Annotated in this window: 115 protein-coding genes, 1 other RNA gene, 1 riboswitch and 1 other annotated feature (1 of these 118 running past the window's edge); of the genes, 92 read left to right on the top strand and 24 right to left on the bottom strand. The window is 38.9% G+C overall.

Annotation, left to right across the window (positions count from 1 at the left end; all coding sequences use genetic code 11):
- Positions 1 to 957, bottom strand: the 5' portion of a protein-coding gene (galE, locus tag ACYSNQ_RS04545) for a UDP-glucose 4-epimerase GalE (protein WP_426081636.1). It extends 33 nt beyond the left edge of the window; 957 of the gene's 990 nt are visible here — the first part of the coding sequence; its start codon is at positions 955 to 957; its stop codon lies off the left edge, out of view.
- Positions 958 to 969: 12 nt separating this feature from the next.
- Positions 970 to 2148 carry a galactokinase gene (locus ACYSNQ_RS04540; RefSeq protein WP_426081635.1) on the bottom strand — a complete coding sequence of 393 codons (1179 nt, stop codon included), beginning with the start codon at positions 2146 to 2148 and terminating at the stop codon, positions 970 to 972.
- Between the two features lie 611 nt (positions 2149 to 2759).
- Here ACYSNQ_RS04540 and ACYSNQ_RS04535 point away from each other — a divergent pair.
- The 22 genes from ACYSNQ_RS04535 to ACYSNQ_RS04430 all read left to right on the top strand — a co-directional run bounded on the left by ACYSNQ_RS04535 (position 2760) and on the right by ACYSNQ_RS04430 (position 25853).
- Entirely contained in the window at positions 2760 to 3599 is an 840-nt protein-coding gene (locus tag ACYSNQ_RS04535; RefSeq protein ID WP_426081634.1) for an AraC family transcriptional regulator, read from the top strand.
- 69 nt (positions 3600 to 3668) lie between these two features.
- Positions 3669 to 5954, top strand: coding sequence for a glycoside hydrolase family 65 protein (locus tag ACYSNQ_RS04530; RefSeq protein ID WP_426081633.1), 2286 nt, complete (start codon positions 3669 to 3671; stop codon positions 5952 to 5954).
- Between the two features lie 2 nt (positions 5955 to 5956).
- Entirely contained in the window at positions 5957 to 6763 is an 807-nt protein-coding gene (locus ACYSNQ_RS04525) for an alpha/beta hydrolase (RefSeq protein WP_426081632.1), read from the top strand.
- Between the two features lie 144 nt (positions 6764 to 6907).
- A complete protein-coding gene (locus ACYSNQ_RS04520) occupies positions 6908 to 7924 on the top strand; it encodes a LacI family DNA-binding transcriptional regulator (protein ID WP_426081631.1) in 1017 nt (338 codons plus the stop codon).
- 78 nt (positions 7925 to 8002) lie between these two features.
- A complete protein-coding gene (locus tag ACYSNQ_RS04515) occupies positions 8003 to 9259 on the top strand; it encodes an extracellular solute-binding protein (RefSeq protein ID WP_426081630.1) in 1257 nt (418 codons plus the stop codon).
- A 32-nt stretch (positions 9260 to 9291) separates the two neighbouring features.
- A complete protein-coding gene (locus ACYSNQ_RS04510) occupies positions 9292 to 10164 on the top strand; it encodes a carbohydrate ABC transporter permease (protein ID WP_426081629.1) in 873 nt (290 codons plus the stop codon).
- A gap of 15 nt (positions 10165 to 10179) precedes the next feature.
- The gene (locus ACYSNQ_RS04505) at positions 10180 to 11004 is read left to right on the top strand and encodes a carbohydrate ABC transporter permease (protein ID WP_426081628.1); all 825 of its coding nucleotides are present in this window, start codon (positions 10180 to 10182) and stop codon (positions 11002 to 11004) included.
- Positions 11005 to 11450: 446 nt separating this feature from the next.
- Positions 11451 to 13631 (top strand): alpha-galactosidase, encoded by a 2181-nt coding sequence (locus ACYSNQ_RS04500; protein WP_426081805.1) that lies wholly within the window; start codon positions 11451 to 11453, stop codon positions 13629 to 13631.
- Between the two features lie 351 nt (positions 13632 to 13982).
- Positions 13983 to 15674 carry an arginine--tRNA ligase gene (argS, locus tag ACYSNQ_RS04495; RefSeq protein WP_426081627.1) on the top strand — a complete coding sequence of 564 codons (1692 nt, stop codon included), beginning with the start codon at positions 13983 to 13985 and terminating at the stop codon, positions 15672 to 15674.
- A gap of 406 nt (positions 15675 to 16080) precedes the next feature.
- Entirely contained in the window at positions 16081 to 16608 is a 528-nt protein-coding gene (locus ACYSNQ_RS04490) for a GrpB family protein (RefSeq protein ID WP_426081626.1), read from the top strand.
- Between the two features lie 162 nt (positions 16609 to 16770).
- Complete coding sequence (locus ACYSNQ_RS04485) at positions 16771 to 17280, top strand: HD domain-containing protein (protein ID WP_426081625.1); 510 nt, start codon at positions 16771 to 16773, stop codon at positions 17278 to 17280.
- Positions 17281 to 17522: 242 nt separating this feature from the next.
- Complete coding sequence (locus ACYSNQ_RS04480; protein WP_426081624.1) at positions 17523 to 17708, top strand: TIGR04197 family type VII secretion effector; 186 nt, start codon at positions 17523 to 17525, stop codon at positions 17706 to 17708.
- A complete protein-coding gene (locus tag ACYSNQ_RS04475) occupies positions 17695 to 17955 on the top strand; it encodes a CdiA C-terminal domain-containing protein (protein WP_426081804.1) in 261 nt (86 codons plus the stop codon). Before ACYSNQ_RS04480 ends, ACYSNQ_RS04475 begins: the two co-directional genes overlap by 14 nt.
- Positions 17955 to 18431: a hypothetical protein gene (locus ACYSNQ_RS04470; protein WP_426081623.1), complete on the top strand. Its 477-nt coding sequence runs from the start codon at positions 17955 to 17957 to the stop codon at positions 18429 to 18431. Before ACYSNQ_RS04475 ends, ACYSNQ_RS04470 begins: the two co-directional genes overlap by 1 nt.
- A gap of 437 nt (positions 18432 to 18868) precedes the next feature.
- Positions 18869 to 18943: riboswitch (Fluoride riboswitch) on the top strand.
- Between the two features lie 110 nt (positions 18944 to 19053).
- Positions 19054 to 20283, top strand: a complete 1230-nt coding sequence (locus ACYSNQ_RS04465) for a voltage-gated chloride channel family protein (RefSeq protein WP_426081802.1) — start codon at positions 19054 to 19056, stop codon at positions 20281 to 20283.
- A 62-nt stretch (positions 20284 to 20345) separates the two neighbouring features.
- Positions 20346 to 20621 carry a UPF0223 family protein gene (locus tag ACYSNQ_RS04460; protein ID WP_426081622.1) on the top strand — a complete coding sequence of 92 codons (276 nt, stop codon included), beginning with the start codon at positions 20346 to 20348 and terminating at the stop codon, positions 20619 to 20621.
- A gap of 6 nt (positions 20622 to 20627) precedes the next feature.
- Entirely contained in the window at positions 20628 to 21407 is a 780-nt protein-coding gene (locus tag ACYSNQ_RS04455; protein WP_426081621.1) for an inositol monophosphatase family protein, read from the top strand.
- Between the two features lie 161 nt (positions 21408 to 21568).
- Entirely contained in the window at positions 21569 to 23407 is a 1839-nt protein-coding gene (gene typA / locus ACYSNQ_RS04450; protein ID WP_426081801.1) for a translational GTPase TypA, read from the top strand.
- A 191-nt stretch (positions 23408 to 23598) separates the two neighbouring features.
- Positions 23599 to 24156 (top strand): GNAT family N-acetyltransferase, encoded by a 558-nt coding sequence (locus ACYSNQ_RS04445; protein ID WP_426081620.1) that lies wholly within the window; start codon positions 23599 to 23601, stop codon positions 24154 to 24156.
- A 30-nt stretch (positions 24157 to 24186) separates the two neighbouring features.
- Positions 24187 to 24741, top strand: a complete 555-nt coding sequence (locus tag ACYSNQ_RS04440) for a hypothetical protein (RefSeq protein WP_426081619.1) — start codon at positions 24187 to 24189, stop codon at positions 24739 to 24741.
- A gap of 73 nt (positions 24742 to 24814) precedes the next feature.
- Positions 24815 to 25255 (top strand): GNAT family N-acetyltransferase, encoded by a 441-nt coding sequence (locus ACYSNQ_RS04435; RefSeq protein WP_426081618.1) that lies wholly within the window; start codon positions 24815 to 24817, stop codon positions 25253 to 25255.
- Positions 25256 to 25430: 175 nt separating this feature from the next.
- A complete protein-coding gene (locus ACYSNQ_RS04430; protein ID WP_426081617.1) occupies positions 25431 to 25853 on the top strand; it encodes an SRPBCC family protein in 423 nt (140 codons plus the stop codon).
- Positions 25854 to 26013: 160 nt separating this feature from the next.
- Here ACYSNQ_RS04430 and ACYSNQ_RS04425 read toward each other — a convergent pair whose 3' ends face one another.
- Positions 26014 to 26472, bottom strand: coding sequence for a threonine/serine exporter family protein (locus ACYSNQ_RS04425; protein WP_426081616.1), 459 nt, complete (start codon positions 26470 to 26472; stop codon positions 26014 to 26016).
- A 10-nt stretch (positions 26473 to 26482) separates the two neighbouring features.
- Positions 26483 to 27244 carry a threonine/serine exporter family protein gene (locus ACYSNQ_RS04420; protein WP_426081615.1) on the bottom strand — a complete coding sequence of 254 codons (762 nt, stop codon included), beginning with the start codon at positions 27242 to 27244 and terminating at the stop codon, positions 26483 to 26485.
- A 191-nt stretch (positions 27245 to 27435) separates the two neighbouring features.
- On the opposite strand from ACYSNQ_RS04420, the gene ACYSNQ_RS04415 reads away from it, so the two are divergent.
- From ACYSNQ_RS04415 to ACYSNQ_RS04400, 4 genes are all read left to right on the top strand, one after another.
- Positions 27436 to 27624: a hypothetical protein gene (locus ACYSNQ_RS04415; RefSeq protein WP_426081614.1), complete on the top strand. Its 189-nt coding sequence runs from the start codon at positions 27436 to 27438 to the stop codon at positions 27622 to 27624.
- A gap of 530 nt (positions 27625 to 28154) precedes the next feature.
- Entirely contained in the window at positions 28155 to 28682 is a 528-nt protein-coding gene (locus tag ACYSNQ_RS04410) for a hypothetical protein (protein ID WP_426081613.1), read from the top strand.
- 162 nt (positions 28683 to 28844) lie between these two features.
- Positions 28845 to 29564 carry a winged helix-turn-helix domain-containing protein gene (locus ACYSNQ_RS04405; RefSeq protein WP_426081612.1) on the top strand — a complete coding sequence of 240 codons (720 nt, stop codon included), beginning with the start codon at positions 28845 to 28847 and terminating at the stop codon, positions 29562 to 29564.
- On the top strand, positions 29561 to 31024 hold the full coding sequence (locus ACYSNQ_RS04400) for an ATP-binding protein (protein ID WP_426081611.1): 1464 nt from the start codon (positions 29561 to 29563) through the stop codon (positions 31022 to 31024). Before ACYSNQ_RS04405 ends, ACYSNQ_RS04400 begins: the two co-directional genes overlap by 4 nt.
- A gap of 96 nt (positions 31025 to 31120) precedes the next feature.
- Here the strand turns inward: ACYSNQ_RS04400 and ACYSNQ_RS04395 are convergent, their stop codons facing one another.
- The 3 genes from ACYSNQ_RS04395 to ACYSNQ_RS04385 form a co-directional block, all read right to left on the bottom strand.
- Positions 31121 to 31681: a hypothetical protein gene (locus ACYSNQ_RS04395; RefSeq protein ID WP_426081610.1), complete on the bottom strand. Its 561-nt coding sequence runs from the start codon at positions 31679 to 31681 to the stop codon at positions 31121 to 31123.
- Positions 31682 to 31685: 4 nt separating this feature from the next.
- Entirely contained in the window at positions 31686 to 32390 is a 705-nt protein-coding gene (locus ACYSNQ_RS04390) for a hypothetical protein (protein WP_426081609.1), read from the bottom strand.
- 126 nt (positions 32391 to 32516) lie between these two features.
- Positions 32517 to 34616, bottom strand: coding sequence for an LTA synthase family protein (locus ACYSNQ_RS04385; protein ID WP_426081800.1), 2100 nt, complete (start codon positions 34614 to 34616; stop codon positions 32517 to 32519).
- A 261-nt stretch (positions 34617 to 34877) separates the two neighbouring features.
- On the opposite strand from ACYSNQ_RS04385, the gene ACYSNQ_RS04380 reads away from it, so the two are divergent.
- Positions 34878 to 36050 carry a class I SAM-dependent rRNA methyltransferase gene (locus ACYSNQ_RS04380; protein ID WP_426081608.1) on the top strand — a complete coding sequence of 391 codons (1173 nt, stop codon included), beginning with the start codon at positions 34878 to 34880 and terminating at the stop codon, positions 36048 to 36050.
- Positions 36051 to 36172: 122 nt separating this feature from the next.
- Positions 36173 to 36661: a Cys-tRNA(Pro) deacylase gene (ybaK, locus tag ACYSNQ_RS04375; protein ID WP_426081607.1), complete on the top strand. Its 489-nt coding sequence runs from the start codon at positions 36173 to 36175 to the stop codon at positions 36659 to 36661.
- 38 nt (positions 36662 to 36699) lie between these two features.
- Here the strand turns inward: ybaK and ACYSNQ_RS04370 are convergent, their stop codons facing one another.
- A complete protein-coding gene (locus ACYSNQ_RS04370; protein ID WP_426081606.1) occupies positions 36700 to 37104 on the bottom strand; it encodes a ribonuclease HI family protein in 405 nt (134 codons plus the stop codon).
- A gap of 82 nt (positions 37105 to 37186) precedes the next feature.
- Between ACYSNQ_RS04370 and ACYSNQ_RS04365 the strand changes: the two genes are divergently transcribed.
- The 8 genes from ACYSNQ_RS04365 to ACYSNQ_RS04330 all read left to right on the top strand — a co-directional run bounded on the left by ACYSNQ_RS04365 (position 37187) and on the right by ACYSNQ_RS04330 (position 41860).
- A complete protein-coding gene (locus tag ACYSNQ_RS04365; protein WP_426081605.1) occupies positions 37187 to 37627 on the top strand; it encodes an EbsA family protein in 441 nt (146 codons plus the stop codon).
- 163 nt (positions 37628 to 37790) lie between these two features.
- Positions 37791 to 38267: a GAF domain-containing protein gene (locus ACYSNQ_RS04360; protein WP_426081604.1), complete on the top strand. Its 477-nt coding sequence runs from the start codon at positions 37791 to 37793 to the stop codon at positions 38265 to 38267.
- Positions 38268 to 38354: 87 nt separating this feature from the next.
- Positions 38355 to 38783 (top strand): VOC family protein, encoded by a 429-nt coding sequence (locus ACYSNQ_RS04355; RefSeq protein ID WP_426081603.1) that lies wholly within the window; start codon positions 38355 to 38357, stop codon positions 38781 to 38783.
- A 288-nt stretch (positions 38784 to 39071) separates the two neighbouring features.
- Positions 39072 to 39438, top strand: a transfer-messenger RNA (tmRNA) gene (gene ssrA, locus ACYSNQ_RS04350).
- Positions 39439 to 39876: 438 nt separating this feature from the next.
- Positions 39877 to 40572 (top strand): hypothetical protein, encoded by a 696-nt coding sequence (locus ACYSNQ_RS04345; RefSeq protein WP_426081602.1) that lies wholly within the window; start codon positions 39877 to 39879, stop codon positions 40570 to 40572.
- Positions 40569 to 40775, top strand: a complete 207-nt coding sequence (locus ACYSNQ_RS04340; protein WP_426081799.1) for a DNA/RNA non-specific endonuclease — start codon at positions 40569 to 40571, stop codon at positions 40773 to 40775. Before ACYSNQ_RS04345 ends, ACYSNQ_RS04340 begins: the two co-directional genes overlap by 4 nt.
- A 12-nt stretch (positions 40776 to 40787) precedes the next feature.
- Positions 40788 to 41243 carry a hypothetical protein gene (locus ACYSNQ_RS04335; RefSeq protein WP_426081601.1) on the top strand — a complete coding sequence of 152 codons (456 nt, stop codon included), beginning with the start codon at positions 40788 to 40790 and terminating at the stop codon, positions 41241 to 41243.
- A 74-nt stretch (positions 41244 to 41317) separates the two neighbouring features.
- Entirely contained in the window at positions 41318 to 41860 is a 543-nt protein-coding gene (locus ACYSNQ_RS04330) for a T6SS immunity protein Tdi1 domain-containing protein (protein ID WP_426081600.1), read from the top strand.
- Positions 41861 to 42150: 290 nt separating this feature from the next.
- On the opposite strand, the gene ACYSNQ_RS04325 is transcribed toward ACYSNQ_RS04330, so the two are convergent.
- Positions 42151 to 42291 carry a hypothetical protein gene (locus ACYSNQ_RS04325; RefSeq protein WP_426081599.1) on the bottom strand — a complete coding sequence of 47 codons (141 nt, stop codon included), beginning with the start codon at positions 42289 to 42291 and terminating at the stop codon, positions 42151 to 42153.
- A gap of 235 nt (positions 42292 to 42526) precedes the next feature.
- A complete protein-coding gene (locus ACYSNQ_RS04320; RefSeq protein WP_426081598.1) occupies positions 42527 to 42973 on the bottom strand; it encodes a hypothetical protein in 447 nt (148 codons plus the stop codon).
- A gap of 255 nt (positions 42974 to 43228) precedes the next feature.
- On the opposite strand from ACYSNQ_RS04320, the gene ACYSNQ_RS04315 reads away from it, so the two are divergent.
- On the top strand, positions 43229 to 43927 hold the full coding sequence (locus ACYSNQ_RS04315) for a hypothetical protein (RefSeq protein WP_426081597.1): 699 nt from the start codon (positions 43229 to 43231) through the stop codon (positions 43925 to 43927).
- A gap of 710 nt (positions 43928 to 44637) precedes the next feature.
- Here ACYSNQ_RS04315 and ACYSNQ_RS04310 read toward each other — a convergent pair.
- The 3 genes from ACYSNQ_RS04310 to ACYSNQ_RS04300 form a co-directional block, all read right to left on the bottom strand.
- Positions 44638 to 45018, bottom strand: a complete 381-nt coding sequence (locus tag ACYSNQ_RS04310) for a hypothetical protein (RefSeq protein ID WP_426081596.1) — start codon at positions 45016 to 45018, stop codon at positions 44638 to 44640.
- A 579-nt stretch (positions 45019 to 45597) separates the two neighbouring features.
- Positions 45598 to 45867, bottom strand: coding sequence for a cytoplasmic protein (locus ACYSNQ_RS04305; RefSeq protein ID WP_426081595.1), 270 nt, complete (start codon positions 45865 to 45867; stop codon positions 45598 to 45600).
- A gap of 293 nt (positions 45868 to 46160) precedes the next feature.
- Positions 46161 to 46358: a hypothetical protein gene (locus tag ACYSNQ_RS04300; RefSeq protein ID WP_426081594.1), complete on the bottom strand. Its 198-nt coding sequence runs from the start codon at positions 46356 to 46358 to the stop codon at positions 46161 to 46163.
- Positions 46359 to 47796: 1438 nt separating this feature from the next.
- Between ACYSNQ_RS04300 and ACYSNQ_RS04295 the strand changes: the two genes are divergently transcribed.
- On the top strand, positions 47797 to 48030 hold the full coding sequence (locus ACYSNQ_RS04295; protein WP_426081593.1) for a hypothetical protein: 234 nt from the start codon (positions 47797 to 47799) through the stop codon (positions 48028 to 48030).
- 379 nt (positions 48031 to 48409) lie between these two features.
- Complete coding sequence (locus tag ACYSNQ_RS04290) at positions 48410 to 49675, top strand: aminoacyltransferase (protein ID WP_426081592.1); 1266 nt, start codon at positions 48410 to 48412, stop codon at positions 49673 to 49675.
- A 42-nt stretch (positions 49676 to 49717) separates the two neighbouring features.
- On the opposite strand, the gene ACYSNQ_RS04285 is transcribed toward ACYSNQ_RS04290, so the two are convergent.
- Entirely contained in the window at positions 49718 to 50629 is a 912-nt protein-coding gene (locus tag ACYSNQ_RS04285) for a helix-turn-helix domain-containing protein (RefSeq protein ID WP_426081591.1), read from the bottom strand.
- A 577-nt stretch (positions 50630 to 51206) separates the two neighbouring features.
- Here ACYSNQ_RS04285 and ACYSNQ_RS04280 point away from each other — a divergent pair.
- From ACYSNQ_RS04280 to ACYSNQ_RS04225, 12 genes are all read left to right on the top strand, one after another.
- Positions 51207 to 51398, top strand: a complete 192-nt coding sequence (locus ACYSNQ_RS04280) for a hypothetical protein (protein ID WP_426081590.1) — start codon at positions 51207 to 51209, stop codon at positions 51396 to 51398.
- Between the two features lie 483 nt (positions 51399 to 51881).
- On the top strand, positions 51882 to 52331 hold the full coding sequence (locus tag ACYSNQ_RS04275) for a universal stress protein (protein ID WP_426081589.1): 450 nt from the start codon (positions 51882 to 51884) through the stop codon (positions 52329 to 52331).
- Between the two features lie 200 nt (positions 52332 to 52531).
- Positions 52532 to 52993, top strand: a complete 462-nt coding sequence (locus ACYSNQ_RS04270) for a hypothetical protein (protein ID WP_426081588.1) — start codon at positions 52532 to 52534, stop codon at positions 52991 to 52993.
- Positions 52994 to 53078: 85 nt separating this feature from the next.
- Positions 53079 to 53126, top strand: a sequence feature (sodium ion sensor (DUF1646 type); this cis-regulatory element may regulate processes involved in with the transportation of sodium ions).
- Positions 53127 to 53250: 124 nt separating this feature from the next.
- The gene (locus tag ACYSNQ_RS04265; protein WP_426081587.1) at positions 53251 to 53580 is read left to right on the top strand and encodes a hypothetical protein; all 330 of its coding nucleotides are present in this window, start codon (positions 53251 to 53253) and stop codon (positions 53578 to 53580) included.
- Positions 53567 to 55567: a V-type ATP synthase subunit I gene (locus ACYSNQ_RS04260; RefSeq protein WP_426081586.1), complete on the top strand. Its 2001-nt coding sequence runs from the start codon at positions 53567 to 53569 to the stop codon at positions 55565 to 55567. Before ACYSNQ_RS04265 ends, ACYSNQ_RS04260 begins: the two co-directional genes overlap by 14 nt.
- Positions 55568 to 55581: 14 nt before the next feature.
- The gene (locus ACYSNQ_RS04255; RefSeq protein WP_426081585.1) at positions 55582 to 56055 is read left to right on the top strand and encodes a V-type ATP synthase subunit K; all 474 of its coding nucleotides are present in this window, start codon (positions 55582 to 55584) and stop codon (positions 56053 to 56055) included.
- Positions 56056 to 56068: 13 nt separating this feature from the next.
- Positions 56069 to 56650 carry a hypothetical protein gene (locus ACYSNQ_RS04250; protein ID WP_426081584.1) on the top strand — a complete coding sequence of 194 codons (582 nt, stop codon included), beginning with the start codon at positions 56069 to 56071 and terminating at the stop codon, positions 56648 to 56650.
- Positions 56651 to 56662: 12 nt separating this feature from the next.
- Complete coding sequence (locus ACYSNQ_RS04245) at positions 56663 to 57664, top strand: V-type ATPase subunit (protein WP_426081583.1); 1002 nt, start codon at positions 56663 to 56665, stop codon at positions 57662 to 57664.
- Positions 57654 to 57965 (top strand): V-type ATP synthase subunit F, encoded by a 312-nt coding sequence (locus ACYSNQ_RS04240; protein WP_426081582.1) that lies wholly within the window; start codon positions 57654 to 57656, stop codon positions 57963 to 57965. The genes ACYSNQ_RS04245 and ACYSNQ_RS04240 overlap by 11 nt, the downstream gene beginning before the upstream one ends.
- Positions 57966 to 58165: 200 nt before the next feature.
- Positions 58166 to 59947, top strand: coding sequence for a V-type ATP synthase subunit A (locus ACYSNQ_RS04235; RefSeq protein ID WP_426081581.1), 1782 nt, complete (start codon positions 58166 to 58168; stop codon positions 59945 to 59947).
- Complete coding sequence (locus ACYSNQ_RS04230; protein ID WP_426081580.1) at positions 59940 to 61316, top strand: V-type ATP synthase subunit B; 1377 nt, start codon at positions 59940 to 59942, stop codon at positions 61314 to 61316. The genes ACYSNQ_RS04235 and ACYSNQ_RS04230 overlap by 8 nt, the downstream gene beginning before the upstream one ends.
- A 5-nt stretch (positions 61317 to 61321) precedes the next feature.
- Positions 61322 to 61951, top strand: coding sequence for a V-type ATP synthase subunit D (locus ACYSNQ_RS04225; RefSeq protein ID WP_426081579.1), 630 nt, complete (start codon positions 61322 to 61324; stop codon positions 61949 to 61951).
- 103 nt (positions 61952 to 62054) lie between these two features.
- Here ACYSNQ_RS04225 and ACYSNQ_RS04220 read toward each other — a convergent pair whose 3' ends face one another.
- Positions 62055 to 62882 carry an undecaprenyl-diphosphate phosphatase gene (locus ACYSNQ_RS04220; RefSeq protein WP_426081578.1) on the bottom strand — a complete coding sequence of 276 codons (828 nt, stop codon included), beginning with the start codon at positions 62880 to 62882 and terminating at the stop codon, positions 62055 to 62057.
- Between the two features lie 175 nt (positions 62883 to 63057).
- Between ACYSNQ_RS04220 and ACYSNQ_RS04215 the strand changes: the two genes are divergently transcribed.
- The 5 genes from ACYSNQ_RS04215 to ACYSNQ_RS04195 all read left to right on the top strand — a co-directional run bounded on the left by ACYSNQ_RS04215 (position 63058) and on the right by ACYSNQ_RS04195 (position 68212).
- Positions 63058 to 63546: a PTS sugar transporter subunit IIA gene (locus ACYSNQ_RS04215; RefSeq protein ID WP_426081577.1), complete on the top strand. Its 489-nt coding sequence runs from the start codon at positions 63058 to 63060 to the stop codon at positions 63544 to 63546.
- A 280-nt stretch (positions 63547 to 63826) separates the two neighbouring features.
- Positions 63827 to 64915, top strand: a complete 1089-nt coding sequence (locus ACYSNQ_RS04210; protein ID WP_426081575.1) for a DUF871 domain-containing protein — start codon at positions 63827 to 63829, stop codon at positions 64913 to 64915.
- Entirely contained in the window at positions 64890 to 65780 is an 891-nt protein-coding gene (gene murQ, locus ACYSNQ_RS04205; protein ID WP_426081574.1) for an N-acetylmuramic acid 6-phosphate etherase, read from the top strand. Before ACYSNQ_RS04210 ends, murQ begins: the two co-directional genes overlap by 26 nt.
- 17 nt (positions 65781 to 65797) lie before the next feature.
- Entirely contained in the window at positions 65798 to 67243 is a 1446-nt protein-coding gene (locus tag ACYSNQ_RS04200) for a PTS transporter subunit EIIC (protein ID WP_426081572.1), read from the top strand.
- Positions 67244 to 67363: 120 nt separating this feature from the next.
- Positions 67364 to 68212, top strand: a complete 849-nt coding sequence (locus ACYSNQ_RS04195) for a MurR/RpiR family transcriptional regulator (RefSeq protein WP_426081571.1) — start codon at positions 67364 to 67366, stop codon at positions 68210 to 68212.
- Between the two features lie 141 nt (positions 68213 to 68353).
- Here the strand turns inward: ACYSNQ_RS04195 and ACYSNQ_RS04190 are convergent, their stop codons facing one another.
- Entirely contained in the window at positions 68354 to 69061 is a 708-nt protein-coding gene (locus ACYSNQ_RS04190) for a histidine phosphatase family protein (RefSeq protein WP_426081570.1), read from the bottom strand.
- A 22-nt stretch (positions 69062 to 69083) separates the two neighbouring features.
- On the bottom strand, positions 69084 to 69710 hold the full coding sequence (locus tag ACYSNQ_RS04185) for an MBL fold metallo-hydrolase (RefSeq protein ID WP_426081569.1): 627 nt from the start codon (positions 69708 to 69710) through the stop codon (positions 69084 to 69086).
- A 259-nt stretch (positions 69711 to 69969) separates the two neighbouring features.
- Here ACYSNQ_RS04185 and guaC point away from each other — a divergent pair, with 259 nt between their 5' ends.
- The 3 genes from guaC to ACYSNQ_RS04170 all read left to right on the top strand — a co-directional run bounded on the left by guaC (position 69970) and on the right by ACYSNQ_RS04170 (position 72425).
- On the top strand, positions 69970 to 70947 hold the full coding sequence (gene guaC, locus ACYSNQ_RS04180; RefSeq protein ID WP_426081568.1) for a GMP reductase: 978 nt from the start codon (positions 69970 to 69972) through the stop codon (positions 70945 to 70947).
- 159 nt (positions 70948 to 71106) lie between these two features.
- A complete protein-coding gene (locus ACYSNQ_RS04175; protein WP_426081567.1) occupies positions 71107 to 71436 on the top strand; it encodes a PadR family transcriptional regulator in 330 nt (109 codons plus the stop codon).
- Positions 71436 to 72425 (top strand): permease prefix domain 1-containing protein, encoded by a 990-nt coding sequence (locus ACYSNQ_RS04170; protein ID WP_426081566.1) that lies wholly within the window; start codon positions 71436 to 71438, stop codon positions 72423 to 72425. The genes ACYSNQ_RS04175 and ACYSNQ_RS04170 overlap by 1 nt, the downstream gene beginning before the upstream one ends.
- A gap of 110 nt (positions 72426 to 72535) precedes the next feature.
- Here the strand turns inward: ACYSNQ_RS04170 and ACYSNQ_RS04165 are convergent, their stop codons facing one another.
- Together ACYSNQ_RS04165 and thiD are read right to left on the bottom strand one after the other, a co-directional pair.
- On the bottom strand, positions 72536 to 73072 hold the full coding sequence (locus ACYSNQ_RS04165) for an ECF transporter S component (RefSeq protein WP_426081565.1): 537 nt from the start codon (positions 73070 to 73072) through the stop codon (positions 72536 to 72538).
- 2 nt (positions 73073 to 73074) lie between these two features.
- Complete coding sequence (thiD, locus tag ACYSNQ_RS04160) at positions 73075 to 73908, bottom strand: bifunctional hydroxymethylpyrimidine kinase/phosphomethylpyrimidine kinase (RefSeq protein WP_426081564.1); 834 nt, start codon at positions 73906 to 73908, stop codon at positions 73075 to 73077.
- Between the two features lie 118 nt (positions 73909 to 74026).
- Here thiD and ACYSNQ_RS04155 point away from each other — a divergent pair, with 118 nt between their 5' ends.
- The 8 genes from ACYSNQ_RS04155 (at position 74027) to thrB (ending at position 83569) form a co-directional block, all read left to right on the top strand.
- On the top strand, positions 74027 to 75472 hold the full coding sequence (locus ACYSNQ_RS04155) for an aminotransferase-like domain-containing protein (RefSeq protein WP_426081563.1): 1446 nt from the start codon (positions 74027 to 74029) through the stop codon (positions 75470 to 75472).
- Positions 75473 to 75976: 504 nt separating this feature from the next.
- Complete coding sequence (locus ACYSNQ_RS04150; protein ID WP_426081562.1) at positions 75977 to 76702, top strand: nitroreductase family protein; 726 nt, start codon at positions 75977 to 75979, stop codon at positions 76700 to 76702.
- A 99-nt stretch (positions 76703 to 76801) separates the two neighbouring features.
- Positions 76802 to 78526 (top strand): phospho-sugar mutase, encoded by a 1725-nt coding sequence (locus ACYSNQ_RS04145; protein ID WP_426081560.1) that lies wholly within the window; start codon positions 76802 to 76804, stop codon positions 78524 to 78526.
- Between the two features lie 223 nt (positions 78527 to 78749).
- Entirely contained in the window at positions 78750 to 79526 is a 777-nt protein-coding gene (gene proC / locus ACYSNQ_RS04140; protein WP_426081559.1) for a pyrroline-5-carboxylate reductase, read from the top strand.
- Between the two features lie 123 nt (positions 79527 to 79649).
- Complete coding sequence (locus ACYSNQ_RS04135) at positions 79650 to 79937, top strand: ArsR/SmtB family transcription factor (RefSeq protein ID WP_426081558.1); 288 nt, start codon at positions 79650 to 79652, stop codon at positions 79935 to 79937.
- A 419-nt stretch (positions 79938 to 80356) separates the two neighbouring features.
- Positions 80357 to 81646 carry a homoserine dehydrogenase gene (locus ACYSNQ_RS04130; protein ID WP_426081557.1) on the top strand — a complete coding sequence of 430 codons (1290 nt, stop codon included), beginning with the start codon at positions 80357 to 80359 and terminating at the stop codon, positions 81644 to 81646.
- Between the two features lie 4 nt (positions 81647 to 81650).
- Positions 81651 to 82709 (top strand): threonine synthase, encoded by a 1059-nt coding sequence (gene thrC, locus ACYSNQ_RS04125; protein ID WP_426081555.1) that lies wholly within the window; start codon positions 81651 to 81653, stop codon positions 82707 to 82709.
- On the top strand, positions 82706 to 83569 hold the full coding sequence (gene thrB, locus ACYSNQ_RS04120; RefSeq protein WP_426081554.1) for a homoserine kinase: 864 nt from the start codon (positions 82706 to 82708) through the stop codon (positions 83567 to 83569). The genes thrC and thrB overlap by 4 nt, the downstream gene beginning before the upstream one ends.
- Before the next feature lie 198 nt (positions 83570 to 83767).
- Here the strand turns inward: thrB and ACYSNQ_RS04115 are convergent, their stop codons facing one another.
- Positions 83768 to 84613, bottom strand: a complete 846-nt coding sequence (locus ACYSNQ_RS04115; protein WP_426081552.1) for a pyruvate, water dikinase regulatory protein — start codon at positions 84611 to 84613, stop codon at positions 83768 to 83770.
- 96 nt (positions 84614 to 84709) lie between these two features.
- On the opposite strand from ACYSNQ_RS04115, the gene ACYSNQ_RS04110 reads away from it, so the two are divergent.
- The 8 genes from ACYSNQ_RS04110 to era all read left to right on the top strand — a co-directional run bounded on the left by ACYSNQ_RS04110 (position 84710) and on the right by era (position 91321).
- Positions 84710 to 85138, top strand: coding sequence for a Fur family transcriptional regulator (locus ACYSNQ_RS04110; RefSeq protein WP_426081551.1), 429 nt, complete (start codon positions 84710 to 84712; stop codon positions 85136 to 85138).
- Between the two features lie 184 nt (positions 85139 to 85322).
- Positions 85323 to 85499 (top strand): 30S ribosomal protein S21, encoded by a 177-nt coding sequence (gene rpsU, locus ACYSNQ_RS04105; RefSeq protein WP_002356740.1) that lies wholly within the window; start codon positions 85323 to 85325, stop codon positions 85497 to 85499.
- Between the two features lie 25 nt (positions 85500 to 85524).
- On the top strand, positions 85525 to 85974 hold the full coding sequence (locus ACYSNQ_RS04100) for a GatB/YqeY domain-containing protein (RefSeq protein ID WP_426081550.1): 450 nt from the start codon (positions 85525 to 85527) through the stop codon (positions 85972 to 85974).
- 396 nt (positions 85975 to 86370) lie between these two features.
- Positions 86371 to 87297, top strand: coding sequence for a PhoH family protein (locus tag ACYSNQ_RS04095; RefSeq protein WP_426081798.1), 927 nt, complete (start codon positions 86371 to 86373; stop codon positions 87295 to 87297).
- Positions 87298 to 87324: 27 nt separating this feature from the next.
- Entirely contained in the window at positions 87325 to 89523 is a 2199-nt protein-coding gene (locus tag ACYSNQ_RS04090) for an HD family phosphohydrolase (RefSeq protein WP_426081549.1), read from the top strand.
- Positions 89523 to 89999 (top strand): rRNA maturation RNase YbeY, encoded by a 477-nt coding sequence (gene ybeY / locus ACYSNQ_RS04085; protein ID WP_426081548.1) that lies wholly within the window; start codon positions 89523 to 89525, stop codon positions 89997 to 89999. The genes ACYSNQ_RS04090 and ybeY overlap by 1 nt, the downstream gene beginning before the upstream one ends.
- Complete coding sequence (locus tag ACYSNQ_RS04080; protein ID WP_426081547.1) at positions 89977 to 90384, top strand: diacylglycerol kinase family protein; 408 nt, start codon at positions 89977 to 89979, stop codon at positions 90382 to 90384. The genes ybeY and ACYSNQ_RS04080 overlap by 23 nt, the downstream gene beginning before the upstream one ends.
- Positions 90385 to 90418: 34 nt before the next feature.
- The gene (era, locus tag ACYSNQ_RS04075; RefSeq protein ID WP_426081545.1) at positions 90419 to 91321 is read left to right on the top strand and encodes a GTPase Era; all 903 of its coding nucleotides are present in this window, start codon (positions 90419 to 90421) and stop codon (positions 91319 to 91321) included.
- A gap of 135 nt (positions 91322 to 91456) precedes the next feature.
- On the opposite strand, the gene ACYSNQ_RS04070 is transcribed toward era, so the two are convergent.
- The gene (locus ACYSNQ_RS04070) at positions 91457 to 91822 is read right to left on the bottom strand and encodes a hypothetical protein (RefSeq protein ID WP_426081544.1); all 366 of its coding nucleotides are present in this window, start codon (positions 91820 to 91822) and stop codon (positions 91457 to 91459) included.
- Positions 91823 to 92087: 265 nt separating this feature from the next.
- Here ACYSNQ_RS04070 and recO point away from each other — a divergent pair, with 265 nt between their 5' ends.
- The 6 genes from recO (at position 92088) to ACYSNQ_RS04040 (ending at position 98488) form a co-directional block, all read left to right on the top strand.
- A complete protein-coding gene (gene recO, locus ACYSNQ_RS04065; RefSeq protein ID WP_426081543.1) occupies positions 92088 to 92867 on the top strand; it encodes a DNA repair protein RecO in 780 nt (259 codons plus the stop codon).
- Complete coding sequence (locus tag ACYSNQ_RS04060) at positions 92857 to 93576, top strand: AAA family ATPase (protein ID WP_426081542.1); 720 nt, start codon at positions 92857 to 92859, stop codon at positions 93574 to 93576. The genes recO and ACYSNQ_RS04060 overlap by 11 nt, the downstream gene beginning before the upstream one ends.
- 302 nt (positions 93577 to 93878) lie before the next feature.
- Complete coding sequence (gene glyQ, locus ACYSNQ_RS04055; RefSeq protein ID WP_426081541.1) at positions 93879 to 94784, top strand: glycine--tRNA ligase subunit alpha; 906 nt, start codon at positions 93879 to 93881, stop codon at positions 94782 to 94784.
- Positions 94785 to 94786: 2 nt separating this feature from the next.
- Positions 94787 to 96868: a glycine--tRNA ligase subunit beta gene (gene glyS / locus ACYSNQ_RS04050; RefSeq protein WP_426081540.1), complete on the top strand. Its 2082-nt coding sequence runs from the start codon at positions 94787 to 94789 to the stop codon at positions 96866 to 96868.
- A gap of 534 nt (positions 96869 to 97402) precedes the next feature.
- The gene (locus ACYSNQ_RS04045) at positions 97403 to 97969 is read left to right on the top strand and encodes a GNAT family N-acetyltransferase (protein WP_426081539.1); all 567 of its coding nucleotides are present in this window, start codon (positions 97403 to 97405) and stop codon (positions 97967 to 97969) included.
- Positions 97970 to 98029: 60 nt separating this feature from the next.
- Positions 98030 to 98488 (top strand): GNAT family N-acetyltransferase, encoded by a 459-nt coding sequence (locus ACYSNQ_RS04040; protein ID WP_426081538.1) that lies wholly within the window; start codon positions 98030 to 98032, stop codon positions 98486 to 98488.
- A gap of 181 nt (positions 98489 to 98669) precedes the next feature.
- Here the strand turns inward: ACYSNQ_RS04040 and yidC are convergent, their stop codons facing one another.
- Together yidC and ACYSNQ_RS04030 are read right to left on the bottom strand one after the other, a co-directional pair.
- Positions 98670 to 99605, bottom strand: a complete 936-nt coding sequence (yidC, locus tag ACYSNQ_RS04035; RefSeq protein ID WP_426081537.1) for a membrane protein insertase YidC — start codon at positions 99603 to 99605, stop codon at positions 98670 to 98672.
- A gap of 196 nt (positions 99606 to 99801) precedes the next feature.
- Positions 99802 to 100077, bottom strand: a complete 276-nt coding sequence (locus tag ACYSNQ_RS04030) for an acylphosphatase (RefSeq protein WP_426081536.1) — start codon at positions 100075 to 100077, stop codon at positions 99802 to 99804.
- 115 nt (positions 100078 to 100192) lie between these two features.
- On the opposite strand from ACYSNQ_RS04030, the gene ACYSNQ_RS04025 reads away from it, so the two are divergent.
- The 11 genes from ACYSNQ_RS04025 to frr all read left to right on the top strand — a co-directional run bounded on the left by ACYSNQ_RS04025 (position 100193) and on the right by frr (position 113753).
- Positions 100193 to 100960, top strand: a complete 768-nt coding sequence (locus tag ACYSNQ_RS04025) for a TrmH family RNA methyltransferase (RefSeq protein WP_426081535.1) — start codon at positions 100193 to 100195, stop codon at positions 100958 to 100960.
- 305 nt (positions 100961 to 101265) lie between these two features.
- A complete protein-coding gene (locus tag ACYSNQ_RS04020; protein ID WP_426081534.1) occupies positions 101266 to 102588 on the top strand; it encodes a PTS sugar transporter subunit IIC in 1323 nt (440 codons plus the stop codon).
- Between the two features lie 31 nt (positions 102589 to 102619).
- Positions 102620 to 104938 carry a glycoside hydrolase family 3 N-terminal domain-containing protein gene (locus ACYSNQ_RS04015; protein WP_426081533.1) on the top strand — a complete coding sequence of 773 codons (2319 nt, stop codon included), beginning with the start codon at positions 102620 to 102622 and terminating at the stop codon, positions 104936 to 104938.
- Positions 104939 to 104961: 23 nt separating this feature from the next.
- Positions 104962 to 105957, top strand: coding sequence for a LacI family DNA-binding transcriptional regulator (locus ACYSNQ_RS04010; RefSeq protein ID WP_426081532.1), 996 nt, complete (start codon positions 104962 to 104964; stop codon positions 105955 to 105957).
- Between the two features lie 22 nt (positions 105958 to 105979).
- Complete coding sequence (locus ACYSNQ_RS04005; RefSeq protein WP_426081531.1) at positions 105980 to 107323, top strand: alpha-L-fucosidase; 1344 nt, start codon at positions 105980 to 105982, stop codon at positions 107321 to 107323.
- Positions 107320 to 108702, top strand: coding sequence for a glycoside hydrolase family 1 protein (locus tag ACYSNQ_RS04000; RefSeq protein WP_426081529.1), 1383 nt, complete (start codon positions 107320 to 107322; stop codon positions 108700 to 108702). The genes ACYSNQ_RS04005 and ACYSNQ_RS04000 overlap by 4 nt, the downstream gene beginning before the upstream one ends.
- A gap of 228 nt (positions 108703 to 108930) precedes the next feature.
- Positions 108931 to 110085, top strand: a complete 1155-nt coding sequence (locus ACYSNQ_RS03995; protein ID WP_426081528.1) for a hypothetical protein — start codon at positions 108931 to 108933, stop codon at positions 110083 to 110085.
- A 456-nt stretch (positions 110086 to 110541) separates the two neighbouring features.
- Entirely contained in the window at positions 110542 to 111333 is a 792-nt protein-coding gene (rpsB, locus tag ACYSNQ_RS03990; protein ID WP_426081527.1) for a 30S ribosomal protein S2, read from the top strand.
- Between the two features lie 122 nt (positions 111334 to 111455).
- A complete protein-coding gene (gene tsf / locus ACYSNQ_RS03985; RefSeq protein WP_426081526.1) occupies positions 111456 to 112337 on the top strand; it encodes a translation elongation factor Ts in 882 nt (293 codons plus the stop codon).
- A gap of 133 nt (positions 112338 to 112470) precedes the next feature.
- Positions 112471 to 113193 (top strand): UMP kinase, encoded by a 723-nt coding sequence (pyrH, locus tag ACYSNQ_RS03980; RefSeq protein ID WP_426081525.1) that lies wholly within the window; start codon positions 112471 to 112473, stop codon positions 113191 to 113193.
- Positions 113194 to 113195: 2 nt separating this feature from the next.
- The gene (gene frr, locus ACYSNQ_RS03975; RefSeq protein WP_426081524.1) at positions 113196 to 113753 is read left to right on the top strand and encodes a ribosome recycling factor; all 558 of its coding nucleotides are present in this window, start codon (positions 113196 to 113198) and stop codon (positions 113751 to 113753) included.
- Positions 113754 to 113924: 171 nt separating this feature from the next.
- Here frr and ACYSNQ_RS03970 read toward each other — a convergent pair whose 3' ends face one another.
- The gene (locus tag ACYSNQ_RS03970) at positions 113925 to 115217 is read right to left on the bottom strand and encodes an ISL3 family transposase (protein ID WP_426081523.1); all 1293 of its coding nucleotides are present in this window, start codon (positions 115215 to 115217) and stop codon (positions 113925 to 113927) included.
- Positions 115218 to 115343: the final 126 nt, after the last annotated feature.

Here is a 115343-nt window from a genome sequence, read left to right as displayed (position 1 = left end):
CCAATCCCAGGCAGTTTTAATAATATCTTTGATTGTCGTGTAGGCAGGTGTCCAGCCTAAAATTGCTTTTGCTTTTTCACTGGATGCGACTAAAACCGCTGGGTCGCCAGCTCTTCTTGGCGCTACAACAGCAGGAATCTCTTTGCCTGTGACTTCTCTGGCAGCCTCCAGCATTTCCTTAACTGAATAGCCTCGACTGCTGCCTAAGTTGAAAACGGCACTGTTGTTTCCTGATTTCAGGTACTTCAAAGCTAAAAGATGAGCAGCAATCAAATCCTCCACATGGACATAATCCCGAATGCAGGTGCCGTCAGGTGTAGCATAGTCATCACCAAAAATGGCCAGCTCTTTTCTTTGTCCTAATGCAGTTTGCAGAATAATCGGTACCAAATGAGTCTCAGGCGTATGATCTTCTCCAATTGAAGCGTCAGACTTAGCTCCGGCAACATTAAAGTAACGGAGAGCAACGAACTGAATGCCGTAGGCTTGACTGCACCACTTCATCATTTTTTCCATAATCAGCTTGCTTTCTCCATAGGGATTCTTAGGGTTAGGAAGCAGTTCTTCTGTAATAATAGAGGTTTCTGGTTCCCCGTAGACTGCGGCACTGCTGGAAAAGACAATGTGCTTCACCTGATAAGCAGCCATAACCTCTAATAGGATTTCCATACCGTAAACGTTGTTGTTAAAGTATTTCAAAGGATTCTCCATCGATTCGCCCACCAGAGAGCTGGCAGCAAAATGAAGGACGCTTTCAATATTTTCTTTTTCAAAAATCTTTTCCATGAATTCTTTATCGCGGATATCGCCTTCATAAAAGACTGCTTTTGGATGGACTGCTTTTCTATGTCCGGTCAATAAATTGTCAATGACAATCACTTCTTCACCTGCAGTAATTAACTGATCGACTGCATGGGAACCAATATAACCGGCTCCGCCTAATACTAAAATACCCATTATTTTTCCTCCTTAGAATGCTTCCTCTATGTCTAATTTTCTGGCACCATCACTGATATGAGCTGTATAAAAGTCTGCTTCATAACCAATTTTATCTTTGTAGGCTGTGCCAACAGCCTGAGTGAAGGTAGGGATAGACTGCTCCTTCACCAAGGCAATGCTGCAGCCGCCAAATCCGGCTCCAGTCATTCTAGCTCCAAGAACATCCGGCTGTTTCTGTGCCGCTTCTACCAGTGTGTCGAGTTCGATACCTGTTACTTCATAATCAAACTGTAGGGAGTAATGGGAAGCATTTAGCAGCTTTCCAAAGGTAATCAAATCATTTTCTTTTAGTGCTTGTCTGGCCTTTAATGTCCGCTGATTTTCAGTAACTGCATGTTTTGCCCGACGGATTAAGGTTTCGTCTTTGATCAGATGAGTATTTGCTTCAAAGGTTTCTTCGTCTAATTCACCTAAAGAATCAATATCTAAAGCTTCTTGAAGTCTTTTTAACGCTTCTTCGCACTCTGCCCGGCGTTCATTATATTTAGAATCGGCCAGCTCTCTGCGTTTGTTGGTGTTCATAATAACCACAGCGTATTCTCCAAAGGCAGCGGGAACCAGCTCATAAAACATCGTGTTGGTATCCAATAGAATAGCGTGGTCCTTTTTACCCATGCCAATGGCAAACTGATCCATAATGCCTGAATTTACGCCGATAAATTTGTTCTCAACAAGCTTTCCAATTCGGATTAGGTCAAGTGTATTTGCATCTAAGTCGAACAAATCAGTCAGAATTACGCCCGTCAGTAGTTCGATAGAAGCGGAAGAAGAAAGGCCGGCACCGTTAGGAATCGTACCGTAGAAAAGGATATTCACGCCATGATTGATAACGGCTCCATCTTCAATTAAATAGCGAATAACGCCTTTAGGGTAGTTAGTCCAATCGTCCTCTTTACGATAATCCAAGTCATCTAAGCTGAACTCAATAACACCTAGCTGAGGAAAGTTTTCTGAGTAGAGACAAATTTTTCTGTCTGTCCTTTTTTCAGCTAAACCATACGTGCCTATGGAAATTGCTGCTGGAAAAACATGTCCGCCGTTGTAGTCTGTGTGTTCACCAATTAAGTTAATGCGGCCGGGAGCAAAATAAAACTGACCATTTTCAGAGTTAAAACGATTTTTATAGAGTTCTTGCAGCTTTGCCTTCACAAAATCACCTCGTAATTTATTTAGTAAATATATTATAAAATATTTACTAAATAAACTCAAGAGGAAAATAGAAAGCGTTTTAAATTGTTTTTTATTTGTGGTATAGTAGGTAGGCGTTTGAGGGCGAGACAAAAGTGTTTAGCTTTGAGAACCAGGAAGGTGCGGTTCTCAAAGCTCGTCCTTCACTGTGTTTCTCAGCAACAAGACAAGTTATCCGAGAATTGTCAAGAAATGCTACGAGGAAATCGAGTAGCTGTTGATTGTTGCCCAGCTGGAGCTTCCCGTATTTTTGGAATGGTTCGGTTGATTTCCGAAAACTGCAACTCTTAGTGCTTTCGTACATTAGAAGTTGATGCTATCGAAGCGTAGTGTAATAAACGATTGCTGGAACGCCGTTTTATTGTCTTTTAAAGAAAAGGATGAGTATTTATTTTTGTCCAAACTCTTTTTAGCATCATTAAAAGAACATTTTTGACAAGCAATAGTTAGCAGAGCTTGTCGCTGGTGATGTTTGTTTAGATAAGTATAAGAGAGCTGTCGAAAGTTTTGTGCTGTGTCGTAGGGTATAATAAGCAACAGTAACAGCTGTTGCTGGAAGTGAGGAAGTTGAAATGTTGATACATGAAGTCGTTCGCAGTGAGAACCCGCTGCTGCCTTTAAAAATATGGAATCAGAGGCTGAGTGGTCCTGAGCTTTCTTCTCCTGTTCACTGGCACAGGAGTCTTGAAATACTACTCATCGCTTCGGGGCGAGTTGGCATAGAAATAGAAGGCAAGCAGCAAATACTACAAGAAAAAGAACTAATAGTCATTAATAGTGGGGATACCCATCAGATTTTTTCAGTTGCTGCTGAGGATAAAATGGAAGGTGTTACCTTGTTGATTCCATCAGATTTTGTCCAAAGCTGGTTTCCTTATTATGATCAAGGTCGCTTTAACCAACTGGCTGTACAGAGCAAACAGCATCTTTTCTATCCGATTGTTGAAGAAATCGGACGTCTTTACCAAAGTGAAGAAGCGTACTATGAAGGAGAAATTGGTTCACTGCTGCTGGATTTACTGGTTCAGCTTTACCGAAATACTTGGGCGGCAGCTACTGCAGCGGAAAGTCAGTTGGAGATTAAAGAGCGGCTTTCTCCCGTGTTGAGTTTAGTTGAAAAGAGCTATCAAAATCCATTAAGTTTGGAGCAGGCTGCCAAAGCCTCTGGTTATTCAGTTTCTTATTTTTCAAAAATTTTTACAGAAACAATGAAAATAAGTTTTTATCAATATTTGATAGAGTTTCGTTTAAATAAAACATTAAAGGAGCTGCACTACGCCAATAAAACAGTGACTGATATCGCAATAGAAAACGGCTTTTCCAGTATTCATTCCTACATTCAGGGCTTTAAGAAAAAATATCAGCTGACGCCAAAAGAATATCAAATGAAAATAAGAAATCAACATAAATAAAAGAGGAATCGAGGAGAAATAAAACCAGCATCAATGATAAACTAAAGCCAAATGAGAGGAGCGTTCAGCATGAGTAAAAAAATGGTTCGTAAAGATTTTTCCTTAACAAATGAAGAACTTCTTTTGCAAGAGACACTATTTCATACTGCAAATGGCTATATTGGTGTTCGTGGAAATTTTGAAGAGGGGTATCCAGAGAGTTTTGTTTCCAGCAGAGGCCAATACATCAATGGATTTTATGATATTGCTGATATGAAACAGGCGGAACAGCTATATGGTTTTCCTAATAAGAAGCAGGTGCTGCTAAACGTTGCAGATACTCAGAGCATTCACCTTTATCTGGATGAAGAGGAAGTGACAGTTTTTACCGATAGGATACACGGGTTAACCAGAGTTTTAGATATGGAGAATGGTTTAGCGCTGCGCAGCTTTGTCTGGAAAAGCAAACAGGGCAAAGAGGTTGAGATTAGCTACCGTAGAATGACTTCACTGGTATTATTGCCCTTGTTTACGATTGAGGTTGAAGTGAAATCTAGAGATTTTTCCGGGAAAGTCTCAATTGTCTCCGAGCATTTCGGGACTGCTGAAAACTTTGTGAATCCTGATGATCCCAGAATGGCTGCTGAAGCAGAGAAGTATCTAACCGTTAAGGAGTGCGTATATGACGAGGAAAAGCAGATGTCTTCTATTACCGCAGAAACAACCAACTCCAACTTACGTGTACAAACAGTGGTTTTTCATGAAGTATCCGACAGCTTGGAATTAGGGGCTATTGAAGAACACGAAGGAATAACGACTGTTTTTGACGGTGAAATAACTGAGGGAGAAACAATCAGTCTGAATAAGTATAGCCTATTTTTAGACTCACGCCGATATGATTTAAAAACAGATGCCAGCCTTCTGGCTAAAGAGGTGAAAAAACAGCCGCTGGAGGGCTGGTATCGGAAGCAAAAAGAATATTTAGCTGCTTTTTGGAATCAATCTTCCGTCTCTGTTGAGGGGGATCCGCTGTTGAATGACTCGTTGAATTACAGCTTATACAGTCTACTTCAATCTGCTGGCAAAGACGGTATTTCTAATATTGCGGCAAAAGGATTGAGTGGAGAAGGATACGAAGGACATTATTTTTGGGATACTGAAATCTATATGCTGCCATTCTTTACTTTGACTCATCCTGAGATTGCTAAGAAGCTAATCGAATTTCGCTACAATATATTGGAATCGGCTAAAGAAAATGCGGCTGTTCTTGGGCATAAGCAAGGTGCTTTGTTCCCCTGGAGGACAATCAGCGGTATGGAATGTTCCGGCTATTACCCTTCTGGTACTGCCCAATACCATATCAACAGCGACATTGCGTATTCTATTATTCAGTATTATCAGGCAACTGGAGATTTGGAGACACTACTCTCTTACGGTGGAGAAATCCTGATTGAAACAAGCCGCCTCTGGCTGGACGCAGGCAGCTACGAAAACGGCAGTTTTAAGCTGAACTGTATGACTGGTCCGGATGAATACACCTGTGTCGTTAATAATAATTACTATACAAATATATCTGTACAGTACCAACTGTCTTGGCTAGCGGATCACTATCCACTGCTGAAAGAAAAACAGGCGCCTTTTTTAGACCGTCTCGGTGTAACTGACGAAGAAATAGCAGACTATCGAAAAGCATCTGAAGCTATGTATTTGCCTTATTCTGAGGAATTGCAGATACAAGCGCAGGATGATAGCTTTTTGGCTAAACCAGTACTGCCGATTGAGGAGCTGCCTAAAGAGAAGTTCCCGCTGCTGCTTAACTACCATCCATTATTCTTATACCGTCATCAGGTTTGTAAGCAGGCTGATTTAGTTTTGGCTTATTTTCTACATGATCAAGCATTTAATAAAGAAGAGATGAAACGAGGATACGATTATTATGAGAAGCTGACGACTCATGATTCTTCTCTGTCCTCCTGTATCTTTAGTATTGTCGCAAATCAAATCGGCGACGTAGAGAAGGCTTATCACTATTTTGACGAGTCCTCTAAAATTGATATTACAAATTCTCATGGCAATACGCAGGACGGTATTCATGCTGCGAACATGGGAGGAACCTATTTAGGATTGGTTTTTGGTTTTGCCGGATTACGGATTCGAAAAGACCACTTAGCATTGAATCCAAGACTACCTAAAAAATGGCACGCACTACATTTCACGGTTAATTATCAGGGCAGTCCAATAAAGGTTGCTGCTGGAAAGCAGGAAATTATTCTAACAACAGAGGGAAATGAACCAAAGAGGATTGTGGTTTATGACCATGAGTATACCCTAACAGCCAGTCAGAGCTTAAAAATTCCCTACAGAAAAGAGGGCTAATTATGTTTTATGCCAAGCAAGAAATTTTAGAAGAGGGCTGGACTGCTGAATTAAGTCTCTACATTCAAGACAACTTTGCAGGGATAGATCCAAAACGAAAACGGCCGCTGATTCTAATTTGTCCCGGGGGCGGCTATGAAAATCTTTCCGACAGGGAAGGGGAGCCGGTGGCGTTAAGAATGCTTGCATTAGGCTTCCACGCGGCGGTTTTGAAGTATAGTGTCGCACCGGCAGAATACCCAACAGCTCTAAGACAGCTGGGTAAGGCACTACTTTGCATCAAAGACCTGGCAGCAGTTCATGGGATTGACCATCAGCGAATTTTCGTGATGGGTTTTTCAGCAGGTGGGCATCTGGCGGCTAGTTTGGGTGCATTTTGGCAGGATAAGCTGTTGTCGGATTTGACAAATGATTCAGAGCAACTTCGACCAGCAGGCTTGATATTATGTTATCCTGTCATTTCAGGCGGTAGTCATGTGCATGTCTCCAGCTTTAAGAAACTTTTAGGAGATCGGCTGGAAACCCTGCGAGATCAATTATCCATTGAACAACAAGTCACAGCAGCGTTTCCACCGACTTTTATCTGGCATACACTTGAAGATCAGGTAGTTCCTGTTCAAAACAGTTTATTGTTAGTTGAACAGTTGGTGAAGAAAAAAATTTTCTGTGAGTTCCATTTATATCCTAAGGGACCTCACGGCTTATCTTTGGGAACAGAAGAAACGAAATCACCAGAACGTGATATGATTTTACCTCGTATTCAATCATGGCCTGAGGATATGGCTAAATGGCTGGATGAAGTGAAATAAGGAATAAAAAAGCAATTAAGTAAACAGGTGAACATGCTGTTTACTTTTTTTGTGTTTTCTCTTGAAAAAAACAATAATTAGATTTATAGTTACGGTAAACAGTAAACAAAAATAGTTGATTACTTATAGTAGGAGGAAAAGAATATGGCAGGAATTAGAGATGTAGCAAGAAGGGCTGGCGTATCGCCCACAACCGTTTCACGCTTTTTGAATGAAGATGTAAAGCTGTCCATTACAAATGAAACGAAAAAAAGAATTGAAGAGGCAGTGAAGGAGCTGGATTATAAAAAGGGGCAAAGTACGCGTTCCAGAACAGCTTCAATTGCTATCATCACTACTGTATCGGAAGCTGAAGAGATTGATGATCCGTATTTCCGGTCAATTCGCCTAGGGATTTTTGAAGAGGCAAAGAAACAGAAGATAGCTGCTAACCGCTTCTTTCGTTTAGATAGCGGAGTCAAACTGGAAGAGCTGGAAGCCTTTGGCTGCCTGATTATTCTTGGGCATTTGGAAGAGTCTTTTCTAGAGGAAATTTATCAGCACAATAATGAGCTGCTGGTTGTTGACGACCCGTTTACTTCGGAAAAATACGATACGGTTTATTCTGATATTGAAGGAGCAGCTAGGCAGAATCTTGACCGCTTATATAAAAATGGTCATCGGCGGATTGCTTTTATCGGCGGGGTTCATACAAGCCATCGCCCTGAGGGAGTCACGGTGAAGGATGATGCAGATGTTCGGGCAGTTACTTATAAAAAATGGATGGCTGAACGTGGATTGGAAGCAAATATTGTTATGAAGCTAGGTGAATGGAATACACAAAATGGTATGAAACTGGCAGAAGAGCTGATTGAGGAGCAAAAAGGCGATTTGCCCACGGCAATAATGGTTGCCAGCGATCCGATGGCTGTAGGGGTTTATCGGGCGTTGCAGAAAGCGGAGGTCAAGATTCCGAAAGATATCTCGCTAGTTTCTTTTGACAATATTGAGGTAGCGGAATATTTGACGCCGCCGCTGTCTACTGTAGAGCTGCGGACAATGGAACTGGGAAAACAGGCAATTCGCTTTGCCAAAGAGAAAATAGATGGAGTGAGAAGCTATCCAATTCGCTGTGTCATTCCGGGTGAAATAATTATTCGGGAAAGTGAACAAAAGTATTGACAAGAATTTTAGTAAACAGTAATGTGTGCACATAGTTAGTGGAAACGCTTTTTCAAAATGATGAAAGGGGTAACAGAAATGAAACCGATGAAGAAATTAGTGTTACTGACAGCTGCATTAACATTAGGAGGGATTTTGACCGCCTGTGGAAGTAAAAAGGAGGGAGCTGCGGATAGCGGTAAACAGAAGGAAATTGAGTTCTTTTTCCAAAAGCAGGAAATGGTGCCGACGATGAAGGAAATCATTAAAGATTTCGAGAAAGAAAATCCTGATATTAAGGTCAATCTGACGAATGTTCCCGATGGGTTGACTGTTTTAAAAACACGGATGGCAAGTGATGATGTTCCAGATGTTGTTCACGCTTTTCCAGCCTTACCGGATTTTGTTGAATGGTCAAAAAACGATATGTTTGAGGATCTGACAGACAGCGACATCTTGAAAGATATCAAGGAAGGTGTACCTGAATCGTATGCTGTAGATGATAAGGTTTATTCGGTTCCTTTGACCAACAATGCTTACGGCTTTTTCTACAACAAGACAGCTTTTGAAAAATTAGGCTTGGAAGCACCTAAAACCTGGGCAGAGTTTGAAAAAACAGTTGCTGCTATTAAGAAAGACGGCCAAACACCTTTTTCTGCTGCGTTGACAACGGATGCGGCAGGCTTCTTAAATGGCTTCCATCAATTAGCCTGGGCAACACTAACCGGTGGACATGAACAAGCCAATGACTACCTACTTCGCAGTCCTAAGGATGCTATCAAGGTAGATGATTCAACCTTTGAACAAGTTGCTGATGAATTGGATATCATGCACGAAAATACTCAGAAAAATGCAAATGGCGCGACCTATGATGACGCAGTTGCAGCTTTCGCTACAGGAGAAGCTTTAATTTTCCCTAATGGTATCTGGGCATTGCCTGCTATTCAAAGTCAGGAGCCCGATTTTGAAGTTGGCATGTTCGCTTATCCGGGTAAAGAAGCTGGGGAAGAGCTGACAGCAGGAGCTGCTGATTTGGCTGTATCCATCAGTAAAACGACAAAAAATAAAGAAGCTGCTGAGAAATTTGTCAGCTATCTGGCCAGTGAAAAAGCAATGCAGAAGTATTATGATGTAGACGGTTCGCCAACATTTGTTACATCAGTAGATACTGCTGATAAGTTCCCTGAAATTGAAGAAGTTTCTAAACTAGTAGGAACAGATAAGCAAATTATCTGGCTGCATAATGAATGGGATTCAGAGGCGGATTTCTGGTATGCCACAGTTGACTATATTGTCAGCGGCGACCGTAGTCAGCTGGCCAAAAATTTGAACACATTCTTCAACAGCATGAAATAATAACTTTATTATAGAAAGAGGGTAACGATCAAATGAAAAAGAAGGGTGTCCTCAATCTTGGCTGGGCGTATTCATTCTTGATCATCCCTATCGTTTTGCAGCTGGTTTTCTTCTATTTTCCAATGCTGCAGGGGTTCTTTTATAGTTTGACGGACTGGACAGGTCTAACATCAAATTACAATTTTATCGGCGCAGACAACTTCAAGGAAATTTTGGCTGATGAAAAGCTGCGCTCTTCAATCTGGTTCACCGTATTGTTCACGGTGGGCCTGATTGTAGGAGAAATTGTCATCGGTATTTTTATTGCCAGATTGCTGAACAGCAAATTGAAGGGTTCTGGTTTTTTTAGAACTGTTTACTTTTTTCCGGCAGTATTGAGTACGGTTACATTAGGATTGATTTTTAAACAGATATTTAATTACGGGCTGCCCCAGATTGGTGAGGCCTTGAATATTCCGTTTCTGCAGGAAAATTTAATTGCAAATGAAAAAACAGCGGTTTTGGGCGTTTTGTTTGTCGCTTTGTGGCAGGGAATCGCTATTCCCGTGGTGATTTTCCTTTCTGGATTACAAAGTATTCCAAAAGATGTAATGGAAGCTGCTGAGATTGACGGTGCTTCAGCGGGACAGCGCTTCTGGAATGTAGAGGTTCCGTTTCTGCTGCCTTCAATCAGCATGGTCTTTATCCTGGCATTGAAGAACGGACTGACTGCTTTTGATCTTCTTTACTCTCTAACGGGTGGTGGTCCAGGTGGAAAAACAACCTCGGTTGGTTTGTTGGTCTACAATTATGCATTCAAGAGTAATAAGTTTGGTTATGCAAACGCGATTGCAGTTATTCTGTTTCTGGTTATTGGTCTGATATCAGTTCTGCAAATCCGTACGTCACGGAAATATGAAGTGTAGAGAGGGGAAAACATCATGAAAAAGCAGTCAGCTGTTTTTAAATATCTTGGCTTAATGATTGGACTGGTTCTGATTTTTATTCCGCTGTTTTACACATTTATCAGCGCCTTTAAAGAAACGAAGCAGATTACTAGAGATTTTCTAGGTATACCAGCACCTTTCATAGGTGAGAACTTTACCCGTCTACTGGATGATGGGATTGGTCAATATTTTCAAAATTCAGTTATTATCACCGTTTGTTCAATTTTTTTAATCACGATTTTTGTTCCAATGGCAGCTTATTCTATTGCTAGAAATATTTCGAGGAAGAAAGCATTTGGTATTATGTACAGCTTGCTGATTTTAGGGATTTTTGTTCCTTTTCAAGTAATCATGATTCCAATTACCAGCTTAATGAGCAAGCTGAATATGTCTAATATACCTGGGCTGATTCTTTTATACTTAGCCTACGCCATTCCGCAGACGTTGTTTTTATATGTCGGATTCATCAAAAATACGATTCCAGAAGAAATTGACGAAGCTGCTGAAATTGATGGCGCAGGGAAGCTGCGGATGTATTTTCAAATTATTTTTCCATTGATGAAGCCAATGCATGCAACAACATTAATCATTAACGCACTTTGGATTTGGAATGATTTCCTGTTGCCGCTTTTGATTTTGAATAAGGATTCATCTAATTGGTCGCTGCCGCTGTTCCAGTACAATTACTCTGGACAATACTTTAACGATTTTGGTCCTTCTTTTGCTTCCTATGTTGTAGGGATTTTGGTTATCTTGATTGTATATCTGATTTTCCAAAAGAACATCATCTCAGGTATGACAAATGGTTCTGTTAAATAAAATAAAGGAATAATGAATAAATGGGTCTCTTAGAAGAGTCTATATCATAAGCGAAAAATGAAGTACGATAGCCTCAAAAGATTTTGGTTTACTTATTATTTGTTTGGGTTAGAAAAGCTGCGGATGACTTGGCAGATGAAAGCGACTAAAGGCTTATTTTGAATCGCAGCTGATTGGTATGTGTTCCAATTAAATAGACTCATCTAGTCGATTAAAGAGAAAGAAGCAGATTTTAAAGGATTTAACTTGGAAGATGCTTTTCAGGGATGTCGCATTGCTTTTTTAATGAATGTTGCATCCCTTTTTTGTTAATATGCTTCCACTCTACTAAAAAGATTAACTATATATTTATTGAACAAAAAAGAACAGCAGAACCTACGTTTGTAGTAAAACTAGGATACTGTCTGCTTCAGTTTTTGGAAAGAAGGGTTCTGAAAAAAATGAAAATGATAACTTACGATGAAAAACAGCAGGTTTTCCATCTGTCAACAAATAAAATCAGCTACTTGATTCAAGTGGAGGACGGCGGTCTGCTGGCTCACCTCTATTTTGGGAAAGCAGTCCAGAGCTATCACGGACAATTTCGTTATCCTAGAGCAGACCGTTCTTTTTCTCCCAATCCACCATTGGCAAAGGATCGGTTATTTTCTTTTGATACTGTGCTGCAGGAATTACCCGGAAATCCTGGAGACTTTCGAGTGCCTGCGCTTGAGCTTCTACACGAATCCGGCAGCAGTGTGAGTGACTTTCGTTTTGAAGATTATGAAATCATTCAAGGGAAAAAATCCATTCCCGGACTGCCGGCTACATATGCTATGGAAAAAGAAGCAAGCACTCTGATTATTACATTAAAAGACCAGCTTTATGACATTTATCTGGATTTATTTTACACTGTTTTTGACAATCAAGCCGTTCTTGTGCGCTCCAGCCGACTGAGGAATGAGTCGGCAGAAACGCTTGCTATTCAAAAATTAGCTAGCCTGTCTTTGGATTTTGCCAGCAGTTCTTTTGAACTGGTTCATCTTAGCGGCTCATGGTCACGAGAACGAATGATTCAGCGGGAAGTGGTTGCTCCAGGTACAAAAGCTTTAAGTAGTAGAAGAGGATCAAGCAGCCATCACGAAAACCCTTTTGCAGCATTAGTAGCACCTGAGACGACGGAAGCAGCGGGAGAAGCCTATGGCTTTTCTCTTGTGTATAGCGGCAATCATGAGACGACTATTGAACGTGATCCTTATGAGCAAACAAGAGTCACAATGGGCATTAATTCTCAGCAGTTCTCTTGGAGTCTTGAAGCAGGCAATGATTTTTATACGCCAGAAGCAGTACTGGTATACTCTGATGAAGGATTAAACGGCATGTCTCAAAGCTTTCACTATCTATTTCAACACCATCTAATCCGGGGAAGATTTAAGTATGAACCGCGTCCTGTTCTGGCGAATAATTGGGAAGCAACCTTTTTTGATTTTAACGAAGAAAAGATTATGGAGATTGCGAAGGAAGCGAAAGAACTGGGGGCAGAGCTTTTTGTTTTGGATGACGGCTGGTTTGGAAAACGAGATGCAGATAATTCTTCCTTAGGTGACTGGTATGAATATGAAGGTAAGCTTTCAAGAGGTTTGGCTCAGTTGTCAAAAGAGATTCATGGACTCGGCTTGTCCTTTGGCTTGTGGTTTGAGCCGGAAATGATATCAGAACAAAGCGAACTTTATAAAAAACACCCAGACTGGGCATTTCATGTTCCAGGACGTGAAAAAACGATTGGGCGCGGTCAGTTTGTTCTTGATTTTTCCAGAGCGGATGTTCGGGAAACTGTTTATCAGCAAATGAAGGCTATTTTAGATCACGTTCAAGTGGATTACATTAAATGGGATATGAACCGTAATATGACGGATGTCTATTCGGTACTTCTAAAAAAAGAACAACAAGGTGAAACCGCTCATCGTTATATTTTAGGGTTGTACGAATTTCTTGAACGAATGACCACAGAATATCCTGACATTCTTTTTGAAAGCTGTTCAGGAGGGGGCGGCCGCTTTGATCCGGGGATGCTTTACTACATGCCTCAAGTTTGGGCGAGCGATAATACAGATGCTGTATCACGAATGGCAATTCAATATGGCACTAGCTTGGTTTATCCAGTTTCAACAATAGGCGCTCATGTTGCAGCAGTCCCTAATCATCAGACCGGTCGTACTACTAGCTTGGAAACAAGAGGGAATGTGGCGATGTCTGGACTTTTCGGCTATGAGCTGGACTTGACGCATCTTTCTGATGGAGAAAGGGAGGAGCTGAAGGAGCAAACAAACTTTTATAAAAGTCATCGGCAACTGATTCAATACGGCACATACTATCGTTTGAAGAGTCCGTTTGAAGGGAATGAAGTTTCCTGGCAGTTTGTTGCTCCTGATCAATCAGAAGCGCTGGTCTTTTACAGCAGAGTACTGGCAGAAGCCTCTGCTCCTTTCCATGTGTTGAAGCTAACAGGGTTGAATCCTGAGAAAAGCTATCGGATTAAGGACAAAGTTGTGGGCGGCGACGAACTAATGAATATTGGACTCTATATTGATACAGAAGCATGGGGAGACTACGCAAGTCAGTTAATATATATTGAGGCAGCAGATTAAGGGAGCTGCAAAAGCAATTTTCTGCAAAAGCTGCTGAAAATAAGAAAACCACTAGTCAAATACAAAAATTTTTGATATACTTCGGGAAGTAAGTACAAAAGTAAAGAGAGTACCCTATTTAAATCATCACAGCAATTTCGGGGCGATGGGAGCCGAAAATGAGCAGATAGCGGGAAGCGCACTTTACTACTGTCGTATAGCGACCGGTTAATCAACCGTTATCAGAGTGAAGCAGATTTGCTGGCTAGACAGCAAATAAGTAGAGTGGTACCGCGGGAATTTCTCGTCTCTAATCATCCGGTTGTCGGGTGGTTAGGGACGTTTTTTATTTTAATTTATAGGAGGCAGAATATGAATAACAAACAACTCGTTGCAGAAGCAATTTTTGCCGTTGTAAAAGATGACCTGACATTTGAACAAATTGTTCAGCTCTTAGAAAATCCTAAGTCAGCTGATCATGGGGATGTGGCCTTTCCAGCATTTTCACTAGCTAAAATCTTTAGAAAAGCTCCTCAGCAGATAGCCGCAGATTTGGCTGATCAAATTGATAAAACCTCATTTGAAAAAATTGAAGTAGTCGGACCGTATTTGAATTTCTTCATGGATAAAAAAATGGTCAGCGGGGCAGTCATCAAAGCTGTCGTTGAAGAAAAAGCACATTATGGCGACGCGTCCGTGGGGAACGATAGAAATGTAACCATCGATATGTCTTCACCAAACATCGCAAAACCAATTTCTATGGGGCATTTACGTTCTACAGTAATCGGTAATTCACTGGCGTATATTATGGCTAAGATTGGCTACCAGCCGATTAAAATCAATCACTTAGGCGATTGGGGCACACAGTTTGGTAAGTTGATTGTGGCATACAAAAAATGGGGTTCAGAAGAAGCTGTTAAAAAAGAGCCGATTAGCGAACTGCTGCGTCTATACGTACATTTCCATGAAGTGGCAGAAGAAGAGCCGGAGCTGGAAGATGAAGCAAGAGCCTGGTTCAAAAAGCTGGAGGAAGGCGATGAAGATGCCATCCAGCTGTGGCAATGGTTCAGAGATGAGTCTTTACAGGAATTCAATAAGATTTACGATATGCTTGGTGTAACCTTTGATTCATTCAATGGAGAAGCGTTCTTCAATGATAAAATGGATGAAGTTATTACTATGCTGGAAGAGAAGCACTTGCTAAAACAAAATCAGGGAGCAGATATTGTTGATTTAACAGCCTATAATTTGAATCCGGCGCTAATTCGGAAATCAGATGGAGCAACGCTGTACATTACCAGAGATTTGGCTGCAGCCTTGTATCGTAAACGGACTTATGATTTTGCCCAGTCTATTTATGCGGTTGGTAATGAACAGTCAAACCACTTTAAGCAGTTGAAAGCTGTACTCAAGGAGATGGGCTTTGATTGGTCAGATGATATGCACCATATTCCCTTTGGTTTGATTACACAAGGCGGGAAGAAGCTTTCTACTCGTAAAGGGAAGATTGTTTTATTAGAAGAAGTGCTGAACGAAGCGGTTCAATCGGCTGAACAGCAGATTATGGAGAAAAATCCTGATTTGAACAATCGTGAAGAGGTTGCAAAACAGGTTGGGATCGGCGCAGTTATTTTCCACGATTTGAAAAATGATCGTCTGAACAACTTCGATTTTGTTCTTGATGAAGTGGTTCGTTTCGAGGGAGAAACAGGTCCATATGTTCAGTATACACATGCTCGGGCGATGAGTATCTTAAGAAAAGCAGAATTTACACCGGATGAAAAAGCAACATATGTTTTGGATGATTCGGAAAGCTGGGAAATTATCAAGCTGCTGCAGAAATTCCCAGATACAGTTCTGTTGGCTGCTGAAAAATATGAGCCATCTGTTATTGCGAAGCATGCTATTCAACTAGCACAAGCTTTTAATAAATATTATGCTCATGTAAAAATTCTAGTTGAGGACGAACAGCGGGATGCTCGTCTGGCACTAGTTTACAGCATGGCTACGCTGTTAAAAGAGGATTTGCGTTTGCTAGGTTTGCATGCACCAGATGAAATGTAGAAGCTAAGTAGAAGTAAATAGCTAGAACCGGATAATTGTGCTGTAGCATAGTTGTCCGGTTTTTACTCTTGATAAACTATGATTGATTTAAAAGCTCTACATCAAAAAACGTATGATGCTAGGTTATTTATCATTCCCTACACAATCCTTTTTTCCAAAGAAGAGAGCTATAGGTTTAAGTAGAATTTCGGTATTCTATCTATGAGATGACTAGCTTTCTGATAAACTGTAACATTAAAAAAATTCAGTTTACGGTTAGTTGTTCTTTTATGCAGGAATTCTTAAAAGTATTGGCGATTTTTTCTTAAAGAGTTTTTACTAACACAAACTATCAATGGAAAGAATTGAAAAGGATGGAGTACATTTTTAGGCAAAGACTTTATATTTGAAGAAAGAAGGAAAGAAAATGAGCAGAAAAATTGAAGTGGTTCCTTATAATCCAGCATGGCCGCATTTGTTTGAAGAGGAGAAGGCGTGCTTAAAGCAAGCTCTGCCGGATGAACTGGTTGTCAGTGTAGTTCACATCGGCAGCACTTCAGTTCCGAGACTGGCGGCAAAACCGATTATTGATATTTGCTTGATTGTAGAAGATATAGCTGAACTGGACAAATATCAGGAAGTAATGGCTGAAATAGGCTATGAAAGCTGGGGAGCCTATGGATTGCCTGGTAGAAGATACTTTCCTAAAGGGGGAGATCAGCGCAGTCATCATATCCATGCCTATCAGTTTGATAATTTAAGTGAAATTGGCCGGCACATAGCGTTTAGAGATTTTCTGCGCAATCATCGGGAAATAGCTTCAACGTATGGTGAAATAAAACAGACAGCTGCAGCTGCTTATCCTGAAGATATTGAAAGCTATGGAGATTACAAGGATGAGTTTGTGAAGAAAGTTGAAAAGGAAGCCTTGAAATGGCTGTGGTTGAATAAATAACAGATGTCTTTGTTGGGTGGTCGGTATCCCTGTCAAGCCCTTTGATGACAAATATTAAGCTTTGTTTACGGTGTTTAAATAATCTAGTATTTTTGAAAAAAGGGTGCTATAATTTTCACAAGCTTAAGAGCTTAACTACATATAAAGGTGGCACCCATATCTATGACGGAAAAATGGACTGAAGATAAAGAGTATATGTCTTATGTAGAGGATTTATTAGCAACTGAAGAAGTGCAGAGACTAGGGAATTACATTCAGCATGTAAACTCAACTCGTTTAGAACATTCAATCAGCGTGTCGTACTACAGCTATAAGCTGGCAAAAAAATGGAATGGTGATGCCCGAGCTACTGCTAGAGCGGGTCTGCTTCATGATTTATTTTATTACGACTGGCGTACAACCAAGTTCGACGAAGGTTCGCACGCATATATGCATCCGCGGATTGCAGCAAGAAATGCTGAAAAAATTACGGAATTATCTGATCTTGAACGTGATATCATTATTAAGCACATGTGGGGGGCAACGATTGCGCCTCCGAAATATAAAGAAAGCTATATTGTGACAATGGTGGATAAATATTGTGCAATAAAGGAAGCGTCTATTCCTTTTGTTTCCGCTGTAAAAGGCAAATGGGCTCAATACTTTAGCCGTAATCAGGAACCTGTTCAGTAAAACCATGACATCTACTGGTAATAATAGGTAATACTAGCAAAAAATGAAATAACAAGTATAAAGCCATCTGGGCATTGCTCAGATGGCTTTTTTGTTTGTTTGAATCTCAAAGAATAAGTGCGCTCTAAGCTGTTATCAATCTATGTCTTTAAATTAGTTATTTTATCATTTTATCTGTATTTTTTTTAAAAATTGATAATTTTAAATATGTTAAGTTTGCTAAAATAAATGAGTGGATGAATATGGAGACTGTATTTTCAAACGCAGCTGTTGCTGGTCAGTTGGCCACAGGTATTAGTGAAGGGGTTCAAGGGATTAGTCAGTCACGTATGATTACAAAGGATACCCGAACAACCGTGACAGGAAATGGTGCGGCTCATACGGCGATTGATGAGCTAACTACACTGACATTGGCTGATAGAAAATGAAGTTTTTGATTGCTATGCTTCTAGTAATGGAAAGAGTATAGATAATATAATACGAGAAATGAAAGGTAAGACTAAAAAGCAATCTGAAAGATTAGTTCTAAATTTGGATGGTTTTGATCAACAAGTAGTTGATAATTTAATTGAAGCTATTCATAGAAAAGCAAATCCAAATCAAGATTTAAAGCGGTTAAAAGAGGTAATTTTTGTCAAAGATAGACAAGTGAATCAGGTATTTTGGAGGGAGTAATGATGGAATATGAGTTATTTATTTATACAAAACTGACCTACGAAGAATTACTTAAGGAAGTCGAAAGGAGTTTTAAGCTCTTTTTCAATAAAGAAATGAATATAATCCAGACAGAAGAAAGTGTTTATATGGGAATGGATAAATTCTCTTTTTCAATAGAACTGGATGAGCAATCAGATATTGATTTTGTATCAGATAATTATCAGATAAATGTAAACACATATTTTTCAATTGAGGTTTATAATAAAACCTTTGATAAAGGGATTTTAGAGGCTTTACAACTGATGGGTATGTTACTAGAAAAAAGTACTAGTGCACTTTTTCTTGAAATTGGCGATCGACAATTATTTAGAAAAGAACAAGGTCAATTATGGATTAACAATAATCTGGAGGACTATCAAAAAGAATATTTAAATGCAGAAACTATACATTTACTTAGTAGTTCTTTTAAGGAAAAGAAAATGAAGATGATGTGATATTTTCTATACCAGTAGCAGATTTATTGATAGAGGCGAAGAATTGGGTAGTAATTATATTTCTTTTCCGCAATCAAACGTTATCATTTTGAATAGATTGCTAAGGATAGTTTTAAACTATTTGCTTAATTTCGCCTCAATGTCTTTCGTCTTCTATCCTTCTGGTTCAAGAGAATAATCGATTTTAATTGGCGTTCCACCAGTATAACCACTGCACTTTTGTGATGCACTCCGATAATGGATAGAAGCTATACTTTGGCGGAATTAAAAAAAGTTAAAGAGCAGCTATTTAATCAAGATTGGTGTTATGAACATTCTAAATCTTTAGAATGAAAATGAATAAATAATAGAAGTTTAACTGATATCTGTATTCCAATCCTTTAGTGCTATCACTTGCGTTAATGAAAATAATATGATAAGTTATGTACAGAAAAACAGAAGATGATGGCGATGGTGTTCGCCGATAAGCATTTATTTTTGAAAAGAAATAAATTAATGACGCCTACCAAACCAAGGGATGAGTCCCTTATTTGGTAGGCTTTTTTTGCTTTTCTAAATTACTGATACTGGAGTGAGTGAGTTGAAAAAAATAGAACATAAAGGTGTTTTTATAGGAATATACATGGTTAAATGGCTTTTGATTACAGTAATTATTGGATTGATAATGGGAAGTCTCTCTGCTCTATTTCTAAACAGTCTGACTCTGGTAACTTCATCTCGCGAAAGTCATCCGTATTTACTCTACCTGCTTCCGTTTAGCGGTGCAGTTTTTGCATTTCTTTATTCAAAATACGGAAAAAATGCTGCCGGAGGTAATAATCTAATCATTCGTCAGGCGAACGGAGGAGAAGAAGAAGTGCCGCTGCGTCTGATTCCGCTAACATTTTTTGGCACAGTGACTACACACCTTTTTGGTGGTTCTGTTGGGCGGGAAGGAACAGCCGTTCAAATGGGCGGTGCTATAGCAGATGCAGTTGGCAAAATATTCAGGTTAAGTGGCTATGAACGTGAAATTGTCTTAATAAGCGGAATTAGTGCAGGGTTTAGCTCTGTCTTTGGTACACCTCTTGCAGGTACTATTTTTGGCTTAGAGGTACTGGCTTTAGGAAAGCTCCGTTCTGAAGCAATTTTCCCTAGTTTTTTTGCTGCTTTTTTTGCGAACACAGTGACGGAAATGTATGGTGTTACTCATACTCATTATGCAATGGGAACAATTCCAGAATGGTCAGTGGCTTTATTTATGAAATTGTTATTGGCGGGCATTTGTTTTGGTCTGATGGGCTGGTTTTTTAGCCGGTCGATTGTTTTTCTGAAAAAGATGTACAGTAATTGGTTTTCCAATCCGGTTCTGCGTAACTTTATAGGGGGAGCAGTAGTGGTTGCAGCTGTTTTGCTTTTAGGGACCAGCCGTTATCTTGGTTTAAGTTTACCGTTGCTGACAGATGCGTTTGAAGGGACTGGTCAGCTATTCGATTTTGTCGGAAAACTGCTGTTTACCGTTTTATCTCTAGGTGCGGGTTATCAAGGGGGAGAAGTCACGCCTTTATTTGAAATTGGTGCGACAATGGGAAGTAGTCTGGCTCAGGTCCTTCACGTTTCCGTTCCTTTTTTGGCGGCGTTAGGCTTTATTGGTGTTTTCTCAGGAGCAACCAATACACCGATCGCTTGCTTCATTATGGGCGTAGAGCTGTTTGGAAGTGAGGGTGCAGTTTTTCTTTTAATGATTTGCATTATCAGCTATATGTGCTCTGGAAATACTGGGATTTATGGAGCTCAGGAGGTAGGTGCTGGAAAAGGCAAGCTGTTTTTCCCGCTCTATGAAAACTGGAGTCAAAAAAAAGATGATAGATAATCGACGGGAATACTTTCAGCGAATTTCCAGATGTGCTACACTGAGGTAGATGAGGTGAAACTATGAAGGATTATCAGTATCCACTAGATTTAGACTGGACAACGGATGAAATGGTTAGTGTGACAAATCTGTGGTCTGCTTTGGAACAAGCGAATGAATCAGGAATTGCAGTAGAAGTCTTTCTTGATGCTTATCAAAAATTCAAACAGGTTGTGCGGAGTATCGGCGAAGAGAAACGTCTAGGCCATGAGTTTGAACGAGTCTCCGGCTATTCGCTGTATCGAACCGTACAAGAAGCCAAGAAAAAGGGGACAGGCAGATTAAAGGTAGGGGGATAAGAAAAGATGCAGATGATTAATGTTGAAGAAGTCAAAAACTGGCTGACGGAAGCAGGAGAATTCATCAAAAGTAGCTTGAATAATACGCTGAAGGTCAAGGAGAAATCCAATCGTACAGATTTAGTAACGAATATTGATGAGGAAACGCAGCAGCTGCTGATTAGCAAAATTCAGCAGGTGTACCCGAAGGATAAAATTCTTGGTGAGGAAGAAGGCTATAACACCCTGGATTCTATGGACGGACGTGTTTGGATTATTGACCCGATTGACGGAACGATGAACTTTGTGATGGAGCAGGAAAATTTCTGCATCATGCTGGGGATCTTTGAAGACGGTATTGGTAAACTAGGATTCATCTATGATGTCATGCGTAATGAGTTGTATTGGGGCGGCAAAGAGACTGGTGTTTTCCGAAATGAAGAAAAATTGTCTAAGCCTCAGACAACAGAATTGGGAGCTGGACTGCTGGGTTTTAATGCTTATATGTATGGAGAAAATATTCATGGCGCTAAAGCTGTTGCAAATAAAAGCATGGGTGTTCGAGTAAGCGGTTGTGCCGGTCTAGAGATGATTGCTTTACTGAAAGGGAATCATGTTGGCTATGTTTCCAATCTTGCACCATGGGATTACGCACCTGGAATGGCGCTTATCGAAGCATTTGATTATAAAGCAACGACGATTTTCGGTGAACAGCTGTCCTTTGACGGCAGAGAGTATTTTGTGGCGGCACCGCCGGAAGCACATCAAGAAATCATGGCTGTTTTTCATGAAAATACAGCTGATTAGCGTTAAAATGCTCTGAATAATGAGAGAAAAGGGCAGATAGTCTAAAGTTTTCATGATTTCTGAAAACTTTAGACTATATTTCATGAAAAAAATTTGTTATAATAAACAGTCGGATTTTTATTCAAGTCAGAAGTTAAGAGAATGGAGTAAACAAATTAATGGTGAAATATAGAGAAGATATTCGTAACGTAGCAATCATCGCCCACGTCGATCATGGAAAAACAACACTGGTGGATGAACTGCTGAAACAATCACAAACTTTAGATGGACATACACAGCTGCAGGAACGGGCAATGGACTCGAACGCAATTGAAAAAGAGCGTGGTATTACAATTCTAGCTAAAAACACAGCGGTTGATTACAACGGTACGCGAGTGAATATCATGGATACACCTGGGCACGCGGACTTCGGTGGTGAAGTAGAACGTATCATGAAAATGGTTGACGGCGTATTGCTTGTTGTAGATGCTTATGAAGGAACAATGCCTCAAACTCGTTTTGTATTGAAAAAAGCCTTAGAACAACATTTGACGCCAATTGTAGTTGTAAATAAAATTGACAAGCCTTCTGCACGTCCAGAGCATGTAGTTGATGAAGTGCTGGAATTATTTATCGAATTAGGTGCGGATGAAGACCAGTTGGAATTCCCGGTTATTTATACTTCAGCGATCAACGGAACATCTAGTCTTTCAGATGATCCTGCGAATCAGGAAGCAACTATGGCACCGATTTTTGATACGATTATCGAACATATTCCTGCTCCTGTCGACAATAGTGATGAGCCACTGCAATTCCAAGTCTCTCTACTTGATTATAACGATTATGTGGGACGTATTGGGATTGGCCGTGTTTTCCGCGGAACAATCAGCGTAGGCGATCAGGTTGCCCTGCTGAAGCTGGATGGCTCTGTGAAGAAATTCCGGGTGACAAAATTATTTGGTTTCTTCGGTTTACAGCGTTTAGAAATCGAGCAGGCGAAAGCTGGCGACTTGATTGCTGTATCTGGTATGGAAGATATCTTTGTTGGAGAAACAGTTACTCCAGTGGATCATCAGGATGGACTGCCAATTCTGCATATCGATGAACCAACTCTTCAAATGACCTTTTTAGTAAACAACTCTCCTTTTGCCGGACGTGAAGGGAAGTTTGTAACTGCACGTAAAATTGAAGAAAGATTGATGTCTCAGCTGCAAACAGATGTATCTTTGAGAGTAGATCCTACTGCTTCACCAGATGCATGGACTGTTTCAGGTCGTGGAGAGCTTCATTTATCTATCCTTATTGAAAATATGCGTCGTGAAGGTTATGAATTGCAAGTATCGCGTCCAGAGGTAATCGAACGAGAAATCGAAGGTGTGAAGTGTGAACCGTTTGAACGAGTTCAAATTGATACACCTGAAGAATATATGGGAAGTATTATCGAATCCCTGAGTCAGCGTAAAGGCGAAATGCAGGATATGATTCATACTGGAAACGGTCAGATTCGTCTGATTTTCTTAGCGCCTGCTCGTGGTCTAATCGGCTACACAACTGAATTCCTGTCTATGACTAGAGGATACGGAATCATGCACCATACGTTTGATCAATACCTACCGATGATTCAGGGAACAATTGGCGGACGTCATCAGGGCGCACTGGTTTCTATTGATACTGGAAAAGCAACGACTTATAGTATCATGAGTATTGAAGAACGCGGAACGGTTTTTGTAGAACCAACTACAGAAGTTTACGAAGGCATGATTGTTGGTGAAAATAACCGGGATAATGACTTGACGGTAAATATTACAAAAGCAAAACAAATGACGAATGTTCGTTCAGCAACAAAGGATCAAACTTCAGTTATTAAGAAACCTAAAAAGTTGACTTTAGAAGAATCTTTGGAATTCCTGAATGATGATGAGTACTGTGAAGTAACGCCGGAAAGTATTCGTTTGAGAAAGCAAATTCTGAATAAAAATGAACGTGAAAAAGCTTCTAAGAAAAAGAAAAAAGCAGAGTAATAGTTGATATAAGACAAAGGCATTTTTTCAACCTGAAAATTGGTTGAAAAAATGCTTTTTTTATAAGTTATCTGAGCGGCTGGCTTTCACAGGTATCTAGTTTTATAAAATACTAGATTATGGAAACGACCTTTCAAGAAGATGTATTCTTTGTTATAATCACGTAAAGAAATAAGAAGGGATGAGGATATATGAATAGTTATTTCTCATTAGTCATTGAAGATGAGCTATGTCTTATCTATCCGGAGCTTCAAATGGCCGAAGAAGTCTTTCGATTAATTGATTCTGACCGAACACATTTGCGTCAGTTCTTAGATTTTGTTGATGATGTAGTCGATTGCAAAAGTCAGGAAAATTATATCAAGCTGAAGCTAAAAGGAGCAGCTGAAGGAACAGATAAGTTATTTTTCATAGCGATGGGTACAAAAATCATTGGCTGTATTGACTTCCATTTTATCAATTCATCTGACCGGAAAGCTGAAATCGGCTACTGGCTGCATTCATCCTATACAAAAATGGGTATTACCCAGAAAGCGGTTAAGACGCTATGTAGATACGCCTTTAGTATGCTAAACCTGAATAAGCTTACAATAATTGCAGATACTGAAAACACAGGTAGCAATGCCGTTGCTGAAAAATGCGGATTTTCATTGGTGGGAATCCGCAAACAAGATAAGCTGATTTATGGGGAATTGCGTGACTTAAATGAGTATTGCTTGCTGCAATCAGACTATACACCAGACTGTTAATCTACCAGAAAAAAACGTTAAAGGAGTAACATGATAATATTAAGGGACTATACAAAAAAAGTAATTCGTGTTGGCCTTCTGCTGGGAATTTTCTCTGGCGGGTCTTTAGCAGTCATAATGGGGCTGGTTTTAGTATTTGGACAAACACAGGAATCAGAGACTTCATTTGGAGAGCTGGTTTTAGTAAGTTTTATTCTATCATTGTTCGTGTTCCTGCTCGTTAGTTCATTTCAGCTTATCCCGTTACTGTTTACCTACTATCAACTTAGGAAATATCTTGAAGATGGAACCAAAGAAAAACAGGAAGAGCTGTTGGAATTATTAAATGGCGAAATGAATCAGCCGGCTATATGGCTGGAAGAACTATATTTTACCCGGCATTATCTGCTTAGTTTGCCATCATTTATCCTTGATAAAGATGAGCTGGTTTCCCATAAGTTTGATTGGAAAGGGCGAAACGTCAGACACGGGCGTATTTATAAGGCTGTATTCATCTTAAAAAATAAGAAGAAGGTATTGCGGCTAAGAAGAAGAACCGATTTGTCAAAAGTATCAAAATGGCGGCAAGGAAAGATACCTGAGTAGTTATATGAGCAGCAAAATTCATAAAACAGATTACTTAAATCGTTTTGTTCTGAAAGAGGAAGGAGAGGTAAAGATGGGTGAAGAAATGGTGCTGACGTTAGGCAGTCAGCCGTGGCAGCGTGCAGCAAGCTGCTTTGTGCGGATGAATGTATTTGTTTTAGAAAAAGGAATGCAGCCGGAGCTGGAATTTGATGCATTTGATTTGCCGGATACGGTGTATGCTGTTATTTCTGCTGGATATCAGCCAATTGCTACTGGACGATTTATCAAAGAAACTGACGATATAGCCAGACTTACCCGAATTGCTACATTATCAGACTATAGAGGTCAACAGCTTGGTACCCAAATTGTTCGTGGGCTTGAAGAATATGCCAAGCAATTAGATATAAAAAAGACCTTGATTCATGCAGAAGCAGAAGCAGTCCCATTCTATGAAAAAATTGGCTATCAGCTTATTTCTGAAGTATACTACGAGGATGGTGTACCTTGTCAGACGTTGAGCCGTGATCTTTAATAGAAACAGCGGCTCCTGTTATAATTATCTTATCAAGGCAAAGATGCCAGAAACCTGCGGCAGAATTCTCAATCTATTTTGCGGCAGGCTCTCACAGATAAACGAACTACAAGGAAGGTGAATCCTCATTAAACCTATTAAAAAAAGTGATCGGATAGAGTATGAAAATGAGCTGTTGATTCAGGCGCCAAAGCAAGCTATTTGGCAGCTGATAACAACCACCAAAGGATTTTCTCAGTGGTTTCCCGAGATTAAGGCAGATTGTTTATTAGCAGAACGGGTATTGAACTTCGAAAGTGAGGGATTCAGCGAACAGTTGGCTGTTTTTGAATATGAGGAAGAAAGCTTGTTAGGTTTTTCATGGGCGGATGGCAGAGTGATATTGTCAATAAGTGAAACAACCACTGGAGAAACAAAGCTGCGCTTCTTTGAAACACTACCTTTAACCTTTCCCAATCTTTATTTAGATTTGGCAGGCTGGTATTATGTATTGCAGAAGCTTAAAGCGGCTGCTGTTGGAAAGACCTATTCTGTAAAACCGGAGAGGATAAAGGAACGAGCCAAAGAGCTTCAACAGCAGCTAGAAGAAACAGAATAAGAGCAATGCTTTATTTGGATATGGACTCTTGTACAAGTTTTAGTGCATAGGAAATATGAATAATGGGATAAGCAGTGATAGAGCAGTGGCTCTTATCCATGCTTGTCCCATTATTTTAGTGAAATCATCTTCTCGTAAAAAGGAAAGTATGTTGAATGAATCAAAGCTGGTTGTTTGTCTGCTGTTTTCTTGTGCTTAAACGTTTGAGTATTCGTTCAACCAAATTAGTTATCATGAAACCAGCAGCAATAGCTCCAGCAGTCATAATTACAGTCATAGTAAGGTGCAGACCAGAGATATAGTTGTCCAGCACAAAGCTTCGCATTGCCTGATAAGCTGGACCACCAGGTACTAGAGGAACCAAGCTAGGAATGTTAAAGATAATGGTCGGCATTTTTTTCTTCCGGGAAAAGAAAATGCTTAGCAGTCCAATACAAACTGCACTGAAGAAGTTGGCGAAAACCTCTCCTGTCTCTAAATGTCTGGTCAGCATAAAAATCCCCCAGCCGGCAGCCCCCGTTAACCCGCAGGCATTTAGCGCTTTTCTGGGAACATTGGTGATAATGCCGAAAGCCACAGTACTTAAATAACTAAATAAAAGATGAATAATAACGTCCATTTGTTCACTCCTACAAAAATAAAATAAATACCATAGCAATGCCAATGCCAATAGATCCGGCAACAAAAATCGCTTCTGTAGCCCGTGCCATTCCACTGATTAGATGACCTGCAAGAATATCTCTAAAGGCATTTGTAATAGCTACACCGGGAACCAGCGGCATTACTGAACCAATGATAATACTATCCATGTTTTCAGCCAAATGAAATGTAACCAACAGATAGGCACTTAAGCCGATAACTACAGCAGCTGCAAAGTCATCAAGAAATTTTAGTTTCAAGAATTTTTTAATATAGAAAGAGACTGCGAAACCCAGCATCCCAATAAAGAAGGCTGGTAAAAAATCCATCCAAGAGCCTCCAAATACGTACATTAAAGTACAACTGACAATGCCAGCCGCAAAAATCTGTAAAGCAACAGAAAAAGAAGGCGTTTGTGTATCTACAGCTTTCAACTGCTGTTGAAGCTCTGCAAGAGATAGTTGCTTTTCTTCATATTTGCGGGAAAGATGGTTAACTGCAGCGACTTTCTCCATATTCATCCTGCGCTCAGTAATATTTTCCAGTTGAGTATAGGGTAGGGAACGAAAGCTCATAAAAATGCCGGTAACAGTAACATGGGTAACACTATCAGGATAGCCGGCATTTCGGGCAATCCTGTTCATTGTGTCTTCAGTCCGGTAAACCTCAGAACCATTTTCCATCATAATTTTTCCAGCAGTCAGACAGATATCAAATAATAGCTGGATATTTGTATCCAATTGTTTTTCCATAGAATACCTCGATAAATAATGTGATATATACCAAAAATAGTGTACCATTTTTAGCGGCAGATTCAAATGAAAGAAGTCTATTTAGATATAATGAGAATTTTCTAATGGAATCCGCCTTCATCCGAAAGATACTTGATTTTTCTATATGAAAGTCCTATGCTTGACGTAACAAAACAAAGGGGTCTTTGGGCATGGATAAACAATGGTCGCTGTATTCGGCAAGTAGCTTGATTGTATTGGTTTTACTTCGAAGGGCAATTCTTCGAGAACATTATTTTCTGAGCGGCTTATTATTAACGTTATTGCTGGTACAGGTGACAGGCAGCATTATCTGCTTTTATCAGACAAAGAAGAAGAAAGAAATCCCGACTTCTAAATAGAAGTCAGGATTTTTTTGTTGGTAGAGAGACTATAAATTATCTATGAATATAGCGTTTGGAACATAACTACATGTCCAAACGCTGCCCTTTCTAAAATCCGATAAACGGTGAGACAAAAACAACTTACTACACTTCGTTCAGATAGCATCAATTTCTAAGTGCTAAAAGCACTAAGAGTTGAAGTTTTCGGAAAAAAGTCGACTTTTCTCAAAGTTTAGCGCTTCTGTCTCATCCACTGTGACAAAAGTCTGGAAATTTAGACTCTACATGAGCAAGCTATCTTCAACAATAAGGGAATCCACCTTATGATAAAGAGCATCATGCGTCTGAATGCGGGACCTATTGATTGGATGGCGAATGAGCCATCAGCTTTTCTAATCTATCTAACATTATAAATTCTGCAAAAAAATCCTACAATTAAACAAGAATTGACAGAGGTAAGAAATTTTTATATAGTTTTGGAGAAACCTTACATTATTTTTTTAATTGAAAAGAAAAAATAAAATATGGTCATAGGTCAGGAGAAACAAATGGAAAGAGTTATCAATTTAAATGAAGAGAATGCTCCGTTAGTGGCTTCTTTCATGAATCGGATAAAGCCTGAGTGGTGGCCGACAGCTCATGATGGTTTAGCTCAGCTGACAGATGTTCAGGCAAGTATCGATACTGTCGGCTGGTATCTGGAAAATGATCAGAAGCAGCCAACTGGCTGGGTGTTGTTTAGAGAACTAAAGGCGTATAATACATTGGAACTGGAATGCTGCGGTTATGATGATCAGGGTGTATTTAAGCTGGAGCATAAACTGGAAAAGCTGTTCGAACAAGCAGAGAATTATGCAAGGAGCAAAGGGTATACCATGCTGAGAACGGGAATGAGCACTGTTGATTTTACGATAAATGGAGAGAAAATCACAGATGTTGCAGCTGCAATGAACAGCCTGGAAACAACACGTATTGATTATTCTTGGCTGCTGGATTGGGGCTTTCAAGTCATTGGTATTCAGCCGAATGTCTACGGCAACAATTGTCACATGATTATTTTGACGAAGTCTCTTTAAGCAGAAAAGAGAGGAATATGGGGATAGTATGGAAGAGTCTCTCAAAATTAATGAATAATTAACAAACCTTTCTTGAAGAAATATAGAATTTATTGGAGCTGCAGGGTTTTTAGAGTATACTAATAAAGAGATAACTACTGTTGGTAAAGGAATGATAAACGTATGAATGTATTAATGATAGAAGATAATGAATCCGTTTCGGAAATGATGCAGATGTTCTTTTTAAATGAAGGCTGGGAAGCTGTTTTTGAGTATGATGGAAAAAAAGGCTTGGACACGTTTTTGGAAAATCCTGAAAAATGGGATATGGTGACGCTTGATTTAAATTTGCCCTCAATGGATGGTATGGCTGTTTGCCGGGAAATCCGAAAGGTTTCCCACTCAGTACCGATTATTATGCTGACTGCACGTGATTCGGAAAGTGATCAGGTAATTGGTTTAGAGATGGGTGCAGATGACTACGTGACTAAACCGTTTAGCCCGTTGACTTTAATCGCAAGAATGAAAGCTCTGCATAGACGTTCTGAATTAGTAGAGCACGTAGGCGGCGATGAAAATAGCGATGAGACCTTTGATGTGGTGACACAGCATTTCAAAATGAATACGAAAACCAGAGAAGCCTATCTTGACGATCAGCTGATTGAAGGATTGACGCCAAAAGAATTTGATTTGCTGTATACATTAGCGAAAAAGCCGCGGCAGGTCTTTTCAAGAGAGCAGCTGTTGGAAATGGTTTGGGATTACCAATATTTCGGCGATGAGCGGACAGTGGACGCTCATATCAAAAAGCTGAGACAGAAAATTGAAAAGGTGGGTCCTCAGGTTATTCAGACTGTTTGGGGAGTTGGGTACAAATTTGATGATTCCGGAGTGGCTTCATGAAATACTTGTATCAGCAGCTCTTAGCTTTTTGGGGATTGATTGTCTTGATTATTATTATTGTTGGGACATCATTTACGCAGTTTACGAAACAGACGATGCAGGCTGAAAATTATGACCAGCTCAACGGATACGCAAAATCTGCTTTAAATGTAAAAAAATATTTTGACAATCAGGTTGGCTGGAGTGAACAACAAAAACTGAATGCCGCTTTGGAGATGACTCAGGAAATATTGAGTAATCAGGGGGCTCAGTTTGTCTATACTGATGTGGAAATGAATCGGCTGTTTCCGGAAATAAATAATGAACAGCTTGATTTTTCAATTTCCAGTCAGGAACTGGATCGCCTGGCCGAAGGCGATCGGGTTGATAAGACGATTGACAAGGATATTTTTGGTCATACGAGAGCGACCTCTTACGTGACGGTTCCTGTTAAGGTTGAATTGACCAATTTAGGCATTGAAACGATTGTCGGTTATTTAACGATTACGCAGCCGGCTAAAAATGTATCGAACAGTGTAACCTCCGTTACCTCAAACTTATTTAAAGGCTTTGTGATTTCCAGTGTAGTAGCTGTTTTTGTTAGTTATGGTTTCGCCACTTTACAGGTGAAACGAATTAATCGAATGCGTAAGGCTACGAAGGAAATTACCAGTGGGAACTTCGATATTAAGCTAGCTGTCCATGACAAAGATGAGTTTGATGATTTAGCAGAGGACTTCAACCGCATGGCTGAGTCTCTGGCTGAGTCTCAGGAAGAGATTGAGCGTCAAGAGGAAAGGCGGCGTCAGTTTATGGCAGATGCCTCTCATGAAATGAGAACACCGCTGACGACAATTAATGGTCTGCTGGAAGGGTTGGAATACAATGCGATTCCGGAAAACCAGAAAGAAAATGCAATTAAGCTGATGCAGAATGAAACGGCTCGATTAATTCGGCTGGTTAATGAAAATCTTGATTATGAAAAAATCAGAACCAATCAAATTAGTATTGTTGTGAAAAAATTTGATGCTACTGAAACCATCAAGAATATCTTCACCCAGCTGGAAGCTAAAGCAGATGCAGCAGGAGATAAGCTCTATCTTGATACGGAAGAATCAATTGATGTTTTTGCTGATTACGACCGTTTTGTGCAGATTGTAGTGAACATTTTGCAGAATGCGATTCAGTTTACAACCGATGGAGAGATTCATGTTCAATTGGAAAAAGGCTATCTGGAAACAATTGTTAAAATTTCTGATACTGGCATTGGAATGTCGGAAGAGCAGCTGAAAAATATCTGGGACCGCTACTATAAAGCTGATCCTTCTAGAAAAAATACTAAATATGGAGAATCCGGCTTAGGTCTGCCGATTGTGCAGCAGCTCGTTCGTCTGCATAAAGGAAAAATCGATGTAGAAAGTGAACCAGATAAGGGGACCACGTTTATCATCACGTTCCCTGATGTTGAAATTGAAGAATAAAAGAGTGTAGAAAAAGAGTTTAGGAATAATCATTCCTAAACTCTTTTTTCAGCTTCTTCAATTTAACCTAAAGGACAGAATGCTTCTGACTTAGACTTATGTATAGGATCTACTGATAGATGGTGAAGCATCAATGTAGGGGCTGGCTGCCAGTTTTTCATCGTTAGTAATTAGCCAAAGGCTGACAGAAGCTTTTTTTGTCAGGGTCTTTAGTAATGGGAGCAGCTGCTGTTTTTCATGAATGCTCAGCTCTGATAAATCATTTGTTAAAATAATTGTTTTCTTTTCTGATAAGATTAGCTGCATCAACTGGAGCTTTAGCTGTTCAAAAGGCGAAAGCTGTTCAAAGGGAGAAGAGAAAACTGTCATGGGAAGATCAAAGATAGCTGACCATTCCCGTAAAATGCGTTTACGTTCATTTTCCTTTGTTGCACTGCAGACAAACAAATTATCTATCACGGATAAATAGGGAAGAAAGGTGAACTCTTCTAAGATCAGTCCGAAGCTTTTGTTCTGCTCCTGTGATAGCGCAAAATGGATGAAGTGGGGCAACTCTGCTTCCAGCTGCTGTTCATTTTCTAGAACAGCAAAAAGCTTTGAGTCGCTAGTGTCGTTTATTTTTCTAATGATTTCCCGATAATCAATTACTGTATCCAAATAATCACTTCCTAAGAAAAAGTTTTGATTGACGCGTACCTAAAATAGTAAAAATCAAAGCGCAGTTGCTGCTGATTAGAGTTAATAAAACTGTGTTCTGCAAAAGCCGTTTAAAGATTGTCGTTAAGGACAGACTGTGGTGATTAACAGCGAAAACACCTACAGATTCATAAATAGAGCTGCTGGTAGTTGCAGGAACATTATCAACATCCTGTAAGGCATGAATACTTAAACGAAAATCTGTCGTTCCCACAAGCGAATGTATTTTCAAAAGTAAGGACTCATATGAATTTTGAAAAACCAGCAAAAACATACTGCTTATCAGTAAAACGCTAATAAGAACCAATATCGTTTCGAGTAGTGACTGCTTAATAATGTAAAAATCTGAAAAACCAAGTAGGCGCCATTTTTGAATAACTGCTTTCCGTTGTGCTATTTCACGATAAGCCATAATTCCAGCAGCAGCTGTGTATAGAAGAGCTGCAATAACGTAAATCAATAGATAAATGGTATTCCAGTTTAAGGAAGCTGCAATTGTCTCCTTATCAGGTGAAAGAGTGAGCAGTTCCTTTGTCCAGATTCTGTTGATATCCAACATATTTAGTAGTGCTGTTAGAAATACAAGAAAGAACGAACCGGAAACGATACTTGAAAGTGTTGACTTTTTATAATAATGCAAGTCTGCAAAAGCATAGTGAAGGCTTTTCAATAATACTCACCTCTTTAATTACTTACAGTAAAAGTATATAGAAAGAATATGAATTAATTATGAAAAAGTAGCAAAAAAGCCTACGGTATTTAAAAAACCGTAAGCCTTTTTGTATTTATTGTATGTTTATTTTTCGTAGCCTTGATAAGTGTTTGTTTTATACTCATCAACAGTGGACTTATTATCGTTTTTACTGTAAACGCTAGTTGAATCAGCGCCTTTATCTTTCTCGATTTCTTCCAGTTGTTTCAACTGATCCTTGTAGCTATATTGAGATACATCTATTGATTTCAAGCCGCTGCCTTGATAGAAGCGCAACAGGTCGCCAGTATTAATCTGGTCAGATATTTCCAGTTGAGTATTGGCTTTTTCTTTCATTGCTTCAGCTTCCTGTTGAATTTCCTCAGTAGGGGAAACAATTAGTCTGCCAGTTCCTGTTTCATAAATGTTGGAGCCTAACATTGTATATTTTGGTGAAACATAGTTTCCATTTCTGAAAGCAACGATTTGCTCATTTTCTTTTGAGAATAAATCCTGTCCAAGCATGATGTAGTCTTTTGTATCTACACCCAGCAAATGCATCAGTGTAGGCAGTGCATCAACTTGTCCGCCATATGTGTGGTTGATACCGCCGTTTTCCTGACCAGGAACATGAATCATGTATGGTACGCGCTGCAGTTGAGCAGTGTCAAAGTCATTCCATGAAGCCTTTGATTTACCTAACAGTTCAGCTAAATTCTGATTTCTTGAAGAGGAAATACCATAGTGATCTCCGTAAAGAACAATTACAGAATTTTCATATAATCCAGAGGACTTCAAGTAGTTGAAAAATTCTTCAACTGATTTATCCAGATAGTTTGCTGTAGCAAAGTAGCCGTTAATTGTTTCATCACCAGTATCCGCAATCGGGAATCCTGCTTCATCATTTGTGAACTGAGAGTAAGGATAGTGATTAGATACGGCTAGGAATTTTGAATAAAACGGCTGCTGTAAGTGTTCCAAATACTGTGCGGACTGTTGGAAAAATGGTTTGTCATGCAGTCCGTATTGGAATGAATTATCATCGTTGACATCATAGTAGCTGGCATCAAAGAAATAATCATAGCCTAAATGCTTGTAAGTTTCATTTCTATTCCAGAAATTGCCGGCATTTCCATGGAAAACAGCACTTGTATATCCCTGTGTTTGATCGAGAATTGCAGGAGCCGCTTCAAAGGTATTCTTACCGCCGATTTGCGTGAATAATGATCCTTGACTTAGTCCGAATAAAGAATTTTCAAACAAGGTTTCAGCATCACTAGTTTTTCCCTGTCCAACCTGATGGAAGAAATTATCAAAGCTGAATGTACTTTGATTATGGAAAAGGCTATTGATAAATGGTGTTACTTCATGCTCAACACCATTTTCGTCTTTCAGCTTGTAATCAACAAGAAACTGCTGGAAGCTTTCTAAATGAATATAAATGACATTTTTTCCCTTAGCAATGCCAAAGGTTTCATCATTGGGAGCTGCATAATGGCTGTCGACATAACTTTCAACATCTTTCATGTCATTGGCACTGGCTTCCGCCCGTACTTGGTTTGTCTGGTAGGTCTTCACTCCGTCATAGACAGTGAAGGCATTTAATCCTAAGAATTTTACAATATAGTCACGAGAAAACTCTCTGCCTAACAGCTGAGGTCTTTCCGTTTCAGCAAGAAATAGATTAAACAGGAAGAATAACGCTGAAACTAAGCTAATTGAAACAGCCACCCGAGCTCTGACTGGCCGGTCTTCCATTTTAATTTTTTTAGTAAGGAGCAAACCGCCTACAATAATAAAGTCAATCCAGTAAATAACATCGTAAGGACGGAATAAGCGCAGAGCACTCTCTCCAAGTCCGCTGGCAACTTTGCCGGCACCCATCATTGTATTGACTGTAATAAAGTCGGTGAACTCTCTATAGTAGACAATATTTGAAAACAGCAACAGCGTCATGAGGAAAAAGACAACCATCATCGTAATATAAGCGCGTCTGGTTTTACGGACATATAAAGCAATCGCCAAAAGGAAAAAGGTCGTAGCGATTGGATTAATTACAAGAATGATGTACTCGTTGATATTTTCGAGCCTTAGGTGAAAGTCCGTGACATAAGCCAGTAAATTCTTCAGCCATAACAGGACTGCAACCGTTGTGAAAAGACCTAATCGCGTATTCAAAAATTCAGGTAATTTAATTTTTTTTATTCTATTTAACATGATAATTCCTTTCCAACCCTAAGTTCGAAAAAACTTAGATGTGTTTTCATGAAAATTGTGATTTGCATACATGTAATTTTACCTTTTCCGCCGAAGACTGTCAATTATTCCTACGATTATTCTAGCGTTTTGTCAAGAATTTTGAGAAACTTTAATAATCTATAGAATTAAAGACAGGACAGGCTTTTTTTGATATACTTTTTTGGACAGTTGATTGTGAATCAATAAAAAGAAGAATAAGGTGAAAAAGTGAAAATACAAGTAAAAAAACAAGCAGCCAATAAGTTTCGTCAAGGATACCCGCTGGTAAAAGAGGAAGATTTACAGCAGCGCCCTAGTCAGCTGCCTACAGACTGGATAGAGTTTACTGATCCGGCTGGTAAATTTGTCGCTTATGGTTATTTGGCAGAACAGAATAAAGGACTTGGCTGGCTGTTGAGCTGGGACGAGAAAATATCTGTACCGTTTTTTGAAAGGCTATTTAAAAAAGCAAAGCTGGAAAGAAGTGTTTATGCGAATGACAGTAGTACCTCTGCCTATCGGTTATTTAACGGAGAAGGTGATGGTTTAGGCGGAGTAACGATTGACTGCTACAACGATTTCGTCGTGTTCTCCTGGTATAATGAAACGATTTATGAGAAGCGTGAAGCCATTATCCAAAGTTTCAAAAAAGTTTTTGACGAAATAACCGGCGCATATGAAAAGGTTCGATTTACTTCTTCTTATCCAGAATCTCAGCATTTGTACGGAAAGCAGGCAGAAGAACCTCTGTTGGTTACTGAAAACGGCGTCTCCTACGCAGTCTACTTGAATGAAGGGCTGATGACAGGGATTTTTCTGGATCAAAAGGAAGTACGTGGTGAGTTGATAAATGGCTATGCAGCAGGGAAAACAGTCTTGAACATGTTTAGCTATACAGGTGCTTTTTCTGTGGCGGCAGCGATGGGCGGTGCAATTAGTACAACAAGTGTAGATTTGGCTAAAAGGAGTCTGGCAAAAACAACGGAGCAGTTTGAAGTAAATCAGCTGCCGCTTGCACAGCAGAAAATCGTTGTGATGGATGTGTTTGAGTACTTCAAGTATGCTAAAAGAAAAGACCTGATTTTTGACTGTATCATTCTTGATCCGCCAAGTTTTGCAAGAAATAAGAAAAAAGTCTTTACTGTAGGAAAAAATTATGGTGAGTTGATTGAACAATCGATTGATATACTGGCAGAGCAGGGACAAATCATTGCGTCAACAAATGCAGCGAATCTTTCGCTGGAACGTTTTACAAAATTAGTAAAAGACGCATTGAAAGAAAAAAGTATTTCCTCATACACGATAGAAACTATCTATCAGCTTCCGGGAGATTTTAAAGTAAGTGAAGATTTTCCTGAGGGAAATTATTTAAAAGTATTGTTCTTAACTATAAAAAAATAGCTATATGATAAAAAGCGACATACAGTAGTTGATTTAAGGGAATAATAAAGATTCAAAAAGCAGAGACTGTATAGGGACCTGCTTTTTGTTTTAGGTGAACATTTAATAATGGGGTGATTAAAATGGCAAAAAAATCAAAAGTTCATAAAACCAATGCAATGAGAATTGTGGAGCAAAAGAAGCTGCCATACAAGCAGTACGAATTTCCTTGGAGTGAAGAACATTTAGGGACAGATAGCGTATCCGAGCTGTTAGGAGTTGAAGAAAAGCGAATATTTAAAACCTTAGTAGCTGTTGGAAATAAGACTGGACCAATTGTTGCCGTGATTCCGGGAAATACCGAATTGGATTTAAAAAAATTGGCGAAAGTCAGCGGCAACAAAAAAGTTGATATGCTTCATTTGAGAGAGCTGGAAGAGACAACTGGTTATATTCGCGGCGGCTGTTCCCCTATAGGGATGAAGAAGCTGTTTCCAACCTATATCGGATTGGAGGCAGAGCAATACCCCGCCATTATTGTTTCCGCAGGTCAGCGTGGTCTTCAGTTTGAGCTTGCACCAAAGGATATTGCAGCTCTTACAAGAGCTAAAATCGTGGATATTACTTTATGAATCTACATTCTAAAAAAAGGAAGCAGTTGAAAAAATAACTACTTTCCTTTTAATGATTTCTGGAGTGCCTGCCGGGCAAGATTGTCAGCCCCTTTGTTTTTATTTTCAGGGATCCACTGAATCAGCAAAAGTGTGAAATGAGACTCTAATTGTTGGAATCGTTTGAGATACGGCTGAAAAACAGGATTACCCGTATAATTTTTATCAATCGTCTGTACGACGGTTTTACTGTCTGAATGAAGAAAAATGCTGGTTGTGGTAAACTGGTGATTAATCAGCCATTCCAAAGCAAGGATAAGGATTTTGAATTCTGCTTCGTGGTTGGAACATTCACCTAAAGAGAAATGGAGCTGTTCATGGATTTGCTCCCCTGTGACGACGATTCCACCGCCGCTTGGTCCGGGATTTCCCTTAGTAGCAGCATCTACATAAATTCGTAACATGATTTTCTCCTTTATATTTTCTGTTTAAAGTCTAAGTGTGTTACTATTGTACCATATGAAATTTTAGGTAAGGAGTCGTTGTATGAAACAAAAAAAATATTTCTGGCAACCAGAATTGTCAACGGCTGTTATATACTGGTCCTGCACGTTCGCCATATTATTTATGAGTTTAATCTTATCATTAGAGTATACAAGACCTTATCTTGTTAGTAATCTAGTGATGGTCGTCTTTTTTATCTTTGCTTATTTAGGATTTAACCGCTATTTTAAGCTGACTGCAACAAGTCTGTATATTCATTATTTTTTACCCTTTCATAAAAAAGAACTTTTGCTGGAAAACATTCGTTTAGTCAAAGTAGGCACTAAAAGTATCGAGATTATTTCTGAGGATTTTTCTTCCGGGTCCAGAATTTATCTTATGACGAAGAAACAAAAGCAGGGGCTTATTGAGGCTTTGAAGAAAACTGAACGTTTTTCAGATAAAATTATTTATGACGATCAGCTTAAATTAGGAGAACATTGAAGGTTGGCAAAAACTTCGCTGTGGGAATAGCGTTTCTGGGGATAAAAACTTTAGGGCAATTATTTAGATAGAGTAGAACGTCAAAATGGTGCGGTTTTCTCTGTCTTTTATTTTTTAGGAAAATAAGATAAGATAGGTAAAAAAACTGAAGGGAAAGAAATAGATGTGGAAAGATGATAAACAAAAAAGAGATGCCTATGAGTTAATGCTGCAGCAGTTGACTGGATTGACAGAAATTGAACATGATGGAATAGCGAATTTAGCAAATTCTTCAGCACTCTTAGCTGATGCTTTACCAGAGACGGTGTTTGCTGGATACTATTTGTACAATGGAGATGAGTTGGTTTTAGGTCCATTTCAAGGAAAAGTTTCCTGTACAAGAATTAAAATGGGAAAAGGTGTGTGCGGAGAGTCTGCAGAAAAACGTCAAACATTAATTGTTGATGATGTGAAAAAGCATGAAAATTATATTTCCTGTGATTCTGCAGCCCAATCAGAAATTGTTGTGCCGATGGTAAAAGCAGGCGAATTGATTGGTGTTTTAGATATTGATGCAGGAGTGACTTCCGGCTATGATGAAATAGATCAGGAATATCTGGAGAAATTTGCAGATATTCTTCTTAAAAATTCTGAGTTTTAACTTGTGGAGAAATGGTAGGCAGATGTTTCGTTCAAAGCCCTTTTCTGTGAGATAATCATAGAAAACAACAAGGGAGATGTCAACGTCATGGAAGTCTATTTGAATTTTAAAAATGAAGCAGCAGCGGTTATCAAATTCTATGAAGAGGTTTTCGATACGCCTTCGGCGAATGTTATGACCTTTGGTGATATGCCGGAAGATCCGGAGCACCCAGTTTCAGAAGATATAAAGGATTTAATATTGAATGCCAGTATGGTTATCGAAGGTACATATGTCATGATTTCTGATGTGCCGGATGGAATGGGGAAGCCATTGACCGTAGGAAATAATATTTCGTTAGTCGTAAGTACGGATGATGAAGAAAAAATAGACCGTCAATTCAACCGTTTAGCAGAAGGTGGAACTGTTGAAATGCCTTTAGGACCAACATTTTGGTCGAAGAAATATGGGATGCTGACAGATAAGTTCGGCATCAATTGGATGTTCTCTTATTATGCGGAAGGAGAGAACAATTAGGACCAGCCTTTGCTATTGACCAGTTGAATTATTAAAAAGCAGCTGATGTTCCTGCTCAGGAGTATCGGCTGCTTCTTTGAAACCGCAAAAATGAGTTGGTCGATTTTGGCGAAACTGATTGGATTCATAGCTGATTTGTTATGGAGAAAATGAGAAATATTTTGCGTAGATGTTTTTCTGATATGTAAAAACGTTTTAAAGGCGGGAAAAGACTATATTAAATGAATGAGCTGCTCGCTTTATTTAATGGTATAATTATGTTATACTATTCTAGCACCAATTTTTCATGGGGGCGTTACGGATTCGACAGGCATAGTTGAGCTTGAATTGCGTTTCGTAGGTTACGTCTACGTAAAAACGTTACAGTTAAATATAACTGCTAAAAACGAAAACAAAACTTTCGCTCTAGCTGCGTAAAAACAGCGGGTGAAGATCCTCTCGGCATCGCCCATGTGCTCGAGTAAGGGTCTCAAACTAAGTGGGATACGCTAAATTTTTCCGTCTGTAAAATTTAGAAGAGCTTATCAGACTAGCAATACAGAATGTCTGTCACTCGGCAAGCTGTAAAGCGAAACCCTAAATGAGTTGACTATGGACGTAGAGGTTTAAGTGACAATATGTTTGGACGCGGGTTCGACTCCCGCCGTCTCCATAAGAGATTTAATAATAGACAGTAGAAATGCGTTGTACAGTGTTTCTGCTGTCTATTATTATTTTGAATACGAGATTGAATACGATTAGCTTAAATGCCAACATAATTAGCGAATAATTTTGTGGTCTTTTCTTTGGTATCCTTAGTGACATGAGCATAAATGAAATGTTGTTATACAAAGCATTTTATGGAAAGTTCCTTTTCTAAAGGAGCGTTTTTTTATGTACAGTAGTTAACCATTGTTAGCCTTTATAGGAATAAGGCAATAGCGTATATGTCATTTTTGTAATCAGCTAAGAGATATAAAAATGTCAACATTTGTCAACGAATCGAGGAGGAATGCCAAGGGTGATAGTTCTAATTGTAAAATAAAATAATATAATATGGTGTTTTATTTTTTCTTTTGGTATGATTGAACAAAAAGGAGTGTACATTAATAATATGAAAATTGTGGGTGAATGGGTAAACAAGATGAATGAGTACCAAAATGAAAGATCGGTGACTCAAGAAAAAAAAGGTTTTTTTGAAAGAATAAAAATAAAGTTTGTTCCCATCAAAAAAGTTGTTGAAAACAATTGGCTTATATTTGTAGTATCAACAATCATAGCAATCCCTCTTTTTATAATGTTTTATTACATAATTGCTAATATCGCTAATAATATTACTAATCACGAGGAAATAAAATCTGGATTACAGATTTCAGGATTACTGTTAGCTATTCCTATATTGTGTTTGGACGCATATTTCATGTATAAAGCGAGTATAAAAAAAATGCCAATCTTAACAATATTTTTTATAATTTTTGTGATAGGAATAGCTATGCTGAATATACTAGCAGGATTAGATTTTATCGAAATTGTCAAAACTAAAGAAGAGGATTTAAGTGGCTTATTTTTTTTGGTGTTTCTATTGGATGTCTACACAATTTCCTTTATGTTGACGAAATTAGTCTGTCTGATATTTGATAAAATTATTGATAAGATAAAAAAAGTTAAAAATTGGATAGTAGATGAAGGTGAAAATAACAATGATATCTTAAAAGCAAAGTTATCTTTTATTAATAAAATCATTACAGGTTTTATTGCAATTGTAGCTTCAATTCTAGGTCTACTACTAACTTTAAATCAAATTTTATAGTTTCACAAGCAAAAGATGTTAATAAAAAATCTTATTATAAACTGGAAACGAAATGGAAACAAGCCATAGCAGAAGGCAAAAATGTATCAGTAGAAATTAAAGTGAACTACACTGATAACGCTTTACGACCTTCATCATTTGATATTAAATCTAAAATAGATGGCGAAATTAAAACAGTAACTTTATTAAATCAAAATTTTTAGCGAGGTGCCGAAATGACAGAAACATTTGACAATAAATTCATGGATTTACAGTTTGCTATGGTTAGTGTAGCCGTTGAATTTGTTAATAAAAAAGCAGATAAAGCCTTTGTTTATGGTTCAATAGAAGAAGGCGTTGTGACAGGTGATGTGTTTTATCAAGTAGGGAAAAGAATCTTTAAAAAGCATGAGTTATCTAAATTAAATGACTTTAGCAATATTAACATGGGCGATGAAATGCAGTATAGAATGCTGGGACTATTTTCAGAAGATTTACAAAGTCTGATGAAATTATTTAAAGAAGATAATAGAGAAGTTCCGACAGAGTTCAAAATGATATATGACATTAACAGTGGAAAATTCAACTCAAATTTAAGCTATGATCTTAAATATTCGGATTCTGACTATAAAGATGCTTCCGATATTTTTGACAAATGGTTTGACGAAGTAAAAAAAGAAATCGAAGGATAAAACAAAACGCTTTGACTGCTCAATAATGATTTGAATGTTAAGTTGATTTAACTAGGTAGAAAAGGAGACTGTTTATGAATCAATTATTTGATGATTTTATAATAGAGCAGAAAGTCAATAAAGAATTAATTAAAATGTATCAAGGCAGAATCCCAGAAGAAATGTTATTACTTTGGAAAGAATACGGATTTGGTACATTTTTAAACGGATTCATGAAATCTGTAAACCCTGATAACTTTAAAGAATTACTGGTTGAAGGCAGTCAACGATTCCATGATGGAATTGTCTTGTTCGCAACTGCAATGGGGGACTTAATTATTTGGGAAGGAAGTTTTGTAAGAATATTAAGATTTAGATATGGTAAGACTGATACGGTAATATCTGGTTTTAAATTTTTCTTTGAAGATTTATCTGATAAAGACTTCAGAGCAGAGGTTTTAAAGTGGTCTCCGTATCTTTGCGCTATCGAGATGCATGTTAAGCCTAAGTTTGACGAATGTTTTGGCTATGTTCCTCTTTTAGGATTAGGTGGGGCAGAACATGTTAACAATTTGAAAGTAGTGAAGCTTAGGGAACACCTGATGCTCATTACTGAATTGATGGGTACTATAATTTGAAAAAATGGAGAAAAGGCTGCTCAATTATGAGAGCCTTTTTGTTGATTAATCGTATATATATATCAAAAAAGCTTGTAAAAAAAAGTTATATGATAAAAAAGTTGAAAAGCGGTAATTCTACGAGGGAAGGACTGCACCGTTCTCCTGCGACTTCACATACTTACTTTCTAGGTGGGGGGAGTCTCTGCTCACCACTGTTAGCATTCGATACCCTACTGCTACTATTCATCAGTAACATAAAACTTAATTACATTAACTTTATTTTTCTCCGACTTACTTTCCCAAGGATTTTATTTCTCCTGATTACTTAATTTTCTTGATATAATCGCATCCATTTTATTTAAAGTATCTGTAGCTTTAATTTGATTGCCTGGATATTCATCATTCTTGGCTATTTCAGAAAGCTTTACCATCCTTTGCTTTCTTATCATTATCACTTCATCTCGAGAAATTTCTTGCAAATCCTTGAACCTAGCCAAAATCACATTTTTTCTAAAAATTTTATTGGCTTATTATCCACAGTTTAATCTTTCCATCTAATAGAATTACCGAAATCTTCTATATAAGCTTTGATTAGGAACTGAACAAATTTTTCATGTTTCTGATTATCTAATACAGCCATAAGCCCATCTTCTTTTATGTAATAAAAAAAGAAGCATAAGCGATCTAATCTTTTTTCATTTGCTGTTGATACCTATCTTCTCTTGTATAAATGTTTTTAACAAGTGGGTAAACGTCACTATATACTTCTACCAACTGCCTTAATCCTTCTCGGTTCACATAGCTATCATTTATGCTGACTAAAGCTACACCTTCAATATGATGCTTTTTATCAGCAATTGTTAAATGTCCGCCTCTAACATTTTCAATTCCGTTCTCCAGCATATACTCAATAACTTTATTAGTAACATATATATTCCCTTCATAATGGCTCGTCAGTCCAATATCATGCACTTCGAGTATTTTTATTGGAGGATTATTTCTTGTCAATGAAAAATCTCCCCTTAAATGATAATTAAACACTTTATCTATATCTCTTGAAGTATGTCCTACATAAAATGTTTTGTCTTTCAACTTTAAAACATAGACTTTTCGAAATCTCTTTTCGCCCATAGCTGTTATACTCCTCCCTTTGATATTACTGAAACTATACCAAATAAAGAAGTTTACTCATAGGCTTTTGTAGCACAATAATTACGCACTCATGGATTGTTGTAAAAATAGAGTAAATCAAAAAGAGTACTTCAACATTTTTTGAGTAAGTTACTTCAGACTGGATTGTGATTGAGAAGGTAATTACAGATGTAGTTAATAGGTTGCATTTCAATTCTTTATGTTTGATGTTACAATCAATTTGAGGTGATTAAGATGAATAGAAAGTTGTTGAAATTATTTGAAAAATTAAAAATAATTATTTCAGGAATAAAAGAAGGAGTCGAGGAAGCTTTACATCTATACAAAGTAGCATTACAAATGATTATAATGCAAATCGTAATAGCATTAATTCGTGTTTCTTTTCCAGAATTTCATAAAAATTATTATTGGATTTTTGAATGGGTAAATCTCTTTATTGCAATCTACGGCGTGATTCAAATGTTTATATTTACTTATAAGATTTATACAAAAGAATGGAGAAAACTAGATTCTTTATTGCAAGAATATGAAGGGGAGGCTTCGAAATTTGACTTTTCATTTCCAAATGATTTTATAAAAGGTATCTATCTAGGTGAAGGAGTAAGAGGAAATAATGTTGATTTCATAAAAAAACTAGATTCAGGAGTGAAAAAGTTAGACCCTAGTCAGAAAAAAATTGCGTTAATACATATTAGAAACTATAATAGTAATTCTTTTAATTTTTTTTCAGGGTATTATATATTTGGTATTTTAAGTATACTTGCAACAATCTCGCCATTGTTTAGCTTTGAAATGTTAAAAGCTAGTAGCGCTTTTTTTATAACTGTTACTATATATGCGCTCACTGTAGGAAGATACATTTATCGAATAAACAAAAAGAAAATATATATTTGTAAAATAGTAGAAGATGTATTGAGATACTCAATTGAATAGAAGTATATAGTAAGCGCCCCACGCTTATGAGAATTTTATTGAATACGATATTGAATACGAGACAGTTTAAAATATATGAAACTTGATGATACTTTAGATAAGTGAAAGTATTTAGTTTTATTGATACTGACACATAATTAAGGCGTATGAAATCGAATTTTCTAATCCCGCCGTCTCCATAAGAGATTTAATAATAGACAGTAGAAATGCGTTGTACAGTGTTTCTGCTGTCTATTATTTACGTTAAATGCCAGCCACATTCCAGTATAATTTGTGAATGGCTCAGCAGTCTTTTTTGTGACATGTGCATAAATGTTTATTGCTATCCAGTGCAAGGGTAGCTGCAACACTATTTGAAATACTAAAAAGTTAAAAAGGCAAACATATATATTTAATTATTGACCGATTTAAGGAGGACAAATAATAGAACAGAAAAAGAGTCTGAGACATAAACAAAATCCCAGACTTTTGGCATCCTTAAAACCGAATAAACAGTATTACAAAAACAGCTTTCTCGAAAATAAGCCGAATAATATCAAAAATATGAGAAGCTCCAAGTGGGGATCAATCAATAGTTACTCGGTCCCCTCGTAGTGTTTCTTGACAATTTTCGGATTATTCTTATTATTGCTGTGAAATACAGTGAGGGACGAGCTGATGTTAAACAGTACCTACTTGGTTCTTGGAGCTGGACACTTTTGTCACAACCTCTAACTTGAATGATGCCATTTACCATTACTAGATGAGCTTATCAAAACATCTTTATCATTAATTCCTAACTCACTAACAAGTAGCGATTTCACTTCATCTGCTGGATGAGTTGTGTTAAGTCGATAAATCTTTGAACCATAGTTGTGCCATTCACCAAGCTGCATCAATTTTTCAGAAAAAAGAATATCAGGCTTAGTACCTTCGAATAAAGCAAAGAAGTCATAAATATACTGACCATCTGAAGTTTTAAATGGGTTATCAGGTGATCGTTCAATCGTTTTTCCAAATGGTTCATAGTTCTTTTTAGGTGTACTCAGATAACGCTGATTACTTGCGGGGATAATCATTTTTTTAAAAGCATCAAATTCTTTTTTGAACATAAGAATCCCTCCAAACTACTCTAATGAATAAAGTATATACCATAAAAATATAAAAGCACTTATCAGGAAACTAGATATACTTAATTGTTAAATCCAATCTTTTGTAGTGAATGCTCCTAAAAGTTTCTTCTTTTAGTTTTAGCTCAATGAGGTTATCTCCAAACAAACAACCAATAAAAGAGCTCGATTTTCTTTTTCATCAAAAATAGATATCTTAACATCAGCATTTATATAATGTTTCTGCTGCCTTTTTGTTTAAGCATATATGTTAAACTTGAAAAAAGTATATACTTCACCACTTGACTACTAAATATTATTTAAGAGAATAGATCGATTAAGCATGTAATTAGAAATGTCAGTCCCAATAGCAGAGTTAAAGAAAAGCCGAGGACATTGTGCATATTCAGGCTGTTTCCATTTCCTTGATATTTAGTAATCAAAAATCTGGAATCAGAAAAATATTTTCCTTTTTCTCTTTTAGAACGTAAAATTCCAGGAAATGAGCAGATTGGATAAGCAAGTAATATTAAGGATATAAATAGATTTATTGTAGTATTCATTTAACACACCTCTTTTCCACTAACTTATGCTAAACCAATAGTCATACATTGCAGTAAGGAAATCATTTGAAATTTTGAGAGCTTTCATGTTAGGTAAAACTGAATCAATTGAACAATAAGGACAAATCGCTGTATCTCCAATCTCTTCATTCAGATAAAAAGTGATTTCAATAGGAGAGAATATTTTTAAACAATAGAAACAGCCGCATGTATCCGTATAGTCAAAATACTTTTTATTACCAGTACAATAAATATGTGCATGTTTAAGCGTCTCTTTGGAATAATTCATAAATAACCTCTTTTTAGTTAGGATAATTTTATGCTAATGATATCAGAGAAGTTAGAGAAATACTATAATGAATAGAGGATGCAGCACTTAAAAAAAACTGGAAAATTCTAGATTTTTTCTGTAATAATAGAGTGAAACTCATGGTCAGAAAGATAGAGAACAAGAATGAATCGCAGTTTAATATTAAAGCGTTGTCAGCAAAAAAGACCTACTATCAGAAAATGACGGTAGGACTTTTTCTATAAAATTATTCAATAATCTAAAATACGCTCTTGGTTGCCCGCTCTTTTGTATTAATCTTCTTTAAATATATCTGTACTAGTAACAAATGACCGAATAACCGTTCCACAATCTTTACAAATTACATGATGTAAGGTCTCGCCAGAAATCATTAATAACGCATTTTCAGGGATAACTTTCCCTTCATGAACTTGTTTGGCCCGGACTGTTTCCAGACCACCACAGTATTGACAGACATCAGCTTTCATCATAATTCCCAACCCCTTTTAGCTATTGAGTTAAGTATATCAGAAAGAATCCCCTTGTTAAACGTGGATTTGCTAGAATGATGCTATTCAAAAGAAGAAATTGTAGTGACAATATCTTCTTCTAAGAACGTTACTTCCGAGATAATTAAGCTATTACATCCAAATATAGAACCGCTAAATATTTTTTGAGAAGCCGCTGTAATGACTACCCACATCTTTTTACCATCTTCCTTTTTTTATTAAAACTAACTCACCAACATTAAATTTCTTCACAAAACATCCTCCAAATATAGGTTGTTCGCATTATACTGTTTACTAAATCATAAGTAAATATGAAAATGATACAAAAAAATAGAATTAAAACGTAAAAAAAGATAATAAAAACAGGAATCAAAACATTGGAAAGGCTTTTACCTGAAATTTTTTAGCGACTCAGTACAAGTAATAGTTTCAATACTACGAGTTTAGGATAAAATTGTCTCCTTTTTTTAACCAAGGTTGATTGTGAGGAAGAGTGAGTGAACAGAAAATTCAAGACTTTGAAGTAAGACGAAGATATTAAAACTGTTTTTACTAATAAAATAAAAAAACTTCCTAATTATTAGGAAGTTTCAAAAAACAAGCAAAGAATAATCTCGGACAATACATTAATTGCCCATCCATAGATTTTTTTCATGTACAACACCTCTGACTTAACTATAGCAGAAAGCTGAGTTAAAGCAAATGAGACTAAAGTCTGAACCTAATCACCAAGTATAAATACTGTTCAAATAGGCTATATGGTGGAGGTGAAAACTCAAAACAATACAGGTAAAAAAACAATAGTTTAAAGCATAAATGAAAAATAGAATGTAATGAGTAAAAGAGAGAAGGATGGTTTAAACGAGTACCAGGGTGAAGAGAGCTGACTTTCAGTGCTGTTATCCGAAAATATAACGTTTATAAAATAACAATAGTTATATATCAAAAAATGGCATAAAAATGAAAAAATGTGATAAAAAAACTTGTTTTTAGATGTGCAAACAAGGAAAAAATTATGTTATTATTTTAATACAGAAGAAGGGAGAGGATAAATGAAAACAGGTGACTTGTTAGGTATGTTTTCAAGTTCAGCTTTGACAGGGCTGACAGCAGGAGTGAAGTACATACTGAAGCTAAGAGAGTTCAGAACGTTTTAACAGATTGATAAAATGACATAGTTTTTATTGATCAGCATCAAAAAAGGAGTTTGTTGACACAAAAACAGCAGTGTTGGATGGTTTGTTGGAAAGCTGCTGCTATGGTGAAGCAAAGTAAAATGAAAAATTACCAATAGAGAAAGATCAGCTTGGGGGCTGATCTTTTATTTTTTTAATAAAGTATGATTTATATTTGTTTTCTGTTTAAGCTCTGTTTAAGCAAGCTGGCGTATGCTTGTTTTGTCAGAGAGGAGAAATATTTTATGAAGAAATCTGTGAATAAATGGATGATTAGCATCATTGTAGTCAGCATTCTATCAGTAGGAATCATCGGCTTTTTTGGCTATAAGCTGATATCTCAGCCAAGCATGGAAAACATGAGAGAGCGTCAGCCAATGGATGGAGAGCTGCCAAATGACGGAGATCGTCCAGAAGATGGCCCACCTGGAATGGAAGGTAATTCTGAAATGGAAAGCAGTGAAGCTGCGGATATATAGTTCGGGAACTCAACTTTATAAAAAAAGAGAGACGTACCTGAACAGCAAAAAAATAATCCAAAAGAATTAAGCTGATTTTTCTTAAAAGTAGAGTAGAAACCTACTATTAAGAAAGACAGCTTTTTATTTGAAAGCTATTAGAAAATTTTACTCATTATTTGTTATTGAATAGTATCCAGCTATTAACATAGACTGCATAAGACACTGTTAAAAATTATTAAAGAATAAAAAACAGCAATTATCTTTTAATGGAAATTGATTGCTTTCCTAGATTAAGAATAGGTATAATAGTCAAAGACCATTAGAAAAATAAGATGAATTCCAACTTCGTGTAAGGTATAATTTAATGGAAATAGTTAAAGATTGAGGAGCACATTGAATGTATATATTTTGTTTATTAAATGAAAGTGAATTTGAGAGCTATGTTAATCAAGCTGAACATGGAAACTACCTTCAAACGAAAGAGATGGGCAGACTAAAAACACAACGAGGCGCCAGTGTGTCTTTTCCAGCTCTGAAAGATGAACAGAATAATGTTGTAATAGCAGCACTGATGACTAAAACCAAGCTGGGTGTTGGTTATGTATTTGATATCGATGGACTGGAAGTTCCAAAGGAGAACGAAGCACTGCTTTCAGAGTTTTTTGAAAAGCTAAAAAAACATGCAAAAGATGAAGCGGGCTTGTATTTAACAGTCACACCTAACGCACCATACAGCACCTATGATTATCGGGGAAATCCTTTAAGTGAAAAAAATGAAGCGTTGATGCGTACATTTGTAAATTCTGGTTTTGCTCATGAAGGTTTTTATCAAGGCTATGCTGCTGACGGGAATCCACAATGGATTTATAAGAAAGATCTTGCGGGTTACTCAGAGTCGGATTTGTTGAAATCGTATGGTAAAGATGCGAAATACAGTTTAAATAAAGCTGGCAGCTTTGGTATTAGAACACGGGAATTGGCTTATGAAGAGCTTGGACTTTTTAAAGAAATTACTGAACGAACCAGCGTTCGAAGAAATTTTACGGATAAAACGTTGGAGTACTATCAAACAGTTTTTCAAGCCTACGGAGAGCGGGCTAAGTTTGTTGTTGCGGAAATCAATTTTCAAACATACTTAGATAGTTTAAGCGAGCAAAAGAAAAAGCTTGAACAAAAGCTGCTGGATGTTGAAGCGTTTCTTGAAGTAAATCCTAACAGCCGTAAAAAGAATAATCAAAAACGCGAGTTCTCTGATGAACTGTCAACCTTCGAAAAGCGGATACTTGATGGTGAGCAGATGCTGAAGGAAAACGGAGAGCATGTGTCCTTAGCTTGTGCCTTGTTTTTAACGTGTCCTCACGAAACTGTATATCTTTTTTCCGGTACAGAAGAGAAATACAAAAAATTATATGCACCATTTTTAATTCAAGACAAAATGCTTAAGTACTCTGTTGCCGAAAATATTCCCGTATATAATTTTTATGGAATCGAAGGTGTTTTCGATGGTTCGGACGGAATACTGAAGTTTAAACAGGCATTTAACGGATATGCAGAAGAAAAAATCGGTACCTTTAAGCTAATTATCAACCCGACTAAATACAAAGGGTATATGCTGCTGAAGCATACACGTGAGTTTATTAGTAAGCTAAGAGGAAGAGGGTAAAGAGAAAAAAACAAGCCAAAATAATATTATTCTGGCTTGTTTTTAGTTGTCTTTAATTAAACCGACTTTATAATCGGAAGATTTAATATCGTTAATATCATAAATAAGAACTTTTACTTCTGCATTAATCTGTGAAGCATGAAAGTTATCACCTATGTCTTCTAATAAATTGATAAATTGGTAGACTTTGTTTATGTAGGCAAGATCACCTGTTTTTAAATAATTTAGTAAGTTATTGAGATATTGAAGATTCATGCGATAACTGTAATTTTTACTAGATCGATCTAATTTTTTTGCTAATAAAATAAATTTTTCTGCTGCATTATAATCACGTTCATATAGTTTCATAGATATAACATTCAAAATTACATTATAGGCGAACTTTTTAGTAGTAGTGTCCCGTTTTTCTTCATCTTTAATGGGATATACACGATTAAATAATAAATCAACTTGTTTGCTGTTAAACAAATGCATTGTATTCGACATCAAAACAAAATCATATTGAATATAATATGATTTGGCTATCAGGTAGTTGAAGACAAGGGTGATTTCTTGATCAGAAATGGGATCTACTTCTTCCCAACGTTGATGGAAATAATTCTTAATTCCCATATAGTTTGAAAGTTCTCTTAATGATCGAGTGTTATTTCTTTTTAATAGTTCATAATAATCTAAAAGCTTCTTCTTTTTGACTTTATTTTCTAAATGAAGTGCACAATAATAAAAAAGTTCTCGAAAAATTTGTTGCTCATCATCTTGAGAAGAGAAGCTTAAAAATTCTTCTGTTGTTACTGACAAACGATCAAGAATTTGCTCAAGTTCATTGATTCGTATAGCTTGCTTGCCATTTTCAATACGAGAGTATGAAGATGGATCACTATGATTTGATAGCATTTCTTTTTGAGTATAATTTAGTTTTGAGCGAAAAAAACGCAAAGTATCCCCGATATTCATAGGTAATCCTCCCTTTGTTTGCTATTATAACATAAAAGAGTGTGATTTCTTCTATATTTAACTTATTTATTATAAAAAATTGAATAATTTTTGCAAATAATGCAAATACAAGTTGTTGCTCTTTATTTCTTCATATTTGTTTGTTATTCTTTACCTAGAAAAATAAATTATCCATTAGTATATTTTTCTTAAATAGCAATAAGGAGGTTTATGATGACAGGTCTAGCAATTGTAACTGTAACTCTTATTACAACTTTAGTAATACAGGGGGGTGTATGATAACTAGTTTTTACGAAAAAAGATTTTAAAGGTCGATAGTGCGAATCGGCTAAACAAGTAAGTGCGAAAGAACAAAAAGGTAAGAACAACAAACAACTAAAAGAAAAAAATAAGTTGGAAAGTGCAAAGATAGGCTGTGGTGTCTGGGGAGATGCTGCAGCTTATTTTTTTATTGCTAAAAATACTGTTGGAAAAGCTATAAAATGAATAATATCTGTTTGATGAAATTAACAGTTTTCTTCTGCAATAAAATAAGGTAAAATAAATTTTTAAAAGAAATTGGGGAGTTGAACGGACTATGAATAAGGACGAATTGATTAAGAAAGCTACGGATTTGATTGGAGAAGGGAATTTTGAAAAAGCTAAAAAATTCTTGGAAGAACATAAGGATGAGATTGGAGAGCAATATACGAAACTGATGAAATCTCTTCCAGATAATATGGATATTAACGGGATTGCAGATCAAGTAAAAGGCTTCTTTAAAAAATAGGCAAAAGACGGTTGTGGGATAAATAATCAATTAGCAGTGAAAACAAAAAAGGTATCAGAGAGGTTTATTCCTGTTCTGATACCTTTTTATTCTGTTCTAGAGGTACTACACAAATCATCCATTGGATTGTTTAGCTCCTTAAGCAGTTTGTTTTAGTTGCTGTATAGCTCGTTCGATAGTAACACCGTATGCGACTTTGTTATGGTCGTTTGCATCATAGACCATAAACACGTTGTTCTTTGTATCAAATGCTACACGGTAACTAATAGTGTTTGTTTTGAATGTCATAGTGATCATTCTCCTTTCGTGTTAATTATGAAAGGCAACGATGTATGATAACGAAATTCTGTAGTTAGTATAGCATATTTTTTATGAAAAGACAATTTGCTGCTTGCCAGTGAAAAAGGGCTTTTAGAATCTGAGAGAATTGCTTTCCGTTTTACTCTATTCATAGTAGAATGAAAGTGTAGGGAGGGATTCATCATGGATTATAAATATCAAAATATTTTAGTTGCAGTAGACGGTTCACCCCAGGCTGAAAAGGCGTTTGATAAAGCATTGGAAATTGCCAAACGAAATCAGGCCAAACTTCATATTGTCTATATAATTGAAGAAATCAGTAATTATTTTGGTGAGTTGACAGTTTCAGTCACCAATGCGATGGAAGACCTTAGAGTGAAAGAAGAAGAGAAGATGCAGCAAAGAGCTGACTTAGCTTATGCAGGTGGACTGGATGATGTTGCCACATATGTACTGTATGGTTATCCTAAAACTTTGTTGGCAGGTTTTTCTGAGTCGGAAGAAACAATTGATTTAGTTATTATCGGAAAAACTGGTTTAAATGCAATTCAGCGTGTGTTAGTTGGTTCAACTACTTCCTATGTGGTCAATCATGCCGCTTGTGATGTGCTGGTTGTTACAGAGGAAGAATAAAACCGTATCTTAAGAAAAAAGGCTTCGGTCAAAGTATTTTACCGCTGCAAGTGCGTTTGTCTTAGAGCCTATGCGAACTTGAAGAACGAAACAAAACGAATAATTCGTTTTGTTTCGTTCTTTTTTTAATAGAAAGCGAAAATTATGATAAACTTAATTAGAACTGCTTGTTAAGCAGAAAAAAGAGAGGAGCGTATGTTATGGAACATTTAGTGTATACAGATAAAAAATCCAATGTTCTTGATAAGATTTTGTCAGGAGAAAAAACTATGATAGTCAGGGGAGCTGCCGGCCGGAAAATGCCTCACAGTAGAGTGTTTAAAGGAGAAACATTATACTTTGTCGAAAATGATGGTTCATGTCAGATAAAAGCTAAAGCTGTAGTTAAAGATGTTTTTAACTCGGAAAAAATGACGGAAGATGAATCAACGGCTATTTTAGAAAGCAAGCAAGAACAGCTGCAGCTCTCTGCAGCACAGAAAAAGCGCTGGTATGGAAAAAAGGTACTTTGCCTAGTGACGATTGAGAATCCAGAAGCAATTGAACCGATGACCTATGACCGCCAAAAGAACATGGATGACTGGCTAATCGTTGAGGATATTAAAGACATTATTGTCGGTGGAAATGCTCAGGATTATAAAAATATCCGTCTAAAAAATTAACTGCTAGCTGACAGAAAATGTTTGGATAGCAATTGAATTTCTGTCGGCTTTTTGATACAATGATTGTTATGTGAATAAGAAAAATGGTTGGGCGGAAGCTTCAAGGATCATGTTCTTCAAGGGGTGAGAAGGATGGTTTGTTGAGTTCGGTCTTTTTTCTGTATTATTTTATTAGGAAGGTACAGGTTCTATTGAAAGAAGCCTTCCGCATGACTGTTGGAAGGCAGTCATAAAACATAGATTTAACTGGAGGTGAAATGATGGTTCTGAATGCGTTAGAGCAAATTCGTCAAGCTGAAAATCAGGTGCAGAAGATGAAACAGGACGTACAAAAGGAAATGGCTGATTACGGGCGAGGAAAGGAACAAGAAGTTCTGGCGGCTCAAAAGAACAGCCAGGAAAAAGTAAAAAAACTGCTTCAGGAAACGGAACACTTCCAACAGGAACATCTTCAAAAAGAAAAAGAGGAATTGCTGAAGGATGCCCAAGAGCAGATGAAGCTGTTTCACGAAAAATATGATGCGAACAAAGAACAGATGATTGATTATATCATAGAGAGGGTGAATGAGCTTTATGGCAGTCAATAAAATGGAAAAGGTTACGCTAATAGCGGCTGCTGAGAAAGAAGAAGTAATCCTCCAAGCAATACAGGGTTTGCAGACAATTGAGATTAAAGATTTTCACCATGCAAGCGTCGATCAATCATATATTGAAAATTATTTTGCTTCAAATCGGGTCGGCGAAGAAAAAGCGGAAAAGAAATTTTACGAAGAGCTGCTTTTGAGAATTCAGGATGCCTTATTGTTTATCGAACATTTTTCAACTAACGACGGAAAAAGAAGAGGATTTAAGCGTAGAATTCAAAGCTTGGAATCCTTGGAAGCTTCTTTTAATAAAAAGAAAGTAACTGAATACTTGGAAGGTATTGAACAGTTGAAAAGCCGTTTAAATTATGTGGAAACACAGCGTAAAAAGCTGTTGACGGATGAAGATTGGCTGGCGCGGTGGCAGTCTCTTGATGTAGTTCCACAGACGGTTTCCCTAAATGATGCAGTTCTTGTTTCGGGCTCGGTAAACGCAGCGAACAATCAGGATTTTTTAACTGCTATGGAAGAGCTTTCGTTTGTCTATGCTGAAGAGCTGTATCACAGTACGAATCATGTCTACTACAGTTTAATTTATTTAAAAGAGAGTGAAGCGCTGATTAGTGATTTGTTAAACCGGGTCAGCTTTGACAAGCTGAATTATTCTTTCGATGTATTGCCTCGAGAAGCATATGAGGCAACTAAAAAAGAACTCGCTGTGTTAGTTGACGAAGAGAAGCAGATTAAATATGAACTGGCAGCTTATCGGGAACATTTAGATGATTTATATACCGGTGAAGAGATGATTTACGCATTGATTTACCGTGAAGAAGCAAAGGCTCATTTGTTAAATACTGCCTATTTTTCTTTAATTCAGGGCTGGATTCCATCGGATGAAAAACAAGTGTTTCTTGATGTGCTGTATGATGCGGTACCAAAATCAGAAATATACAGCGTGTTTGAACAGCCGACAACGGAAGAAATTGCCGGGGATATGCCGGTTCAGCTGAAAAATAATAAGGTGGTTGCTCCCTTTGAAATGTTGACCGAAATGTACAGCCTGCCAAAATATGATGAGATTGATCCAACACCGGTTATGACACCTTTTTATATGGTCTTCTTTGGAATGATGGTGGCGGATTTAGGTTATGGATTGTTGATGCTTCTGGCAACGCTGGTTGTAAGGAAAACGATGATTTTACCAAGAGGGATGAAGCGTTTCGCAGATTTCTTTTTCATCTTATCCTTTCCTACGATTATTTGGGGCTTTATCTATGGTTCCTTTTTCGGAGCGTCTTTCCCGGAAAGCTTGTTTGGCATTCAGCTGCCGTTCCCAATCCTTTCGACCTCAGAAGACGTAAATACGATTCTTCTGTTGTCTGTAGCATTTGGGTTTATCCAGCTGATGACCGGTCTAATTGTTAACGGAATCGAGTTAACTAAACGGAAACAGTATCTGGAAAGTATTGGCTCTAGCTTTGCTTGGCAGGGCTTGCTGCTGGGGATTTTAATTGCGGTACTGGGAACAATTGTGTTGAAAAACAACGGCTTTTTCCTTACGGGCATTGTAATTGCAGTGATTTCGGCGCTTTCTATTGTAGCTGTACCTGTTATTCAGACAAAATCGAAAGCGAAGGGTCTGGCTAAAGGACTTTACGAGCTTTACAACTTAACAGGCTACATTGGTGATTTAGTCAGCTATACACGTCTGATGGCGTTAGGAATTTCCGGCGGGAGTATTGCGGCAGCATTTAATATGCTGGTGGAATTTATGCCTCCTGTTGCACGTTTTACAGTAGGAATTCTGCTAATCATTGCGCTTCATGCACTGAATCTATTTTTAAGTCTGCTGAGTGCTTATGTACATGGTGCACGTTTACAATATGTGGAGTTCTTTGGGAAATTTTACACCGGAGGCGGCAGAGCCTTTCAGCCTTTGAAAACAGAAGAAAAATATTTAAATATTGAAAAGACGAAATTGAAGAAATAGTGGAGGAATAGAAGATGATTGATTATTTAATAAATGAGAACGGCGGTATAATTTTTGCAGTTTTAGGAATGGCAATGGCAACAATTCTTTCAGGGATTGGTTCGGCTAAAGGGGTTGGCTTCACTGGTGAAGCGGCTGCTGCATTGACAACAGAACAGCCGGAAAAGTTTGGTCAGGCATTGATTCTACAGCTGCTGCCCGGAACACAAGGCTTGTATGGGTTCGTTATTGCGTTTCTAATTTTTATTAATTTGGATAATGGTATGACAATGGTTCAAGGGTTGGATTACTTCGTTGCATCTCTGCCAATTGCTTTTGCAGGATTGTTCTCTGGAATTGCCCAAGGTCGTGTAGCAGCGGCTGGTATTCAGATTTTAGCTAAAAAACCTGAGCATTCCACAAAAGGGATTATTTATGCAGCAATGGTAGAAACGTATGCGATTTTAGGATTCGTTATTTCCTTCTTACTTGTACTGAATGTGAAGTAAGAGGAGGCTAATTATGGATGCAATTGAAAAAATCGTCGAGCAAATCCTCGAAAAAGGAAAAGAGGAAGCGGCGGCCTACAAGACAGTAGAAAAAGAGCGAATCGAAAATGAATTTGCTGAGCAAGCCGCTGCTGTAGAGATTCAGGAAAAGAAGCAAATCAAAAAAAACGATGAACAGATGAAAAAAGCATTCAAGCAAAAGCAGAACCGTCAGCAGCTTGAGGTAAAACAAACTACATTGAATGACAAACAAGAGCTTTTATCCAGACTATTTAAAGAGACCGTTGAAAAGATGAATCATTGGGATTTGACTACGTTTCAACAGTTTGCATCAGGTATTCTAGCAAATTTGGAGTTGGCTGGTGAAGTTGAAGTAAGTGTTGGAGAGTTTTCTCAGGATAAAATTAGTCAAGAATGGCTGCAGACATTTAACACGACAGACTTAAAGCTAACGTTGTCTGATCAGCTAATCAGGAAAGAAAGCGGCTTTGTTCTTGCAAAGGACGGTATCGAGTATAATTTTCTGTTTTCAACACTAGTACAGGAAATTCAAACGGCGGAAAGCTACAAAATTGCTGAGATGTTATTCAGATAGGAGAGGATAACGATGAAAGAAACAGCATACAATCAAATTAATCCTCTAATTCGTTTGAAAGAAACGGAGCTTTTAACTGCCGGACAGTATGATCAGCTTTTAGCAGCAGAAAGCATCGATGACATGAGAGATTTGCTGAAAAATACAGTCTATGGCAATTACTTGCAGGAAGACTTTGAGGATAACTTTGAGTACATTTATTCCAAAGAACAGGGCAAGCTTTACGAATGGCTATATCAGATGGCGCCTGAGCCTGAAATTATTTCTATTTATACTTCGCGTTTCACCTTTCATAACCTGAAGGTGCTGACGAAGGCCGAGGTCACTGGACAGAATCTGGATCATTTGTTTGTTGAAGACGGGCGTTATACGTTAGAAGCGGTGAAAAGCGCTATTCATACTAGAGTATCTAGTGAGCTGCCTGAGATTCTGATGGAGGCAATTCGAGAAGTGCTTAATTATTTGGAAGAATCAACTGTACTGCAGGCTATAGATATTATTTATGACCGGACATTTCTTACCTTTCAACGACAGCTAGCTGAAAAGCTCGGCTATGCAGATGTTTTGGCTGAAGTGATGAGTTTCATCGATTTAACCAATATTTCAATCATGGCGAGAGGCATTGTTCAGAAGCAGACGGAGACTTTCTTATCTACGGTTCTTTCCAGCTCTGGAAGTATTCCGAAAAGTGACTATCTGCCGTACGCTGAAAGCACATTAGAAGTTTTTTCGACATTTGCTGCAGCTACAAAATATGGAGATATCTTAACACCGTTAATTGATTCGGAAACCCATGAGCTTGATTTAGTTGCTTTTGAAAGGGTTAAGGATGATTATCTGACAAATATTTTTAATAAATCAAATGTGGTAGCCTTTGGTCCACTACCGCTGCTCTCTTATCTTAATGCTAAAGAAGTTGAGTGGAAAAATCTACGTTTGCTTGTAGTCGGTAAGAAAAATCATTTCCCGGCAGAACAACTGAAGGAAAGGATGCGATCAGTCAATGGCTCATAAAATTGGAGTAATTGGAGACAAGTATTCTGTGATGCCTTTTAAGCTTTTTGGCTTTGATGTTCGCTACGGTATGTCTGGAAGACAGATTAGAGAAAGTATTGAACAGATGGCAGAAGAAGACTATGGCGTGATTTTTATCACTGAACAGGCTTCTGAACAAGTGACAGAAACGATTGACCGCTATAAGAGCAAAATGAAGCCGGCAATCATCCTGATACCAAGTCATGATGGAACCACTGGAATTGGACGAAAGGCTGTTCAGGAAAATGTCGAAAAGGCAATTGGACAGAATATACTATAAATTTAAATTGAATTAGACAATGAGAAAGCGGGGATAACGGCTTTCTCAGATGATAAAGTTCGAGACAGAAATTTCTGTATGATTATTGTTCAGCTAATTTTTTATTCTTTTAATAAGTAATAGTTCTAATGGACTATTACTTAAAAAGATTGGTTGACTGGAACTGTCTCAGCTTCATTCTCGGAACAGGAGGAAAGATAGTGCAAAAAGGAAAAATTGTCAAAGTATCTGGTCCTCTGATCATGGCAGATAATATGTCTGATGCAAGTGTTCAGGATATTTGTCATGTAGGAGATTTAGGCGTAATCGGAGAAATTATTGAGATGCGCAAAGACGTTGCCTCAATTCAGGTATATGAAGAAACAACTGGAATTGGACCAGGAGAACACGTAACTTCAACTGGAGAAGCGCTTTCTGTGGAGTTAGCTCCAGGGCTAGTTTCACAAATGTTTGATGGGATTCAGCGTCCGCTGGATACATTTGCGGAAGTAACTGCCAGTAACTTTTTAGGTAGAGGTGTTAAAATTCCCGCTTTAAACCGTGAGAAAAAATGGCTGTTTGAGCCATCTGTCACTGTAGGAACAGAAGTTACTGCTGGGGATATCATTGGTACTGTTCAGGAAACTGATGTTATCCAGCATCGAATTATGGTTCCTGTAGGTATATCAGGAACTGTGAAGGAAGTGAAAAGCGGAGAATTCACGATAGAAGAGACCGTTTATACTTTGGAAACCGAGCAGGGAGAGAAAGAATTTACTATGATGCAAAAATGGCCGGTTCGTAAGGGGCGTCCAATTTATGAAAAAATGAATCCGGAAGCACCTATGATTACTGGTCAACGGGTTATTGATACATTCTTTCCTGTGACAAAAGGCGGAGCAGCAGCAGTACCAGGGCCTTTTGGCGCTGGGAAAACAGTTGTGCAGCACCAAATCGCCAAGTGGGCGGATGTGGATTTAGTTGTGTATGTGGGCTGTGGTGAACGGGGAAATGAAATGACGGATGTTCTGAATGAGTTTCCAGAGCTGATTGACCCAAATACAGGTAAATCATTGATGGAACGAACGGTGCTTATCGCCAATACATCAAACATGCCGGTAGCAGCACGGGAAGCATCAATTTATACAGGTATTACAATTGCTGAATACTTCCGTGATATGGGCTATTCGGTAGCTATCATGGCCGATTCTACCTCTCGTTGGGCAGAAGCCTTACGGGAAATGAGCGGACGTTTGGAAGAGATGCCCGGAGATGAAGGTTATCCAGCTTATCTAGGCAGCCGTTTAGCTGAATATTATGAGCGGGCAGGTCATGTTGTGGCACTTGGAAAAGATCATCGAGAAGGAAGTATTACTGCAATCAGTGCGGTTTCTCCATCCGGTGGAGATGTCTCGGAACCGGTGACGCAAAACACGCTGCGCGTAGTGAAAGTCTTCTGGGGATTGGATTCAATCCTCGCTCAAAAACGTCATTTTCCATCGATTAACTGGCTTCAAAGCTACTCGCTATACAGCACAGAGGTCGGGAAGTATTTGGATCAGCAGCTGCAAAACGACTGGTCTGGTATGGTTGCCGAAGGGATGAGAATTTTACAGGAAGAATCTCAGTTGGAAGAAATTGTTCGTTTAGTCGGAATTGATTCTTTATCTGATAAAGACCGTTTAACTTTGGAAGTCGCAAAATCATTGAGAGAAGATTATTTGCAGCAAAATGCGTTTGACGACGTAGATACGTTTACCTCAAGAGACAAACAGTTTAAAATGTTGAAACTGATTTTGACTTTCTTTGAAGAAGGAAAGAAAGCATTGGAGCTCAACGCATACTTCTCTGAGATTATTAATGGAACAGGTGAAATCCGTGATCGCATTGCCCGAAGCAAATATGTACCAGAGGAAGAAATTGACCGTCTGGATGAACTTGTAGAAGTAATTAAGACTACGATGAAACAAATTGTTGCTGATGGGGGGATGACAAATGATTAAAGAGTACCGTACGATTAATGAAGTTGTTGGACCCTTAATGATTGTTGAAAAGGTTGAAGGCGTAAAGTATGAGGAACTGATTGAGGTTCGGATGCAAAACGGCGATATTAGACGGGGGCAAGTGCTTGAAGTCAATGGTGATAAAGCCATGGTTCAGATTTTTGAAGGAACGAGCGGAATTAATATTCGTGATTCAAAAGTCCGTTTCCTAGGTCATCCACTTGAACTAGGTGTTTCGGAAGATATGGTTGGCCGGATATTTGATGGCTTAGGTCGTCCGAAAGATAATGGTGTTGATATTCTTCCTGAGAAACGTCTGGATATAAATGGTGAAGTAATCAATCCTGTCAGTAGAGATTATCCCGATGAATTTATTCAGACTGGAATCTCTGCAATTGATCATCTGAATACACTGGTTCGTGGTCAGAAGCTGCCGGTATTTTCCGGTTCAGGTCTGCCTCATAAAGATTTAGCAGCACAAATTGCCCGTCAGGCCAACGTGCTGAATAGTGAAGATGATTTCGCTGTTGTTTTTGCGGCAATCGGTATTACGTTTGAAGAAGCGGAGTTCTTTATGGAGGATTTCCGTCAAACAGGTGCTATCGACCGTTCGGTGCTGTTTATGAATCTGGCGAACGATCCGGCGATTGAACGGATTGCTACACCAAGAATGGCTTTAACTGCTGCAGAATATCTTGCTTATGAAAAAGGGATGCATGTGCTGGTTATCATGACGGATATGACAAACTATTGTGAAGCGCTGCGTGAAATCTCTGCGGCCCGCCGGGAAGTACCAGGGCGTCGCGGCTATCCAGGCTATCTGTATACCAATTTGGCAACTTTGTATGAACGCGCCGGCCGTATTCGTGGTTTAAAAGGTTCGGTAACGCAGATTCCTATTTTGACTATGCCAGAGGATGATAAAACGCATCCAATTCCCGATTTGACTGGCTATATTACTGAAGGGCAGATTATCTTGTCAAGAGAGCTTGATAAGAAGGGGATTCAGCCGCCGATTGATGTTTTACCTTCGCTTTCTCGTTTGAAGGATAAAGGAACTGGGGAAGGTAAAACCAGAGGAGACCATGCGGCAACGATGAATCAGTTGTTTGCTGCTTATGCTCAAGGGAAGCAGGCCAAAGAATTAGCAGTTGTTCTAGGGGAATCGGCTTTATCTGATGTAGATAAAATCTACGCGAAATTTGCAGATCGCTTTGAGAATGAGTATATCAATCAAGGATTTTATGAAAATCGTTCAATTGAGGAAACACTGGATCTTGGCTGGGAATTGTTAGCTATGCTGCCGAGAACTGAATTAAAACGTATCAAGGATGATATGCTGGATGCTTATTTGACTAAGGGAGAGTGAGCACAATGGCTAGATTGAATGTGAATCCTACACGTATGGAGCTTACCCGTCTGAAAAAGCAGCTGGGCACTGCCAGTCGCGGACACAAGCTGTTGAAAGACAAGCAGGATGAACTGATTCGCCGTTTTATTCTGCTGGTAAGGAAAAATAATGAACTTCGTCTTGAAGTAGAAGAAGAATTAAGCGGAGCCCTGTCCAGCTTTGTTTTGTCCAGTAGCACGCTGAATGAAGCCTTCATTGAGGAACTGGTTTCCATCCCGGCAAGTGATGTCACAATGGACATCATTGAGAAAAATGTGATGAGTGTGGCTGTTCCTATTATGAATTTTCATTATGATGAGGAAATTGTCGATGCGCCGTTAAATTATGGTTATCTAAATTCTAATGCAGAGCTGGATCGTTCCTTTGACAAAATTTCTTCTGTTTTGCCTAAGCTTTTAGAGCTGGCCGAAGTAGAAAAAACGTGTCAGTTAATGGCAGAGGAGATTGAAAAGACCCGTAGACGGGTAAATGCTCTGGAGTATATGACCATTCCTCAGCTGGAAGAAACCATCTATTACATCAAGATGAAGCTGGAAGAAAATGAACGTGGAGAAATTACGCGTTTGATTAAAATCAAAGATATGGGTTCATAAAGAGAAGCGTAGTACAGCCACTCTATTTGCCTTCTATCTAAATAAATACAAAATACGACAAAAAAAGAGTCTGAAGGACGGCAATCCTTCGACTCTTCTTTGTTTACGAGAATAACCAGTAGCTGATTAAAAGTACCCCTAAAACAATTCGATACCAGCCAAAAACAGTAAAGTCATGTTTTCGAATATAGTTAAGCAGGAATTTAATGACGACAACTGAAACTAGGAAAGCAACAGCTGCCCCTACTAACAGAATAAAGAATTCTGAGAAGTTAAACAGATTTCCCTTCATTAAATACTTAACAATTTTTAGGAAGCTGGCTCCAAACATAACAGGAATTCCCAAGAAAAAGGAGAATTCAGCTGCAACATAACGGGAAGCACCAATCATAATGGCTCCTAAGATTGTAGCACCGGAACGTGAAGTTCCAGGAACTAAAGATAATACCTGAAAGAAACCGACAATAATTGCTGCTTTATAAGTGAATTGGTTTAAGCTGGTACATTTTGGCTTTTTGTTTTTATTTTGTCTCTCAACAAGAATAAATCCGATACCATAAACAATCAGCATAATAGACACAGTTACAAAGTTATGAAAATGGGCATCCAGCCAGTCATCCATCAGAATGCCTATCACGCCTGCCGGTACACAGGCAACCAGAACTTTCTTCCAAAGTTCCCAAGTGTCTTGTTTTTCTTCTTCGGTTTTTGTTTTGGCAAAAGGATTTAGCTTATGAAAATACAAGACAACAACGGCCATAATAGCACCTAATTGGATAACAACATTGAACATTTCCATAAAATCAGCACTAAGGTTCATTTTGATAAATTCATCGGTTAGAATAAGATGTCCTGTGCTGCTGATTGGAAGCCATTCAGTGATACCCTCGATAATTCCAAGAATAATTGCTTTCCATAAATTAGATAACATGAGTTCATTCCTTTCTATATAAAAATAGATACATGTATAGTATACCGTTAAGTGGAAAAAAAACCAACCAACTATAGATTACATGTATTAAAATTTTAAGTAATTTGTTTTAATTGTGTTTTTGCAGATGTTTTTCTATACTAGAAACAAGGGGGGCTATACTGGAGGAATAGAAATGTATAGACCATTATCAAAAAATGCAGCAGACGCGAGAAACTCATTTTATGCTGTTGCTGACGGAACAGCAGTAAAGATTAATGAAGTGGCAGATCCAGTGTTTTCACAAAAATTATTAGGGGACGGCTATGCCGTTTTTCCGGAAAACGGCATCATTCATGCGCCTGTTTTCGGCAGAATCATTAGTATCTATAAGACCAAACATGCAATGAATTTACGAATGGATAATGATGTGGAGATTTTGCTTCATATGGGAATTGATACGTGGGAATTACAGGGATTTCCTTTTGATTTGAAAGTCACCGTAGGGGAATTAGTAACGCCTCAAATGGTTGTCGCAGAGGTGAATCTCGATGAGTTGAAGGAGTTTGGAAAAGAAACAGATATGATTGTTGCGATTACATCAAATGACGAAGCAAAAAAGTTTGTCATGAAAAAGTCTGGTAAAGTAAAGGTTGGAGAAAAAATAGGAGAAATCATTGATTGATAAAAACCAAATACATAGAATGGATGGATTTACTGTAGACTAATCAGATTGAAACGATAATCAAAGAAACCGGATGATTTTAATGATTACACTATTCCATAGTTTAACTAATCATTTATTCAAATAGCGAGAGTGGAGCACTGGTCAATTTGGCAAGTGCTTTTCTATTTTTATTTTTGTGAAATTTAATTTTACTAATAAGATTATTTTTCTGATTATACTTGAAATTTTATTTCAATCGATATATAATGTAAGCGTATTAAAGAGGAGGCAGCAGTTTATGTATGGAATCTCTATATTTTTAGGAGAGGGTCTGACAGAACAGAAGATTAAGTATATTCAAGAGTTACGTGAGATTGGTTTTAGAGGAATTTTTACATCACTTCATATTCCCGAAGATGATGCTTCATTATACCTGGAAAGACTCAAAGCTCTTGGCAGGGTTGCAGCTTCTGAAGGAATGAAATTAATGGTGGACATATCCGGGGCTGCGTTGGAACGGGCTGGTTTATCCACTAATCGAGTCAATGAAATTTTAGCGCTGGGAGTAACTGGGTTGCGAATGGACTACGCAATCTCTAATAAAGAGATTGCTGAACTATCTCATCAGCTAACTGTTGGTTTGAATGCCAGTACCATTACTGCTGAGGATATTGCTGAACTAAAGAAATATGAGGCAGATTTTTCCAGCTTTGAAGCTTGGCACAATTATTATCCCCGACCAGAAACAGGTTTAGATAAAACAATGTTTGTAGAAAAAAATCGTTGGTTGAGTGAAAATGGTTTTGAAATTTTTGCGTTTGTTCCGGGAAATAGAGAATTGCGCGGTCCTCTGTTTGAAGGACTACCGACTTTAGAAGAACACCGGGGACTCAATCCGTTGGCTGCTGCACTCCAATTAAAAGAACTGGCAGTTGATGCAGTTTATATTGGCGATCCAGAGATTGATTTCCGAACGATTCGACAATTTGAAGGTTATCTGAGTCAAAAACAGCTGATTTTGGAAACAGAAGATGTAGGCAGCCGTTTTTATGAATATGTTTTAGGCGAACACACCAATCGGCTGGATGCAGCAAGAGATGTGATTCGCAGTGCAGCTGCGCGTTTTAGACAAATCCCTGTAATTGAGCCTGAAATTATTAGAGAACGGACATTAGGACTAGTAACTGTAGACAATAAAAAATATGGTCGATATATGGGGGAAATACAAATCATTCGGAAGTATCTTCCGAAAGACGAGAAAGTGAATATTGCCGCTGAGATTGCTGCTTTGGATAAGTCGTTAGTTAGTCAAATTAAAGGCGGCGTGAAATTTAAATTAGTTAAGAAAGGATTTTTAACAAATGAACTTAGAAAACTTGACAACTGAGCGAAGAAATACAAATACGATGAACTTAGATGAGCTAACAGTGAAAGAAGCGTTACTCAAAATGAACGAAGAGGATCAAAAGGTAGCTTTGGCAGTCAAAGAAGCATTACCTGCTATTGAAGTAGTGGTAGAAAAAATTATTCAAAGCTTTAAAAAAGGCGGCCGTCTTGTTTATCTTGGTGCAGGAACAAGTGGTAGACTAGGTGTTTTAGATGCAGCGGAATGCGTACCGACTTTTGGTGTTTCACCAGAAATGGTTCAGGGACTAATTGCTGGTGGTGAACAAGCGATGACTCTTGCCGTTGAAGGCGCAGAGGATTCTCAAGAGCTTGGCAGGCAGGATCTAATCAATCTTCATTTGACAGCAGAGGATTATGTAGTAGGTATTGCTGCCAGCGGACGGACACCGTATGTCATTGGCGCACTAGAATATGCCAATGAAGTTGGTGCAGGAACAGCTTCGTTAGCCTGCAATAAGCATGCTGAAATCAGCCAATATGCACAGTCAATTATTGAGGTTGATGCTGGACCGGAATTTTTGACTGGCTCGACTCGTTTGAAATCTGGTACTGCTCAAAAGTTGATTTTGAATATGCTGTCAACGGTTTCGATGATCGGAATTGGTAAGGTTTACGGTAATCTGATGGTTGATGTCAAGCCAACCAATGAAAAGCTAGTGGAACGTTCTAAGCGGATAATTATGGAAGCAACTGGCTGTAAATATGAGGAAGCTGCTGATTACTTTAATAAAGCCGATAAGAATGTCAAGTTGGCAATTGTAATGATTTTAACTAACTCTTCAAAAGAAGAGGCAGAGGAAAAATTAATTAAGGGCAATCATTTTATTAAAAATACAATTTCTTAATCAAGGAGGAAAAGAGAATGGCAGAGGAAAAAATTCAACGAATCGCCAGAGAAATCTATGAAGAAGTAGGCGGAATGGGTAATGTGGAAAAGCTGCGGCATTGTATGACGCGTGTCCGGATGGATATTCGGGACTATGATAAAGTCGATTTGGAAAAGTTGAAGGCGATTGACGGCGTTATGGGGGTTGTTGAAGACGACACATTACAAGTAGTTATTGGACCAGGAACAGTCAATAAGGTTGCACAGGAAATGGTGGACATTGCCGGCGTAAAGCTGGGAGAGGAATTTCCTGCTTCTGAACAGACAGAAGCTATCTCCGGAAAATCAGGAAAAGAACTTGTTGAAGAAAAAGCAGCACAAATGAAGGCTGAACAAAAAGAAAAGCACAAAAGTAATTCTCCATTTAAAGCCATTTTAAAATCTATTTCTAATATTTTTGTTCCGCTAATTCCAGCATTTGTAGGCGCCGGAATTATTGGCGGCATTGCTGCGGTTATGTCCAACCTGATTGTTGCAGGAGACTTAGCTGCTTCGTGGCAGCAGTATGTGGATGTACTGAATATCATCAAAAACGGAATTTTTGCTTATCTGGTTTTATATACAGGGATTAATAGTGCCAGCGAGTTCGGCGCTACTCCAGCTCTTGGCGGAGTTATCGGCGGCGTAACAATGCTGACAGGGATGAATCCTGATGCACCATTGCCGAACTTATTTACTGGTGGGACGTTGTCAGCAGGTCAAGGGGGCATTATTGGTGTTATCTTTGCGGTTTGGTTGCTTTCTTTATTGGAAAAACAACTGCATAAGGTAATTCCGGATTCAATTGATATTATTATTACTCCAACGATTACGTTGCTCGTTATCGGTTTGACTACTATCTTTCTAATTATGCCGATTGCTGGTTTTATCTCAAATAGTCTAGTTGGAATTATTAATACTGTTTTGCAAACTGGCGGAGCATTTGCTGGTTTCGTGCTGGGGCTGACTTTCCTGCCAATGGTTATGTTTGGTCTACATCAAATTCTAACACCGATTCATATGGAGATGATTACTCAAACTGGACAAACTTTACTGCTGCCAATTCTGGCTATGGCTGGTGCTGGGCAAGTAGGTGCAGCAATTGCGTTATGGATACGCTGCAGAAAAGATACGAAGCTTGTAGAAATGATTAAAGGAGCACTTCCCGTCGGTATTCTGGGAATTGGTGAGCCGCTAATTTACGGTGTGACATTACCATTAGGTCGTCCTTTTATCACAGCCTGTATAGGCGGAGGAATTGGCGGAGCTGTAATCGGGGCATTTGGCAATGTTGGAGCAATTGCTATTGGACCAAGTGGTGCTGCATTAATTCCGCTGATTGCTAATAATCAATGGCTGGCTTATGTTTTAGGTTTGCTGGCTGCATACGCTGGCGGTTTTGCAGCGACGCTCTTCTTTGGGATTCCAAAGGATATGAAATAAATAGCAGAAAAAGACGAGAAAAATTTTCTTGTCTTTTTTGTTAAAGAAGCAAAAATATATATTATAATAGAGAATGTGGAATACATCATTTAATGAAAAAAAGAATGGGGAGTGATTAGAATGAAGCAGAATATTATTTTGTCAATTAAAGATTATCGAGCACAGCTGCCGAAGTCAGAACAGAAGATTGCAGACTATATTTTGGATAATACGAATGAAGTGATCACTTTAAGTGCGCAGGAGCTGGCAAAAAAAGCAGCTTCTAGTCCTGCGGCTATCATTCGATTTTGTCACTCGATAAATGTTAATGGGTTTACCGAATTGAAACTTCTGCTTTCTGCAAATTTGGGCTCAATGGCAACAGATATGTATACAGAAGTGGAAAAGGATGAATCTGTAGAGGCAATCAAACAGAAGCTGAACGTTCGTTTTGTTCATGCAGTGGAGCGCACAGCAGATCTTTTAGATGAAAGGAATATAACTGAAGTGTTTGAGCTGATTGAACAGGCCGAACTGATTTTTGTTTATGGTTTAGGCGCGTCTTCTTTAGTCGCTCAGGATATTCATCAAAAGTTTACCAGACTTGGAAAAAATGTATTCTGTACACTGGATCATCATTTATTTGCTTCAGCTATGGGAACGACAAAGGGAAAAAGTCTATTTATTGCGGTATCCAATTCTGGAGAGACAAGGGAACTGATTTCTCTATTGAGTATTGCTGCTGAAAATGGTATCCCTACCATAGGAATAACTCAAAATGAGCAGTCAACGGTTGCGAAATACAGCGATATTGTCTTGCTAACAGCCAAAGGCGAGGAGGCACCGCTGAGAAGTGCGGCGACGGTTTCACTGATTGCACAGATGTATGTAGTTGATGTTTTGTTTTTCCTTTATGCATCCAGTAATTATGATGAGACGTTGGAACATATTCAGCAGTCCAGAAAAACGGTTGGTCAGCTGAAACAATAACAAATAGAACAAGACAAAAAGGCGATAGGAGGAGAAGGGAACATCCTCTTATCGTCTTTTTATTTCGGTTCTACACTCTTTTACAAGAAGAATTTGAAACAAAGCCAGTTAATTTTTGCTCCAAGTTCTACGATATTTAACTTATAGAAGATTTTTTTCGGTTAGTTCTTTTTTTCCAGCTTCGATGTAGCTCAAATCATTGATTTTATCAATCGTAAAGCTCCCGTTATTATAAAGAAGCGTCGTAACGCTGCCGTTTTCCAATCCCATCTGCATAGGAAGAGAGTCGTCGATGAGGGAAAGCAAAAAGGAGATTGTTAACCCGTGAGAAACGATCATAACGTTGCCCCCACCGTTTTTTTCACGGCGGTGTGCAATATCCTCAAAGCCGTTCCATGTGCGTTCACGAATCTTTTCGTAAGGTTCTGCCCAGTCAGCCGTATCAGCTGCCATGATAGCGCTGGCTAATTCTTCATACGTAATGGATTTGGACATCATATCTTCATAATTTTTAAACGCTAAAATTCGAGGAACTACGCCCCATAATTCCCCATCATAGCCGCCGTCCAGTGAACCAAAGCACCATTCACGAATCCGCTTGTCTGTACGGTAGGGAAGCTGCTCGCCGTGAGTATGCTCTTGTAGAATAATTCGCGCTGTCTGCATAGCACGTCCGCTGTCGCTGGAGTAGGCCTCTTCAAAAGCTACGCCCTTCAATCCAACTCCCAATTGATGAATTACTTCTTCTCCTTCTGCAGTCAGAGGGGTGTCTGACCAGCCCTGAGTTCTCCCAATTGTGTTAAACATTGTTTTTCCGTGGCGGATGATATAAAGCTTTGTTTCTGTCATACGTTCACCTCATTTATATCGTTTACTGAAAAAAGGGATTTGTTTTCTTCTCATGACCAATAGTTGTTGCTTCACCATGCCCTGAATACGCTGGAAATTCATCTGGTAAAGTAAACAGATAGGTTCTAATGCTATGCAGGAGCTGTTCCTGATTGCCGGTCGGCAAATCAGTACGGCCAATACTGCCTCGGAATAACGCATCCCCAGTCACTACAAAATCATCAAAGATAAAACTAACGCTGCCAATTGAATGACCGGGTGTCGGCACAACGGTGAAGGACATGCCGCCGATGGTGTAGTCTTTCATTTCAAATTCATATTCAGCAGGCTGAACGACGATATCAGGCAAATCGTCATGACGTGCTAAACCAGATAGATTCATTTGCGGGTTAGATAACCAGTCTTGCTCTAATGGGCTGACGTAAACTGGAATATCAAATGTTTTTCGTAATTCTTCAACAGCACCGATATGATCGTAGTGAGTATGCGTCAAAAGGATAGCTAGAGGCGTTTTGTTGATTTTACTAATGGCATCAAGCAGCTTTTGTGCCTGCGCACCTGGGTCTACAATCAGCAGCGATTTGTCGTTATAAATAAGGTAACAGTTTTCTTCAATGATACCTGTTTTAATTTGTTCAATTTTCAACATAAAAAAATCAGAACCTTTCTTTTTCGTAGTCTCAGCTTTAATTATACAACAACTTTTTAGCGAGGGACAAAGTTCGGTACTAAAAAATCTTAAGGACTGGAAGAAAAAAGCAAGGATTTAAAGAATTCCTTTGACAAAGCTCTCAAAATGATGTAAATTATCATGGGCGCAAAAAAAGACGAACAATTATTTTATAATTGCTGTTCTTTTTACGTATTTTAAGCCTAAAAAACTATTAAAAATGCTAGGAGATAGTAGAATGAAAGTTTTTGATTATGAAGATGTGCAGTTAATTCCGAATAAATGTATTGTAGACAGCCGCTCTGAATGCGACACAACAGTGCAGTTAGGTAAGCATCAGTTTAAAATGCCGGTGGTTCCTGCAAATATGCAGACAATCGTTGATGAAAAAATAGCAGAATTTTTAGCAGAAAAAGGTTATTTCTATATTATGCACCGTTTTGATGAGGAAGCACGTATTCCTTTTATCAAACGAATGAAGGAAAAGAATCTGATTACATCCATTAGTGTGGGTGTTAAAGAAGGGGAATATGCTTTTGTTGAAGAACTAGCTAAACAGCAGTTGATTCCTGATTACGTAACAATTGATATTGCCCATGGGCATTCCAATGCAGTGATTCGGATGATTCAGCATTTGAAAAAACATATTCCGGATACCTTTGTGATTGCGGGAAATGTGGGGACTCCTGAGGCGGTTCGCGAGCTTGAAAATGCTGGTGCAGATGCGACAAAGGTCGGGATTGGTCCTGGTAAGGTCTGCATCACAAAAATCAAGACTGGCTTTGGTACTGGTGGCTGGCAGTTAGCAGCACTGCGCTGGTGTGCAAAGGCAGCACGTAAACCGATTATTGCAGATGGCGGTATTCGTACACATGGAGATATCGCTAAATCCGTTCGTTTTGGGGCGACGATGGTCATGATTGGTTCTCTATTTGCAGGCCACGAAGAATCTCCGGGAGAAACCAAGGTAGAGAACGGTGTTGTCTACAAAGAATATTTCGGTAGTGCTTCTGAGTTCCAAAAAGGAGAAAAGAAGAACGTAGAAGGGAAAAAAATCTGGCTGCGCTACAAAGGCAAACTAGAAGATACCTTAGTTGAGATGCGCCAAGATTTACAATCCTCTATCTCTTATGCCGGCGGAAAAGATTTAGAATCCATTCGCAAAGTGGACTATGTTATTGTTAAAAACTCTATTTTTAATGGAGATACAATCTAATAAAATATTAACTATTAAACAGTAATTTGTCTTTTTTTGACAGGTTGCTGTTTTTCTATTTTCTTTTCTTTTTTTACTTTACCTGTCGTAGTAATTGTGCTATTATAATTACAACGACAGACGTAGTACGTTAGATGAAGTAATTTAGGAGGTGATTCAATGATTGGCAGTGATGCAATCAGAGGATACAATGACACGTTCATCTTGACGATTCTTTTAGAAGGTGATTCGTATGGTTACGAGGTATCTAAACGTATCATGGAGGTTTCAGAAGAGAAATACTCGATAAAAGAAACGACGTTGTACTCAGCATTTACCCGTTTGGAAAAAAATAAATTCATTGAGTCTTATCCAGGACAGGTCACTCATGGTAAAAAACGAACCTATTATAAAATCACAGAATCTGGCAAAATTTATCTGGAAGAAAAAAAAGAAGAATGGCGACTGACCAAGAAAGTCGTTGAACGCTTTATCAAGGAGGAAAAATGATGAAAACAATTCGAGAGTACATAGAAAGCCTATTTTTAGGGATTGAAGGAACACCACAAGTGTTAAAACTAAAAGAGGATTTGCTTGCAGGGGCGGAGGATCGATATGAAGATTTGAAGAACCAGGGGAAAACAGAAAATGAAGCAATTGGAGCCGTTATTTCTGAATTTGGAAATATTGATGAGCTTCTGGAAGAAATGAATCTAAAAAAAGAATATCGGGATGAAATTGGCCATGATGTAGATGAGATTACTATTGAAGAAGCAGAAACATTTTTAAACGTTCAGAAAAAAGGAGCTCTATTTATTGGAATTGGCGTTGCTCTTATTTTAATTGGTTCAGCTATATTTTTTGGAATTTCAGGTTGGTATGGTGAAAGGGTTGGAGAGATGTTTGGGATTATCTTCTTATTTTTAGGTGTCGCTGCAGGAGTTCCGCTATTTATCACTGCAGGAACAAGTATGGGAAATAATCGCAAAGAATTAGATGATCGTCTGATTCCAATTCAAGTGAAGCGACTGGTTGAAAAGAAAAAAAAGAGCTTCCAGCGTTCTTATGTGTTTAGTATTTCAGCTGGGGTGGTATTTTGTATTATCTCTGCAACCCCAGTAGTAGCCCTTTCGGCATACAGTGATTCGGATCGATATACTATGCTGGGGTTAGGTTTAACATGTCTGATTGTTTCAGCTGGCGTTTTTCTCTTCATCTATGCTGGTGTGATTATGGGTAGCTTTACTCAACTGTTGAAGCACAAATACTTTATTTCAGACGAAGATAAGCTAGGACCGCGTGCGAAAGAAGAAAAGCGTAAAAAAAAACCATATTTTTGGCAAATCGTTGAGCGAGTTTACTGGCCGATAGTCGTGATTATTTCACTTTTTGAAGCGTTTGTAGTTGGAAATTGGACGACTTTCTGGATTGTTTATCCAGTAGCAGGGATTTTATTTGGCATTCTGGAAAGTATTTTTACTAGTAAAGACAAGTGGTAATTTAGAAAATCAGTAAAATATGAAAACAAGAATTTAGAAAAAAGTTAAAAAGACGGAATAGAAGATTCAAGCGCTCAAAATGAGCCAGTTTCTATCTCGTCTTTTTTAGTTTATCTGAAAATCGTAGTCATTGCTTTTTTTAACGGGAAATAAGCAAATGAAACAATGACAATTGTGGTTATAACGTTTAGGACAGTGGCTAAGAGCATTGAGGTGGCACTGGAAAAGGCTAAGGTAAAGCTGCTGCCGGCAAACATAGCTAGCGCAGTATTTTTTAGCTGAGTCATAATGATTTTGGCAATACCAGTCATGAGGGCGACAGTAATCAGCTTTTTAAAGCTGTCGATGTTGTTGTTAAACGCCATTATAGTCAAAGCCGCCGCACCGCCAACAATAAAGCTTTCAACAAAAAAGTAGGGTGCTTCAGCAGCAAAGCCGTTCATCAAATCGAAAATGGCAAAGCCTAAACCGCCCGCCAAGGCGCCTCTCGTATACCCTAGCAGTAAGACTGCCAGCAACAGGACTGAATTTCCTAAATGAGCGAAAGCACCAGTTGGCATAGGAATTTTAATCATTGTTCCCATAATAGTCAGCGCTGCAAAAAGGGCAATTAGCACAATTGAAAGTGTGGTATTCTTTTTAGTCATCCTTACACTCCTTCAATATCAGTCATTCGTTTTTCTGCTTGATTGTAAGCACCATGCCACACATGTCCTAAGAATGGATTGATTCGCTGACCGTTTTTAATTCCCGCAGCAACAAAAGCTTTAGCCGTCCGGACAGCTTTTTCTACAGAGAATCCTTTTGCTAATCCAGCAGCAATTGCTGCTGCAAAGGTACAGCCGGCACCGTGGTTAAAGTCTGTCGAGATTTTTTCATTTTCTAATAAAGTAAAGTTTTCTCCATCATAGAAAAGGTCGGTCGCCTTTTCAGTCTGCAAACGATGTCCGCCTTTAATGACAACATAGTCAGGACCAAGCAGACGAATTTTTTTAGCCGCTTCTTTCATTTGCTCCACAGAGGTTAAATCGCCCATTTCAGAGAGAATTCCAGCTTCTACCAGATTAGGCGTAGTAATGGTCGCTGTTGGAAGAAGCAGGCGGGTCATCGCAGCTACATTTTCCGGCTGCAGCAGCTCGCTGGTTCCTTTACAAGCCATCACAGGATCAATTACAACATTATTCATGTGAAACTGATCAATATATTTTCTGGTAATTTCAATAGCTTCTACAGTTCCGAGCATCCCGGTTTTCATGCTGTCTAAGGCACCGCCGGCAAAAATCGTTTTTAATTGCTTATCTACAAGTTCAGGATCGATTGGCGTTACGGTATGGCTCCAGCCTTCATCAGGATCCATTGTTACGATGCTTGTTAGAGCGGAAAACCCAAAGGTACCATATTCCTGAAAGGTTTTTAAATCTGCCTGAATGCCTGCTCCCCCACTTGAATCAGAACCAGCCACAGTAAGAACTTTTTTAATCATTGTTATCCCCCTTTAGTAGTAAATGAATAAGTAGTTGTATTTTATCCTAGTCATTCATTGACAAAAACAGCCAATTGGATTATTTTTAACTCATCCAATTTTATTTGAAGGTGAGTATATGTGGGAGATAAAAAAAACAGATGGGCTGCCTTTTTATCAGGCAATCGTTGAACATATTTTAGGTCTAATAAAAAACGGAGAACTGCTTCCAGGTGAAAAGCTGCCGGCAGAAAGAAAGCTGGCAGATATGCTGGGGGTGAATCGTTCTACTGTGGTTCATGCACTAGAAGAGCTTGAGGCAATGGGCTGGCTGCTTCGAAAACAAGGGAGCGGATCGTTTGTTGCTGAGGGAAAGTGGGGCATTACGTCAACGGCAAGAACAGACTGGCGAAGATATCTGGAGCAAAATGCCTTTAGTAAAACAGAACCGTTTATAGAGCAGATGAAGCAGCTTCTTACTAAGGAAAATAATGAAGTACTTGATCTTTATACTGGAGAACTGCCATTGGAGCTAATTCCAGCCTTTGATCTTCCTTCACTTACGTGGAAGCAATTTTTGGAAGAAGAGCAGCAGGATGAGTTTGGCTATCAAGGGCTAAGAACAGCGGTTAGCCGTATGATTAAGCAGCAGTATGGATTTTTAGTGCCGGAGGAAAGTCTGCTCATTACTTCTGGAGCGCAGCAGGCGCTATTTCTGATTTTGCAGGTTCTCTTAACGTCTGGAGATAGTGTAGCTATAGAGGACCCGTCCTTCTTATACGATTTGCCCATCTTTCAAGCCGCAGGGATTCGGCTTTATGGTGTACCGATGGATGAAGACGGGATTGAACTATCGGCTTTGGAACAGGTCATCAGACAGCACAGGGTAAAAATGGTGATGGTTAATCCTTCGTTTCAGAATCCGACAGGAAAGGTCATGAGTCTGAAACGCAGGCAAGCATTAGTTGAGCTGTGTCAGAGCTATCAGATTCCTATTTTAGAAGACGATGTATTTGGGCAAATTAGTGAAGTATCAGGCAGTCAAATTCCGCCGCTCAAAAAACTTGACCCTGAAAATGTTCTTTATATCGGTTCCCTATCTAAGATATTAGGTTCAACAACCAAAATAGGCTGGCTAAGTGCACCGCCCTCTGTCAACCGGCAGATTGCAGAGGCACGAAAAATTATGGATTTTTCTTTAAGTATCTTTCCGCAACTATTAGCGGCTATTGCTTTGAATGATCCAGCTTTTGACAACCGGCTTTCTGAATTAAAAAAAGAGCTGAAAAAAAGAGAAAACAATGTCTATAGAATAATGAAAGAGCAGCCGCATTGGCAGGTTGAACGTCCCCAAGGAGGTTTTTACTTATGGGCAACCTTTAAACGAGGAAAGCTGAGTCAAAAAGAATGGCAATTTTTTCTGAAAGAAGGACTTCTTGTTGCGCCAAGCTTTTTATTTGGGGAATCAAGAGAAAGTATACGAATTAATTTTTCCAGAGTATCAGAAGCTCAGCTGCCGGATTTCCAAAGAAAGATCGCAACAGTAACTGAAAAAATAGTGGCTAATCGAACAGCAAATATATGATTCAGCGTTGTTTTTAGAGCGTGTCTGAAAACACAGGCGGAGAATGACTATATAGACTATCTCTCAAAGATAAGCGGCGCTCATTTCTTTCAAGGAATAATCATCGCAACAGTGTATACCATTCTGTTACCATACTTAAGTTAAGTAAACAGAACTGGCGACTCGCTTATGCGGCACATTACCAGTTCTGTTTGCCTAAAGACCTGCTAACAGAATGGTATGCAGACGAAAGTAAAAGTCATTTTTCAATCAATAGTAGTAAAAATGATTACTCTGAAATGAGCTAGCTTGTGGTTGTGTTTAATTTCCACAATAATCACTGAAACATCCGAATGCCAATTTACTTTTCAGAGATACTCTAGTTAAAAGAGCAGGTTTTCAAAAATATTTTAGAAGCTTAGCGTTTAATCTGAAAAAGCATAATAAGCTTTTTATGTGAGAGATGGATAAATAGTATTACGGGGTATGCTAAAATAAAAAGTGAAATGAAGGGAGTGGTAGTAGATGAATGAAACAATTAAACTGTTAAAAAATCGAAGGACTCACCGCAATTTTGATGAGAACTACGAATTGCCGGAAGAGGAGCTGCAGTTAATAGTAGATGCAGCCAGACAGGCACCGAGCTGGATGAATGGTCAGTTTTACAGTATTTTTGTCATTCGGGATCTTGAAACAAGGAGACAGCTGGTAGAATGGAATCCGGGCAATCCTCATATGCTTGATAGCTCAGTTTTTCTAATTTTTACTGGTGATTTAGCTCGAACACGACAGGTAAGCGAGGAGTATGGAGTAGAAAATCATACTGGGGAAAGTGTGGAGCCGGTCTTGATTGCGACAACTGATGCCGCACTTGCGATGGAAAATGCCGTTATTGCTGCAGATAGTTTAGGTTTGGGCTCAGTGGTTGTCGGCAGCATTAGAAGACACAGTCGGGAAATCAGTGAACTGCTGGGGCTTCCTGAGGGAATGTTTCCTTTGTTTGGACTAAGTATTGGCAAGCCAATAGTAGAAATGACGGTGAAGCCTCGTCTTCCCGAAGAAGCTGTTGTTCATTATGAAAAATTTTTACCTTATAGTTATTTGGTAATTGAAGAATATGATCAAATTATGGAAAAATTTGGCGAAGCAAGAGAAACGAAAAAATGGAGTCAAAAGTTCGCTGATTATTTTGCTGCTGAACCGGCATTAATTAGTGACCAGGTACTACGGATAAGTCGTTTACTGAAATAAGAAAGTCCCAGATGTTTTTTCACGGATTACTTTCTTAAGCCTTTGAGGAATGCTATACTATTAGAGAGTCAAAAACAAAGTCAAAAGAGGTGTTTATTCATGTCTTGGGAGCAAGTCTATGAACAGTGGGTAAGTGAGGAAAATTTACCGGAAGTCTTAAAAAATGAATTAGCAGAATTGAAACACAATCCGGAAACATGTGAAGATGCATTTTATGCACCATTGGAGTTTGGAACAGCAGGGATGAGAGGAATCATTGGAGCTGGAATCAACCGCATGAATATTTTTACTATACGTCAGGCGACAGAAGGGTTAGCTAGATTTATGGATGCCCAGAATCTGGAAACGAAAAAAAGAGGAGTTGCTATCGCCTACGATTCTCGACATATGTCTCCTGAGTTTGCCATGGAGGCTGCAAAAACATTAGCTCAGCATGGCATTCCTGCCTATGTATTTGAGAGCTTACGCCCAACGCCGGAGCTTTCCTTTGCTGTTAGATATTTTAAAGCTTTTGCAGGAATCATGATTACTGCTTCTCATAATCCGGCTGCGTACAATGGCTATAAGGTTTATGGCGAAGATGGCGGGCAAATGCCGCCAGCTGATGCAGATGCTTTGACTGCTTATGTACGTGAGGTAGAGAATCCGTTAAAAGTAGAAGTGTTAAGTGAAGAAGCTGCAAAAACAAGTGACTTAATTACTATTATCGGTGAAGAAGTAGATACAGCTTATTTGAAAGAAATGAAAGCTGTAACAATTAATCAAAATCTGATTGATGAAATGGGCGGCGACTTGAAGCTTATTTATACGCCCCTTCATGGTACCGGCAAAATGCTGGGAGAAAAGGCTTTGACGCAGGCTGGTTTCAAGCAGTTTATGCTAGTGCCGGAACAATCTGTTGCTGACCCGGACTTTACCACAGTGAAATCACCTAATCCAGAGGAACATTCAGCGTTTGAATACGCAATTCGTTTGGGAGAAAAAGAAAATGCCGATTTGCTGATTGCGACTGATCCCGACGCTGACCGTTTAGGAGCAGCCGTTAGATTGCCAAACGGTTCATATGAGGTATTAACTGGAAATCAATTAGGTGCCATCATGATTCAGTATATTTTAGAAGCGCACAAACAGGCTGGAAAGCTGCCTGAAAATGCGGTTGTTTTGAAATCGATTGTTTCCAGTGAAATGGCAACAGCAATTGCAGAAAAGTATCAGACTAAAATGGTTAATGTATTGACTGGCTTCAAATTTATTGCTGAAAAAATTGAGCAATATGAACAGGATCATTCTCAAACATTTATGTTCGGTTTTGAAGAAAGCTACGGCTATCTGGTGAAATCATTCGTTCGTGATAAGGATGCAATTCAAGCACTGGTTCTGCTTGCAGAAGTAGCTGCTTATTATAAGAAACAAGGTAAAACTTTATACGATGGACTTCAGGATATTTTCGCTGAATATGGCTACTTCAAAGAAAAAACGATTTCGGTTACACTTAGCGGAATCGAAGGAAGTCAAAAAATTAAAGAGCTGATGGCGAAATTCCGCAAAGAAGCACCAAGTGAATTTGCCGGAATTGCTGTAAGTAAAACAGAAGACTTTAAAGCATTGACCAGCCGTACGGCTGATGGTCAGGTGGAAGCACTGACTACACCTCCTTCCGATGTGCTGAAGTATCATTTAGCAGACGGCAGTTGGATTGCTATTCGTCCTTCAGGAACTGAACCGAAAATTAAGTTTTATGTGGCTACAGTGGCTGAAACACAGGAAGAATCGGACAATAAGCTGACTGCCTTTGAACAAGCCATCAACAAGATTACTGAATAATAAATCATTAGAAAAGTAAAGTGGCGGGGCAGGCGTTTAGACGGTTGTCCCAGCTTTTCTTTTCTATACGAATACTGTAAAATGACTTGAGTGCACAAGAAATTGTCAGCTTTTATTTTTTAGTACAGTCTAGCCAATTAAAAGCTGCAGCATAGAGAATAAGACAACAGCTAAATTTTTGTGAGATTTATATAGGCGATATTTTATGAAGGGAGTAATCGGGATGAATATTGGATTTATTGGAGCAGGACATATGGGCGGTGCAATGATTGAAGGACTGCTGAAAGCAGAAGCTGTCGCACCGAATCATCTTTATGTAAAAGGAGGATCCAGCGGCACAGCAGAAAAGCTGCAACGTAAGCTGGGATTTCAACTTGCTGATGACTATGCAGCATTTCAAGAATGCAAGGTTGTCTTTATTGCGACTGGTGCAAATATTGTTTTGTCTATTTTGAAGGAGCTATCTCCTTTTTTAGGAAAGGACTGTCTTGTAATTTCTGTTGCAGCAGGTCACACTGTTGCGCAGGCGCAGGAAGCTCTTGGGTCAGAAAAATATGTAGTACATGCGATACCTAATACACCTGTCAGCGTAAATGAAGGCATGATTGGAGTGGTCTACGGCAGCAACCTTCCAGAAGCAGAAAAAGAAACAGCAAAGGAACTGCTGGAAAGCCTTGGCAAAGTAACAGAGGTTCCAGAACATCTGTTAGCAACAGTAGGAACAGTTGCCGGCTGTAGTCCGGCGTTTGTGGACATATTTATGGAAGCTTTAGGAGATGCCGGCGTAATGGAAGGTTTGCCCAGAGCACTTGCCTATGAAATTGTCGAACAAATGGTTTTAGGTTCGGCTCGTTTGGCCATTGAAACCGGGAAACATCCTGGTGAGTTAAAAGATGGCGTTACTTCTCCCGGCGGAAGTACAATTAAGGGAGTAGCTGCTTTAGAGAAAAACGGGTTTCGCTACGCACTAATCGACGCTGTGAAGCAGGCAAACAGTTAAGGATAAAACTGCGGATTTGAAACGACTATTAGTTTGAAGAAAACTTTATCCTCAACTAATGGTGCTGTAGAAAAATAATTATATCTGATAGATTTATCAGAACCATAGAAAGAGTTGAGGTATATGGAATTAACGGAAGAAATCCAAGAAGTCAGTCAGCTGTATAAGGTTCTTAGCGATTCAACAAGACTTCGCATACTTCTTGTATTGAAAAAAGGGGAGCTGAATGTCACTGCTTTGGCAGGGGAACTGGCTATGGAACAGTCAGCAGTCTCTCATCAGCTAAAACTACTGAAACAAAATCGCGTCGTTAAATCAAGACGTGAAGGAAAAACAATCTATTATTCTCTAGATGATAATCATGTGATTGATATTTTGAACCAGACCTTTGAACATATTAGCCATCGTTAGTTCTTCATTTGCAGTTTTCTGACAATAGCCGATGTTTATCATGGCAGGAAACTGGTATTTAAGAGGGCATCAATACAATAATCTCATACTAGCTTTTTCTTTTAATTTAGTGAGAAATTAAAAGAAAAGGCTAGTTTTTTGTTTTACGGTTAGGTATACTAGAGACATGTTTTATGAGAATGAAATGAAATTTTTCTCATTTTATAACGTATTTGAAAGATAATCTCAGTGATTTCACTAAAAGCGATATTCTTTCAAAATAACGAGACCATCAATACATTCGTACACTGGAGCTGAAAGAGTGGTGCTTTTACTTCTTAAGAACAGCTGATTCTGCTATAGCTGTAGTAGTAATGGCACTTGGTATTTTTTGATAGGTTCTAGTATCATCTATAAAAAAATTAGTTGGGGGAAGCACAATGAAGGAAAAATTGAAGATTGGCTTATTAGGTTTGGGAACAGTTGGTTCAGGTGTTCCGACAATCCTGCAGGAGCACAGTGAAAAAATCTCCCAAGTAACCGGAATGGAGATTGTTGTCAGTAAAGCCTTAGTACGTGATGAAGCAGAAAAACAGTATCAATCTGAGCGGTTTGATATTGACTTAACGACATCGATAGATGAAATTATCAACGATGAAGAAATTAAAATCGTAGTGGAACTGATTGGCAAGGTTGAGCCGGCAAAGACATTTATTACCAAAGCATTGGAAAACGGCAAGCATGTTGTAACAGCTAATAAGGATTTGTTAGCACAACATGGCAGCGAACTAGTTGCCTTAGCTCAAAAAAATCACTGTGACCTTTATTATGAAGCTAGTGTAGCGGGCGGTATCCCAATTTTACGAACAATCGCTAATAGTCTTGCAGCAGACGATATTCAAAAAGTTCTTGGTATCGTAAATGGAACGACTAACTATATGCTGACAAAGATGGTTTCAGAGAAAAAGACGTATGATGCAGCGTTAAAAGAAGCACAGGAGCTGGGATTTGCAGAATCTGATCCGACAAATGATGTTGACGGGATTGATGCAGCGTACAAAATGGTTATTCTTAGCCAGTTTGCCTTCGGTATGAACATTAGCCTCGATCAAATAGATACAAGAGGAATTCGCGGCATTTCGTCAGATGATGTAGCGATGGCCTCTCATCTTGGTTATGAGATTAAGCTGATTGGCTCCTCTGAAAAAAGCAACGGCGGTATTGCAGCTGAGGTAGCGCCTATGCTGGTAGCGGCTGCTCACCCGCTTGCTTCTATCAGAGACGAGTTCAATGCGGTATTTATCTACAGTGCAGGTGTGGGTGAGTCGATGTACTATGGCCCTGGTGCTGGAGCCAAGCCGACAGCGACTAGCGTAGTCAGTGATATTATTACTATTGCTAAAAACATGCGTTTAGGAACAACCGGTCATATGTTCAATTCCTACCAGCATGAGACAAAACTGACTGATGCGGCGAATATATTTGGAAAATATTATTTTTCTATTGAAGTACCGGACAAGCCTGGTCAAATTCTATTGTTAACACAGCTGATGGCAGAAGCCAATGTGAGTTTTGACCAGCTGCTGCAGCAGAAATCGGATGGGGAAAGAGCGAAGTTTGCAACGATTACTCATACAATTAGTAAAGCACAGATGCAGCAGGTTACTGCTGGAATTGAGAAAATAGCTGGGTTTAAATTATTGAATACGCTGAAAGTTTTGGAGGGATAATTTTATGTATGAAGGACTATTAAAAAAATATCAGGAATATCTGCCCATCACAGAAAAGACACCGATGCTGTCTTTAGCAGAGGGCAATACACCTTTGATTCCGCTACACAGCTTGTCAAAGGAATTGGGCATTACCTTGTATGGAAAATACGAAGGATTGAATCCGACGGGATCTTTTAAAGACCGCGGAATGGTTATGGCTGTCGCTAAAGCAGTTGAAGACGGCGCCAAAGCAATTATCTGTGCCTCAACAGGTAATACAAGTGCTGCGGCTGCGGCGTATGCTACCCGAGCAGGCATCAAGGCTTACGTCATTATCCCTGATGGAAAGATTGCGATGGGGAAACTGGCTCAGGCGATTATCTATGGTGCAGATATTATTTCAATTCCAGGAAACTTTGATGAAGCTTTAAAAGCTGTGAGAGATATTGCCGAAACGGAAGCAGTTGCTTTAGTAAACTCAGTAAATCCTTACCGTTTGGAAGGACAAAAAACGGCTGCCTTTGAAGTTTGTGAGCAGCTAGGTAAGTCACCAGATGTTCTGGCGATTCCAGTAGGAAATGCCGGCAATATTTCTGCTTATTGGAAAGGTTTTAAAGAATGGCATGATGTACAGGGGACATTATTGCCGCGGATGCACGGATTTGAAGCTGAAGGAGCAGCAGCAATTGTTAAAGGTGAAGTGATTGAACAGCCGGAAACAATTGCAACAGCAATCAGAATTGGAAATCCGGCTAGCTGGAAACTGGCAGAAGCTGCTAGAGATGAGTCTAAAGGCTACATCGACAGTGTTACGGATGAAGAGATTTTAAATGCTTATCGTAAAGTGGCAGCGCAGGACGGCGTGTTTATTGAACCTGGTTCTGCTGCTTCACTTGCTGGGGTGATTCAGCATGTGAAATCAGGAAAAATCAAGCAAGGAGAAACAGTCGTAGCTGTCTTCACAGGAAATGGCTTGAAAGATCCGGATACAGCGATGACGGCTGTTGATGTTTCGATTTCAAAAATGAGTGATTTAGAAGAGATGCGTCTGCATCTGCGCAACGGAGTGGCTAATTTATGAAAATAAGAGTTCCGGCTACCAGCGCTAATTTAGGTCCAGGGTTTGATTCCTGCGGGATTGCTTTATCTCAGTACCTGTACATTGAAATCATCAAGGACGCTGAAGCTTGGGAGATTGATCATTCTTTAGGAGAAGATATACCTAAAGATAAGAAAAATCTGCTAATTCAGACGGCGCTGAAGGTTAATCCGAAACTGTCACCAAAAAAACTAAAAATGACTTCAGATATCCCTTTGGCAAGAGGACTGGGCAGCAGCTCTAGTGTAATTGTAGCGGGAATTGAACTGGCAAACCGATTAGGGAATATGCATCTGTCTCAAAAAGATAAAGTACAGATTGCAACTGAAATGGAAGGACATCCAGATAATGTAGCACCGGCAATTTGTGGTGATTTTGTAGTGGCCAGTTATGTTGATGGAGAGGTTCGCCATGTGAAACACCATTTTCCAATGTGTGATGTGATAGCTTACGTGCCTAATCACGAACTTCTAACGCAAGAAAGTAGAAGTGTGCTGCCTGAAATGATGCCTTATCAGCAGGCGGTTCAGGCAAGTGCGATTGCCAATGTGATGATCGCCGCTATTCTGAACGGCAATTTGCCTTTGGCCGGGGTAATGATGGAGAAAGACCGCTGGCACGAATCTCACCGCAGCCATCTTGTTCCGCATTTGACAAATATTCGCGAACTAGCACATAAAGTCGGTGTATACGGTGCGTTTCTCAGTGGAGCTGGTCCAACTGTTCTTGTCCTGACACAGGAAGAAAAGACGAATGCGATGATTTCAGAGCTTGAAAAGCTTTCAGAAGACGCTTCGATTCATTTGCTTTCCGTTGATCAGGAAGGGGTTCAGGTGTTTTAACATGGCACATAACTCAATATGAAGTGCGTCCCTAAGTTAGAGCCGAAAATCTAACTTAGGGGTTTTTAGTATCTCGCTGTTGATTCGGATTCTAAATGAGGCAAAGTTTGGATATTTAGTTATGTCCCACTCACTTCACTAAAAATAAAAAGAACGGAATTAAACATGCAAAAGCATCTAATCCGTTCTTTTTTTTAGTTAATCTTCTGTAGTGAAGTAGCTGTGATCTTCAAGATGAAGAGCGCTTAGAATCATCGCAGCAGTTTCTTCAATTGAAAGAGAAGCAACGTTAATCGTTACACAACCTAATTTTTTATATAAATCTGCTGCATACTCCAATTCTTTGCGAATTTTTTCAATATCAGAATAAGACGTGTCGGCAGGCAGACCATAAGCACGCATCCGTTCTTTACGGATACCGTTTAAGATATCTGGATCATTAGTTAAACCAACAACTTTTTTCGGATCAATTTCCCAAAGCTCGTTTGGCAGATGTGCTTCCGGAATTAACGGCAGATTCGCTACCTTCAGATTTTTATTAGCCAAGAATAAGCTTAACGGTGTTTTTGACGTACGGGAAACACCAAGGAGAACAACGTCAGCCTCTAGGAAGCCTCGGGGATCTTTTCCATCATCATATTTTACAGCGAACTCCATCGCTTCAATACGGTTGAAATAATTTTCATTCAAATGATGCAAAGCTCCGGCTTCACCGCTACGCTGAATACCAGTGAAACGTTCAATTTCTTCAATTGGAGAAGTTAGAATATCAAAATGGTAAAGAGCATTCTCTTCAAAAAATTCATGTGCGATTTTAACCAAATCTTTACTAATAATCGTATGAAGAATCATTGCATTTTCATTTTTGGCATCTTCCAGTGCTGCTTTTAGTTTTTCCTCTTCTTTAACAAATGTTTTTCTGTATAAAGAAAAATCTACGGTTGGAAATTGTGCCATAATCGCCGCTGCGAGCTTTGACGCAGTTTCACCGGCAGAATCAGAGATTACAAATATTGTGACTGTTTTTTTGTCATTATTTTCCATTAAAAACGACCTTTCTTGATTTTTTAATGACTTTATTATACCATACAAGCCAAGAGTTAGTTCGTAATAATTTTGATTTGAGAAGGAGCATAAAAAATGGCGCAGACGAAGTCCCAAGTAGCAGAAGCACTTGAAATCATGAAAACTCATGGATTAAAATATACTAAAAAGAGAGAAGCGATCATTGCCTATCTCATTAAACGCAATCGCTATATCTCTGCTAAAGAAGTTTACGAGTTCATGAACAATGAATACAAAGGCATCAGTTATGATACGATTTATCGGAATCTTCACGATTTTGAAGATATGGCGCTGCTGGAGACAACAGACTTAAATGGAGAAAAGAAGTTTCGTTTCCACTGTAGTCATGATATGGAGCATCACCATCATTTTATCTGTGTGGTATGTGGCAAGACCAAAGAAATCCATATGTGCCCAATGACCTTTTTTGAGGAACAACTAAATGGCTGCAGTATTGAAGGACATCGCTTTGAAATTTTAGGAAGATGTGAAAACTGCCAATAATTTTTCAGAAAAATTTGTCTAAAATTATTGAATTGTCAAAATATTTTTGTCAATTTTCGTTGGAGAGGTTGACGATAAAATCTGCATTAGATATAATGTAAAAAGGACAGTATTTTATTTATAAGAAATACATTTATAAATAAGAAAAACGGTTACTTTTTAAGCTCGGAGGGAGGGAATTACAATGTCAAAAACTGTCGTTCGTAAAAACGAATCTCTGGATGACGCTCTTCGTCGCTTCAAACGTTCCGTTTCGAAAGCGGGTACTCTACAAGAATCTCGTAAACGTGAATTCTACGAAAAACCAAGCGTAAAACGTAAGAAAAAATCAGAAGCTGCTAGAAAACGTAAAAAATTCTAGTTTCTGATGAAGTGGAGCTGGTTGTATGTCATTATTGACAACGTTGAATGACGATATTAAAACAGCGATGAGAGCTAAAGATAAAAGTGCTTTAGGTGTTCTTCGCTTGTTGAAAGCCGCCATTCAGAATGAGCAGATCAAAGTAGGCCGTGATTTGGACGGAGGAGAAGAGTTGGCTGTTTTGTCTCGAGAGATGAAACAGAGAAGAGACTCTTTGGTAGAGTTTGAAAAAGCGGGACGAGAAGATCTTGCAGAAAAAGCAAAGATTGAAATGGCAATCGTTGAGAAATATCTGCCTGAACAGCTTTCTGAGGACGAAATCCGCAAGATTGTTCAGACAGCAATCGATAAAACTGGTGCCACCTCCCAAGCAGAGTTTGGGAAAGTTATGGGACTGGTAATGCCGCAAGTCAGAGGCAAAGCCGATGGCGGGTTGGTAAATGCAATTGTCAAAGACTCACTACAAAAGAACTGATCAAGAACTAAAGAGACTGGGGATTTTAGAATCCCCAGTCTCTTTATTCGTTGTCCTATAGGGATTTTTAAAAGAGGATATCCGCCATTTAAAAACAGAAGGACATAGGCATTTGTTTCTGTAACTCAATTTAGTTGCTTTTGGTTCCTGTTGCGCAGTATAATCGTCAAGACTGAGGTAGCTGGCGAGGTTTACTGTTTTGAATGTGGTTAAGCTGTGACAGTTCTAAACAAACGTTAAAAGAGAATGATAAAGTTTTTAATCCATTATGAGTGCTTCTTTTTTAAAGAGGAAGAATATGGTATTATTGTAGGGAATGTACGAAAAAAAGGAGCTGGAAATTTTTTGACGGAAAACGAAAATCAGGCAACATCTTTAGAAATAAAATTAACGGATATGGATGATGCAAGTATGCTTTTTGGTACGCATGACAAGCATTTGAAGTTTCTTGAAGAGAATGGTGCAGTTGTCATCAATACTAGAGGAGAAACCATTCAGATTATTGGCTTAGAAGAAAATGTTCATATTGTAGAGTCTGTCTTTCGGGCGTTACAGGAGCTAATCAAGAGAGGAATCAAGATTGGGACACCTGATGTTGTGACTGCTTTAAAGATGGCTAGGAGCCAGCAGCTGGATTCGTTTATCGCCATGTATGAAGAAGAGATTCTTAAAGACCACCAAGGGCGTTCAATCCGTATAAAAAATACTGGTCAAAAACGTTATATTGATGCAGTGAAGAATCATGATGTTGTATTTGGTATAGGTCCTGCCGGAACAGGGAAAACATATCTGGCAGTAGTGATGGCCATCGCAGCCTTAAAAAAGGGACAGGTTCAAAAGATTATTTTGACACGTCCGGCGGTAGAAGCAGGAGAAAATCTTGGTTTTCTGCCAGGTGATTTAAAAGAAAAGGTTGATCCTTATCTACGACCGGTTTATGATGCGTTGTATCAAATTTTCGGTGTAGAACATACCAACCGGCTGATGGAGCGCGGTGTCATCGAAATTGCTCCGTTGGCTTATATGCGCGGGCGTACATTGGATGATGCTTTTGTCATTTTAGATGAGGCTCAGAATACAACTGTCGCTCAGATGAAAATGTTTTTAACACGTCTTGGTTATCAATCCAAGATGATTGTGAATGGTGATACAAGTCAGATTGACTTGCCTAAAGGAGTTGTCAGCGGGTTAGTTCACGCTGAACGAACACTGAGACCTATCAAGAAAATTGCATTTATCCACTTTGAAGCTGGGGATGTAGTTCGTCATCCAATCGTGGCGGAAATCATTCAAGCATATGAAGAACAAAAGAAAGACTCTTAGCACTTCTGGAAAAGGAGGGATAATTAGTTGAAAATATGGTTGCTACAAATACGTGATAAACTGGGAAAAGCGTTTATTCCAGTGTTGCTGGTTGTTTTTTCATTACTTATATTCGTCATAATGTTTAGCAGCGTTCATGAAAAGAAAGTTGAAATTAAAGAAGGACAATTAGCTGAAACGACAATTAGAGCAAATAAAAATATTGAAAATACATATGAGACGGAGCAGAAGAAAAAGCTTGCTGAAGAGGCGGTTACACCTGAGTATATTTATCAGGAAGATACTGCTGGAATTCAGCATGAACGGGTAGAAAAGCTCTTTGAACTTGTTAATTCAATAAACGCTAAAATCGATAAGGACTATGAAAATAAAAAAACATCAGCTAAAAAAGATGAAACGATCCCTCAGCCAACAAATGAGGAACGGGTTGCAGCTTTAAAGGCAACTTTTGAAAAATTGACACAAGAAGAAATAACAATGTTTCAGTCATTTCCTAATGTGTTTTATCAAAATATATTCAATTTGACGGATGAACAGATTGCGACCGTTGAAACCGAAAGTCTGAAGCTGATTGATGATACTATGGAGGACCATGTCCGCGAGAGTGAATTAGCTGAGATTCGCCAGAAAGCAATCAATAAAATTCAATTTCTGGATGTAAGTTCTCTAATGCAGCAGGAGATTCGCTACGTTGTGAACGCTGGTATTGTTGCTAACGAATTTACAAATGAAAAGAAAACCGAAGAGCTGAAAAAAACAGCGCGTGAAGCGATTCAGCCTGTAATGATTTATCAAGGTGAAATCATTGTTCGTGAAGGAACACAGATTGATGCAAAAGCCATCGAAAAGCTGGAGCTGCTGGGAATGACGAATCAGAATCCGTCTATTTTTCCGATTGTTGCTCTGGGACTGACCATTCTCTTTCAGATAGCTGTACTGCTGTTCTTTACGAAGCAAATAACCTTAGAGCAGACACGTCGCTCCTTTGTTCTATTTTATGTGAGCGCAATGTCCTTGAGTATTCTGGTGATGAAATTCTTCCAGATTTTCCAAAGTGAACAGCTTTTGTATATTCCACTGTTTTTCCCAGCTGCGTTTGTACCATTGGTACTTAGTTATTTTGTTAACCGGCGTGCTGGTATTTTATCTGGAGTCTTTCAGGTAGTCTTTGCACTGTTTGTGTTTTATGATTCCATTGGAACGAATATCTTAACTATTATTCTAGTATCCTATTTATTTTCAGGATTGCTGGCAGCTGTAGTGAATCGAAAACGAATCAGCCGGCAGGGCTGGACAGCAATGGTTTGGGTTGTGGCTTTTCCAGTAGGGATGGATCTTATTTTAACTATCTATCAGGGGATGTCCTTTGTTGACGGAAAAACCTGGACTCTGCTTATTTCGGCTTTTGCCGGAAAACTGCTGGCCTTTCTACTAACAATGGGGCTGCATCCGTATATTGAATTAATTGTGACGGATGACAGTATGATTGTGCTGAATGAACTGAGCAACCCTAATCATCCGCTTTTGAAGCAGCTTTTGGAGGAAGCACCTGGAACCTATCACCATAGCATGATGGTTGCAAGTTTGAGTGCCAATGCTGTAGCTGAAATCGGCGGGCGTTCGTTGTTAACACGAGTGGCTTGTTACTATCACGATATTGGAAAAATCAAGCATGCTAATTTCTTTGTGGAGAATCTGCCGTCAGGTGCTGAAAATCCACACAACTTTTTACTGCCGGAAGATAGTAAACAAATTATTTTTGGCCATGTTATTGATGGAGCAAAAATCTTAGAGGAATACAATATGCCGCAGATGGTCATCGATATTTGCCGCCAGCATCATGGAAAGACGTTAATGAAGTTTTTCTATATGAAGGAAAAGGAACGGAACCCGGATACACTGGAAGAAGATTTCCGTTATCCTGGTCCAAAGCCTCAGACGAGAGAGGCTGGTATTGTGAACATCGCTGATACTTGTGAAGCAGCAGTGCGGGCAATGAGCAATCCGACGAATGAAAAAATCAAAGAGTTTGTACATTCTGTTATTCAAGAACGTATTGCTGACGGGCAACTGGATGAATGCGGTCTGACAATGAAAGAAATTCGAATGGTTGAAAAATCTTTAGTAAATGGTCTGTGCAGTACCTTCCACTCAAGGATTAAATATCCAAAAATGAAGGACGAAGCAGAGAGAATGAAAGATGAACAAGAAAAGAGAGATGTTTAATGGACATTACGTTTATTGATGAAACTGAAAAAGTCTCTTCTGATCATTTGAGGGAAGTAGAAAATCTGCTGCAGTTTGCAGCAGATTTTCTGAATATTCCCGAGGATGCGGAGCTGTCTGTCACCTTCATGGATAACGAAGGTATTCGTGTAATCAATAGAGATTACCGGGGCAAAGATATGGCGACGGATGTCATTAGCTTTGCGATGGAAGAGGAAGGCGACGGAGAAATTCCAATCATTTTTGAAGATGAGGAAATGGAGCTGCCGCGCAATTTGGGCGATTTGATGATTTCGATTGAACGTACAGCTGAGCAGGCGGAAGAGTATGGACACACGTTTGAACGTGAGCTTGGTTTTCTAGCGGTTCATGGCTTTCTTCATTTAAATGGCTATGATCATATGACGGATGAAGATGAAAGAGAGATGTTCGGCTTACAGAAAGAGATATTGGATGCTTATGGCCTTAAAAGATAAACAAACCGAAAAAAATAAACATTTTATCAGTTCACTGGAATTTGCTGTTCAGGGAATTCGTACAGTGTTCAAAGAAGAACGGAATATGCGCACCCATGTAGTGATGGGAGGAGTAGCAGTGATTGCTGGTTTTGTTTTCCAGTTAAAAGCGATGGAATGGCTTTTTTTGCTATTAACAATTTTTCTGGTATTGCTTGTTGAAATTATCAATACTGCATTTGAAAATGTCGTTGATATGTGTACGGACTATCATTTTCATCCTATTGGAAAAAAAATCAAAGATATGGCGGCAGGTGCGGTTCTATTAACAGCGTGCTTCTCTTTACTTGTAGGAGCAATCATTTTTCTGCCAAAGCTATGGCAGCTGCTTATCCATTTTTTATAATCACTGACACTGAACAGATAGAAGGAGAGAACGAATGACTGAAACACACAAATCTGGCTTTGTAGCAATCGTAGGTCGCCCTAATGTTGGGAAATCTACCTTGCTTAATCGAATTGTCGGACAAAAAATTGCTATTATGAGTGATAAGGCTCAAACAACTAGAAATAAGATTCAGGGAGTATACACCACACCAGAGGCTCAATTGATTTTCATTGATACCCCGGGGATTCACAAACCGAAGCATCGATTAGGCGATTTCATGGTGGAAACTGCGTATAGCGCATTAAGAGAAGTAGATGCTGTTCTCTTTATGATTAGTGCCGATCAAAAGCGGGGAAAAGGCGACGATTTTATTATCGATCGTCTGAAGCAACAAAATACGCCTGTTTTTCTGGTGATTAATAAGATTGACAAGGTTCATCCTAATGATTTGTTGGCAATTATTGAAGATTATTCTAGCCAGATGGAATTTGCCGAGGTCGTTCCTATTTCTGCAACAGAAGGAAATAATACGGAACGTCTGATGGAAATTCTGGTTGAACGGATGCCGAAAGGACCGCAGTATTTCCCAGATGATCAAATCACGGATCACCCGGAATACTTCATTGTTTCTGAGCTGGTTCGTGAGAAGGTTCTTCTTCTTACAAGAGACGAGATTCCTCATTCCGTAGCTGTTGTTGTGGATTCAATGAAACGGGATGAAAATGATAAGGTTCATATTCAAGCAACAATCATCGTTGAACGGGATAGCCAAAAAGGGATCATCATCGGTAAAGGTGGAAAGATGCTGAAACAGATTGGGACAAAGGCGCGCCGTGACATAGAACATTTACTTGATGATAAGGTGTACTTAGAGCTTTGGGTAAAGGTTCAGAAAGACTGGCGAGATAAAAAAATCTATCTTCAGGACTTCGGTTATCGGGAAGAGGATTATTAAAGCCGGCTGTTGAGCTTCACTAGAGGATAGTAAGTATACAACAAAAGTATATGTAAAATAAAGCAGTAGCTGTAGGAGCCAAAAAGGCGTACGGCTGCTGCTTTATTCGCTGACTGATTCAGTTAGCTTGTTTAATTAGTTTACATTTAGACGGAACCAGTTTTTTAATGAAAAAATCATAGTTCCTATAAGAAGAAGCAATCCTACTACACTGAAAACAGGAGTAATCAGGCTGCCTAAAAAGACTGTTACAATAGAGATAAAGAAAAGCAGTAGTGCTGTGGGATTGGTAACAATTTCTACTGTCTGACCAGCTTGAACAGTGACGGGTGTACTGCCTAAATACCATTGATTTGCAGTTAACTGAACGGGCTCCTCGTTGTTTTCGATTTGATATTGTTGATTATTCTTTAAATGTGTAACTAATTTTCCGTTGGATTTCAAGGTAATCTTAGTTCCCATTCCAACAATCCCTGTATTTCTTTGTATATTTATTTTCATTTAAACAGCTCCTTAATGATTTATCGTCTATTCAGTTTGCTCTGTGTAGAGACATGATGGATAGAGCGACTAATAAAGTATACGGGGTTCTGAAATGAATGTAAATGCGTAACTGTTCTTTTATAGTAGTTTTTGCTAAAATGTATATGAATTTAGTTAGTGATAGAGGCTTAAAAAAATAATTTTGTCTTCATCATGAAAAAAGGGCTATTTAGCATATAGGATTTCTAAATAAAATAGATAAAGTGAGGAGGCAGGTGAGAAAATGGCTTTAGGTGAAAGCAAAGGACTGGTTTTATTTGCCAGAGATTATAAAGAAAAGGATAAGCTGGTAAAGATTTTTACAGAATCCTTTGGCAAGCAAATGTTTTTTATCAAAGGGGCTCATCGTAAAAATAATCCTTTAACTCCTGCAATTATGCCGTTTACTCAAGCTGTTTACATCGGTGATTTTAGAGAAGAAGGACTATCTTTTATCAACAGCAGTAAAGAAGTGACACCGTTTCTGGCGATTCAGCAGGATATTTTCCTCAATGCTTATGCAACCTATATTCTTAATCTTGCAGACACAGCAATTGAAGACCGCATCTATGATCCTAGCTTATACTCTTTTACGCTACAGGCACTACAGCTGATTAATGAAGGGAAAGATCCGGAAATCATTACAAATATATATGAAATTCAGCTGCTTCATCGATTTGGTATTTCCATTGACTGGATGAGCTGCCGGGTGTGCGGTCAGACAAAAGGCAAGTTTGACTATTCCTCTAAATACAATGGTGTACTATGTGAAGCTCATTGGCACATGGATGCCTATCGTTATCATGGGGATTCAAGAGCCATTCACTTTATTCGTCTCTTTTCAGCTGTTTCCTATGATAAATTGAATAAAATAGAGGTTAAGCCGGAAATAAAGCTAGAAATCAGAAAGATTATTGATGAGCTTTATGACGAGTATGTGGGAATCCATTTGAAAAGTAAAAAATTTATTGATCAGATGAAAAGCTGGGAGAACACCTTGAAGGAGCAGCGAAATGGAGACTAGCAATTATCTAAAAAAAGTTGTTTATAAAAAGCCAAAGCAACAAGACTTTCCCTTCAATCTATCAGCGCTCAACGATTTGAATGACCTTGTTTTTGACCAGCCGCTGACTTTTTTCGTAGGGGAAAATGGGACAGGGAAATCCACCGTGATTGAGATGATAGCCAGTTTGATGGGGATGAATATGGAGGGCGGATCACGGAATCAGCTCTTCTCCACTTATGAAGAAAACTACTCGCTGGCTGATGCTTGTCGTCCAGTACGGTATCCCAGCTACCCTAAGGATTTCTATTTCTACCGGGCAGAATCTTTTTATAATTTAATGACTGAAATAGAGGAAACGGATGCTTTTGGACCGTCTGTTTTTGAACGGGATCTTCATAGCTATTCGAGAGGAGAATCGTTTGTAGAGCTTTTAACAAACCGTTTTTTCGGCAAAGGCTTTTACCTGCTTGATGAACCTGAGACAGGTCTTTCGCTGAGTACCCAGCTGCAGGTTATGGTACTGCTGAAGGATTTGATTGGTGCCGATTCTCAGTTTATTATTGCCACGCATTCCCCTGTACTGCTGTTTTTTCCTAATGCTAAAATATATGAGTTTTCAGCCGACAGTATTCAGGAGAAGAAATTGAAGGAAACGAGAATTTATCAGGATTGGTCGATGATTTTTGAAAGAGAGCAGTATTTTTTCGAAAAACTTCTATCCGAATGAAAAATAATTTGACATCTGAAATTGAACGGCTTATTATGAATAGTAACGAATATGTACAATGAGAAAGAAGAGTAGAAAGATTTTCAGACAAGAAGCGATTTCGGGAGAGTGAAAGCCGGAAGCTGAACCTTTCGAAGGGCGCTTTTGAGTACAGTAAATGAAGCTGCTGATTTTTAATCAGAAGTAGGGTGGAACCGCGAATGACTTTTCGTCCCTATGTCTCTTTAGAGGCATAGGGACTTTTTTTACTTGTGCCACCTATACTCTGAAGGGGAGAAAGACAGTCAATAGGAGGAGAAAAAATGAAACAGAAATTAACTGTGCAAGACATGATTCTGACATTGCAGAAATTTTGGTCATCAAACGGTTGTATGCTGATGCAGGCATATGATACAGAGAAGGGTGCCGGAACAATGAGTCCGTATACATTTCTTCGTGCAATCGGTCCAGAGCCTTGGAACGCTGCCTATGTAGAACCTTCAAGACGGCCGGCTGACGGACGATATGGGGAGAACCCCAACCGCCTGTATCAGCATCATCAGTTCCAAGTGGTTATGAAGCCATCTCCGGAAAACATTCAGGAGCTGTACTTGGATAGTCTGCGTTTATTAGGAATTGAACCATTAGAGCATGATATCCGGTTTGTAGAGGATAACTGGGAAAATCCATCAATGGGCTGTGCTGGTCTGGGATGGGAAGTTTGGTTAAATGGTATGGAAATTACACAGTTCACGTATTTTCAACAGGTAGGCGGGCTGCCGTGTAAGCCAGTAACAGCGGAAATCACTTATGGTTTAGAACGATTAGCTTCTTATATTCAGGAGGTTGAAAGTGTTTATGATTTACAATGGACACAAGATGTAAAGTACGGTGAGATTTTTAAGCAGCCGGAATATGAGCATTCAAAATATTCTTTTGAAATTAGCGACCAGGAAATGCTTTTAGCTAATTTTGACAAATTTGAAAAAGAAGCGAAACGATGTATTGATGAGGATTTGGTTCACCCGGCTTATGATTATATCTTAAAATGCAGTCATACCTTCAATCTACTGGATGCCCGCGGCGCAGTATCAGTTACAGAACGCGCCGGCTATCTGGCACGGATTCGGAATATGGCCCGCTCAGTAGCCAAAATCTTTGTAGCAGAAAGAAAGAAACTGGGTTACCCTCTGCTTAATAAAACAGCTGCTGAGAAAGGAGCGGAATAATTATGGCGAATAATTTATTATTGGAAATTGGCTTAGAAGAAATGCCGGCTCATGTGGTGACACCAAGCCGGAAACAGCTGGAAGAGAAAGTAGTAAACTTTTTAGATGAACATAATTTAGGTTATGAATCTGTTCAGACTTTTTCTACGCCTAGACGTTTAGCCATCTATGTGACGGCGATTCCTGAAAGACAAGAAGACACGCAAGAAGAAGTCAAAGGACCTGCAAAGAAAATTGCTCAGGACGCTGAAGGCAACTGGTCCAAAGCGGCCGAGGGCTTTGTTCGAGGTCAAGGGCTGACAACAGATGCGATTACCTTTAGAGAATTAAATGGTGTTGAGTATGTCTACGTAACAAAATATGTTCATGGGCAAGCATCGAAAGAAGTCTTGAAAGGCCTAAAGGATGTTATTTTGAGCTTAACTTTCCCTGTGACAATGCGCTGGGCGGATCATGAGTTTGAATACATTCGTCCAATTCATTGGATTGTCGCTCTTTTAGATGAAGAGGTCATTCCATTTACGATTCTTGATGTAGCAACAGATAGAAAATCAAGAGGGCATCGCTTCCTTGGGGATGAAGCAACATTTGCTCACGCAGATGAATATGAACAAAAGCTTTTAGAGCAATTTGTTATCGCTGATCCTGTTAAGAGAGAAGCGATGATTGTTGAACAGGCAGAAGCTATTGCTGAAAAGAATCAGTGGACTGTAGCTTTGGCTGGTGATTTATTAGAAGAAGTGAATAATTTAGTGGAATATCCTACAGTATTTGTTGGCGGATTTGACGAAAAATATCTTTCTGTTCCTGATGAAGTTTTAGTCACATCGATGAAGGAACATCAGCGCTATTTTGATGTCCGCAATGAAAAAGGATTACTGCTGCCTCATTTTATCGCAGTTCGAAACGGCAACAATGTTCATCTGGAAAATGTTGTTAAGGGGAATGAGAAGGTTTTGATTGCCCGTCTGGAAGATGCAGAGTTCTTCTATAATGAAGATAAAAAATTATCGATTGATACATGTGTAAATAAACTAAAAAATGTAACCTTCCATGAAAAAATTGGCTCTATCTATGAAAAAATGCAGCGTACAGCAGCGATAGCCAAAATCATTGGAGAAAAAATTGGCTTAAACAACGAGGAACTGACAGATTTAAATCGGGCAGCACAAATCTATAAGTTTGATTTAGTTACAAATATGGTTGGAGAATTTCCCGAGCTACAGGGAATTATGGGTGAAAAATATGCCCTGCTGCAAGGTGAAAAAGCAGCAGTTGCACAGGCCATTCGCGAACATTATCTGCCGATTTCCAGTGAGGGTGAACTGCCGGAGTCGGCAATTGGTTCAGTTTTGGCGATTGCTGATAAACTGGACAGCGTCCTTACATTCTTTACAGTAGGAATGGTTCCTAGCGGTTCGAACGATCCGTATGCTCTGCGTCGTCAGACTTATGGGATTATTCGAATTATTGAGAACAAGGGCTGGCAGTTTCCGCTAGTTGAGCTTCAGGAAGAAATTGATCAGGAAATCAATGCAGATCAAGAACGTTTTGGAATTCAGCTAACAAGCGGTCAAAAGGAAGTTGTTGATTTTGTCAAAGCACGATTACGCCAGCTGCTTCTAACTAAAAATATTCGTCATGATATCATCGACGCGGTGATTTCAGCGAAACAAAAAGACATGATGAAGCTGTTTGCTTCAGCAATGATTATTCGTGAACATCTTAAGGATGAGGATTTCCGTCCTTCTATTGAAGCGTTGACTCGTGTATTGAATTTAGCTAAGAAGAGTCAGGAACTCGGTCAGAAAGATGTAAAAATCAATAAAGCGTTATTTGAAAATGAGACAGAGAAAGCTCTTCACCAAGCTGTCAATGAAGTAGAGGAAAACTTCAAAGGCAATACAATGGCGGAAAACTATCAAGCTTTGGTGAGCTTGAAACCGTTGATTGAAGCTTACTTTGATCAGACGATGGTCATGGTAGAGGATGAAGACATCAAAGCAAACCGAATTGCCGAATTAAACCGGATTGCTGAAATGGTGCTTTCCCTGGCAAGTCTTGATTTATTAAATGTTAAATAATCTATAAAACAGGGTAATAGGAATCTGGAAAAACGTTCTAAAGCAGTGGAAAAAACTGTTTTAGGGCGTTTTCTATTTTTTCACTAGTGTTGTAAAGAAAATAAGATAGTTTATCATGCTTCAGACAAATAGAATAGGCAGTGAAGCCGGAAGCAAGTCGGTAGAAAATTATGGCCATTCCTAAATGAAGTCAAGCAAGCGCCAGCCTGTTTCAGCTAAAGCGCTCCTTTCTGAGCCAAGAGAAAATTGGTTGGAGAGAAACAGGCCTGATGGCTAAACGTTTTAAGTGAAGAATATCGTACTTGGTTATTAGTTGAATAATTCGTACAAATTCTGGAAAAGAGTCATCCATTGCTGAAGCATTCGATTTTTTCACTTGTCAACTGATTAATATTTCCAGATTATTCTGACTATATCTTTGAAACACTAATATTATTTAAAAAAAGCAACAAAATAATCAGCTGAACGACTGATAATATGCTATGATAAACCTATCTTTTTTTTAGATTTTATCGGAAATTGAGGGGGAATAGCATGATACGTTTTGCAGGAGTAGAGGACGGTCCGGTATTATTAAAAATTTACGCCCAATATATTGAGACAGCAGTGACCTTTGAATGTGCTCTTCCCAAAGAGACGGAATTTTCACAGCGGATTGAGGAAATTAGTCAAGACTATCCCTATTTAGTTTGGGAAGAGGATGGCCGTATTATTGGGTACGCGTATGCACATCGTTATAAAGAAAGAGAAGCTTATCAATGGACTGCCGAGCTGTCAGTTTATGTTGACCAGAAATCTGCAGTAAGAGGAGTGGGACGTCGATTTTATCAAATGCTTCTGGCAATCTTGAAACGCCAAGGGGTTAGGACAGTCTATGGCATTGTTACAGTTCCTAATGAAAAAAGTGAAAAACTACATAAAGTATTTGGCTTTCAACGAATAGGTGTTTATCACAGTATCGGATACAAGTGCGGCCGCTGGCATGATGTTGCCTTGTTTGAAAAGAAGCTTTTGACTGGTGATTCTGAACCAGAACCTTTTTTACCTATTCATCTATTGTCACATGAAGAACTGTCAGCAGTATTACTAGAACAGATGTAGAGCAGAATTATTAATGAACAAATATTTTTTAGTTTATCAGAGAGAGTTGAGGTAGAGTAGATGCAATTTAGAAATTATATCGCTGAGCAGGATCGGGAGTGGCTTATTCAATTATGTGGCCGTTTTGCTGATTTTCCTCTTCCTCAGCGCATTGAGCATGCAGGATTTAGAAAGCAGCAGATGGATTGGATGGTTTTAGATTTAGAAAAAGCGGAACAGGTTCATCTTTTGATTGCTGTTTTAGATGGACAGCGTGCAGGCTTTATTGAGATGAAGGCAGAAGAAGACTGGCTAACTGGCGAGAAACAAGCTTATGTTTCAAGAATCTGCACAACGGAAGACATGGAGGGAAAAGGTGTCGGTAAAGCTTTGATGACTCAAGCGGAGCGCTGGGCAGCGGAGCAGGGATTTGAAGGAATCAGTTTAAATGTTTTTGCTGGAAATACTCATGCTGCCGCATTCTATGAATCGTTGGGCTATGAAAAAGAAACGATAAAAATGAGAAAAACTCTGAATTAGGATGGCTGTTTTCACATTCAGATTCCTTGTTAAAAATTCCTGGACAAAGTGGGGAATAGCTGCTCGTGTGTAGAGGCCTTTGCACCGTTACATTGGCTAATAATAGAGTGTAGGTTTTTTTATTACTAAAAAGCTGGTGAGTGAGAATTGGATTATTTCTCATACACCAGCTTTTGTTTACTTATTTATTTTTTTGCTGTTTTCCGGCGTTGCGTCCGCCTTTAGAAGAATACTTAGGTTGATGCCCATTGCTTTTAGTCAATGATACTTCTTTAGGAGTAACATCTTTTACGGTACTGACTACCTGTTTTGGCGGATTTTTCTTGAGTTCTTCTGCTACTTGAGCCTTAATTCTAGGTTTCAGCAGAATATTTGAAATAAAGGTTTGGATACAACTGAAAATACCACCGACAACCCAATATAATGCTACTCCGGCAGGAGAGCTAAAGGACATGAAGACAATCATCAATGGCGAGATAATCAGCATAGATTTCATAGTCTTTTTCTGTTCTTCAGGAATACCGATTGTTGAAATATATCCTTGAATTAAATAAGCGATTCCGGCTAAAATTACGAAAACAATACTCGGCGTACCTAAGTTAATGCCGAAGAAGTTCGCTTCGCTAATACCTTCTGTATATCTGGCAGCAAAGAACAAAGCAGAGAATATCGGCATTTGAATCAGCAGAGGTAAACAGCCAATTCCGCCCATCATGCTCATATTGTTGTCTTTGTATACCTGATTCAGTTCTGTTTGTGCCTGCATCTGTTCTTCACGTGTTACAGCCTGTTTCATCTTGGCTTGTGCCGCATCAATCTGTGGTTTGATTGCCTGCATTTTTTCAGTCTGAATCATACTTTTACGTGACTGATTCAAGCCTAAAGGCATAATGATGATTCGAACGATGACAGTAATAAATACAATCGCCCAGCCGTAATTCCAATTAAAGTTGTTTACAAGGTAAGTAATAAGATTGCTCATCGGCTGAACAAGAAATTGATAAACAATTCCGTCGCCTGTAGGTTGACCATCGCTTCCGGTTTTTACACAACCTGAAAGAAAAAGCATTAAGGTGATTAAGCCTGAACTAAGTATCCATTTATTGTATTTCTTCATATAATTCTTCCTTTACTAAAATTTGCACAAACTTAACTATACTTTAAAATCATTCATTTTTCAATAATAATTCCGAAAAGCCGAGGAAACTTATTGAATAATTAAAAGCAGAATTACTTACTGGAGGTACATGATAAAAGCAGCGCAGCGTCTAGAAAAATGGCAGTTCAGTCAGCTGCCTGCTAAGTAAAGCTGGTTAATTTGTTACTTTAAAAGTAGAATAATCTTCAATCAAAGGATCGTCTTGAATATCAGTATAAGTAACTCTTCCGGAAGGTGTTGGAGAATCCTTAATCTTTTGAATAAAGGCTTCAATTTGTTCCAACGAGCCTACTGCTTCAATAGACACAGAACCATCGTTTTCATTTCTGACTGTTCCTGTAACACCTAACTGATCAGCAACCATTTTTGTTGTGTAGCGAAAGCCCACACCCTGTACTCGTCCTTGAACGTTCATACGAATTTTTCTCATGAATAGGCACCCCGTTCCTTTATTTTCTTATTTACTATGATAGCGATTTTTTTAGTTTCAATCAAGTTTTGAATAAGTGTTAAAAAAAATGATATAATGCTGTTGAGGTGGAAACATGAAAGAAATTATGTCTAACAAGAATGAGTTTATAAAGAAGCTGAAAAAGCTTCAAAGGAAAAAACATCGGGAGGAAAATGGTCAGTATCTGGTTGAGGGCTTCCATTTAATTGAAGAAGCAGCAAAATCTCTAGTTGACATCCAATGGGTGATTGTGGACCAGAGAGGATTAAAGGAATGGAAACAATGGCTGGAGGAACAAGATCAAACTAAGATGATTTTTGTCAGTGATGAAGTGATGAAAAGTCTCTCTGATTTACCTGCTCCTCAAGGAATTATCGGTGTACTGGCTATTCCAAAAGAAATCGAAACCTTGGAACAATCAGGGAATTGGCTGGCGCTGGATAACGTACAGGACCCTGGAAATGTTGGAACTATGGTTCGGACTGCCGATGCAGCTGGGTATGCTGGAGTGATTATTGGTGAAGGTTCGGCCGATATCTACAGTACAAAGGTTTTGCGTGCGATGCAGGGAAGTCATTTCCATCTGCCGATTGTTCGAGGCGAAATCAGTCATTATCTGCAGCAGTTTAAGGCGGCAGGGCTTCCAGTGTATGGAACAGAGCTGAATGAACAGGCAATAGACTATTCAATTCTTGAGCCATCTGAGAGCTCTTTGTTAATTATGGGAAATGAAGGGCAGGGCGTCGCAAAGGAATTGTTAATGGAAACGACGCAAAATGTTTATATTCCTATTAAGGGGCAGGCGGAGTCTTTAAATGTAGCTGTAGCCGCTGGAATATTAATGTATCAGCTGTCTATATAAAATTCTGGTCTCTGCTTTGTTCTGTATGGGGCAAAGCAGACTTCTTGTATTGTGATTTTTTTGACGTCCAAGTAAACAGAGGGATAAAAGTATACAAGAGTATGAAATCAAGATTCTGCAATGAATTTAGTTCATTTTGAAAGAGTTCTTCTAAATTAATAAGAAATTTTGAATCGATTCAAAAAAGCGGTTGCAAAAATGAGCTTTACCTGTTATTATCAAATTGAATCGATTCAAGTTAGTATATATTTTTTTAATCAATTAGTTAGGATGATGAACTAACTATAAAATTTGGAGGAGTTCTAATGAAATTTATTGATAAGTTATCTGAAAAATTATTGCCTATTGCGGCGAAAATCAATAATCAGCGACATTTAAGTGCTATTCGAGATGGATTTATTATTACCATGCCTTTAATCATGGCTGCTTCCTTCTTTATCTTACTGAATGCTGTTATTTTTTCAAATGCCTGGGTACAACAGTTTATTGATTTAAGCTTTCTAGCTGGACTGGCGGGAATTGTGAACAATGGCACGATGGGAATTTTGGCTATTTTGGTCTGCTACAACATTGGCTACAATTTAGCTACATGGTATGCCAACTCCGGCAAGATTGACAACAAAGGCTTTAGTCCCACTCATGCCGGCGGCTTGAGTGTAGCTTTGATGTGCATTATGATGCCGATGAACAGCACAGTTACACTAGCGGATGGAGCTACCGCAGAAGTGGGTGGTGTATACCTGCAGTCGTTAACGTCTTCGTCAGGACTTTTTCTGGCAATGCTGGCAGCTTTGGCTGGGACAGAATTATTTGTTCGTTTTTCCAGATTTGAAAAACTGCGTATTAACATGCCGGAAAATGTCCCGCCTGCAGTTGGAACATCCTTTAACTCATTGATTCCGGAAGTTCTTGTAATAATTATTTTTGCAGTGGTCGTATTTACACTAGATAAAACAACTGGACTAACAATTCCTGATATCGTTGATACAATTATTCAAACACCATTGAAAGGGTTTGTCCTTTCGGCCCCAGGTATGCTGTTCATTCAGTTCATCTCTGATACATTGTGGGTATTTGGAATGCATGGTTCAAGCATTTTATCACCGATTAAATCTGCGCCGATGTTAACGGCAATTCAGGAAAACATGACAGCTTTTGAAGCAGGAAACGTAATTCCTAACATCGTAACTGAACCCTTTGTCGGCAGCTTTGGTCTATTGGGAGGCGGCGGCTGTATACTGCCTTTAATTATCGCTATCTTTATTGTTTCTAAAAGAAAAGAGCAAAAAAATGTTGCCCGTTTAGGGTTAGCGCCGAGCTGTTTTAACATTGCAGAACCAATTATGTTTGGTTTACCAGTGGTTATGAATCCGATCTTTATGATTCCATGTGCCATAATCCCATCGATCAATCTTATTATTGCTTACTTTGCGACAAGTATTGGGTTGATTGGGAAGACTGTTGCGGCAGCCCCTTGGATTACACCGCCGGTATTTCAAGCGTGGATTGCAACAGGTGGAAATCTGCCAGCCGCTATTTTAGCATTTTTACTGTTTATTATGGATATTCTGCTATTCATTCCATTTATTATGGCGAGTAACAAAGTGAATAAATTGGAAACAATTTAGTAAGATAGAACAGATTGGAAAGGATAAGGAAATGATGGACTACAAAAATCCTGAATGTACAATTCATGAACGTGTAACAGACTTATTGTCACGCATGACAATTGAAGAGAAAGTTGGTCAGGTGAACCAGCATCTTTATGGCTGGAAAGCCTATGAAAAGAAAGGACAAACCTTTCAGCTGACTGATTACTTTAAGGAGCATGTTGCTTGGGGACATGGCATGGGGGCATTATATGGCGTGTTTCGGGCAGATCCCTGGTCTAAGGTAAATCAGGAAAATGGCGTGCCGGCTTGTGACAGCTGGCAGCTGGCAAACGAAATTCAGGACTATGTTATTCGTCATTCAAGGCTAGGCATTCCTGTTTTATTGGCGGAAGAGTGTCCTCATGGTCATCAAGGATTAGGAAGCATCTCATATCCCACTAATATTGGTAAAGGGAACTCTTTTAATCGCGACCTTATTGAGGCAACCTCCCGCAATATGGCAGCTGAGCTGGCACAAAAGGGGGTCCATCTAGCCTTGGTTTCCTCACTAGATATTAGCCGGGATCCGCGGTGGGGCAGAACCGAAGAATGTTATGGAGAAGATCCATATTTGGCTGCTGCTTTTAATCGTTCCATCATATCAGGGTTTCAGGGTACGCTGATTTCTGACAAGCAGCAATTTTTGCATCAGACAGTGAATGAAGCGAATCGTAAACCGGAACAAATGGGTGTTGTCTTGAAACACTGTATTGCGCAGGGAGATGCGTTAGGCGGGCATAATTCTGGAGCGGTAACGATTGGTGAGCGGGAATTCATGGAGGTTTATTATCCATTATTGAAAAGTGCTGGCAATGCTGTTGGAATCATGGCTGCCTACAATGACTTGGATGGCATCCCTTGTCATACAAATCAAGAACTTTTTCAAAAATATTTGCGAACCCAGTTAGGCTATCAGGGAATTGTTATGGCGGATGGTACAGCGCTGGACCGATTAGCAGCCATTTATGGTACACAGGAAGAATCTGCAAAGCAGGCACTGGCTGCAGGCATTGATTTAAGCTTATGGGATATGACTTATCTGCAGATAGGCAGCGGTATTAGGCAGGGTGTTATTCCAGAAGAGTTACTGAATCGAGCTGTATATCGTGTACTCAGCATCAAATTTTTACTAGGACTTTTTGATCGTCCGTATGTTGAAGCACCGGAAGCGGGGTATGAGGACCGATTTTACAGCTACCAGAAGGAGAATCAACAGCTGACGGCTGAGAGCATCACCTTGTTAAAAAATGAAGGGATTCTGCCTCTAAAGGATAGCGGGGAAAAATTGGCTGTAATTGGTCCAAATGCCAATGAATTATATAATCAGTTAGGAGACTATACAGCTCCGCAAACAACTGAACAGCTGGAGCAAACAATTTTTAAAGGGATTCAAGATGGATTCCCTCTATCTAAAGTGACTTTCGCTCAAGGCTGTGATGTCCGTAAGCTGGAAAATCAAGAGCTGTTGTTGAGCGAAGCTGTTCAGATGGCCAAGGCAAGCGACAAGATTATTTTAGTGCTTGGCGGCTCCAGCGCCCGTAATTTTGATATGGAGTTTTTAAGTAACGGTGCTGTTTCTTCCAAAGGAATCAATATGGATTCAGGAGAAAATGTCGATCTTTCTTCATTAACGTTGGGAGGTAGACAGCTTGACCTGCTGGAAAAACTCAACAAATTAGGAAAACCAATTATAACAATACTTGTTCAGGGACGGCCTCATGAACTGGAGCAGGTGTGTAGGAAATCAAATGCGGTTCTTACTGCCTGGTATCCTGGGCAAAAGGGCGGGGAAGCAGTTAGTGATATTTTATCTGGAAAGACGAATCCAAGTGGAAAACTCAGCTTAAGCTACCCTCGCTCAAGTGGTCAGCTGCCCGTCTATTATTACCAGCGGGCTATTGCAATGAATGAACATTACTATGATTCATCTGGAGCCCCTCTGTTTCCTTTTGGCTATGGACAAAGCTATACGAAATTTTCCTATGAAACGCTCACAATCAAGACGCCTCTTCCTACAAAGCAGGAAATGAAAGCCGGGAAGAAGTTGTTAGTTGAAGTTAGGGTAGTAAATCAAGGGAGCTATGACGGTCAGGAAGCTGTTTTGTTGTATTGTCAGCTGCATGGCGGCGATGTCATTCAACGGAAAAAGATGCTCCGAGGCTTTGAAAAAGTCGCTATTCCCAAAAATCAGACAGTAAAAATTTGCTTTGAGCTAGGATTTGAGGAGCTCTCCTATTTTAATAGACAAGGGCAGTTTGATTTAACAAATAGTGTTACAATCAGAGTAAATGATTTAACGCAGCAGATTCATTTTAAAGATGACTAAGTGCTGGTGAGGGGGAATTGTGTTTGGCCACTATACAAGAGGTTGCAAAGGCGGCGGGAGTTTCGGTAGGCAGTGTGTCCCGGTATCTAAACGGGCATAAGCTGCGGCCGGAAAACAGCGAACGTATTAGACAAGCAATCGAGAAAATGAACTACAGAGAAAATCCGTGGGCGAAGGGACTTAAAAGCAATCAGAGCTATTCAATTGGTGTTTTAATGAATAACATGCAAAGTCATTTCAGCTCCTCTGTTGTTGCAACGATTGAAGATGTGTTTGAGCAGGAAGGCTACAGCACGCTGCTTTCAGGATATCGGGATGATGCAGAGCAAATTGGACGAAAGCTGGAGTTTCTGGCGTCACGGACAGTGGATGGCTTAATTGTTTTTGGTGCGGAGCAAAGCTGGCCGGGAATGGAGCAGATTGCGGCTATGGATATTCCTGTTATCTCAGCAATTACGCCTTTGAGCTTTCCAAAAGTAGATTCAATTTTGCTGAATAACCGTAAAAGTACAGCTGATTTAATTAAGCGAATCATTCAACAAGGGCATCAGAAAATTGGTTTCATCGCAGCACCGCAAATCGATTATGTTGCTCGTGAGCGTTTGGCTGGCATTTATGAAGCTTTTGCTGAACTGGGAGAAGAAATCGATGAACGTTGTATTCTATTTGGAGACTACTCAAGAAAAAGCGGCTTTCAGGCAATGGAGGAGCTGCTGGCATTGGGCGATATTACTGCAGTCTTCGTCTGCAATTACAATATGTCTTTAGGGGCATTGGAAAGTATTCACCAGCATGAACTGAAAATCGGGACGGACATTTCTTTCGCCAGCTATGATTACTTCGAAGCAAGCGATGTATTTTATCCAAAGCTGACGGTGATTAAACAGCCGGTAGCAGCCTTTGGCGCGTTAGCAGCAAAAAGAATTATTGAGCGGGTTAAAGACCCTACGATTCCCGGAGGCCAGCAGTTTATGCTTGAAAATGAAATTTTATGGCGGGATTCTATCTGCCAACGATAATTTTAACAGGGAAGAAAAGTGAATGACAATCAGACAAGATATAGAAGAAAATCTTTTGACAGAACAGGAAGGTTATAGTCAACTTCCGGAAAAAGTCATTTCAGAGCTGGAACAATTTCAGAATAACAAGTTGGGTGTGATTTTCCATTGGGGCTTATACGCTGTAGCAGGTATTGTTGAATCCTGGCAGCTTTCAGAAGAAGACAACTGGGCACGAAAACAGCCATGGCGGGAAGATTTAGCTGTACTGAGAAAAGACTACTGGGCGCTTAGCCAAACGTTTAATCCCCGTAGCTTTAATCCAACTGAGTGGGCTCTTCTCTGCCGAAACGCCGGGTTTCGTTATATGATATTCACTACAAAGCACCATGACGGTTTTTCAATGTATGATACGCAATATTCGAATTATAAAGTGACCAGTGAAATATGTCCTTTCCATACAAGTAAGCGAAAAGACATTTTTGGTGAAACCGCAGAGGCATTTAGAAATGCAGGATTATCTGTCGGCGTATACTATTCTAAAGCTGACTGGGCAAGCCCTTATTACTGGGAGCCCAACAGCCGGCCCAAAGGCCGCTACGCCAGTTATGACCCTGAAAAAAAGCCGAAGGTTTGGCAGAAGTACAAAGAGTTTGTTTCCAATCAGCTGCATGAGTTATGTACAAATTACGGAAAAATAGATATTCTTTGGCTAGACGGCGGCTGGGTGAATACGGAGAACCATGAGTTTTTAGATATGCAGCAAATTGCTGTCGATGTCAGAGAACAGCAGCCGCAGCTTTTAATCGTGGATCGTACGATTGGCGGAATGTATGAGAATTATGTAACTCCAGAGCGCAAGGTACCAGAGCAGCTGCCTAAAAAAGTTTGGGAGAGCAATATTCCTTTAGCGAAAAACTGGGGCTATGTTCCAAATGATACGTATAAATCCTTTGAGGAGATTTTGACACTGCTTTTGCAAATCGTTTCGAAGGGCGGAAATCTTTTGCTGGGAGTTGGGCCAAAACCTGATGGTACTCTACCTCACAAGGCACAAGAGCTGATGGGTCAGCTTGGAAAATGGCTGGCAGTTTATGGGACTGGGATTTATGGTACTCGAAAACATCATGTAGATCAATTAGACGGCTGGTATTTTACAGCTAAAAAGAAGCAAATTTACGGCTTTCATATAAATCAGGAACAGGAAAGCCTAAAGCTGGACTTAGCTAAACTCCAGTTGCCTGGAAAAGTAGCGGAGGTCAACAACTTGAAATCTGGCAAGAGCTATTCAATTAACAATAATATTCTGATTGTTCCGGCAGTTGATCAGCAAGAAGCTGTTACAGGAATTGAAATTACTATAGAAATAGAGGGATTAACGCAATGAGAGAATTCTCACAAGCATTTTTATGGGGAGCGGCAGCCTCAGCACCGCAAACTGAAGGACATAGCCTGGAAAACGGCAAGTCACCATCTACTTGGGATAAGTGGTACAAAATAGCACCGGAGAAGTTTAATGAGGGGCAGGGTCCGGAAAATACCTCTAACGTCTATGAGATGTATTCGGAAGACATTCAGCGTATGAAGGAGCTGGGAATGAATTCCTATCGGACGTCTATTGCTTGGACTCGGCTGCTTCCAGACGGCAAGCATGTGAATCCGGAAGGCGTAGCTTTCTATAGCGCATATTTTAAAGAGCTGAAGAAAAACGGAATAGAGCCGATTATCAATCTGTTTCATTTCGATATGCCCTGGTGGCTGATGGAAAAAGGCGGCTGGGAAACGAGAGAATCAGTTGATGCTTTTGCTTTTTATGCAAAAACAGCATTTGAACTATTTGGTGACACTGTAAGCTATTGGACTACGTTTAACGAGCCGCTGGTTCATATTGAATGCGGATACTTATATGGGTATCATTATCCAGCAGTTGTTGATTTCAAAAGAGCTGTTCAGGTCGGCTACCACACGCTGATGGCTCATACAAGAGCAGTAGAAGAGTTCAGAAATGCCAAAGTGAAGAACGGCAGGATAGGTATTATTCTGAATATTTCTCCAGCTTATGCTAGAAGTGACTCAAAAGAAGACCTGCAGGCGAAAGAACTGGCTGATTTGATTAATACCAAAAGTTTTCTTGAGCCAGCTGTTCATGGAGTGATTCCTGAAAAGCTGACAGCTGTTTTTCGTACACATCATTTGCTTCCAAAAATTAAGGTAGGCGATAAAGAACTGATTCGTGAGAACACCGTCGATTTTATTGGTTTGAACTATTACCAGCCAAGGCGTGTACAGGCGCCGGAGCATGTCAGGGTTCCAGCGCAAACACCAGCGGATTTTTATCTACCTTACGATCTACCTAACAAACGGATTAATCCATATCGAGGGTGGGAAATTTATCCTGAAGCACTATATGATGTTGCAGTAATGATGAAAGAAGAATACAAGAATATTCCCTGGTATGTTTCTGAGAATGGCATGGGTGTAGCGGAGGAAGAGCGCTTTGCTGATGAGAACGGCATGATTCAGGATGACTATCGGATTTTATTCATACAGGAACATCTGACAGAGCTTCACAAAGGAATTACAGCAGGCAGCAACTGCTTTGGCTACCATGCCTGGACCTTTGTTGACTGCTGGTCATGGTTAAACGGCTATCGGAACCGCTACGGTTTTTATCGTGTTGACCTAGAGAACCATTATAAACGAACGCTAAAGAAAAGCGGGATATGGTACAAAGAATTAATTAAAAGAAACGGGTTTGACAATTAAATCGTGTGCTTAAAATATTTTGTATAGTTTGGATAATGTTACAGAAGATGAGTGGAATCAGTATTGTTATTGACAAAATAAGTCAGTATCAATGCTGGTTTCTTTTTAAACTATATGCAATGTTTTATAAAATTATTTGTGTGATATTTTATAAAAAAATTATTTTTAAAATAAATAACAATTCTTTGTGTTATAATAATTATGTTAAAAACGAAAGGATTGATAAAAATGAAAAAAATTGATTGTTTGAAACGGGTATTGGTTGCTGGCGGCTTAGGATTATTGTTCGGATTTCCTTTAGCGGCTTCTGCAAATGAGCTGGACTATGTTCATTTTCCAGATGCGACGCTGAGAGATGAATTGGTTTATAAAAGCGAGTATTATTTGAGAGACAAGTACGATCAAAAAAGAGAAGAAATAGAGGCAGAAAACCAAGCAAAACAAGAACAGCTGCAAACCGCCTTTGATGCGGAAGTAGCGAGATTTGAAGCAATACAGGCAGATTATGATGAACAATACAATCAGTTAGATGCTGATTTGAACAATGGTCTTATTACTCAAGAAGAATATGACCGTAAATATGCAGAACTGAATAAAAAAGTAGAAGAGTTGGATCAGCAAAGAGAAGTAGCTATGGAAAAATATGATAAGGATGTAGAGGAGCAGGATAATATTTATCACCAAGCACTTGCTGAGAACAATAAAAATAATGAAAATGAAAATGAATTTATTCGAAAATATGAACTGTTTGATAAAAAGTTCATAGCAAGCGTCGAAGGTATTTCACCAGACTGGACAGATCCATACAGCAGCTTAAACGGCTTGGAATTTGCTGTAAATTTAAAAAGGTTAAGTGGCGAACAAACCACACCTTTTGGAGATTTACGCCCGATTAATAAATTAACGAAGCTTGAAGAAATTTATAGTGTTGTAGCCAGTAATCAAGGCTCACTGATTGATTTAAAAGACTTGACTAGTTTGAAAGAGTTGAGATTCTCTTTTTCTGGATATGGCACAGAGGAAGAATATTACGACAATCGGGATAATATGTACACAAGAACACTATTGACTGATATCTCAGCATTATCTAATTTACCTCAATTAAATGAGATATCTCTTTATGCAGAAGGAATTATGACGCCAGTCACATTGAAGCAAGGGACAGACAGCTATCAAATCTATGATCCAATCATTTTGTCTTCTCAGTTTGATGGGCAAGCCATTACGTATACTTCAGGTATGGATGAGAATACTGACAGTTCAGAAGAGCTAAAATGGGAAAATCTTACCGGAACAGAAAAATACCTGCCCTTTAGCTGGTCAGTCACAAAAGGAAATTATCATTTCTCAGGTCGTGGGCAGGTTCCGCTGCGTTGGAAATAGAAAAATTATAGATAAAATGTGACTGAGACCTAAATAAGTTTTAAACTTTTGATATGTCTAAATCTGAACGATGAGACAGAGTCAATTTTATAGCAATAAGTTGAAATTCAGCAAAAATTTGAGAAGTACTAAATAGGAATCAGGGAACAGCGATGGTTTATGTGCTTATTTCATCTCTTTTTGTAAATTTCTTCTTATTGCGTTTCATTCATGTACTTGAAGAAAGCTGTTTCTACCGCAATTACTTTCTCTGACAATATCTATAAATAAAAACGTAAGTAAAATATGTGTCACTGTCTTGCGTTTGCTTATTTTCTATTGTATACTATCAAAGGTGCTGCTTTTCAGCGCTAAATCCACATCCGTGTTTGATTTGTGAAGGGGTGCCGTTTTCGGTTCTTCATGAAGAAGAGAGCAGGAGAGGAAACAAAAAAACCAAATTGGAGGAAACACAACATGGCAGTAATTTCTATGAAACAATTACTTGAAGCCGGCGTACATTTTGGACACCAAACTCGTCGCTGGAATCCGAAGATGAAAAAATACATCTTCACAGAAAGAAACGGAATCTACATCATTGATTTGCAAAAAACAGTGAAATTGGTAGACGTTGCTTACGATTACATGAAAAATGTTGCTGAAGAAGGCGGCGTTGCATTGTTCGTAGGTACTAAAAAACAAGCACAAGAAGCAATTAAAGACGAAGCAATCCGTGCTGGTCAATACTATGTAAACCATCGCTGGTTAGGCGGAACGTTGACAAACTGGGATACTATCCAAAAACGTATCAAACGTTTGAAAGATATTAACCGCATGGAAGAAGACGGTACATTTGACGTTCTTCCTAAAAAAGAAGTAGTTGGTTTGAACAAACAACGTGAACGTCTTGAAAAATTCTTAGGCGGTATCGCTGATATGCCTAGAGTTCCAGATGTAATGTACATTGTTGACCCTCGCAAAGAGCGTATCGCAGTTCAGGAAGCTCAAAAACTGAACATTCCAATCGTTGCTATGGTTGATACTAACTGTGATCCAGATGAGATCGATGTTGTTATCCCATCAAATGATGATGCGATTCGTGCAGTTAAGCTGATTACAGCTAAAATGGCTGATGCGTTCATCGAAGGAAACCAAGGTGAAGATCAAGCTGTAGAAGAAATGTTCGTTGAAACAGCACCTGAAGAAGCAACATCAATCGAAGAAATCGTTGAAGTTGTTGAAGGTACTAACGAAGAAACTGCAGAATAATACGAGTATACGTATAAAAATAAAACGGAGCTGTCTCAAAGGCTGGCGCAATAGGCCTGTTTCTCCTTTGAGATGGCTTTTTTAAAACAATGATGTTAACTATTTGAGGAGGATATAGAGAAATGGCAGATATTTCAGCTAAAATGGTAAAAGAATTACGTGACATGACAGGTGTCGGTATGATGGATGCCAAAAGAGCATTGGTAGAAGTAGAAGGCGACATGGATAAAGCCGTTGACTTTTTACGTGAAAAAGGAATGGCTAAAGCAGGCAAGAAAAACGATCGTATCGCTGCTGAAGGCTTGGCAAATGTTGCAACTGACGGCAACTTTGCTGCAATCGTAGAAATCAACTCTGAAACAGACTTCGTTGCGAAAAACGAAATGTTCCAGGATTTAGTTAAAAACGTTGCTCAGGAAATGGCAACAAACCGTCCTGCAACAATGGAAGATGCACTAGCTATCAAAACTGAAAAAGGTACCATTGAAACAGATTTGATTGAAGCACAAACAGTTATTGGCGAAAAAATCAGCTTCCGTCGTTTTGAAGTAGTTGAAAAAGCTGATAACGCTGCATTCGGTGCTTACCTGCATATGGGCGGACGTATCGCTGTATTGACTGTTTTAGAAGGAACAACAGACGAAGAAGTAGCGAAAGATGTTGCTATGCACGTTGCAGCAATCAATCCTCGTTATATCAATGAATCACAAATCCCTCAAGAAGAGCTTGAACATGAAAAAACAGTTCTTACTGAGCAAGCATTAAACGAAGGCAAGCCTGCTAACATTGTAGATAAAATGGTTATTGGCCGTCTTAACAAATTTAAAGCTGAAATCTCATTAGTAGATCAGCCGTTTGTTAAAGATCCTGATATGACTGTTGAAAAATATGTTGCTGCAAAAGGCGCAACTGTTAAATCATTTGTTCGTTTTGCTGTTGGTGAAGGCATCGAAAAACGTGAAGATAACTTTGCTGATGAAGTAATGAGCCAAATGAAAAAATAATTCTGTTACTTGTAACAGTTGGGAACGCAGTTAAATGCGCTCCCTTTTTTTAGGCAAGTTCAAAGAACTATCTGAAAAAACAACTGTCTTATGATAAAATGACAGTAGAGAATTGCTGGAGGGAAAAGACAAGATGGTAAAACCTAAATATCAACGTGTAGTACTGAAATTAAGCGGTGAAGCTTTGGCTGGAAATGATGGATTCGGAATCAAACCTCCTGTCATCAAAGAAATCGTACAAGAGATTAAAGAAGTTCACGAATTAGGTATCGAAATGGCAATTGTCGTCGGCGGTGGCAATATCTGGCGCGGACAAATCGGTGCGCAAATGGGTATGGAAAGAGCACAAGCTGATTATATGGGTATGCTTGCTACAGTAATGAATGCTTTAGCGTTGCAGGACACATTGGAAAATCTAGGCGTGCCGACACGTGTACAGTCTTCGATTGAAATGCGTCAAATTGCTGAGCCGTATATCCGCAGACGAGCAGAACGCCATCTTGAAAAAGGCCGTGTTGTTATTTTTGCCGGCGGAACAGGAAACCCTTATTTCTCAACCGACACAACTGCAGCTTTGCGTGCAGCTGAGATTGAAGCAGATGTCATTCTAATGGCAAAAAATAATGTAGACGGTGTTTACTCTGCTGATCCGAAGCTTGATGCAAATGCAGTAAAGTATGAGGAACTGACACATTTGGATGTCATTTCAAAAGGTCTACAGGTCATGGATTCTACAGCAAGCTCTTTGAGTATGGATAACGATATTCCACTACTCGTTTTTAACCTAAACGAGCCAGGAAATATCCGCCGAGCATGTCTTGGTGAAAATATTGGAACAACAGTTAGGGGGAAATAATAATGTCTGGAAAAACAATGGAAACTGCAAAAGAAAAAATGAAAAAAGCAGAGCAAAGCCTACAGCGTGAATTAGGTCAAATCCGCGCAGGAAGAGCAAACGCAAGTCTGCTGGATCGTATCACTGTAGATTACTATGGTGCACCTACTCCGATAAATCAATTAGCATCAATCACTATTCCAGAAGCACGTGTTTTAATGATTACACCTTTCGATAAAAACTCAATTGATGATATCGATAAAGCCCTGCAGGCTAGTGATATCGGAATTAGTCCGACCAATGACGGAAACGTGATTCGTCTGGTTATTCCTCAGTTGACAGAGGAACGTCGTAAAGAATTGACGAAAGACGTGAAAAAAGAAGCTGAGAATGCAAAGGTAGCAGTGAGAAACGTCCGTCGTGATGCAATGGATGATTTAAAGAAACAGCAAAAAAATGGTGATATCACAGAAGATGAGCTTAGAAATCTTGAAAAAGATGTACAGAAGCTGACAGATGACAGTGTAAAAGCAATCGATGACATCACTGCTGATAAAGAAAAAGAACTTTTAGACGTTTAGAATCAAAGCTCTTGAAAAGAACAGGTTCTACGTCAAATTGTGTTGGTAGGACAAAAACTGAATAAAATTGAAGAACTTGGAACGAAAAAACGGCTCTTTGTCAACTAATGTTGGTGAAGAGAAATCTTAGAATTTTTGAAGATCAAGAGGAAACATTTCTCTTGGTCTTTTTTAGTTTACAATTAAAGCGTTGCCGTGGCGAATCATAATTCGCAGTTTGAAATTGTAAAAGCTACGGAAGCCATACGCATTCCGTTTTAAAACTTTGATATGGTTGTTTAAACATTCCAGCGGTCCATTGGAGTAGGTGTGTTGAAGAGCATTTTTGATTTGTGGAAGAAACTTTTTAAATGTCTCCAAGGTGGTTCGATAACTTTCTGAAAGTGTCGGATCAAAAGCAAGCAGTTCTTCAAAGTATTTTTGATCGCGTTTCTTAACTGCATAAAGCAAATCTTGGTATAGTTGGTAACCCGTTTGTAGTTCAGGCGAAACGTGAAGCAAGCGATCTACAATCTCTGTTTCTGTTAAACAGTTTTTAAAACCAGGACGCCAAAGGCGCTTTTCATCGTTCAATCTGCTTTCGTCTTTTTGGAGAAGTTTCCAGTATCGCTTCATTTGCTTCCCAATCGAATGCTGTTTCGGTTCTTTACTCTGGAGCAATCGATTGGTTACTTTTGTTCGCTGGTTACGAAAGGTTCTTCCAATGTGTTGAACAACATGGAATCGGTCAATAATAAGTTGGGCATTTGGAAATAGTTTTTTGACTAGTGAAACGTAGGGTGTATACATATCAATCACGATAAACTGCACATTTTCACGATTTTCTCTAGAGAAACGACTGAAATAACGCTCTAAAAAATGAAGTTGGCGATTCTCAACAATATCCAATAACTGATGTGTCTCACCGTCCATCATGATAAAACTCATGGCGTGTGCAACACTGCGGACAGACTTAAATTCATCAAAACATAATACTTTGGGCAGATGCATTCGAAAGGGGTTCATCGGACGATAGAACCGTTTCATGACACGGTATATGGAAGAAACGGATAGGTTCTTTTGACGAGCGATCTCAGTCATAGAGGTGTTTCTCTTTAGATGAGTGACGACTGACCAACGAACTTTTTCACTGATAGAACAATGCTTTTCTGCCACAGAAGTATCTGCAACAAAGGTTCGTTGACACGCCTTACACTTGAAGCGTTGTTTTTTTAGTTCAAGATACGTCCGGTATTCGGAGACGTCATTCATTAACAACCGTACGGTTGTTGTTCCCCAACGTATTAGATTGGAAAGAACGTCATTCCCACAATGAATGCATTCTTGTGGAGAATAAGAAAGTTTTCCACGATAAATGGCGCAAATCTGTCCTTTGTACTTTTCTTTTGTTAAACAATTTTCCTCGAAAGTGATATTTAGGTCTAGAATATCTAGTGTTTCTTTGATAAGCTGAGTAAGAGACATCTTGATTCCTCCTTTTGGATTGGTTCGCCAAATTAATTCTAAAGGATTTCAAGGTGTCTTTTCTATTGTTTTGGAAAATAAAAAAGATATTGGTGGAATTCCACCAACATCAAAAAGTATAGAGCC

The organism is Enterococcus sp. LJL51 (assembly GCF_054871795.1).
This window is presented reverse-complemented; position numbering and strand designations above follow the sequence as displayed.

Bases quoted from the DNA above. Each gene is read 5' to 3' on its own strand.
- ACYSNQ_RS04440 (WP_426081619.1), top strand. From the start codon at position 24,187: ATGATAATATTAAGGGACTATACAAAAAAAGTAATTCGTGTTGGCCTT.
- ybaK (WP_426081607.1), top strand. From the start codon at position 36,173: ATGGCAAAAAAATCAAAAGTTCATAAAACCAATGCAATGAGAATTGTG.
- ACYSNQ_RS04150 (WP_426081562.1), top strand. From the start codon at position 75,977: ATGAATGAAACAATTAAACTGTTAAAAAATCGAAGGACTCACCGCAAT.
- yidC (WP_426081537.1), bottom strand. From the start codon at position 99,605: ATGAAGAAATACAATAAATGGATACTTAGTTCAGGCTTAATCACCTTA.
- ACYSNQ_RS03995 (WP_426081528.1), top strand. From the start codon at position 108,931: ATGAAAAAAATTGATTGTTTGAAACGGGTATTGGTTGCTGGCGGCTTA.
- ACYSNQ_RS04095 (WP_426081798.1), top strand. From the start codon at position 86,371: ATGGATGATGCAAGTATGCTTTTTGGTACGCATGACAAGCATTTGAAG.
- ACYSNQ_RS04335 (WP_426081601.1), top strand. From the start codon at position 40,788: ATGACAGAAACATTTGACAATAAATTCATGGATTTACAGTTTGCTATG.
- recO (WP_426081543.1), top strand. From the start codon at position 92,088: ATGGCTTTAGGTGAAAGCAAAGGACTGGTTTTATTTGCCAGAGATTAT.
- ACYSNQ_RS04190 (WP_426081570.1), bottom strand. From the start codon at position 69,061: ATGACAGAAACAAAGCTTTATATCATCCGCCACGGAAAAACAATGTTT.
- ACYSNQ_RS04245 (WP_426081583.1), top strand. From the start codon at position 56,663: ATGAAAGAAACAGCATACAATCAAATTAATCCTCTAATTCGTTTGAAA.
- ACYSNQ_RS04230 (WP_426081580.1), top strand. From the start codon at position 59,940: ATGATTAAAGAGTACCGTACGATTAATGAAGTTGTTGGACCCTTAATG.
- ACYSNQ_RS04170 (WP_426081566.1), top strand. From the start codon at position 71,436: ATGAAAACAATTCGAGAGTACATAGAAAGCCTATTTTTAGGGATTGAA.
- ACYSNQ_RS04435 (WP_426081618.1), top strand. From the start codon at position 24,815: ATGGGTGAAGAAATGGTGCTGACGTTAGGCAGTCAGCCGTGGCAGCGT.
- ACYSNQ_RS04510 (WP_426081629.1), top strand. From the start codon at position 9,292: ATGAAAAAGAAGGGTGTCCTCAATCTTGGCTGGGCGTATTCATTCTTG.
- ACYSNQ_RS04480 (WP_426081624.1), top strand. From the start codon at position 17,523: ATGGAGACTGTATTTTCAAACGCAGCTGTTGCTGGTCAGTTGGCCACA.
- ACYSNQ_RS04500 (WP_426081805.1), top strand. From the start codon at position 11,451: ATGATAACTTACGATGAAAAACAGCAGGTTTTCCATCTGTCAACAAAT.
- ACYSNQ_RS04530 (WP_426081633.1), top strand. From the start codon at position 3,669: ATGAGTAAAAAAATGGTTCGTAAAGATTTTTCCTTAACAAATGAAGAA.
- ACYSNQ_RS04185 (WP_426081569.1), bottom strand. From the start codon at position 69,710: ATGTTGAAAATTGAACAAATTAAAACAGGTATCATTGAAGAAAACTGT.
- ACYSNQ_RS04210 (WP_426081575.1), top strand. From the start codon at position 63,827: ATGTATGGAATCTCTATATTTTTAGGAGAGGGTCTGACAGAACAGAAG.
- tsf (WP_426081526.1), top strand. From the start codon at position 111,456: ATGGCAGATATTTCAGCTAAAATGGTAAAAGAATTACGTGACATGACA.
- ACYSNQ_RS04275 (WP_426081589.1), top strand. From the start codon at position 51,882: ATGGATTATAAATATCAAAATATTTTAGTTGCAGTAGACGGTTCACCC.
- ACYSNQ_RS04265 (WP_426081587.1), top strand. From the start codon at position 53,251: ATGATGGTTCTGAATGCGTTAGAGCAAATTCGTCAAGCTGAAAATCAG.
- ACYSNQ_RS04410 (WP_426081613.1), top strand. From the start codon at position 28,155: ATGGAAAGAGTTATCAATTTAAATGAAGAGAATGCTCCGTTAGTGGCT.
- thrC (WP_426081555.1), top strand. From the start codon at position 81,651: ATGTATGAAGGACTATTAAAAAAATATCAGGAATATCTGCCCATCACA.
- guaC (WP_426081568.1), top strand. From the start codon at position 69,970: ATGAAAGTTTTTGATTATGAAGATGTGCAGTTAATTCCGAATAAATGT.
- ACYSNQ_RS04030 (WP_426081536.1), bottom strand. From the start codon at position 100,077: ATGAGAAAAATTCGTATGAACGTTCAAGGACGAGTACAGGGTGTGGGC.
- ACYSNQ_RS04515 (WP_426081630.1), top strand. From the start codon at position 8,003: ATGAAACCGATGAAGAAATTAGTGTTACTGACAGCTGCATTAACATTA.
- ACYSNQ_RS04225 (WP_426081579.1), top strand. From the start codon at position 61,322: ATGGCTAGATTGAATGTGAATCCTACACGTATGGAGCTTACCCGTCTG.
- ACYSNQ_RS04460 (WP_426081622.1), top strand. From the start codon at position 20,346: ATGAAGGATTATCAGTATCCACTAGATTTAGACTGGACAACGGATGAA.
- ACYSNQ_RS04520 (WP_426081631.1), top strand. From the start codon at position 6,908: ATGGCAGGAATTAGAGATGTAGCAAGAAGGGCTGGCGTATCGCCCACA.
- glyQ (WP_426081541.1), top strand. From the start codon at position 93,879: ATGAAACAGAAATTAACTGTGCAAGACATGATTCTGACATTGCAGAAA.
- ACYSNQ_RS04325 (WP_426081599.1), bottom strand. From the start codon at position 42,291: ATGATAAGAAAGCAAAGGATGGTAAAGCTTTCTGAAATAGCCAAGAAT.
- ACYSNQ_RS04465 (WP_426081802.1), top strand. From the start codon at position 19,054: ATGGTTAAATGGCTTTTGATTACAGTAATTATTGGATTGATAATGGGA.
- thiD (WP_426081564.1), bottom strand. From the start codon at position 73,908: ATGATTAAAAAAGTTCTTACTGTGGCTGGTTCTGATTCAAGTGGGGGA.
- rpsU (WP_002356740.1), top strand. From the start codon at position 85,323: ATGTCAAAAACTGTCGTTCGTAAAAACGAATCTCTGGATGACGCTCTT.
- ACYSNQ_RS04060 (WP_426081542.1), top strand. From the start codon at position 92,857: ATGGAGACTAGCAATTATCTAAAAAAAGTTGTTTATAAAAAGCCAAAG.
- ACYSNQ_RS04000 (WP_426081529.1), top strand. From the start codon at position 107,320: ATGAGAGAATTCTCACAAGCATTTTTATGGGGAGCGGCAGCCTCAGCA.
- ACYSNQ_RS03970 (WP_426081523.1), bottom strand. From the start codon at position 115,217: ATGTCTCTTACTCAGCTTATCAAAGAAACACTAGATATTCTAGACCTA.
- ACYSNQ_RS04165 (WP_426081565.1), bottom strand. From the start codon at position 73,072: ATGACTAAAAAGAATACCACACTTTCAATTGTGCTAATTGCCCTTTTT.
- ACYSNQ_RS04320 (WP_426081598.1), bottom strand. From the start codon at position 42,973: ATGGGCGAAAAGAGATTTCGAAAAGTCTATGTTTTAAAGTTGAAAGAC.
- ACYSNQ_RS04330 (WP_426081600.1), top strand. From the start codon at position 41,318: ATGAATCAATTATTTGATGATTTTATAATAGAGCAGAAAGTCAATAAA.
- rpsB (WP_426081527.1), top strand. From the start codon at position 110,542: ATGGCAGTAATTTCTATGAAACAATTACTTGAAGCCGGCGTACATTTT.
- ACYSNQ_RS04470 (WP_426081623.1), top strand. From the start codon at position 17,955: ATGATGGAATATGAGTTATTTATTTATACAAAACTGACCTACGAAGAA.
- ACYSNQ_RS04260 (WP_426081586.1), top strand. From the start codon at position 53,567: ATGGCAGTCAATAAAATGGAAAAGGTTACGCTAATAGCGGCTGCTGAG.
- ACYSNQ_RS04295 (WP_426081593.1), top strand. From the start codon at position 47,797: ATGAAGAAATCTGTGAATAAATGGATGATTAGCATCATTGTAGTCAGC.
- ACYSNQ_RS04025 (WP_426081535.1), top strand. From the start codon at position 100,193: ATGAAAGAAATTATGTCTAACAAGAATGAGTTTATAAAGAAGCTGAAA.
- ACYSNQ_RS04130 (WP_426081557.1), top strand. From the start codon at position 80,357: ATGAAGGAAAAATTGAAGATTGGCTTATTAGGTTTGGGAACAGTTGGT.
- ACYSNQ_RS04070 (WP_426081544.1), bottom strand. From the start codon at position 91,822: ATGAAAATAAATATACAAAGAAATACAGGGATTGTTGGAATGGGAACT.
- ACYSNQ_RS04305 (WP_426081595.1), bottom strand. From the start codon at position 45,867: ATGAATTATTCCAAAGAGACGCTTAAACATGCACATATTTATTGTACT.
- ACYSNQ_RS04145 (WP_426081560.1), top strand. From the start codon at position 76,802: ATGTCTTGGGAGCAAGTCTATGAACAGTGGGTAAGTGAGGAAAATTTA.
- ACYSNQ_RS04425 (WP_426081616.1), bottom strand. From the start codon at position 26,472: ATGGACGTTATTATTCATCTTTTATTTAGTTATTTAAGTACTGTGGCT.
- ACYSNQ_RS04420 (WP_426081615.1), bottom strand. From the start codon at position 27,244: ATGGAAAAACAATTGGATACAAATATCCAGCTATTATTTGATATCTGT.
- ACYSNQ_RS04525 (WP_426081632.1), top strand. From the start codon at position 5,957: ATGTTTTATGCCAAGCAAGAAATTTTAGAAGAGGGCTGGACTGCTGAA.
- pyrH (WP_426081525.1), top strand. From the start codon at position 112,471: ATGGTAAAACCTAAATATCAACGTGTAGTACTGAAATTAAGCGGTGAA.
- ACYSNQ_RS04310 (WP_426081596.1), bottom strand. From the start codon at position 45,018: ATGTTCAAAAAAGAATTTGATGCTTTTAAAAAAATGATTATCCCCGCA.
- ACYSNQ_RS04485 (WP_426081625.1), top strand. From the start codon at position 16,771: ATGACGGAAAAATGGACTGAAGATAAAGAGTATATGTCTTATGTAGAG.
- ACYSNQ_RS04445 (WP_426081620.1), top strand. From the start codon at position 23,599: ATGAATAGTTATTTCTCATTAGTCATTGAAGATGAGCTATGTCTTATC.
- ACYSNQ_RS04255 (WP_426081585.1), top strand. From the start codon at position 55,582: ATGATTGATTATTTAATAAATGAGAACGGCGGTATAATTTTTGCAGTT.
- ACYSNQ_RS04290 (WP_426081592.1), top strand. From the start codon at position 48,410: ATGTATATATTTTGTTTATTAAATGAAAGTGAATTTGAGAGCTATGTT.
- ACYSNQ_RS04175 (WP_426081567.1), top strand. From the start codon at position 71,107: ATGATTGGCAGTGATGCAATCAGAGGATACAATGACACGTTCATCTTG.
- proC (WP_426081559.1), top strand. From the start codon at position 78,750: ATGAATATTGGATTTATTGGAGCAGGACATATGGGCGGTGCAATGATT.
- ACYSNQ_RS04115 (WP_426081552.1), bottom strand. From the start codon at position 84,613: ATGGAAAATAATGACAAAAAAACAGTCACAATATTTGTAATCTCTGAT.
- ACYSNQ_RS04100 (WP_426081550.1), top strand. From the start codon at position 85,525: ATGTCATTATTGACAACGTTGAATGACGATATTAAAACAGCGATGAGA.
- ACYSNQ_RS04345 (WP_426081602.1), top strand. From the start codon at position 39,877: ATGAAAATTGTGGGTGAATGGGTAAACAAGATGAATGAGTACCAAAAT.
- ACYSNQ_RS04455 (WP_426081621.1), top strand. From the start codon at position 20,628: ATGCAGATGATTAATGTTGAAGAAGTCAAAAACTGGCTGACGGAAGCA.
- ACYSNQ_RS04360 (WP_426081604.1), top strand. From the start codon at position 37,791: ATGTGGAAAGATGATAAACAAAAAAGAGATGCCTATGAGTTAATGCTG.
- ybeY (WP_426081548.1), top strand. From the start codon at position 89,523: ATGGACATTACGTTTATTGATGAAACTGAAAAAGTCTCTTCTGATCAT.
- ACYSNQ_RS04355 (WP_426081603.1), top strand. From the start codon at position 38,355: ATGGAAGTCTATTTGAATTTTAAAAATGAAGCAGCAGCGGTTATCAAA.
- ACYSNQ_RS04080 (WP_426081547.1), top strand. From the start codon at position 89,977: ATGCTTATGGCCTTAAAAGATAAACAAACCGAAAAAAATAAACATTTT.
- era (WP_426081545.1), top strand. From the start codon at position 90,419: ATGACTGAAACACACAAATCTGGCTTTGTAGCAATCGTAGGTCGCCCT.
- ACYSNQ_RS04300 (WP_426081594.1), bottom strand. From the start codon at position 46,358: ATGATGAAAGCTGATGTCTGTCAATACTGTGGTGGTCTGGAAACAGTC.
- ACYSNQ_RS04045 (WP_426081539.1), top strand. From the start codon at position 97,403: ATGATACGTTTTGCAGGAGTAGAGGACGGTCCGGTATTATTAAAAATT.
- ACYSNQ_RS04040 (WP_426081538.1), top strand. From the start codon at position 98,030: ATGCAATTTAGAAATTATATCGCTGAGCAGGATCGGGAGTGGCTTATT.
- ACYSNQ_RS04400 (WP_426081611.1), top strand. From the start codon at position 29,561: ATGAAATACTTGTATCAGCAGCTCTTAGCTTTTTGGGGATTGATTGTC.
- ACYSNQ_RS04135 (WP_426081558.1), top strand. From the start codon at position 79,650: ATGGAATTAACGGAAGAAATCCAAGAAGTCAGTCAGCTGTATAAGGTT.
- ACYSNQ_RS04240 (WP_426081582.1), top strand. From the start codon at position 57,654: ATGGCTCATAAAATTGGAGTAATTGGAGACAAGTATTCTGTGATGCCT.
- ACYSNQ_RS04280 (WP_426081590.1), top strand. From the start codon at position 51,207: ATGAATAAGGACGAATTGATTAAGAAAGCTACGGATTTGATTGGAGAA.
- ACYSNQ_RS04415 (WP_426081614.1), top strand. From the start codon at position 27,436: ATGGATAAACAATGGTCGCTGTATTCGGCAAGTAGCTTGATTGTATTG.
- ACYSNQ_RS04015 (WP_426081533.1), top strand. From the start codon at position 102,620: ATGATGGACTACAAAAATCCTGAATGTACAATTCATGAACGTGTAACA.
- ACYSNQ_RS04535 (WP_426081634.1), top strand. From the start codon at position 2,760: ATGTTGATACATGAAGTCGTTCGCAGTGAGAACCCGCTGCTGCCTTTA.
- thrB (WP_426081554.1), top strand. From the start codon at position 82,706: ATGAAAATAAGAGTTCCGGCTACCAGCGCTAATTTAGGTCCAGGGTTT.
- ACYSNQ_RS04005 (WP_426081531.1), top strand. From the start codon at position 105,980: ATGACAATCAGACAAGATATAGAAGAAAATCTTTTGACAGAACAGGAA.
- ACYSNQ_RS04365 (WP_426081605.1), top strand. From the start codon at position 37,187: ATGAAACAAAAAAAATATTTCTGGCAACCAGAATTGTCAACGGCTGTT.
- frr (WP_426081524.1), top strand. From the start codon at position 113,196: ATGTCTGGAAAAACAATGGAAACTGCAAAAGAAAAAATGAAAAAAGCA.
- ACYSNQ_RS04155 (WP_426081563.1), top strand. From the start codon at position 74,027: ATGTGGGAGATAAAAAAAACAGATGGGCTGCCTTTTTATCAGGCAATC.
- ACYSNQ_RS04020 (WP_426081534.1), top strand. From the start codon at position 101,266: ATGAAATTTATTGATAAGTTATCTGAAAAATTATTGCCTATTGCGGCG.
- murQ (WP_426081574.1), top strand. From the start codon at position 64,890: ATGAACTTAGAAAACTTGACAACTGAGCGAAGAAATACAAATACGATG.
- ACYSNQ_RS04370 (WP_426081606.1), bottom strand. From the start codon at position 37,104: ATGTTACGAATTTATGTAGATGCTGCTACTAAGGGAAATCCCGGACCA.
- ACYSNQ_RS04270 (WP_426081588.1), top strand. From the start codon at position 52,532: ATGGAACATTTAGTGTATACAGATAAAAAATCCAATGTTCTTGATAAG.
- argS (WP_426081627.1), top strand. From the start codon at position 13,983: ATGAATAACAAACAACTCGTTGCAGAAGCAATTTTTGCCGTTGTAAAA.
- ACYSNQ_RS04195 (WP_426081571.1), top strand. From the start codon at position 67,364: ATGAAGCAGAATATTATTTTGTCAATTAAAGATTATCGAGCACAGCTG.
- ACYSNQ_RS04285 (WP_426081591.1), bottom strand. From the start codon at position 50,629: ATGAATATCGGGGATACTTTGCGTTTTTTTCGCTCAAAACTAAATTAT.
- ACYSNQ_RS04215 (WP_426081577.1), top strand. From the start codon at position 63,058: ATGTATAGACCATTATCAAAAAATGCAGCAGACGCGAGAAACTCATTT.
- ACYSNQ_RS04505 (WP_426081628.1), top strand. From the start codon at position 10,180: ATGAAAAAGCAGTCAGCTGTTTTTAAATATCTTGGCTTAATGATTGGA.
- glyS (WP_426081540.1), top strand. From the start codon at position 94,787: ATGGCGAATAATTTATTATTGGAAATTGGCTTAGAAGAAATGCCGGCT.
- ACYSNQ_RS04110 (WP_426081551.1), top strand. From the start codon at position 84,710: ATGGCGCAGACGAAGTCCCAAGTAGCAGAAGCACTTGAAATCATGAAA.
- ACYSNQ_RS04315 (WP_426081597.1), top strand. From the start codon at position 43,229: ATGAATAGAAAGTTGTTGAAATTATTTGAAAAATTAAAAATAATTATT.
- ACYSNQ_RS04405 (WP_426081612.1), top strand. From the start codon at position 28,845: ATGAATGTATTAATGATAGAAGATAATGAATCCGTTTCGGAAATGATG.
- ACYSNQ_RS04200 (WP_426081572.1), top strand. From the start codon at position 65,798: ATGGCAGAGGAAAAAATTCAACGAATCGCCAGAGAAATCTATGAAGAA.
- ACYSNQ_RS04250 (WP_426081584.1), top strand. From the start codon at position 56,069: ATGGATGCAATTGAAAAAATCGTCGAGCAAATCCTCGAAAAAGGAAAA.
- ACYSNQ_RS04220 (WP_426081578.1), bottom strand. From the start codon at position 62,882: ATGTTATCTAATTTATGGAAAGCAATTATTCTTGGAATTATCGAGGGT.
- ACYSNQ_RS04490 (WP_426081626.1), top strand. From the start codon at position 16,081: ATGAGCAGAAAAATTGAAGTGGTTCCTTATAATCCAGCATGGCCGCAT.